The organism is Pseudomonas marginalis, from assembly GCF_900105325.1.
GTDB classification, from domain to species: Bacteria; Pseudomonadota; Gammaproteobacteria; order Pseudomonadales; family Pseudomonadaceae; genus Aquipseudomonas; species Aquipseudomonas marginalis.
The window spans coordinates 400,336-514,924 of sequence record NZ_FNSU01000004.1; the positions used below are offsets into that span (position 1 = coordinate 400,336).

Below are 114,589 nucleotides of genomic sequence, written 5' to 3' on the forward strand. Positions count from 1 at the left end.
AGGCTGGCCACGTTGGTGAAGTGATTGCGGGTGTCCTTGGCGTCGGCATCGATCTTGATGCCGTACGTTTTCTGGATCGCCAGGCCCAATTCCAGGGCGTCTACCGAATCCAGGCCCAGGCCTTCGCCGAACAGGGTTTGGTCGCTGCCGATGTCGTCGGCGCTGATGTCTTCCAGGCCCAGGGCCTCGATGATCAACAGCTTTATGTCGTGCTCAAGGCGGTGTTGGTCGCTCATCTTCGGCGAGCTCCTTAATGAAATAGTGGTGCAGGTAATCGTTGAGCTTGCGTGAGGCCTGGGGCGCGGGCCCCAGTGTTGCGAACGCCTGTGGTTCTATATCGGCCCCCACGCGCAAACTGAAGTGAAAACGGCATTTAGGGATGCGATACCAGGGTTCGGCCTTGGTCAGGGTGGTGGGGCTGACCTTGATCACTACCGGGGTGATGATTGTCGCACCGCGCAGGGCAATGGCGGCGGCCCCGCGATGAAAGGCGGGCGCCACGCCGGGTGTGGTGCGGGTGCCTTCGGGAAAGATGATCAGCGTCTGGCCGTTGCGCAGGGCGTCAGCGGCGGCGTCGAGCATGTCTGCACTGCCGTCGTTGCTTATATAACCCGCGTCGCGCACCGGGCCACGGGTGAACGGGTTTTGAAACAGGCTCTGCTTGATCACGCAATTGGTCTGGCGCATCAGGCCGATCAGGAACACCACGTCGATCAACGACGGATGGTTGGCGATGATCATCTGGCCTGGCTGGCCGAGCCGTTCGGCGCCTGCGACGCTGTAGGTCAGCACGCCGGCGCGCTGCATCAGGCGGATAAAGAACCAGAACAGCTTGCTGATGGTATGGCGGGCGCGGCGCTGGTGCCTTTCTACGTTGCCCGGCAGGCAGCTGAGCAGGGGAAAGACCAGCAAGCGCAGGCACAACCCGCCGACGCCGAACACGAAGAAGCTCGCGGCAGTGGCGAACAGGCGCCAGTAGTAGGCATCCCGTGGCTTATCGTTCACGACTTGCGTTGCCAGTTCCATACACGGTTCTTCCAGGCATGTTGGCAGGCGCCCTGTTCGGTAAGCAGGGTGCGCAGCAGGTTCAGGGCGTGGGGCCACTGGGTTTGAGTGGGTTGGACAGTGCCGGCGCTGAGTTCCAGTTGCCACTCGTCGCCTGGTGTCAGCAGCAGGCCGAGGGCGTAGGGAAACGGCACGTCAACGATCCAACTGGCGTAGGCCTCGGGCGGCTGTTCTTCGGTGATGACCAGCAATACCGCCGGAGCGCCTTCGTTGAGCAGGGCCGCGGCTTCGAGCATGCCGTGCTCCAGGCCATCGCCGGCGGCGGCGAGGGCTGTCATTTCGCTGGTTTCATTGCGCAGGATCGACCACAGGCCAATCACCGCGTTGTGCACCGACAGGCTGAATTGGGTCGGCGACAGCGGCTGGTCGTTGGCCAGGTCGCTGAGGATGTCGAGGGTGCGCGGGGTTTCGCCATGCCGGGAAATAAACACCAGCGGCAAGTCTTGCAGGCCGTCGGCCAGGGGCCAGCCTACGCTGAACGCCATGCGCGCCAGGCGGCTCAGGCGGCGGCGCTGCATGGCCGGCAGGAACGACACGTCGGGCGAGGCAGCGCTGGCAGGCAGCAACACCGGGGCCTGGCACCAGGCGTGCCAGTCGTCCGCGCTTTCCAAGCCGGGGGCCCAGGCGCGCCATTGGGCGATGTTGAAGTTGATCACTGAGAAGTTATCCCGCCCCTGCGGGCTTCCATGTGCGGCTTTTGGCCCCGAATACCGGGACAAGGAGCAATCGCCGAGTGGCGCGCATTATCCCGGTGCTGCGGGGTTCTAGCAAACTTTGGTAAAGAATTGTGCAAGGCCGATTACAAATAAGACGGGAAGGTTTACAGATTGTCCTTCAACGAGGGGTAACTTGGATCGTCGGACACTTCCTTTTCATTTGTACGTGACCTATGACAGACCCGATGCAATGCAGCAATGCATCGATGAACGAGGTAGCTAACAGGCGCTTTTGCCCTCTACACTCGGACATTCATTGATACACGGAGGTTTTTCCATGCGGCGCGTGGTGTTCAATCAAAAAGGCGGTGTTGGCAAGTCGAGCATCGCCTGCAACCTGGCGGCGGTCAGCGCCAGCGAAGGCTATCGAACCCTGTTGGTGGACCTCGATGCACAGGCCAATTCAACCCAATACCTGACCGGGCTGACTGGCGACGACATCCCCATGGGGATAGCGGACTTTTTCAAGCAAACCCTGTCTTCCGGGCCGTTTTCGAAGAAGAACAAGGTCGATATCTACGAAACCCCCTTCGATAATCTGCACGTCATCACCGCCACCGCCGAACTCGCGGACCTGCAGCCCAAGCTTGAGGCCAAGCACAAGATCAACAAGCTGCGAAAGCTGCTCGATGAACTGAGCGAAGATTACGACCGTATCTACCTGGATACCCCGCCAGCCCTGAACTTTTATGCGGTTTCGGCGCTGATTGCCGCTGATCGTGTGCTGATCCCCTTCGATTGCGACAGCTTCTCGCGCCAGGCTCTGTACGGGCTACTGGCTGAAATCGAAGAATTGAAGGAAGACCACAACGAAGGCCTGGAAGTGGAAGGCATCGTGGTCAACCAGTTCCAAGCGCGGGCGAGCCTGCCGCAGCAGATGCTCGATGAGTTGATTGCCGAGGGCTTACCGGTGCTGCCGGTGTACCTGGCCAGCTCGGTGCGCATGCGCGAATCGCACCAGGAGAACAAGCCGCTGATCCACCTGGACCCACGGCACAAGCTCACTCTGCAATTTGTGGAGCTGCATAACCTGCTGGAAAATGCCTGACCTGTGGGAGCGGGCTTGCCCCCTCCCACATTTGAATTGCATTGTCCTCAAGGTCCGGTTACACCCCCTGGCTACGCAACCAGCTCATCAGTTGCGGCAACGGAAACGCCCCACTCTGGCGCGCCACTTCGCGGCCGTTCTTGAACAGAATCAAACTGGGGATCGAACGAATCCCCAGTTGCGCCGACAGCTGCTGATTGGCCTCGCTGTCCAGCTTGGCCAGCCTGCACTTGCCCTCCAACTGGCCGGCCGCCTGTTCAAACACCGGCGCAAACGACTTGCACGGCCCACACCAATCGGCCCACACGTCGACCAATAACGGCAAATCGCCCTTGATCTGGCTGGCGTAGTCGCCTTGTTTCAGCTCGAAAGGCTTGCTCAGTAGAACCGGTTGCTTGCAGCGCCCGCACTTGGGCGTATCTCCCAGCCGCTCTCCGGGGATGCGGTTGAGGCCGTTGCAATGGGGGCAGGGGATAACGAGAGGGTCGGACATGGTGGGCTCCGTGGATGTGGCCAATGCATCCTATCTGGAGTCGGGTATCAGCTTTATCAAGCTCGGGGGCGACGACGCATGTGCTAACAGATTCGCGAATGTCGATTGACGCATGCCTATCTAGGCTGGAAGTGCTTGTTCGAAATAGCACCGCCGGTCCGTTCGACGCCATAGCAAATTGCGATAGTCGGCGTTCGGGTTTAACCTTCATAGCAATATGCGATAGGGATGTTGCATGCGCGTAATCAGTGCGAAACAAATCCGAAATGCCAAGTTGAAGTGGCCTCATTCAGCCAGTGCTTTGGATGAGTGGTATCGGAAAGCCAAAGTCCTCAATCCTGAGGACTTCGCGGCGTTGAAATCGATTTTTCCTACCGTGGATAAAGTGGGGGCGTTACACGTCTTCAACATCGGTGGTAACAAACTACGACTCATCGCGATTGTGCGCTACCGAATGCAGCGGCTCTATATTCGACATGTGCTGGACCATCGGGAATACGACAAGGGTAAATGGAAGGAGTGACTGGAAAATGAGTGTATTGATCGAGCAAGTCGCCGAGCACTGGCAATTCGTATCACCGCTGTTGCGCAAGCCGAAAACCGAGGCTGACTACGATGTGCTGGTGGAGGCGCTCGACGAATTGCTGGATATCGTAGGGGAGGACGAAGCCCATCCGTTGATGGGCGTGGTCGATATCATCGGTGACTGGGTCGAGGCTTATGACCTGGAGCATTGGCCAATGCCTGAGGCGAGCGGTGTCGACGTATTGAGATCAATGATGCAGGAGCATGGCCTGACTCAGAGTGATTTGCCGGGTGTGGGTGCTCAATCGGTGGTCTCGGAGATCCTCAGTGGAAAACGCCAGCTGAACGTGCGACAGATTCGTTGGCTGGCGGATTTTTTCAAGGTGCCGGTCGACCTGTTCATCTAATCGCGAGCATGGCGTGTATCACGACGAACAACTGATCTCCAAATGCTTGCCCCAATCCGGCGGTCGTTGCGCGTACTGTTCCATCCCCGCCTGCTCCTCGAACGGCTTGGAAAGCACCTCGTGCAGTCGCTGCACTTCGCTGTAGTCGCCTGATTCGGCGGCAGCGATAGCGTTCTGTGCGAGGTAGTTGCGCAGGATGTACAGCGGGTTCACTGCGTGCATCCGCTCACGGCGTTGTTTCTCGTTGTAATTCCCGTCCCGCTCAACACGAGCCTTGTACAGTTCTGCCCAGGCATCAAACCCGGCGAGGTCGACAAAATCATCGCGCAGCTTCGCCACCGCCATCGCTGCCGATTCATCCCCAAGTCGCCGGAAGAACAAGGTGTAATCCACGCCGCTGTTCTGCATCAGCTTCAGCAACCGCTCCACCAGCTTCTGGTCGTCGTCTTCGGCGGTGGTCAGCCCCAGTCGGCGGCGCATCAGGTCCAGGTAGTGGGCCTGGTACAGCGGCAGGTACAGACCAAGGGCTTCTTTCAAGGCATCGACGCTGATAAACGGCGTGAGCGCCTGGGCCAGCGCGCTGAGATTCCACTGGCCGATGGGCACCTGGTTGCTGAAGGAGTAACGTCCTTCATGGTCCGAGTGATTGCAGATGAAGTGCGCGTCAAAGTCGTCGAGAAACGCAAACGGCCCGAAGTCGAAGGTGATGCCCAGGATCGACATGTTGTCGGTGTTCATCACGCCGTGGCAGAAGCCATAGGCCTGCCATTTGGCGATCATCTCGGCATTGCGTTCGACGATTTCGCGGAACATCGCGAGGTAAGGTTCAGGCTGTTCCTTGCACTCGGGGTAGTGCAGTGAAAGCACGTGCTCGGCCAGTTCCGCCTGCTGCTCTGGCTTCTTGGTGTAGTAGAAATATTCGAAATGCCCGAAGCGGATATGGCTCGGCGCCAGGCGCAGCACCATCGCCCCACGTTCCTGCTTCTCACGCCAGACCGGGGTGCTGGAGCCGATCACGCACAACGCGCGGCTGCTGGGGATGCCCAGTGCATGCAGCGCTTCGGAGGCCAAAAACTCCCGGATTGACGAGCGCAGCACCGCGCGGCCATCGCCCATGCGCGAGTAGGGCGTCATCCCGGCACCCTTGAGGTGCAGGTCCCAATGTTCGCCGGCCTCGTTGTACACCTCGCCGAGCAGCAACCCACGGCCATCGCCCAACTGCGGGGTGTAGCCGCCGAACTGGTGCCCGGAGTAGACCATCGCCCGCGGCTCGGCCTCGGCCCACAACTTGTGGCCGCTGAACAGCTCGGCAAACACCGGTGTTTCGGCCACTGTCGGGTCGAGGTCGAGCAGGGCCATGGCGGCATTGCTTGCCACCACCAGGCGCGGTTCGTCGAGGGGCTCGGGCAATACGTGGGTTGAGAACGCGTCGCCCAGGCGTGCGAAGCGGTTGTCGAAGGTCAGTTCGTCGAGGGCTTTCACCGGCCATCTCCAGCAGAATGTCCGAGCATTCTGCTGGGGATAGGGCGTTTAGTCGAGTTTGCTGGGCGGTGGCTCGGGTGCATCCGCCACTTTGCCGTCCGGCGGCTCCGGCACATCTTGCGCGTCGGCCGGTCCGACGATGGTTCTCTTCTCGTCTTCCACCGGCACCAGCTTGTACTCCTGGCCGTGGAGGTTTTTCAGGTACACCTCCATCTGCCGGAACGAGATGTTGATGTGGTGGTTCTTGAACTCGCGGTTGATAAAGCGGTTCACTTCGTCGATCACCGGGTTGCGGTCGCCGAGGTCGCGCACGTGCATGCGCAGTTCGTGGTCGAGGGTGCTTTCGCCGAAGTTGAGGAAGTACACATGGGGTTCCGGTTCCTTCAACACCCTTGGGTTTTCTCGCGCAGCCTTGAGCAACAATTCCTTCACCAGGTCCAGGTCGGAGCCGTAGTCAACGCCCAGCTTGAGGGTCACACGGGTGATGGTGTCGGTCAGCGACCAGTTGATCAGTTGCCCGGTAATGAACGTCTTGTTCGGGACAATGATGTCCTTGCGGTCGAAGTCGGTGATGGTGGTGGCGCGGATGCGGATCTTGCTCACCGTGCCCGACAGGTTGCCGATGGTGATGGTGTCGCCGATGCGCACCGGGCGCTCGAACAGGATCATGATGCCGGAGATAAAGTTGGCGAAGATCTCCTGCATGCCGAAGCCCAACCCCACCGACAGCGCGGCCACCAGCCATTGCAACTTGTCCCAGCTCACGCCGAGGGTGGACAGGGTCGAGACAAAGCCCACGCCGGCAATGATGTAGGACAGCAAGGTGGTCGTGGCGTAGGCACTGCCCTGGGCCAAGTCCAGCTTGGACAGCACCAGCACTTCCAGCAGGCCGGGCAGGTTGCGCGCCAGGGCGAAGGTGATGCCGATGATGATCAGCGCGCCGAGCAGGTCGCCGATGCTGATCGGCACCATGCTGATATTGGCACCGGTGCCGCTGGTGTATTCGTACAGGGTGACGTTGTCCAGGTAGGAAAATACCGAGATCAGGTCCGACCATACCCAGTACAGCGCCGCGATAAAGCCGCCGAGCAGCGCCAGGCGGATGAGGCGCATCGATTGTTCGTTGACCTGTTCGATATCCAGGGTCGGCTCTTCGATCACCGCTTCGCCTTCGCCGGCTTCCTTGGCGGCCTGGCGTTTGGCCAGGGCGCGGGAATAGGCCAGGCGTCGGGCGGCAACGCCCAGGCCGCGGACGAAGGTGGCTTCGATGACCAGCCAGAACATCAGCAGGTACAGGGTGTTGATCAGCCGGTCGCTGAGCTTGAGTGCGGTGTAGTAGTAGCCAAAGCACACGGCAATGAACAGCGCGACAGGCAGGGCGGTAAACAGCAGGCCCACGGCTTTGCGGAACAGCGAGGCTTTTTCGTGGGTCGGGCTGTGCAGCAGCAGGCGTCCCAGCAGCCAGGCCATCAGGGCGTAGCAGGTCAGGACCACACCAATGCCCAGCACGTCGTCGGCCAGCGCCGCCGGTTGATGCTCGGCAATCGCCACCACGGCCACCAGGGCCAGCACCACCAGCCCGAGCTTGCGTACCCAGCCCTGGAGGAATTCGACCTGGGGCTTTTCCCAGCGGAAGTGCAACTCGGCCACGCCGCCCGGCGCCAGGATGCGGTAGGCGGTGTAGAACACCAGCCATGCCTGGGCGATCTGCAACAGCGCTGCACCCAGGTTGGCGTTCTGCCCACGTGCGTCGATCTGCAGCGCGTAGCCGCACAGCGCCAGGCCCAGTGCTACCGGCATCGCCAACAGGATATTTACCAGGATCGCCTGGGGCGTGTGCCATTGGCTGTCGCGTTTGAAGTGGCCGATGTCCAGGTGGACTCTTTTCAGGCGCGCGTACAACGCGTTGCGGCGCCACAACAGGGCACCGATCAACAGCAGCAACGGCAAAAACAGCAGCGGACGCTGGGTCAGGCCGTCGTACAGCTCGCTGACGCTGGAGGCCCATGGCAGGGTGGTGACCTGCTTGCTCAGGTGCGCCGGCACGGTTTCCAGCCACTCGGTGTCCAGCGGCTTGTTGCTGGGGATCCAGAACATCTGTTCATCGAGCGTCGCGCGCAGGGTGGTGGCGGTGCTGAGCAGTTGTTTCTGGTTCAGTTGCAGGGTGATGGATTCGTTGAGCAGCGCGCTCAGCTCGCGGCTCAGGCGCTCCAGCAAGTCGCTGCGGGTGATCGCCAGTTCCAGCAGGGTGCGCCGCAGTTGCGGGGTGACGTCGGCCGGCGGCTGGTTGGCCAGCAGGTTATCCACATAGGTGCTGGGGGAGCTGATCAGCTCGCGCTGTTGGTTGACCTCGAACTGGTACAGGCGAATGTTGGCGATATCGTCCGCCAGGTCGCGGTCCACCGTCAGGCGGGGCAACGCTTGTTTCTGCTTATACAGAATCTTCGAGAGGAGCAGGCTGCCCTTGAGCACATTGATCTGCTCGTCCAGGGCCGAATCGCTCTGGGTCACGGTGTCCAGCTGTTGCTTGGTCTGCAGGTTCTTCTGGGTCAGGTCGTTGAGGCGGTCGGTACTCTTGAGCAGGTAGTCGGACAGCTTCAGGTTGGCCGCGCTTTCCGTGGCCAGCAGGCTGCTGCCGCCGGCCTTTTGCGCTTCGATGGACTGTTGGGTGACGGTCTGCTGGGACTGGGCCAGGCGTTTCTGGTTGATCAGGGTTTGCAGGTCCTGGATCTCTTGTTCCAGGCGCGCGGTTTTTTCCTGGATCAAGTCGTGCTGGCTGTTGCCCAGGTCCTGCAGCTGGCTATTGCCGGCCAGTTCCTGGCGACGCAGGGGGATCAGGGCATTCAGGGAGGCCAGTTCGGCATTCAGTTGGTTGCGCTGGTCGCTGCTGAGGGCTTTGCCATTGTCCTTGCCGGCCTTGAGGGTGGCATTGATCTGCTGGATGCGCGTCTGGCTGCTGCTGATTTCGGTCTGGGCGCGCTCGGGACGGGTCTGGGCGGCGATGGTCAGGCTGTTGGCGTCGGCCAGTTCCTTTTGCAGGTCGCCTTGCTGGGTGCTGCGCTGCACCAGCAATTGCTCAAGCTGCGGCACCGGCAGGGTGGCGTAGCGTTGGGCTACCGGAATGACCTTGGTGGCCTTGAGCCGGGTCAGTTCGCGCTGGTTCTCGCTGGTCTGGCGCGGCGCGTCTTCCAGCTGGCGCTTGAGGTCGACCAGGCGCTGCTCGTAATCCTGCTTGTTGCCCAGGTAGGTCAGGGTCTGTTGCAGGATCGACTGCAGCGCCTTCATGTCGGCGTCGGGCAGTTTGCGATCAGGCAGCTTGTCCAGGGTTTGCTGGATGGCGTCGGCGCTGGGCGGGTCGGCGGCGTAGACGCTGCCGACACAAAGGGTCAGGCCCAGCAGGGCAGTGGCGAGAAAAGTGCGCAGGGTTGGCATAGAGACCGATCGAGCAAGGTGAAGAATCGGGGGCGTGCTGTCGCCCCGCAGTTTAGAGGAAGAGTCCGGGGCCCGGGCGACTTCCTTCGGGGAATCTGACGCCGACTTTGCCAATCTTGTTCCCGTCCATGACCGCGACGGTCCAGATGGTGTTGTTCCACTCCACCTGGTCGCCCACGACCGGCGCGCCGCCGACTTTCTGGGTGATGAAGCGGCTCAGCGGCATGTCCGGGTCGATCCCTTCGAGCTTGAGGCCATACAGCGCTGAAACCGCGCCCAGCTGGGCGTCGCCTTCGAGGACGAAGTCGCCGAAGAAGCGCAAATCGAGGCCGCGTTGCGGTGCCTGGCTGAACAGTTTGCCCAGGGCCGGCAGGTTGTGTTCATGGCCGATCACACAGAGCAGATCGCCGACTTCCAGCACCGTACTACCCGACGGATGGAGCAGTTGCTGGCCACGGAACAGGGCCGCGATGCGCGTGCCTTCGGGCATTTTCAGCTCGCGCAGGGCCGCGCCGATGCACCATTTTTCTGCGCCCAGGCGGTAGACGAACAGCTCCCACTCGCTGGTGACGTGCACTTCCAGGGCTGCGCGGGAGATCGGCGCCGGGTCCGGCGGAACGGTCACTTTGAGCAGCTTGGCCACCCACGGCAGGCTGGTGCCCTGTACCAGCAGCGACACCAGCACGATAAAGAACGCCAGGTTGAAGTACAGCTGCGCATGGGGCAGGCCGGCCATCAACGGGAACACCGCCAGGATGATCGGCACCGCGCCGCGCAGGCCGACCCAGGCGATAAAAGCTTTTTCACGGCCATGGAAGGCTTTGAACGGCAGCAGGCCGACCATCACCGACAGCGGCCGCGCAAACAGGATCATCCACAGCGCCAGGCCCAGGGCCGGCAGGGCAATCGGCAGCAAATCATGGGGCGTGACCAGCAGGCCCAGCACCAGGAACATACCGATCTGCGCGAGCCAGGCCATGCCGTCGAGCATATGCAAAATGCCATGGCGGCTACGCACCGGGCGATTGCCGATCACCAGGCCGCACAGGTACACGGCGAGGAAGCCGCTGCCATGGAAGGCGTTGGTCAGGGCGAACACGAACAGGCCGCCGGCGATCACCAGGATCGGGTACAGGCCGGTGGCCAGGTTGATGCGGTTGACCATTTGCAGCATCAGCCAGCCGCCGCCGATGCCGACGATGCCACCGATGCCGAACTCGCGCACCAGGTGGGTCAGCAGGCTCCAGTGCAGGCCGGTCTGGCCGCTGGCGAGCATGTCGATCAGGGTGACGGTGAGGAACACCGCCATGGGGTCGTTACTGCCGGATTCGATCTCGAGGCTGGCGGTCACCCGTTCGTTCAGGCCCTTGCCGCCCAGCAGCGAGAACACCGCTGCGGCGTCGGTCGAGCCGACAATCGCACCGATAAGCAGGCCCTGGATAATATTCAGATCAAACAGCCAGGCCGCCGCCATGCCGGTGAGGCCGGTGGTAATCAACACCCCCACCGTGGCCAGGGACAATGCTGGCCAGAGTGCCACGCGGAAACTCGCTACCCGCGTACGCAAACCGCCGTCGAGCAGGATCACTGCCAGCGCGAGGTTGCCCACCAGGTAGGCAGTCGGGTAATTGTCGAAAATGATGCCGCCGCCATCGACGCCGGCCACCATGCCCACGGCCAGGATGATCACCAGGATCGGGATACCCAGGCGCGAGGAAAGAGAACTCACCAGAATGCTCGCACTCACCAGCAACGCGCCGATCAAGAACAGGCTGTTGATGGTCGTCGCATTCAAAGGCAGTACTCCATGGGCAAACAAGACGGGACGCAAACTGACCATGCAGTCTGCGTGCCAGGGATTCTAACCTGTTGAATTGCGGTGCTGTCAAAAAGCTTTTTCTGATTCACGCATAACTAAATTTGGGAGGGGCAAGCCCTAATGCCGTTCAGTTAAGCGAAAGTGATTGTAGGAGCGAGCTTGCTCGCGAAGAACTCAGGGCCACCGCGCTTATCGAGAATGAACGCGTTGCCTGGGCGTTTTTCGCGAGCAAGCTCGCTCCTACAAAAAGCCTTAACTGACCGGCATTAGGGCAAGCCCCCTCCCACATTTCAGCCAGTGCAGGGCGTTAGAGGCGGAAGCGGCCTACCATCCCGTTCAGGTCTACCGCCAGGCGTGACAATTCGCTGCTCGCGGCGCTGGTCTGGCTGGCGCCCGTAGCGGATTGCACCGACAGATCACGAATGTTCACCAGGTTGCGGTCCACTTCCCGCGCCACCTGCGCCTGTTCTTCCGCAGCGCTGGCGATCACCAGGTTGCGCTCGTTGATCTCGACAATCGCCGTGTTGATGGTGTCCAGCGACATCCCTGCGCCTTTGGCGATGTTCAGCGTCGACTCCGCCCGCTCGGTGCTGTTGCGCATCGAGTCCACCGCGTGCTCGGTACCGGCCTGGATACTGCCGATCATCCGCTCGATCTCGCTGGTGGACTGCTGGGTACGATGGGCCAGGGCCCGCACTTCATCGGCGACCACCGCGAACCCGCGACCGGCTTCACCGGCGCGCGCGGCTTCAATCGCCGCGTTCAGGGCCAGCAAATTGGTCTGGTCGGCCAGGCCGCGAATCACGTCCAGCACTTTGCCGATATCGCGCGACTCATTGGCCAGTTCGCCGATCAGGGTGGCGGTTGCTTGCACATCGCCGCTCATGCGCTCGATGGCGCTGACGGTTTCCTGCACCAGGTCGCGGCCGTCGCCAGCAGACGTGGTGGCGTTGCGCGAGGCTTCCGAGGTGCTCACCGCATTGCGTGCGACTTCTTCAACGGCGCTGGTCATCTCGTTGACGGCGGTGGCGGCTTGCTCGATTTCGTTGTTTTGCCGGGTCAGGCCACGGGCACTTTCGTCGGTGACGGCGTTCAGTTCCTCGGCGGCGGAAGCCAGTTGGGTGGCGGAGCCGGCGATGCGTTGCAGGGTGTCGCGCAGTTTGTCCTGCATCTTGGCCATGGCGGCGAGCAGGCGCCCGGCCTCATCGTTGCCGTCGACTTTGATCGGCCGTGTCAGGTTGCCTTCGGCGACTTCTTCCGCCGCTTCCAGTGCCTGTGAAATCGGCAGGGTGATGCTGCGGGTCAGCAGCCAGGCAAACAGCAGGGTCAGCAGCGTGGCGATCACCAGCAGGCCCACGACCAGGTTGAAGGCCGTGTTGTATTGGTCTTCGGCCTCCTGATTGGTGGCCAGGGCCATCTTGTTATTGAGGTCCAGCAGGCGCGTCAGCACGGCGTTGACCTGCTCGGAGTTGCTCAGCAATTCGGTGTTAAGCAGGCTGCGCAGCTCATCCATCTGGTTGGCCCGTGACAGGCTCTTCATGCGCTCTTCAATCTGATGGTACTGGCCCAGCAGGCTTACATATTCGTTGTAGGTGCTACGTTCTTCGCTGCTTTCAATCAGTTTCTCGTAGACGCCCTGGGCGGTGCGGATCTGCTGGTTGCGCAGTTCGAAGGCTTCCAGGGTCTTTTGCTGCACATCCGGCTCGCGGTTGGTCAGCAAGCGGTAAGACAGCACGCGCAGGCGCAGGGTCAGTTGGGTGAACTCGTCCAGGGCGCGGATGCTTGGCACGCTGGACAAGGTAATGTCTTCAGTGGCGCCACGGATCTTGCTCATCTGGTTCAGGGCGAACACGCCTAGAAACAACATCAACGCGCCAATAAACGCGAAGCCGAGGAAGGCCCTCGGAGCGATATTCATATTACGAAGCGACATGCGGAAATCCTGGGAGAGGCGCAATCCGTGCGGTCATGAGACGGGGTGTGCCTCTCTATCGGGCATACGACTAAAGTCTAAAGGGGGCTGTGCGTTTTTGTCGCATCTGACGAGGGGTTGCGCGGATTCAGGAACCAGATGGGGGAAATGCAGTCACTAAGGCTCGAAAGCGTGGCCCGGCCCTTAAAAAACGGGCTGCGCGCCAGGGATAACCCTGGCATCCGAGGTGAATTTTCTTTATCGTCACCGCCCTTTGAAAAAGCCCGAGAAATCAAAATGTTAGAAGCATCCCTCAGCCAACTGGAACAACTGGTCAGCGACCTGGTACAGCAGAATCAGGAGCTACTGGGCAGCAACGAATCCCTCAAGGCCGAACTGGCTCGCGCCAAGGATGAGAACGACAGCCTGCAACTGAACCTGATGGAGCAGGAAGAAAAGCACGGCGCCACCGCAGCACGTATCCAGGCGCTGGTTGAGCGCGTGAGCGCAGGCCCTGTCAGCGCATGAATGAAGGGATAAAGGTCGTTTCGATTCTCGGAGAGGATTACTCGATCAAGGCCCCGGCGGGGGAAGATAAAACCCTGATGCACGCCGTGACCATGCTCAAGGCCTCCCTGGCCACCACCAAGAAAAAGTACCCGACCCTGATCGGTGACAAGCTACTGGTGCTGGCGGCGCTGAACCTGTGCGCCGAGCAGATCGAAATGCAGCAGGCTCACCAGCAGGAACTCGACCGTTACCAAGAGCAAGTCAGCGCCACGGTCGAGGTGATTTCCAAGGCGATCCAGCCCTAGAACCACTCATCCTGCATCCCCAGGCACGTATCATCCCGTGCCTCCAGAATCACCAGTTCATGATGGCAGCCCGGAATCTCCCAAGTCAGGAAGTACCGGGCGGCCTGGAGCTTGCCTTGATAGAAGGCGACATCGGCCACATTGCCCTTGGCCAGCCCTTCTTCGGCGCGAATCGCCTGTTCCAGCCAGCGCCAGCCAATCACCGTATGCCCGAATACCTTCAGGTACAGCGCCGAGTTCGCCAGGCTGCTGTTGACCTTGCCCTGGGCGAGATCCGTCAGCAGGCCGATGGTCACGCTTTGCAGGCGGCTGACCAGGTGCTCCAGCGGCTCTCTCAATGCCGTCAGGCCTGGATATTCCTGTGCCCGCGCGCCCGTGTCGGCGATCAGCCGGATCAGTTGCTTCAGGCCCGCGCCGCCGTTCTGCGCCAGCTTGCGCCCCAGCAGGTCCAGGGACTGGATGCCATGGGTGCCCTCGTGGATCGGGTTCAGGCGGTTGTCGCGGTAGTACTGCTCCACCGGGTATTCGCGGGTATAACCATGGCCGCCGAGGATCTGGATCGCCAGTTCGTTGGCCTTGAGGCAGAACTCCGATGGCCAGGATTTGACGATGGGGGTGAGCAGGTCCAGCAGTTCATGGGCCTGTTTGCGTTCGGCCTCGGTCTCCAGTGTGGTGGTGTCATCGAACAGCCGCGCGGCGTACAGGCCCAGGTCAAAGGCACCTTCGACGTAGGCTTTTTGCGTCAGCAGCATGCGCTTGATATCGGCGTGCTGGATGATCGAGACCGGCGCGGTGCCTGGGTCCTTGCTGTCGGGCAAGCGGCCTTGCGGGCGTTCGCGGGCGTATTCCAGCGAATAGAGATAACCGGCGTAACCGAGCATCACCGCGCCCATGCCGACACCGATGCGCGCCTCGTTCATCATCTGGAACATGCAGCTCAGGCCTTGGTGCGGTTTACCCACCAGATAGCCGACGCAGTTGCCGTTATCGCCGAAATTCAGTGCCGTGGACGTGGTGCCACGCCAGCCCATCTTATGAAACAGCCCGGCCAGCAGCACGTCGTTGCGCGCGCCGAGGCTGCCGTCGTCGTTGACCAGGAATTTGGGCACGATAAACAGCGAAATGCCCTTCACCCCGGCGGGCGCGTCCGGCAGCTTGGCCAGCACCATGTGCACGATGTTTTCCGACAGCGGGTGGTCGCCGCCGGAGATGAAGATCTTGTTGCCTTTGAGGCGATAGCTGCCGTCAGCCGCGGGCTCGGCGCGGGTACGAATATCCGACAGCGATGAGCCGGCGTGGGGCTCGGTCAGGGCCATGGTGCCGAAGAAACGGCCTTCGATCATTGGTTGCAGGAAGCGCTGTTTTTGCTCCTCGGTGCCGAAGCTTTCGATCAGGTTGGCGGCGCCCATGGTCAGGAACGGGTAGGACGTCGAGGCCGCGTTGGCGGATTGGAAGTGAGCGAAGCAGGCCTGGGACAGCAGGGTCGGCAACTGCATGCCACCGGCTTCGAAGCTGCGGGCCGCATTGAGGAAACCGGCTTCAAGGAACGCATCCACCGCCGGTTTCACTTCCGGAATCAGAATCGCCTTGCCGTCCTCAAAACGCGGTTCGTTCTCGTCGTTCTTGCGGTTGTGTGGCGCGAAGTACTTCTCGGCAATGTTGCGGGCCGTGCTGATGGCCGCATCGAAGGTTTCGCGGTTGTGCTCGGCAAACCGCTCGCGCTGGGTCAGGCCCTCGGCATCGAGGACTTCGTACAGCTCGAAAGCCAGATTGCGGGAACTGAGCAGCGTCTCGGACATGGCGGATTACCTTTGGGGAATTGGCCTGAGTCTAAGTGCGCGAATAAAGACTGGATAGCAAGATTGATCTGGGTGATGAAGAGGCAGAACGCGGGGAGGGGAATTGAAATGCGATCAAATGTGGGAGAGGGCAAGCCCCCTCCCACATTCAGTTAGCCGATGGTCATCAGGCTGGCATTACCGCCGGCAGCAGCGGTGTTAACGCTCAACGCACGTTCGATCACCAGGCGCTCCAAGGCAATCGTGGTCTCGCCCTGAGACAAACCATGTACCCCGACAATCGCCCCGCCACGCTGCGCCACTTGCTGGCACACCCCACGCAGTTGGTCGGAATCGCCGTGGTGCAGGACGGCGTCAAACACCACCTCGTCCTTGCTCCAGTCGGCCACGCGCTTGATTTTCGCCTGAATCTCCTTCGGCAACCGTGGGAACACGGCCTTGGTCAAGTCGGTTTCCGGCCATACCGCCGAACCGCCGACCGCCAATACCGCCGCCAGTTGAGTCAACAGGTCGCCTTCCACGTCCGCCAGGCACAGTACGTGCTCGCGAGGCAGGATGGCGTAGCTGTTGCGCTCGCCGGTCGGGCCGGCTAATTGACGGGTGATACCGCTTTGGGACTGCGCGGCGAACTGGCTGCACAGCGCACTCAGCTCGCTGAACTTATTGCTGTCGGCCCAGGTTTTCAGGGCGGTCAGCGGTTGGCTCAAGGCGTCGCGCAGGCGTACATCCGGTGCCGCCAGCTTGTCGCCACGTACGAAGGATTGCTCGATCGCATCGGTAGGACGGGTCGACAGCAAGCGGTACAGGTACAGCGGACCACCGGCTTTCGGGCCTGTGCCCGACAGGCCTTCGCCGCCGAACGGCTGCACGCCGACCACGGCACCGACGATGTTGCGGTTTACATAGACGTTACCGGCATTGACGTTGTCGATCACCTTGGCGATGGTCTCGTCGATACGGGTGTGTACGCCCAGGGTCAGGCCATAGCCGGACGCGTTGATTTGGCCGATAAGCTGGTCGATCTCCTTGCGCTTGTAGCGCACCACGTGCAGCACCGGGCCGAAGATCTCCCGTTGCAGTTCGTCGAAGCTTTCCAGCTCGATCAGGGTGGGCATCACGAAGGTGCCGCGCTTGATTTCTTCACCGTCGGCAATCGCCACCTGGTACACATTGCGGCCTTTGTCGCGCATGGCCTGGATGTGTTTCTCGATGCCGGCCTTGGCTTCGGCGTCGATCACCGGGCCGATGTCCACCGACAGGCGTTCCGGGTTGCCCAGGCGGCATTCAGCCATGGCGCCCTTGAGCATTTCGATCACGCGGTCTGCCGAATCTTCCTGCAGGCACAACACGCGCAGGGCCGAGCAACGTTGACCGGCGCTGTCGAAGGCCGAGGACACCACGTCGATGACCACCTGCTCGGTGAGCGCCGAGGAATCGACGATCATCGCGTTCTGGCCGCCGGTCTCGGCGATCAGCGGGATCGGACGGCCCTGGGCATCCAGGCGCCCGGCGACATTGCGTTGCAGCAGGCGCGCGACTTCGGTGGAACCGGTGAACATCACGCCCTTGACGCGATCATCACCCACCAGGCGCGCACCGACGCTTTCACCCTGGCCCGGCAGCAATTGCAGTACGCCTTGGGGAATACCGGCTTCGAGCAGGATGCGCATGGCTTGTGCAGCCACCAGCGGGGTTTGTTCGGCTGGCTTGGCCAAGACCGGGTTACCGGCGGCCAGTGCGGCAGCCACTTGCCCACTGAAAATCGCCAGCGGGAAGTTCCACGGGCTGATGCACACCACTGGGCCCAATGGGCGGTGGGCGTCATTGGTGAAGTCGTTGCGAGCCTGTACCGCGTAGTAGCGCAGGAAGTCCACGGCCTCACGCACTTCGGCGATGGCGTTGGCGAAGGTCTTGCCGGCTTCGCGGGCCAGCAGGCCCATCAGCGGCTGGATCTCGCCTTCCATCAGGTCGGCGGCACGTTCCAGGATCGCGGCGCGTTCGGCGGGCGGGGTGGCCTGCCAGATCGGGCCGGCGCTGATGGCGCACTGGATCGCGTTGTCGACGTCTTCGACGGTGGCTTCTTGCACGTGACCGACCACGTCACGCAGGTCGGACGGATTCAATACCGGTGCCGCCGCTTGATCGCTGGCGGCGCAACCGAGCATCGGCGCGGCCTTCCAGTTGTTGTGGGCAGTGGCCAGCAGGGCGCAGGACAGCGATGCCAGGCGGTGTTCGTTGGCCAGGTCGATACCGGCCGAGTTGGCACGGTCGCTGCCGTACAGGTCACGGGGCAGCGGGATACGCGGGTGCGGCAGGCCGAAGCCGCCTTCCAGCGTCGCCATCTGCTCGATGCTGGCCACTGGATCGGCCACCAGCTCCTGGATCGAGATGGACTGGTCGGCGATGCGGTTGACGAACGAGGTGTTGGCGCCGTTTTCCAGCAGCCGACGCACCAGGTAGGCCAGCAGTGTTTCGTGAGTGCCGACCGGTGCGTACACGCGGCACGGACGGTTCAGCTTGCCTTCGGAAACCTTGCCTACTACCTGCTCGTACAACGGTTCACCCATGCCGTGCAGGCATTGGAACTCGTACTGGCCGGGGTAATAGTTCTGACCGGCGATATGGTAAATCGCCGACAAGGTATGGGCGTTGTGCGTAGCGAACTGCGGGTAGATGACTTCCGGTACCGACAGCAGCTTGCGTGCACAGGCAATGTAGGAAACATCGGTGTACACCTTGCGGGTATACACCGGATAGCCTTCCAGGCCTTCGACCTGGGCGCGTTTGATCTCGCTGTCCCAGTACGCGCCTTTTACCAGGCGGATCATCAGGCGATGGCGGCTGCGGCGTGCCAGGTCGATGACGTAGTCGATCACATACGGGCAACGCTTCTGGTAGGCCTGGATCACGAAGCCAATGCCGTTCCAGCCGGTCAGCTGCGGTTCGAAGCACAGGCGCTCGAGCAGATCCAGCGACAGCTCCAGGCGGTCGGCTTCTTCGGCGTCGATGTTCAGGCCGATGTCGTATTGCTTGGCCAGCAGGGTCAGGGACAGCAGGCGCGGGTACAGCTCATCCATCACGCGCTCGTACTGCGCACGGCTGTAACGCGGGTGCAGGGCCGACAGCTTGATGGAGATACCCGGGCCTTCATAAATCCCACGGCCGTGGGAGGCTTTGCCGATGGAGTGAATGGCTTGTTCGTACGAGGCCAGGTATTTCTGCGCGTCGTGTTCGGTGAGGGCGGCTTCACCAAGCATGTCGTAGGAATAGCGGAAACCCTTGGCTTCGAATTTGCTCGCGTTGGCCAGGGCTTCGGCGATGGTTTCGCCGGTCACGAACTGCTCGCCCATCAGGCGCATGGCCATGTCGACGCCCTTGCGGATCATCGGCTCGCTGCTCTTGCCGATGATGCGGCTCAGGGATGAGGTGAGGCCGGCTTCGTTATGGGTGGCGACCAGCTTGCCGGTCAGCAGCAGGCCCCAGGTGGCGGCGTTGACGAACAGCGACGGGCTGTTGCCCAGGTGCGGATGCCAGTTGCCGGTGCTGATCTTGTCGCGGATCAGCGCGTCGCGGGTGCCTTTGTCCGGGATCCGCAGCAGTGCTTCGGCCAGGCACATCAGGGCGACGCCTTCTTGGGACGACAGCGAGAATTCCTGCAGCAGGCCCTGAACAATCCCGGCACGGCCGCCGGCACTCTTCTGATTGCGCAGTTTTTCCGCAATCGAAGCGGCGAGCTTGTTGGTGGCTTCGGCCATTTGCACCGGCAGGCGGGCCTGTTCGATCAGCATCGGCACCACTTCCGGCTCGGGGCGACGGTAAGCGGCGGTGATCGAAGCGCGCAGTACGGATTGCGGCAGGATGCTCTCGGCGAACTCAAGGAAGCACTGGTGGGCGTGGTCGCTCTGGACTTCGCCTGCGTCGTCAGCGTCCTTGCTGCTCAAGCCGTTGAGCTCGGTCAGGGTTGCACCACCCTCGAGTTTCTCCAGGTAATTGAAAATCGCCTGCTTGATCAGCCAGTGCGGCGTGCGATCAATGGAGGTCGCGGCCGCCTTGAGGCGTTCGCGGGTCGGGTCGTCGAGTTTGACCCCAAGGGTGGTCGTAGCCATTTTCTTATCCTCATGGGTGCCACTACCGAGTGGCATCAGCTGGCGGCAAGATTAGCTTTGCTCAGGGAGAGGTGCAACCGGGTGCAACCCATTTTGTTGATGAATTTTTCGACGCATGATCGGAAAAAATCGGCCGTCGACGGAATCTGCTTCGGCTTGGTGCATTTGCTTCTGAGATCGGCTGTTCTTGCTCCGAAAAGGAGCAAAAAACCAGTGTTTTTTGTGTTTTACACCTGGGTGCAACTTATTCCCAAGAAACTGGTTGCACCTTATTTACTTTGTTGAATAGCATTCGCGCCCAAGGTGCAACCGACTTTAGGGTTTGGTTCATCGGCTGGCGGCTTTCCTGGGGAAACGTCAGTCATAAATGCGCGGCACGCAGGTACGTTTACTCACTGACCAGTGGGTGGCCGTCTGACAGACCGCCGCTACATAAAAACAAAGCCAGGGCGTCACTCATATGAGCGTAAGTAATCCAACCCTGATCACATTCGTGATCTACATCGCAGCAATGGTGCTGATCGGCCTGATGGCCTATCGCTCCACCAACAACCTTTCCGATTACATCCTGGGCGGTCGCAGCCTCGGTAGCGTGGTGACAGCCTTGTCCGCCGGTGCTTCCGACATGAGCGGCTGGTTGTTGATGGGTTTGCCGGGCGCGATCTACATGTCCGGCCTGTCGGAAAGCTGGATCGCCATCGGCCTGATCGTCGGTGCCTACCTCAACTGGCTGTTCGTGGCCGGTCGCCTGCGGGTACAGACCGAGCACAACGGTGACGCCCTGACGCTGCCGGATTACTTCTCCAGCCGTTTCGAAGATAAAAGCGGCCTGCTGCGGATCATCTCTGCGGTGGTGATCCTGGTGTTCTTCACCATCTACTGCGCTTCCGGCATCGTGGCCGGTGCCCGTCTGTTCGAAAGCACCTTCGGCATGTCCTACGAGACCGCGCTGTGGGCCGGTGCTGCAGCGACTATTGCCTACACCTTTATCGGTGGTTTCCTGGCCGTGAGCTGGACCGATACCGTGCAAGCCACGCTGATGATCTTCGCGCTGATCCTGACGCCGATCATTGTGCTGCTGGCCACCGGCGGTGTGGACACTACGTTCCTGGCGATTGAAGCCAAGGACCCGACCAGTTTCGACATGCTGAAAAACACCACTTTCATCGGTGTTATCTCGTTGATGGGCTGGGGCCTGGGTTACTTCGGTCAACCGCACATCCTCGCGCGCTTCATGGCGGCGGATTCGGTGAAGTCGATCGCCAAGGCGCGTCGCATCTCCATGACCTGGATGATCCTGTGCCTGGCCGGTACCGTGGCGGTGGGCTTCTTCGGTATCGCTTACTTCTCGGCGCACCCTGAGGTCGCCGGTCCCGTCACCGAAAACCCTGAGCGTGTGTTCATCGAACTGGCAAAAATCCTGTTCAACCCATGGGTTGCCGGTGTCCTGCTGTCGGCCATCCTCGCCGCCGTGATGAGCACCTTGAGCTGCCAACTACTGGTGTGCTCCAGCGCCCTGACCGAAGATTTCTACAAAGCGTTCCTGCGCAAGAACGCCTCCCAGCTTGAGCTGGTGTGGATCGGTCGCGTGATGGTGCTGGTGGTTGCCCTGATCGCCATCGCCATGGCCGCCAACCCGAACAACCGCGTCCTGGGGCTGGTGAGCTACGCCTGGGCCGGTTTCGGCGCTGCGTTCGGCCCTGTGGTGCTGATCTCGGTGATCTGGAAAAACATGACCCGCAACGGCGCACTGGCCGGCATCCTGGTCGGCGCGACCACCGTGATCGTGTGGAAGCACTTCGAACTGCTGGGCCTTTACGAAATCATCCCTGGCTTCATCTTCGCCAGTCTGGCCATCTATTTCGTAAGCAAGCTGGGCGCACCGACAGCCGGTATGGTCGAGCGCTTTGATGCGGCGGAAAAAGACTACAACCTCAATAAGTGATTCGCCGGGCGCTGAGCGCCTGTCGAGATGAAAAAACGGCCTGCGTCCTTTGGATGGGGGCCGTTTTTTTAAGGTTTTGAGGTCAAACAACGCGGATCACAGGCTCAGCTGATTGCTGAAATGAAAGATTATCGCACCGACAGCTCCGACTAGACCTGTGAGGGCCGTTCCGTGAAGTGCGAGTTTCAGATTGCGCGGAAACTCCTTGACCTGTTTTGCGTTAATAACGCCACGTTTTGCGTTCCACTTCGGCAGCGCGATTGCTATATAGACGGCACATAGTCTGCCTAATCTTCCTGGTAGGTTGTCACTAAAAATACGCCTGTAGTTGTTTATCAGGCTGCACTGGTCCAACAAATCTTCCATCTTTTTCAATTTTCGATAGGCCAGGAAAAAATCGAGAATGACCGCTGTAAGCATTGAGCCCGCCGAGACCAGCGCTACTTGATCTTTTGCGGGGAGGCTGAGGACGTACTCAATACTCATACAGGACTTCTCCGGCGGCTGCGCCGACCTCGCTTCCCAAGTTACCTAGAGCAAAGCCCATTGCTCCCCCAGCTATCAGAAGGCAGCCCAAGGCAAACGGCCCGGCTGTCGGGGCCATTACGGCTATACACAAACCCATTCCCATCTGGCCTCCGATGATTCCCCCTGCCACCCCGAACGTTAATTTACCTGCCTCCACATACTTCGCTTTTCTGCATTGCTGATCTCTCCCAGTGGAGCACGCCTCCTTGATCTCCAGCGCCGTCGCTGTCGTACTCAGTGCTATTCCCAATGGTGTACCGTTTTTAAGAAATTTTGCTGTTTTGGAGACCCGCGCAATAGTTTTGCTGTACTGATTTATCTCCCCACTATGCAAGTAGCTCTTGGTTGAAATTCCCAGCATTTTCTTGATCGAGCCTTCATTCCTCAGGCCTGTTCCATAACGCGCAAAGCTGCGCATCTGTGCTTCCAGCTTGGCAAATAGAACTTGGCGTCGAGCCAGGAAGTCATCTCTTGCAGCACCTCCTCCAAGACGCAATGATTGTTTGTGCAGTGCATCAATTTCATCGAGCGTGTTCACTATTTCTTGTAAGTGTCGGCTCCAAGCGTCGCCTGCAGTACCTATCCCTAGTGATGCGTAACCCAGCAGTTTTTGTAGCAGGTCGTAGTTGTGCAGGGCGAAGGTATCTGCGCCTTCGGCCATTACGCTATGACGAATGTCCCAGGCGGCGCGCATCAAGCGTGACTCTTCCAAGGTACAGCTCGCTGTGGTTTCGTCCCCGATGATGACTAACTGCCCTGGCAGTACAACAACATTGCGAATATGAGTATTGAGGGCATCAAACTTCGCTTCGGCGTGTTTGCTCAATCGTAGTTTTGCCTTGAGCTCCACTGAGGTTTGTCGATGCTCATTGATGAATGCATAGGGGGGAGGCATTACACACTCCCCCGCGATGCAGATTGGCTCGAAGCGAGGTGATTGCCTGCCATGAAAGCATTCCTTTTTGAATGAACATGGCTGCGCAATTTAAATAGCCACCTGGAGGGTGTCTTGGTTATGGCGGATGAATTTCGGGTGGTTTTTTGTTTTTGGGAAAAGGGCTACTGAGCTGCGTCTGAGTTCTGTCAGACGCGTGTGTTTTTACTGAGGCTCGGTGTGCAATTACCTGCCGAAAAGCCATGAAAGAGTGAAGCTAGGAATTGGAAACCCGGCGCGTAAGGATTTACTGATTTGTTCGCGCTGCGGTCGGTTCGATAAGTGACTGGTACAGAATCTCCCGCCTACCCCTCGCAGAGAAACACCGGATGTTCGCTCCTGCCAATCAAAGTGCCTTTACCCTGACCCTCGACGGTGTGCCGAGTGAACTCAAGGTGTTCGAGTTCCATGGCAATGAAGCCATCAGCCAGCCGTATCGTTTTGATCTTGAACTGATCAGCGAACAGCCCGACCTGGACCTGGAAAGCCTGCTGCATCGTCCGGCATACCTGGGCTTCGACGCTCACGGTCATGGCGTCCACGGCCTGGTTTATCGGGTGGCGCAGGGCGATTCCGGGCGGCGGCTGACGCGTTACCAGATCAGCCTTGTGCCGCAGTTGGCCTATCTCGCGCACAGCAGTCACCAGCGGATCTTCCAGCACAAGACGGTGCCGCAGATCATTGCGCAGGTGCTGGCGGAGCAGCAGCTCCATGCCGACCAATTCGAATTTCACCTCAGTGGCGCCTATCCCGAGCGCGAGTATTGCGTGCAGTTTGGCGAGAGCGACCTGGCCTTCATTCAGCGCCTGTGTGCCGAACAGGGGATTCACTATCACTTCCAGCATTCGCCCGAAGGACACCTGCTGGTGTTTGGCGATGACCAGACCGTTTTCGCCCCGCCCGATCAGCCTACGCCCTACATGCCGGGCTCCGGGATGGTGGCGGATACGCCGGCCATCAAGCGCTTTGCGCTGCGGTTGGAAACCCGCACCACCGCGGTCAACCTGCGTGACTACGACTTTCTCAAGCCGAGCCTGGTGCTGGAGAGTGGCGTGGTCGGCGAACAGCTTCCACGGTTTGAGGCGCAGGCCTACCCCGGTCATTTTTCCGATCGCCCCCACGGCAAATACCTCGCGCAACGTGGCCTGGAGCGGCACCGTAGCGACTATCGAATAGCTCGTGCCAGCGGCGATGACCCTGCATTGAGCAGCGGCCGGTTCCTCAAGTTGACTGGGCATCCGCGGGACGAATGGAATGACGTGTGGCTGGTGACGCAAGTTACCCACGAAGGCAGGCAGCCCCAGGTTCTGGAGGAGGCTGTCACCGAGGTTGGCGGTGGAGATTTTCTTCAGGGGTATCGCAATGAATGTGTGGCGACTCCGTGGGACGTGATCTTCCGCCCGCCCTCACCTGAGCACTCGAGGCCGACTTTGTCGGGTTACCAGAACGCCGTGGTCACCGGCCCCGTCGACAGTGAAATCCATTGCGACGAATACGGCCGGGTCAAGGTGCAACTGGCCTGGGATCGCGTTGGCGAGCATAACGATCATTCCAGTTGCTGGCTGCGGGTGGCCAGCGGTTGGGCCCATGACCGCTATGGTTCGGTGCTTATCCCGCGCGTGGGCATGGAAGTGCTGGTGGGGTTCGTCAATGGAGATATGGACATGCCGCTGGTGATGGGCTGTCTGCCCAACGCGGCGACGCCGGTTCCCCTCGACCTGCCGGCAGACAAGACCCGCAGCATCTTCCGTAGCCAAAGCAGCCCCGGTGGCGGTGGCTACAACGAACTGCGCATCGAAGACCGCAAGGGCGCCGAGGAGATCTACCTGCGCGCCCAGCGGGACTGGACCCAACATGTGCTGCACGACCAGCAGGTGCAGATCGACAATCAATGCCGCATCAGGGTGGGCGGTGAGTCGTACCATGAACTGCATGGCGAAGAGCAGCGCATCACCCATGGCAATCGTTTGACCGAACTCAAGCAGGACGATCATCTGGTGGTCGGTGGTTCGCAGCAGATGCGGGCCGGGCGGGCCATCCAGATTGGCGCCGGGCAGAGCGTCGTTATAGAGGCGGGCGCAAGCGTGACAATTCAGGCCGGTGGGCAGTCGATTACGCTGTCGGCAGACGGGATCTTCAGCAGCGCGCCGATTCAGCTGGGAGGCGCGCCTGCTCCGGCGGCTTCGCCATTGATGCCTGGGGTGAAGGCGGCATTGCTGGCGGTTATTCCCGCACCGCTGAGCCGGATGCAAGTGGCCAGCCTCAAACGTAGTGCTCCGTTTTGCGAAGAGTGCCAACGCTGCAGTGCCGGGCAGTGCGGTGCCCCCACCCCATTCAACCTTAAAAGGAATTTTCCCTGATGCCTCAATCCCTGACCCCCGATGACTGGCTAGGGCAATGCCCTCTACTCCCCGGCGAGCGGCTCTATGTGGTGCTGAGCAGTGCCAGTGATGCGAAACCGCTGGCTGCCTGGAAAGTCTCGGCAGCCGGGATGCCGCCTCAAGCGATCTGGGCAGGCACGGCCTATGCCGAGTGGGGTGAGGTGATGCCCTGCGTAGGGATTGTCGAATCCGACAGTGCCTTCCTCGATTGGATTGCAACCACTGACGCGACGGACTGGGGTTGGCTGGCGGTATCGTCCAGTCCGCTGGAAGTCGTCGTCGCCCACCTGCAAAGCCTGACCAAGATACTGCTTCCCGATGAGCGGAGTGTGTTCCTGCGCTTCTGGGATGGCGCTCAGTTCCTGCCGATCGTGCAGAAGCTGGGCGATGAAATCGGCGCGGTGTTGCCGGTGTTCCAGCGGTATCTGATCAATGGCCAGTCGCTGGGCGTTGCGACGGCGTCGGTAACGGCGGCCAAAGCCAGCCCTTGGTGGCGAGTGCCTGAATCGTTATTGGAACACTTGGCCGCGCAGTCGCCACAGACCCTGATCGACAACCTGCTGCAGTGGCTTGAAGAGCAGCGCCCCGACCTGTATGCCGCGTTCACACCGGCGACCTTGCAGCACAAGGTCGCCTACTTCGCGCGCAGTACGGACATCAGCGCTGAAGCGCTGGCGGGCTACCTGGACTCAGAGTTGAGTTGAGGCCAGCGCCTGTTGCAGGTCGTCGATCAGGTCTTCGACCGCTTCGATACCCACCGACAGGCGAATCATTTCCGGTTTTACGCCGGCCTTGGCCTGTTCCTGCTCGTTCATCTGTCGGTGAGTGGTGGAAGCCGGGTGGCAGGCCAGGGACTTGGCGTCGCCGATGTTGACCAGGCGCTTGAAGATTTGCAGGGCGTCGTAGAAGCGCACACCGGCATCAAAGCCGCCCTTCAAGCCGAAGGACAGGATCGCCGACGGTTTGCCCTGCATGTATTTCTGCGCCAATGCGTGGTGCGGGTGGTCCGGCAGGCCGGCGTAGCTGACCCATTCCACCTGGGCATGGCCTTGCAGGAATTGCGCGATTTTCAGGGCGTTTTCGGTGTGGCGCTCCATGCGCAATGCCAGTGTTTCCAGACCTTGAAGCAACAGGAAGGCATTCATCGGCGCCAACGCTGCACCGGTGTTGCGCAGTGGCACGGTACGAGCACGGGCGATGAAGGCGGCGGGGCCGAATTTTTCGGTATAGACCACGCCGTGATAGGCCGGCTCGGGCTGGTTGAGGCCGGGGAATTTATCCGCGTATTTCGTCCACGGGAACGTCCCACTGTCGACAATTACACCGCCCAGGGAGTTGCCATGGCCGCCGACGTATTTGGTCACCGAGTGCACCACGATGTCGGCGCCGAACTGGATCGGCTTGCACAGGATCGGCGTGGCCACGGTGTTGTCCACCACCAGCGGCACGCCACGGGCATGGGCAACGTCGGCCAGGGCTTCGATGTCGATGATATTGCCCGCGGGGTTGCCGATACTTTCGCAGTACACCAGCTTGGTGTTGTCATCGATCAGTTCGGCGATGGCTGCAGCGCAATCGTCCCGGGCGAAACGCACCTCCACGCCAAAGCTCGGCAGCAGGTGGGCGAAGAGGGTGTAGGTGCCACCATAAAGCTGCGGAGTGGTGACGATATTGTCACCCGCACGGGTCAAGGTCTGGATTGCGTAGTGGATCGCCGCGCTGCCGGCCGAGACTGCCAGCGCTGCGATACCGCCTTCAAGGGCGGCGATGCGCTGCTCCAGCACATCGTTGGTGGGGTTCATGATGCGCGTGTAGATATTGCCGGGTACGTCCAGGTTGAACAGGTCGGCGCCGTGTTGGGCGTTATCGAATTCGAAGGCGACGTTCTGGTAGATCGGCACGGCGACGGCCTTGGTGGTCGGGTCCGACTTGAAACCGTGGTGCAGCGCGATGGTGGCGTCTTTCATGATTGTTATTGACCTCCCTGGAGTGGTGGAAGGCCACAATAAATCCGCCTTGCCGTCGGCATTTAGATTTTTTTCAACGGGCTGCCTGCGTTTGCGGCATAAGCACCGCCCGGCATGCGGCCCTGCACCTTTGCGCCCTTAGAAGGTAAACTTCGCCCCCTGCGCAGGAGCAACCATGAATTATCGTCACGCCTTTCACGCCGGCAACCACGCCGATGTCTTCAAACACCTGACCTTGACCCGCCTCATCGCCCTGATGTCGCGCAAGGAGCAGCCGTTCGCCTACCTCGACACCCATGCCGGGATTGGTCTGTACGACCTGCAAGGTGATCAGGCCAATCGCACGGGTGAGTACCTGGAAGGTATCGCGCGCTTGTGGGGCGCCGACGATCTACCGCCGCTGAGCGCCGATTACATGCGTGTGCTGCATGAGATGAACCCGGATGGCCAGTTGCGCTACTACCCAGGCTCGCCGGAGCTGGCCCGCCGCCTTACGCGCCCCCAAGACCGCGTGCTGCTCAATGAAAAGCATCCGGAAGACGGCGTACTGCTCAAGGACAACATGAAGGGCGATCGTCGGGTCAAGGTTCATTTGGGTGAAGGCTGGCATGTGCCGCGCGCCCTGTTACCGGTGCCGGAAAAACGTGCGCTGATGCTGATTGATCCGCCGTTTGAACAGCTCGACGAAATGCAGCGCTGCGCCGCCGCCCTCAAGGAAGCCGTCAGCCGTATGCGCCAGACTGTCGCGGCGATCTGGTACCCGGTGAAGGACCAGCGCATGCTGCGTCGCTTCTACCAGGACCTGGCCGGCACCGGTGCGCCGAAGTTGCTGCGCGTGGAATTGCTGGTGCATCCGCTGGACACGCCCAACACCCTGACCGGCTCGGGCCTGGCGATTGCCAACCCGCCGTGGGGCCTGGAAGAGGAGTTGCGTGAGCTGCTGCCGTGGCTGTCCAAGAAGCTTGGCCAGACCCAGGGTGGGTGGCAGATGGATTGGCTCATAGCTGAGTAGTTGCAAGCTTCAAGCTTCAAACTGCAAGTGAGAGCAGAAAACACCACTTGCAGCTTGCAGCTTGAAACTTGCAGCTCCGATCTTCAGATCGGGCAAGTCACGCCGGTACCGCCGATCCCACAGTAGCCCTGCGGGTTCTTCGCCAGGTACTGCTGGTGATACGCCTCGGCGAAGTACACCGTCGGCGCCTCTTCGATTTCGGTGGTGATGGTGCCCAGGCCGGCCTTGGTCAATTCTGCTTGATAGGCATCGGCACTGGCCTTTGCCGCCGCCAGTTGCTCAGGCGTGGTCGCATAGATCACCGAGCGGTACTGGGTGCCGATGTCGTTGCCCTGGCGCATGCCCTGGGTCGGGTTGTGCAGTTCCCAGAACATCTTCAGCAGGTCTTCGTAGTTCACCTTGGCTTGGTCATACACCACCAGCACCACTTCGCTGTGGCCGGTCAGGCCCGAGCAGACTTCTTCATACGTCGGGTTCGGCGTGAAACCACCGGCATAGCCGACCACGGTGCTGACCACGCCATCGCGCTGCCAGAACTTGCGCTCGGCGCCCCAGAAACAACCCAGGCCGAAGATCGCGAAGCCGACGTCGTCGACGAATGGGCCCAGCAGCGGGTTGCCGTTGACGAAGTGCGTCTGCGGCAGGTTCATCGGGGTTTCACGACCAGGCAACGCTTGTTCTTGAGTAGGCAGCACGTTTTTGTTCACCAGAATTTCCGAGCGCAAGACCATGAGCAGTCCTCTCGTCAGGTTGAGTTAGCGGTAAATTTCAGACAGCCAGTGTGCCCGAGTGTTACAGCGCTGTCAGGCGATTGGCCCGCGCGGATAGCGTCTAAGCTTCTCGAGCAGCTCTGCACCGGGGATCGGCCGGTCGAACAGGTAGCCCTGGCCAACGTCGCAACGGTGCCGACGCAGGAACGCCAGTTGCTCGGGGGTCTCGATGCCTTCGGCCACTACCTTGAGCTTGAGGTTGTGGGCCATGGCGATCACGGCCGAGGTGATTTCCATGTCGTCCTGGTTGTCCGGGATTTCGTGGATAAAGCTGCGGTCGATCTTGATGATGTCGATGGGAAATTTTTTCAGGTAGCTCAGCGACGAGTAACCGGTGCCGAAGTCGTCCATGGCCAGGGTCAGGCCGAAGCTCTTGAGCTGGTCCAGTTGCAGGCGCGTGTCTTCGGTCGCTTCCAGCAGCAGGCCTTCGGTCAGCTCCAGTTCCAGCAGGTTGGCCGGCAGCTGTTCTTCCTTGAGGATCGTGGCGATCGAGGCGACCAGGTCCGGGTCGGAAAACTGTTTGGGCGACAGGTTGATTGCTACCTGCAAATTGCCCATGCCAGCGGCGCTCAGTTGCCTGCTCATGCGGCAGGCCTGGCGCGCGATCCATTTGCCGATCGGGATGATCAAACCGGTCTCTTCGGCGACGCTGATGAACTGATCGGGGCGGATCATGCCCTTTTCCGGATGGTTCCAGCGCAGCAGCGCTTCCATGCCCAGCAAGCGGCCGCTGCGCAGGCACAGCTTGGGCTGGTAGAACACGTCCAGTTCGTTCTGGGTCAGGGCACGACGCAGGTTGTTCTCCACGAACAGCTTGTAGCTGGCCTCGGCGTTCAAGGCTTCGGTGAACACCTGTACCTGGTGTTTGCCGTTGGCCTTGGCCTTGTGCAGGGCCAAGCCGGCGTTGCGCATCAGGGTCTGCGGGTCACGGCCATGCAGCGGTGCACAGGCCAGGCCCACGGAGCCGGTGACGCTGATCAGTTGGTTGTCGACGAACATCGGTTTGTCGAGGGTCGCCAGCAGTTGGCTGGCCACCTGTTGGCCGCTTTCCAGGTCAGTGTCGTCCAGCAGCACCGCGAATTCGTTACTGGCAAAACGCGCCAGGCTGCCGCCGGCACTCAGGCTGTTGCGCAGGCGGCGGGCCAGGCTGATCAGCAGCTTGTCGCCGGTCTGGTGGCCGAGGCTGTCGTTGATGCGCTTGAAGTTGTCGATGTCCACCAGCAACAGGCTGATCGGGCTGTCGCTGTCGCGGGCAAAGCGCTCATCAAGGTTGCGGATAAATGCCGGACGGTTGCCCAGGTTGGTCAGGTTATCGGTGTAGGCCAGGCGTTCGATGCGCTGCTGGGCCAGCTTGTTCTGGGTGATGTCTTCGTAGATGCCGATGTAGTGGGTCAGCTCACGGTTGTCGCCATATACCTTGGAAATCGACAGCTGGCCCCAGTAGGGCTCGAGGTTTTTACGTCGGCTCTTGAACTCGCCCTGCCAGCTGTTGCTCTTGGCCAGGCTCGACGGTGCGTCGAACAGCAGTTCGCTGAGGTTTTCCAGGGCCGGCAGCTGGGCCAGGCGGTGGCCGTGGACTTCTTCGGCGCTGTACTGGGTAATCGCGGTAAAGCTTGGGTTGACGTACTCCACCACGCCGTCGCAGTTGACCAGCAAAAAGGCATTGGCACTTTGCTCCACGGCACGCTGGAACAGGTGCAGGGCGCTGGTGGCGGTACGGCGGTTGTGGTTGTTGATCACTTGCGCGAACTGGTCGGCCAGTTCGCCGGCAAAGGCAATCTCATCGGCCTGCCAGGCACGCGGGCTGCCTCCCTGTTCCAGACACAATACGCCCACCACCTGTCCGTCGACGCGGATACTCGCATCGAGCATGGCGTGGACGTCCCTGGCGCGCAGGTTTTCGACCATTTCCCGGGTGCGCGGGTCGCGCATCGCGTTGGTTGCGTCGATTGCCCGGCTGGTGTGCAGGGCTTCCAGGTAATCCGGAAAGCAACTGGCGTCGATGGGCTCAGGCAGGTGGTGCTGCTGGTCATCGCGGTGGTAGGCCGAGATCGGTACCAGGCGCTGGCCTTCGAGGTTCCAGATGCTTGCGCAGTCGATCTGGTAGATGTCACAGGCGCTGCGGGTGATCAGCTCTGCGGCTTCCTGCAGCGAATTGTTGGCTGTGTAGCGCTGGCGGGCCAGCAACAGGATCAGCTCCTGCTGGGCGCGCACCCGCTCCAGGTGCTGCAGTTGTTCCTGCTGGGCGCGCTGGTTGAGCTCCAGGGCGATCTGCAGGCGGCTGTTCTGGCTTTCCAGGTCCTCCGTCGGGGCGGGCAGGGAGACTTCGTTGAACAGGCCGTCGACCACCATCAGGTAGCCGCGCAGCAGATGGCGATTGTGTTGTTTGTAGGCTTCGCCCATTTCCAGCAGGCTCAGGGGGCCATCGTTGGTGTGCAGGGTGTAGCGCACCAGATAGTGAGGGCTGTCGCTCAGTTGCTGTTGGATGGTGTCGTGCAGTTGATAGCGCGCCTGAGGCTCCATCAGGCTGGCGAAGGGGGTGCCGAGCAGCGCACACAGCTCGACCGCCGACAGGCCGAATTGGCGCTCGCAGTTAGGGTCGAGGTACAGAAGGGCCCAGCTTGCCTCATTAAGCCGCTCGAAACGCAGCATACCGAGGCGCGAAGGCACCGGTAACTGCGTCACTACCTCGGCCGCCATACGGGCGACATCGGGTTGGCTTTTCATGGGGGGGAACTCACTTCAAATAACGCGCACGGCGCCGGGCTCACGCCCTCTTTACTGTTGCCTGCGGCAAGGTTGCATCATGCGGCGCGGGCTGACAAGAGAGGATGAAGGCTAAGTGCTATAAGGGGGTTATCGGCCAGGCGGAGGAATTCTTCAGTCAGGATGACAGAAGGTGTACAACCCTGTTCTGTCTGTAGAGAAAAGCAAAAAAAGCCCCGCCAAATTGACGGGGTTGAGGTACGAGCGTGGCGCTCGGAAATCGTTGCAACCAGGCCTCCCCGATGAAAGGGAGGCCGCTGTGGCTTACAGCAGGATGGTGCGGATGTCGTTCAGCAACTGGCTCAGGCGCTGGGTGAAGCGTGCAGCAGCCGCGCCGTTGATCACACGGTGATCGTAGGACAACGACAGTGGCAGCATCAGCTTCGGCTGGAACGCTTTACCGTCCCAGACTGGCTGGATGGTGGCCTTGGAAACACCCAGGATCGCCACTTCCGGCGCGTTGACGATTGGCGTGAAGCCCGTACCGCCAATGTGACCGAGGCTGGAGATGGTGAAGCACGCGCCTTGCATGTCGTCTGCGGTGAGCTTCTTGTCACGGGCCTTGGCAGCCAGTGCAGCCGCTTCGGCAGCGAGTTGCAGCAGGCTCTTCTGGTCGACGTTCTTGATGACCGGTACCAGCAGGCCATCCGGCGTGTCGACGGCAAAACCAATGTGCACGTACTTCTTGCGAATGATCGCCTTGCCGCTTGGCGCCAGCGAACTGTTGAAGTCCGGCAGCTCCTTGAGCAGGTGCGCACAGGCCTTGAGCAGCAGCGGCAGCACGGTCAGTTTCACGCCGGCCTTCTCGGCCACGGCTTTCTGCGCAACGCGGAAAGCTTCCAGGTCGGTGATGTCGGCTTGGTCGAACTGGGTCACGTGCGGAATGTTCAGCCAGCTGCGATGCAGGCTCGACGCGCCGATTTGCATCAGGCGGGTCATCGGCACTTCTTCGGTCTCGCCGAAGCGGCTGAAGTCCACCACCGGGATCGGTGGAATGCCCGCGCCGCCAGTAGCAGTGCCGGCAGCCGGAGCTTCCTTGGCTTTGTGCATCATGGCTTTGACGTAGACCTGCACGTCTTCCTTCAGCACGCGACCGTGTGGGCCAGTGGCCGACACAGCGTTCAGCTCGACGCCGAACTCACGGGCCAGTTGACGTACCGCCGGGCCAGCGTGAACCTTGGCACCGCTTGGCGCAGGTGCAGCAGCAGGGGCCGGAGCGGCCTCGGCTTTTGCAGCAGGCGCAGGTGCGGCAGCGGCCGGTGCAGCTTCAGCCTTTGCCGCAGCCGGAGCGGCCGCAGGGGCTGGAGCGGCAGCAGGTGCAGCGCCTTGTACTTTCAGCTTGAGGATGAAGTCGCCAGTGCCGACTTCGTCTTCCAGCTTGACCGCGATGCTTTCCACAATGCCGGCAGCCGGCGATGGGATTTCCATGGAGGCCTTGTCGGACTCCAGGGTGATCAGCGACTGGTCGGCTTCGACGGTGTCGCCGACCTTGACCAGCAGCTCGATGATCTTGGCCTTGCCCGACGAACCGATGTCCGGAACATGAATGTCCTGGACAGTCGCTGCGGCTGGAGCAGCCGCCGGGGCTGCAGGAGCCTCGGCAGCAGCGGCAGGTTTTTCCGCGGCAGGCGCCGGTGCAGCAGCGGCAGCAGGTGCCGCCGCAGGGGCCGCATCAGCGGCACCTTCGATTTCCAGTTCCAGCAGTTCGTCGCCTTCTTTCAGGCGGTCGCCCAGCTTCACTTTCAGGCTCTTGACCACGCCGGCCTTGGGAGCAGGGATTTCCATGCTCGCCTTGTCCGATTCCAGGGTCAGGATGCTCTGGTCGGCTTCGACGGTGTCGCCGACCTTCACAAACAGCTCGATTACTTCACCTTCACCGCTGCCGATGTCAGGTACGCGAATGAGTTCGCTCACAAAAAATCTCCTCAGCAGTCCAGTGGGTTGCGTTTTTCCGGGTTGATCCCGAACTTGACGATAGCGTCAGCTACCACCTTGGGTTCGATCTCACCGCGGTCAGCCAAGGCTTCCAGGGCTGCCAACACCACGAAGTGACGGTCGACTTCGAAGAAGTGACGCAGCTTCTTGCGGCTGTCACTGCGACCGAAACCGTCGGTGCCCAGGACTTTGAATTCCTTGGACGGGACCCACTGGCGAATTTGTTCAGCAAACAGTTTCATGTAGTCGGTAGAGGCAATGACTGGACCTTTACGGCCGGCCAGGCACTCTTCGACATAGCTCTGCGCAGGCTTCTGGCCCGGGTGCAGGCGGTTGTTGCGCTCTACGGCCAGGCCGTCGCGACGCAGTTCGTTGAAGCTGGTAACGCTCCAGACGTCGGCGCCGACGTTGAACTCTTCACGCAGGATCTTCGCCGCTTCACGGACTTCACGCAGGATGGTGCCGGAGCCCATCAGCTGCACGTGGTGCGCCGCTTCCTTGGTGTCTTCTTCGAGCAGGTACATGCCCTTGATGATGCCTTCTTCCACGCCGGCCGGCATGGCTGGCTGCTGGTAGGACTCGTTCATCACGGTGATGTAGTAGAAAACGTCCTGCTGCTCTTCGGTCATCTTCTTCATGCCGTCCTGGATGATCACCGCCAGCTCATAGCCGTAGGTTGGATCAAAGGTGCGGCAGTTCGGGATGGTGGCAGCCAGGATGTGGCTGTGACCGTCTTCGTGTTGCAGGCCTTCGCCGTTCAGTGTGGTACGGCCGGCGGTACCGCCGATCAGGAAACCACGGGTACGGCTGTCGCCCGCTGCCCAAGCCAGGTCGCCGATACGCTGGAAGCCGAACATCGAGTAGAAGATGTAGAACGGCAGCATCGGCTGGTTGTGGCTGGAGTACGAAGTGCCGGCAGCGATGAAGGAGCTCATGGCGCCCGCTTCGTTGATGCCTTCTTCGAGGATCTGGCCCTTCTTGTCTTCCTTGTAGAACATCACCTGGTCTTTATCGACTGGCTCGTAGAGCTGGCCGACGGAGGAGTAGATGCCCAACTGGCGGAACATGCCTTCCATACCGAAGGTACGGGCTTCGTCCGGGATGATCGGGACGATACGCGAGCCGATTTCCTTGTCCTTGACCAGCTGCGCGAGGATCCGCACGAAGGCCATGGTGGTGGAGATTTCACGGTCGCCCGAGCCGTCCAGGATTGCCTTGAGGGTATCCAGCGGAGGTGTAGGGATGTTGAAGCTCTTGGCGCGGCGCTGTGGCACGAAACCGCCCAGTGCGGTACGACGCTCGCTCAGGTAGCGGGCTTCGGCGCTGTTCGGCTCCGGCTTGAAGAACGGCAGGTTCTCCAGCTCTTCGTCCTTGACCGGGATGTCGAAGCGGTCGCGGAACAGCTTCAGGCTTTCAACATCAACCTTCTTGGTGTTGTGCGCAGTGTTTTTCGCTTCGCCGGCACCGGTGCCATAACCCTTGATGGTCTTGGCCAGGATGACGGTCGGTTGTTCTTTGTGGTTGACCGCTTCGTGGTACGCCGCATAGACCTTGTACGGGTCGTGGCCGCCACGGTTGAGTTTCCAGATCTCGTCGTCGGACAGGTCGGCAACCATCGCCTTGAGTTCAGGCGTGTTGAAGAAATGTTCACGTACGAACGCGCCGTCTTTGGCCTTGTAGTTCTGGTACTCGCCGTCGATGACTTCGTCCATGCGACGTTGCAGGATACCGTCGACGTCCTTGGCCAGCAGTGGGTCCCAGAAACGGCCCCAGATGACCTTGGTCACGTTCCACTGGGCACCGCGGAACACGCCTTCGAGTTCCTGGATGATCTTGCCGTTGCCGCGAACCGGGCCGTCGAGGCGCTGCAGGTTGCAGTTGATGACGAAGATCAGGTTGTCCAGCTTCTCGCGGCCGGCCAGGGAGATGGCACCCAGGGATTCCGGCTCGTCGCACTCGCCGTCGCCCAGGAAGCACCAGACTTTCTGCTTGCCTTCCGGGATGAAGCCACGGGCTTCCAGGTACTTCATGAAGCGTGCCTGGTAGATCGCCTGGATCGGGCCCAGGCCCATGGATACCGTCGGGAACTGCCAGAAATCAGGCATCAGCCAAGGGTGCGGGTAGGACGACAGGCCCTGGCCGTCGACTTCCTGGCGGAAGTTGTTCATTTGCTCTTCGCTGATGCGACCTTCCATAAACGCACGGGCGTAGACGCCTGGCGAGGTGTGGCCCTGGAAGTAGATCAGGTCGCCGCCGTGTTCTTCGGTCGGGGCCTGGAAGAAGTAGTTGAAGCCGATGTCATACAGGGTTGCGCTGGAAGCGAAGCTGGAGATGTGACCGCCCAGGTCAGAATCTTTCAAGTTCGTGCGCATTACCATCGCCATGGCGTTCCAACGTACCAGCGAGCGAATGCGGCGTTCCATGAACAGGTCGCCAGGCATGCGTGCTTCGTGGGTGACGGGGATGGTGTTGCGGTATGGCGTGGTGATGGCGTAGGGCAGTTGCGAGCCGCTGCGGGTCGCGAGTTCGCCCATACGGGTCATCAGGTAGTGAGCACGGTCTTCGCCTTCTTTGTCGAGAACCGATTCCAGGGCGTCCAGCCATTCCTGGGTTTCGACGGGATCGAGGTCTTGCATGGCTTGCTCCAGGGCGGAAAGGCTACCAGAATCGGTTGCCTGAAGTTTGCGACTGGCCTTGTGGGCAGACGACATAAATTCTTGGATGGCCGAAGGTTGCTTCGGCGTCCTGTAGTTTTACTACAAATCGTCGGCCATTTCAGCCTTTCGAATGTATATACGAGTAGTAAAACTACACAAGACCGAGCGGATTGCTCGGTCTGGCTGGTGAGCATAATCGTTATTGTTGATCTTTTGCGAACAAGAAAAGGTAGAAGTTTAATGTTGCCTGCCAAAAATTACATATTTTCAGCTATTTATCACCTTTGTTCGACAGTCCTTCATCGAGCGCGGTGCTTGCCTTCACAGCAGCAAGCCATTTACACGCCGACCAAGGATAGACCATGAGCCTTCCAACGCTGGCCGAACTGCCGGCCATTCTGTTGCCAAAGGCCCAGCGGGCCGAGCAGTCATTTCGTGACGCCGTGGCCGCGCTGGACGACGATCATGGCCTTTCTTCGTGGACGCCGCAACGGTGGGCCGACTTCGCCCGGGTGTGCGCCGCCAGTGATTTCGTCATTGAACAGAGTGTTCGTGACCCTTTGATGTTGCTCGAGCTGGCGGCCTGGGGCGAGCTGGACCGCGGCTTTGCGCCGGGCGAGCTGTGCGGGCAGATTGCCGGTGCCGTGCAACAGGCCGAAACAGAAGATGAGCTGGGCCGCGTACTGCGTCGTCAGCGTACGCGCCAGCAAGTGCGCATCATCTGGCGCGACCTGACCCGTCAGGCCGACCTGGTGCAAACCTGTCGTGACCTCTCCGACATGGCCGACGCCAGCATCGACCAGGCCTACCAATGGCTGTACCAGCGCCACTGCGTGCAGTTCGGCACACCGACCGGGCGGCGCAGCGGCGAGCCGCAGCATATGGTCATCCTCGGCATGGGCAAGCTCGGTGCGGTGGAGCTGAACCTGTCGTCGGATATAGACCTGATCTTCGCCTACCCCGAGGGCGGCGAAACCGTGGGCGTGAAGCGCTCCCTGGATAACCAGGAGTTCTTTATTCGTCTTGGTCAAAAATTGATCAAGGCCCTCGACCCGATGACCGTCGACGGCTTTGTGTTCCGTGTCGACATGCGCCTGCGTCCCTACGGTTCGGCCGGCGCCCTGGTGCTCAGCTTCAACGCGCTGGAGCAGTACTACCAGGACCAGGGTCGCGACTGGGAACGCTATGCCATGATCAAGGCGCGCGTGGTCGCCGGTGACCAAATGGCCGGTGCGCAGCTGCTCGATATGCTGCGGCCGTTCGTGTACCGCCGTTACCTGGACTTTTCCGCCATCGAGGCGCTGCGCACCATGAAGCAGCTGATCCAGCAGGAAGTCCGACGCAAAGGCATGGCCGACAATATCAAGCTGGGCTCGGGCGGCATCCGCGAAGTGGAATTTATCGCCCAGGCGTTCCAGCTGATCCATGGCGGCCGCGACCTCAGCCTGCAGCAGCGGCCGCTGCTCAAGGTGCTCGGCACCCTGGAAGGCCAGGGCTACCTGCCGCCGGCGGTGATCGCCGAGTTGCGTAATGGCTATGAATTCCTGCGTTACACCGAACATGCGATCCAGGCGATTGCCGACCGCCAGACCCAAATGCTTCCGGACAGCCCTGAAGACCAGGCGCGCATTGCCTTTATGCTCGGGTTTGCCGACTGGGCGGCCTTTCATGAGCGCCTGATGCATTGGCGTGGCCGTGTGGACTGGCACTTCCGCCAGGTGATTGCGGATCCTGATGAAGAAGAAGGGGCGGAAAGCGAGTTGGTCGTGGGCGGAGAATGGCTGCCGCTGTGGGAAGAGTCCCAGGATGAAGAGGCCGCCTGCCGTCAATTGGCTGAAGGCGGCTTCACCGACGCCACCAAGGCCCTTAAAGCCTTGGCCAGCCTGCGCAACAGCCCGCAACTGCGGGCCATGCAGCGCCTGGGGCGTGAACGCCTGGATGCCTTTATCCCGCGCTTGCTGGCCCAGGCCGTCGAGCACGCCAACCCGGACCTGGTGCTGGAGCGTGTACTGCCGCTGGTGGAGGCCGTCGCCCGGCGTTCCGCCTATCTGGTGCTGCTGACGGAAAATCCCGACGCCCTGCGCCGCCTGCTGACCCTGTGCGCCGCCAGCCCGTGGATCGCCGAGCAGATCACGCGCTTCCCGCTGCTGCTGGATGAGTTGCTCAACGAAGGCCGTCTGTTCAAGCCACCGCTGGCGCCGGAACTTGCCGCCGAGTTGCGCGAGCGCCTTACGCGCATCCCCGAGGATGACCTGGAGCAGCAGATGGAAGCCCTGCGGCACTTCAAGCTGGCCCACCGCCTGCGCGTGGCCGCTTCGGAAATCGCCGGCAGCCTGCCGTTGATGAAAGTCAGCGACTACCTGACCTGGCTCGCCGAAGCCATCCTCGAACAAGTGCTGGCCCTGGCCTGGCGCCAGACGGTGGCCCGCCACGGCTCGCCGCAGCGTTTGGACGGCACCTTGTGCGATCCTGGGTTCATCATTGTCGGTTATGGGAAAGTCGGCGGCATCGAACTGGGGCATGGTTCGGACCTGGACCTGGTGTTTATCCACGATGGCGACCCGCAGGCCGAGACCGACGGCGCCAAGCCGATCGACGGCGCGCAGTTCTTCACGCGCCTGGGCCAGCGGATCATTCATCTACTGACCACCCAGACCAACTCCGGCCAGTTGTATGAAGTGGACATGCGCCTGCGCCCATCCGGCGCATCCGGGTTGCTGGTCAGTTCCCTCGGGGCGTTTGACCGCTATCAACAAAATGAAGCATGGACCTGGGAACATCAGGCCCTGATCCGCGCGCGGGTGCTGGTGGGCAGCCAGGATGTGGGCCAGGCATTCGAGCGGGTACGGGCTAAGGTGCTGGGGCGTGAGCGCGACTTGGCGAAGTTGCGCCAGGAGGTCAGCGAGATGCGCGCCAAGATGCGTGACAACCTGGGTACCAAGGCCACGGCGGCCGGCACCGGCGCCAATGCCTTCGACGCCACGGTGCTGTTCGACCTCAAGCAGGACGCCGGAGGTATCGTCGATATTGAATTTATGGTGCAATACGCGGCTTTGGCGTGGTCTGCGCAACATCCATCGTTGCTGCGCTATACCGACAATATCCGCATTCTGGAAGGCCTGGAGCAGGTGGGTTTGATGCCCGCCGCCGATGCCCATCTGCTGCGCGAGGTGTATAAGGCCTACCGTTCCGCCGCGCATCGCCAGGCCTTGCAGAACGAGGCCGGTACGGTACCCGGTGATCAGTTCGCTGACGAACGGCGCCAGGTGATGCGAATCTGGCAGGCGCTGGGGTTGGGTTGAAACACTATTAGGGCGGGGAGGCATAAGCCTCCCCGCATCGTTTGTGGAAACTACATGAATATTCTGATCGTTGGGCCCAGTTGGGTCGGTGACATGGTGATGGCGCAGACTCTGTTCCAGAGCCTGCGTATGCGCTACCCGGACTGCCAGATCGACGTGCTTGCCCCCGAGTGGAGCCGGCCGATCCTCGAGCGCATGCCCGAAGTGCGCAAGGCCTTGAGCTTTCCGCTCGGCCACGGTGCCCTGGAACTGGCGACCCGCCGCCGCATCGGCAAATCCCTGGCGGGCCAGTACGACCAGGCGATCCTGCTGCCCAACTCGCTGAAGTCGGCGCTGGTGCCGTATTTTGCCGGTATCCCCAAGCGCACCGGCTGGCGCGGCGAGTTTCGTTATGTGCTGCTTAATGATGTACGCACGCTGGACAAGGCGCGTTACCCGCTGATGATCGAACGCTTCATGGCCCTGGCCTATGCGCCGGGCGTCGAGTTGCCCAAGCCGTACCCGCGGCCCAGCCTGCAGATCGACCCGGTCACCCGCGATGCGGCACTCGCCAAGTTCGGCCTGGTCCTGGATCGTCCGGTGTTGGCCCTGTGCCCCGGTGCGGAGTTTGGCGAGTCCAAGCGCTGGCCGTCGGACCACTACGCCAAAGTCGCCGAGATGAAGATTCGCGAAGGCTGGCAGGTGTGGTTGTTCGGTTCGAAAAACGATCACTCGGTGGGTGAAGACATTCGCCAGCGCCTGATCCCGGGCCTGCGCGAAGAGGCCGTCAACCTCAGTGGCGACACGTCCCTGGCCGAGGCCATCGACTTGCTCTCCTGTGCGGACGCCGTGGTGTCCAACGACTCCGGCCTGATGCATGTGGCCGCTGCGCTGAACCGCCCGTTGGTGGCGGTGTACGGCTCCACCTCGCCGGGCTTTACCCCGCCGCTGGCCGACCAGGTCGAAGTGGTGCGCCTGGGGCTGGAGTGCAGCCCGTGCTTTGATCGCACCTGCCGCTTCGGCCATTACAACTGCCTGCGCCAATTGCTGCCGCAGCCGGTAACCGATGCCTTGCAGCGATTGCAGGGCGACGTGGTCGAGGTTCACTGAGTTGCGGGTACTGGTAATCAAGACATCATCCCTGGGCGACGTGATCCATGCCTTGCCGGCACTGACTGACGCGGCACGGGCGATCCCCGGCATTCGCTTCGACTGGGTGGTGGAAGAAGGCTTTGCTGAAATCCCCACCTGGCACCCGGCGGTGGACAAGGTGATCCCGGTGGCGATCCGCCGCTGGCGCAAGAACCTCTGGCAAACCTTCAAGAGCGGCGAGTGGCGGCGCTTCAAGCAGCAAGTCCAGTCGACCAAATACGACCTCGTGATCGATGCCCAGGGCCTGTTCAAAAGCGCCTGGCTGACCCGCTACGTGCGGGCTCCGGTGGCCGGATTCGACAAACACTCGGCCCGTGAGCCGATTGCGGCGCGCTTCTACTCGCGGCGCCTGGCCGTGGCCCGTGGGCAGCATGCGGTGGAGCGTTTGCGCCAACTGTTCGCCGTGGCCCTCGGCTATGACTTGCCCAAAGGCCTGGGCGACTACGGCCTCAGCACCGAAAAACTGCTCGGCCTGCCGCCGAAAAAGCCCTTCGTCCTGCTGCTGCACGGTACTACCTGGGACACCAAGCATTGGCCCGAGGCCTACTGGCGCGAGTTGGCTGAACGCATGGGCCGTCTGGGCGTGGACGTGAAGTTGCCCTGGGGCAACGCCGCCGAAAAGGCCCGTGCGGAGCGCCTGGCCCAAGGCCTGAACAACGCCGAAGTGCTGCCCAAGCTGAACCTGGCCGGCGTGGCCCGGGTATTGGCCGGCGCCCGCGCCTGTGTGGCGGTGGACACCGGGCTGGGGCATTTGGCGGCGGCGCTGGATGTGCCGACCATTTCCCTGTTCGGCCCCACCAACCCCGGCCTGACCGGCGCCTACGGCAAGGGCCAGATTCACCTGGCCAGCGACTTTGCCTGTGCGCCGTGCCTGCAAAAACAATGTACCTATCAACCGACGGCCGACGACCTGCGTCGGTTCGACATCAAGCGCGAGTCGCCCCTGTGTTTCACGCGCTTGAACCCTGAGCGTGTGGCAACCCGGCTGAGCACGTTGTTACTGGCTGAGGAGCTGCACTGATGCAACTGGCTTTTGTTCTGTACAAATATTTCCCCTTCGGCGGCCTGCAGCGCGACTTCATGCGCATCGCCCTGGAGTGCCAGCGGCGCGGCCATCAGATTCGTGTCTACACGCTGATCTGGGAGGGCGACATTCCGCTCGGCTTCGAAGTGCTGGTGGCGCCGGTCAAGGCGTTCTTCAACCATCGGCGCAACGAGAAGCTCAGCGCCTGGATGGAGGCCGACCTGGCCAAGCGCCCGGTGGACCGCCTGATCGGCTTCAACAAGATGCCCGGCCTGGACGTGTACTACGCCGCCGACGGCTGCTTCGAAGACAAGGCACAAAACCTGCGCCATTCGCTGTACCGCAGTTTTGGCCGCTATCGCCACTTTGCCGAGTACGAGCGCGCGGTGTTTGCCAAGGACGCCAAGACCGAAGTCTTGATGATTTCCGAAGTGCAGCAGCCGCTGTTCATCAAGCATTACGATACGCCGCTGGAGCGCTTCCACCTGCTGCCACCGGGCATTGCCCAGGACCGCCGCGCGCCGCCGAATGCGGCCGAGATTCGTGAGGGGTTCCGCAAGGAGTTCAGCCTGGGCGATGACGACCTGCTGCTGGTGCAAATCGGTTCCGGCTTCAAGACCAAGGGCGTCGATCGCAGCCTGAAAGCGCTGGCCGCATTGCCGGCTGAGCTGAAAAAACGCACGCGCCTGTTTGTAATCGGCCAGGACGACCCCAAGGTATTCCAACTGCAAAGCGCCACCCTCGGGCTGGGCGATAACGTGCAGTTCCTCAAGGGGCGCAGCGATATTCCGCGCTTCCTGCTGGGCGCCGACCTGTTGATCCACCCGGCGTACAACGAAAACACCGGCACCGTGTTGCTCGAAGCCCTGGTGGCCGGGTTGCCGGTGCTGGTCTCGGCCGTGTGTGGTTATGCCCATTACATCGCCGAAGCCGACAGCGGCCTGGTGCTGGACGAGCCGTTTGAACAGGCTCAGTTGAACCGGTACCTGGCGCAGATGTTGACCGATTCTGCACAGCGCGCGGCCTGGGGCCGCAATGGGTTGGCCTTCGCCGAGACGGCCGACCTCTACAGCATGCCGCAGCACGCTGCGGATGTGATTCTGGCGGAGCCAAAACGATGAAGTTGATTCTTGCCGAACCGTTCAAGACGTTATGGGCCGGGCGTGATGCCTTCGCCGAAGTCGAGAAACTGCAAGGCCAGGTATTCCGTGAACTGGCGGCGCGTCGCACGCTGCGCACCGAGGTGGATGGCCGCCCGTATTTCGTCAAAATCCACCGCGGCATCGGCTGGGCGGAAATCTTCAAGAACCTGATCACCGCCAAGCTGCCGGTGCTCGGCGCAGGTCTGGAATGGGATGCCATTCACCGCTTGCAGGCGATCGGCGTACCGACCATGACCGGCGTGGCCTTCGGCGAAAAGGGCAGCAACCCGGCGGACCAGCACTCGTTCATCATCACCGAAGAGCTGGCGCCGACCATCAGCCTTGAAGACCTGACCGTCAACTGGGTCGCCGAACCGCCCACACCTGCACTGCGCCATGCGCTCACGGCCGAACTGGCGCGCATGGTCGGCGACATGCACCGGGGCGGCGTGAATCACCGCGACTGCTACCTGTGCCACTTCCTGCTGGACACGTCCAAGCCGATCGACCCACGCAACATCAAGCTCTCGGTGATCGACCTGCACCGGGCGCAAATGCGCGCCCATCTGCCGCTGCGCTGGCGCGACAAGGACCTCTCCGCGCTGTATTACTCGGCGTTGGACATCGGCCTGACCCGGCGCGATAAATTGCGTTTCCTCAAGGGCTACTTCCGCCAGCCGTTGCGCCAGGTCCTGGCCGAGCAGTCGGCGTCCCTGGGCCTGATGCAGCGCAAGGCCGACAAGCTCTACGCGCGCAAGCTACGTTATGGGGATGCGATCTGATGGCGGGTTGGAACCTGGAGCCTGCCTACGCCGCCCTGGCGGATGATTTTGGAAGCCTCGAAGCGGTGTTTGCCCTGCAAGGCGAGCGGCTGACCCGCGACCCGCTGTCGGAAGTGATCCGGGTGGAGCGTGGTGGGGTCAACTACTACGTCAAACGCTACACCGGCGCCGGCAAGGGCCTGCGGCGCTACCTGGGCAAGCCGCGGGTCAAGTCCGAATGGCAGAACCTCAAGCGCTTCGCCAAGTGGGGCATTCCCACCGCCGATGTGGTCGCCTGGGGCCTGGAGCGCAGCGGCCTGGCCTATGATCGTGGCGCAATGATCACCCGCGAGTTGCCGAGGACCGAAGACCTCTCGGTCCTGGCCGAACGTAAGGATGCGCGCCTGCGCGACCCCAAGTGGGTCAGCGCGGTCAGTCGCCAGCTCGCCGAATACACGCGCACCATGCACGATCATCGCTTTACCCATAACGACTTGAAGTGGCGCAACCTGCTGATCGACGACCAGGCCACCCTGTACCTGATCGATTGCCCCAACGGTGATTTCTGGCGCGGTTTCTGGCTCAAGTACCGCATCACCAAGGACCTGGCCTGCCTGGACAAGGTGGCCAAGTATCACTTGTCGGCCACTCAGCGCCTGCGCTTCTACATGCAGTACCGTGGGTGTCGGCACCTGAGTGAGTCGGACAAACGGCGGATTCGCCACGTAGTGAAGTTTTTCGAGGGACGTGAATGAGTGATTTCCTGGCGGCTGAAGATCGCGCCCTGCTGGAGCGCCACGGCCTCGCGACATTCGACGCCCTGTGGGCCCGGCAACTGGACGCGGTGGACGAGCCGAACACCAGCCGTGGCGGCTGGAGCAGCGTATTTCGCCTGGAACTCGACGGCCACGGCTATTACCTCAAGCGCCAGAGCAACTACCTCACGCGCAGCTTGCACCGGCCTTTGGGCGAGCCCAGTTTCTCCCGCGAGTTCCGCAATATCAGCCGTTACCGCAAGCTCGGGATCCCGGCGCTGCAGGCGGCGTTCTACGGCGAGCGCAAAGTCGCCGGTGAGCACCGCGCGATGCTGCTGACCCGTGCCCTGGACGGCTGGAATGACCTGGATTCATTGCTGGAGCAATGGGCGCAACTCAGCGATGCCCAGCACTGCGCGATCCTGCTGGCCTGCGGTCAACTGGCGCGCCGCCTGCACAGCGTCGGCCAGGTGCATGGCTGTTTCTACCCCAAGCATATTTTCCTGCAGGCCACCGGTGACGGCTACGCCGCGCAGTTGATCGACCTGGAGAAAACCCGCCCGCTGCTGTTCGGCTGGCGTGACCGGGTCAAGGACCTGGAGCCGTTGTTGCGCCGGGCACCGCAGTGGTCGGACGCACAGGTGCGTCAATTGCTGGCGGCTTACCTCGATCAGCCCGAGGGCAGCGCGCTCGTCACCACCTGGCTGCAACGCCTGACGAAGCGGCGTAGCCACAAGGAGAACCGCTGATGCGTTTGTCCGAGTTGAAGAACGCCGGCCGCAGGCCGAGCCTGCCCCTCACTGTCGACCTGGCGGATGCCGCCGGCCCGGGGCAACTGCAACTGCTGAGCCTGTTGCGGGTATTGCCGGGTGAGCGTTACGTGGGCGCGGCGGTATGGCGCGGGCGTCCGGTGCTGGCCAAATTATTAGTGGGCAGCAAGGCCGCACGGCATTTCCAGCGTGAACTCAGCGGCGTACGCCTGCTGGCCGAGCAAGGCCTGACCACCCCGCTGTTGCTCGCCGATGGCTTGCAGGACGGCGAGGGCGGCTGGCTGCTGTTCGAGTTTATCGAAGGTGCCGAGAGCCTGGCCGATGCCTGGCACGCCGTTGAAGCGCTACCGCCACTGGCCGAGGAGCAAACCGCCGTGCTGGCCGAGGCCCTGGGTGCGATCGGCCAGATGCATGCCAAGGGCCTGTGGCAGGAAGACCTGCACCTGGACAACCTGCTGCGCCAGGACGGCAAGCTGTACTTGATCGATGGCGCCGGCATTCGTGTGGAGGAGGCGGGCAAGCCACTGTCGCGCAACCGCGTGCTGGAAAACCTCGGGGTGTTTTTCGCCCAGTTGCCGAAAAACCTCGAGCCGTTTACCGAAGAACTGCTGGTGTACTACCTGCTGAGCAACGGCGAGCACGCCTTGCCCCTGCAAGCCCTGGAAAAACAGGTGCGCAAGGTCAGCGCCTGGCGCCTGAAGGACTTGTTGAACAAGGTGGGCCGCGACTGCACGCTGTTCAGTGTGGTGCGTGGCGCCTTTGCCTTGCGTGCGATCCGTCGCGAGGAAGAACCGGCGATGCTGCCGGTGCTGGAGCAGGCGGATGCGTTGCTCGACCAGGGCCACCTGTACAAGACCGGTGGTGCGGCCAGCGTGGCCAAGGTCGACGTAGCCGGCCGGCCCTTGGTGATCAAGCGCTACAACATCAAGGGCGTTGCCCATTGGCTCAAGCGCTTCTGGCGCCCGAGCCGCGCTTGGCATTCCTGGCGCGAAGGCAATCGCCTGGCCTTCCTCGGCATCGCCACGCCCAAGCCGCTGGCCGTCCTGGAAAAGCGTTTTTTCTGGCTGCGCAGCCGCGCTTACCTGGTCACCGAATACCTGCCGGGCCCGGACATCATCGAGCGGTTCGCGCCCTATATCGAACACGGTGACGCGCCGGAAAACGAACTGTTGGCGCTGGACCAGTTGTTCGCCGAGCTGATTCGCGAGCGCATCAGCCATGGCGACTTCAAGGGCCATAACCTGTTCTGGGATAAGGATCGCTGGTCGCTGATCGACCTCGACGCGATGTGCCAACACAGCTCTGCCGCCAGCTTCGCCCCGGCGTATGCCAGGGACCGTGCGCGGTTTATGCGGAACTGGCCTGAGAGTAGTGCGTTGTATCAGCTGATTGATCAGCGTTTGCCGAAGCAACCGACCTGACCGTTCCCGCGCAGGGTGACCGATCAAGAGCTGTTGCCTGAGCAACAGTTATCAGACAGTTGTTGGCCCAGAACGACAGCCCGCCTTAACCCGCAAACGTTATCCCCTTGATTTGATGTAATAAAAAACCTGGCACGGGCTCTGCAATGCCTCTTGGTGAACCCTTTCACCCGTCGCAGCGGAGCCCTGTATGCCTTCCAGCCTTTCCTCGCTTTCCCGTTTGATCTGCCTTGGCGCCGTGCTGTTGCTGGGCCATGTCGTCAGTGTCCAGGCCGCCGAGGGCGATGAGGCCGTGCCGTCCCTGGCCGGCAAGCGCATTGCCGTGAGCATGACCGGCACCAGTCACTATTTCGATATCAAGGCGTTCCAGGCTCAGGTCGATGAGATCAAGCGCCTGGGCGGCACGCCGATCACCCTCGATGCCGGGCGTAATGACAAGAACTTGGTGACCCAGCTGCAAACCGTGGTCACCCAGAAACCCGACGCCGTGATCCAGACCCTGGGCACCCTCAGCGTGATCGATCCCTGGCTCAAGCGCATCAGCAAGGCTGGCATCCCGCTGTTCACCATCGATGCACCGTCCCAGTACAGCCTCAACAACACCACCTCCGACAACGTCGCCACCGGCAAGGCGTTGGCCGATCAATTGATCAAGGACGCCGGCGGCAAAGGCAAGATCCTGGTGTTCAACGGTTTCTACGGCGTGCCGGTGTGTGCGATCCGTTATGACCAGTTGAAGCTGGCGCTCAAGGATTACCCCCAGCTGGAAATCATCCAGCCGGAGCTTCGCGACGTGATCCCCAACACCGTGCAGGATGCTTATTCCCAAGTCTCGGCGCTGCTCAACAAGTACCCGGCGGGCAGCGTCTCGGCGATCTGGTCGGCGTGGGACATTCCGCAGTTGGGCGCGAGCAAGGCGCTGATCGATGCCAGGCGCACCGAGATCAAGACTTACGGCGTCGACGGTACGCCGGAAGTGCTGGCGCTGCTCGGCCAGGCAAATTCGCCGGTGGGGGCGGTGGTGGCGCAGCAACCGGCGTTGATCGGCAAGACCGCTGTGCAGAACGTGGCGCGCTACCTTGCAGGGCAACGAGACCTGCCCAAGGAAACCCATGTGGCCACGCTGCTGACCACCGCGGCCAACCTGGACCAGGTTCAGCAACTGCGGGGTGACTGATGCCGGCATTGCACCTGCAACACTTGCATAAACGCTTTGGCGCCACCCTGGCGCTGGATGACGCAAGCCTTAAAGTCGAACGCGGCAGCATCCACGGCCTGGTGGGGGAGAACGGTGCGGGCAAGTCGACCTTGATCAAGATCCTGGCCGGCATCCACAAGGCGGACGCGGGGCAGGTGAGTATCGATGGCCAGTCGTACGCCGCCTTGTCACCGCGTCAGGTGGATGCGCTGGGCGTGCAGTTCATCCATCAGGAGCGTCTGTTGCCCGCCAGTTTTACCGTGGGCGAGGCGCTGTTTTTCGGGCATGAATTGCGGCGCGGGCCCTTTGTGGATCGACGTCGGCAGCAACGTGAAGCCGAGCGCTTGCTGGCGGAATATTTTGATCTGCAATTGCCCGCAGGTGCGCTGGTGAGCGAGCTGAACAGCGCCGAACGCCAGGTGCTGCAAATCACCCGGGCGTTGATTCGCCAGCCGAAGATCCTGGTGTTCGACGAGCCCAGCGTGGCGTTGGTCAAGCGCGAGGTCGACCAGTTGCTGCGCATCGTCAAGCGCCTGCGCGACCAGGGTTTATCCATCCTGTACATCTCCCATTACCTGCAGGAAATCGACAGTCTGTGCGATGAAGTCACGGTGCTGCGCAATGGTCGGGACGTGGCGGTGGTGCAGCCCCGGCATACGTCCAGCGCCGAGATTGCGCGGCTGATGGTCAATCGCGAGGTGCAGGAGATGTACCCCAAGGCCAAGGTTGCACTGGGAGCGCCGCTGTTGCAGGTACGCGGGTTGAGCCTGGCGCGGCGCTATCGGCAGATCGATCTGGACGTGCGGCGCGGAGAAATCGTCGGCCTGACCGGGCTGGTCGGCTCGGGAGCCAAGGAGTTGTTCAAGACACTTTTTGGTGTCGAGCGCGCCGACAGCGGCAGTGTGCATCTGGACGGGCGTTTGCTGCGCCTGCGTTCGCCGGCCCAGGCGATTGCCGAGGGCATTGCGCTGGTGCCGGAAGAGCGGCGCAGCCAGGGGATTTCGCCAGTGCTTTCGGTGCTGGAAAACCTGACGCTGGCGGGGCTCGGGCGGTTCAGCCGCTGGGGCTTGTTGAGCCGCCGCAAGGAGCAGGCGGAAAGCCTGCGGCTGATCGACGAATTGGCGATCAAGGCGCCTGGGCCCCAAGTGGCGGTCAGCCAGCTCAGTGGTGGCAACCAGCAGAAGGTCGCCCTGGGGAAATGGCTGAGCCGCCGCTCGGCGGTGTACCTGTTGGATGAGCCCTGTGTGGGCGTGGATGTGGGTGCCAAGGTGGAGATATATCGCTTGATCGGACGCTTGGTGGAAGAGGGCGCGGCGGTGCTGGTGTTGTCGTCGGATTTGCCGGAGTTGTTGGGGATCAGTGACCGAATCCTGGTGCTGCATCGGGGTGAGATCGCCGGTGAATTCCGTGCCGGGGAGGCGGACAGCGATCAGTTGCTGGCCTGTGCGACGGGAGCCGTGGCTGCTGCGGCTTTAAGCGCTCGAGAGGTGGAACATGCTTGAAGCGGCGACGCCTGGGTTATCGCAGCGATTGTGGGTGCTGGTGCTGCGCCGTGGGTCGGTGGGGGTTTTTGTGGCGATCCTGATGGGGTTTGCCGTGGCTGCGCCGAATTTTCTGTCGGTGGGTAATCTGGCCAATGTGTTCAGCCAGTCGGCGATCCTCGGCGTGCTGGCCTTCGGGCTCACCTGCGTGATTATCGGCGGCGGTTCGAACGTGGTGGCTGGAGGACTGGACCTGTCGCTGGCGGCCAACCTGGGCTTGTGCGCGGCGGTATTCAGCCGCCTCAATAATGCCGGCCTGGATCTCGGGTTGACGTTGCTGCTGACCCTGGGCTGCGGTTTGGCGGTCGGCTTGCTGAATGGGCTGGCCGTGGTGGTGCTGCGTTTGCCGCCGTTGCTGGCGACCCTGGCGAGCATGAATGTACTGGCCGGGCTGGAGTTGGTGCTGACGGAGAACACGGTGGTCTCCACGGACTCGCCGCTGTTGGACCTGCTCAGTGGCGGCGCCTGGTTGGGCGTACCGGCCCTGGCCTGGGTACTGCTGGTGACGGCGGGCGTGCTGACGCTGCTGATTCAGCACTCGGCCTATGGGCTGCGCCTGCATGCGGTGGGCGAATACCCCCAGGCGGCCGAAGCGGCGGGCATTGGAGTGCCCGTCTACGTGTTGTCGAGCTATCTGCTGTCCGGTCTATGTGCCGCGGTGGCTGCGCTGTGTTCGGCGGCATTCTTCAGCGGCAGCACCACCGGCTCCGGCGACATGCTGCTGTCGGTGGTGGCGATCGCCTTTCTCGGTGTGGTGTTTTCCCGCCGGTTGGTGGCGAGCATTCCGGGGACTTTGCTGGCAGCGCTGTTGATCGGTTTTCTGATCAATGGCTTTCAACTGCTTAACCTCTCCAGCTTCTGGGTCAATGGTGTGCAGGGCGTGTTGATCCTGCTGGTCGTCGCAGCCTCCAGTGCAGTGAACCAAGGGGCTACGGCATGAACGCACGCGCAGTATTGCCGCTGACATTGCCACTGGTGTTCACCCTGATTGTCGTGGTGTTTGCGCTGCAAGCGCCGGGCTTCCTCAGTGCTGGCAACCTGCAAAGCCTGGTGCTGAACAACTTCGTGCTGCTGGCGATTGTCGCCATCGGCATGACCTACGCGGTGGCGGCCGGTGGTATCGACCTGTCGGTGGGTACGGCGCTGGACTTCGCCAGTTTCAGCTTTGTGGTGCTGCTCAATGGCGGCCATGGCTGGGCGGTGGCGGCCACGGGCGCGCTGGCGGCGGCGCTGCTGGTGGGGCTGGTCAATGCCGGCCTGATTGCCGGGCTGCGCATCAGTCCGTTCCTGGCCACCCTTGGCACGTTGTTTATCGGCACCAGCGCCCAGCAACTGCTCTCGGACGGCGGCCAGCCGATCTATATCAGCCAAGGCTTGAAGCCTGAACTCATGGGGCTGACACCGCTGCTGGTGGTAGTGGGGCTGGCGCTGTTCTACGGCCTGGCCCTGGCGCGCGGACGCCTGGGCCGTGAGTTGCTGGCCCAGGGCACCCAGCCGCTGCTGGCGTATTACTCGGGGTTATCGGTGCGGCGCATCGTCACCATCGTGGCCCTGGCAACCTCCCTGGCCTGTGGGGTGGCCGGCGTGTTGCTCAGCTCGACAGTCAGCGCCTATGTGCCGCTGTCCGGTAACGCGTTTTTGCTCAATGCGATTGGCGCGGTGTTTATCGGCACCACCTTGAGTCGACAGGGACGGGCGAATGTTCCGGGGACCCTGCTGGGCGTGTTGTTTATCAACGTGATCGCCAACGGGCTGCTGCTGATCGGCTGGAATTTCTACTGGCAGCAGGTGGCGACCGGGGTGCTGATCTTTATCGTGCTGAGCTTCAGTTTCGCCAGTCGGCGGATGCTGGAGCGCGTCTAGTGTTGCACCCCAAAGCTGGACTCCATCCGACGCTTGGGGGCATGAGCAAACTCCCCTTAGGGCATAAACAATTTCAGGCGACCGCATTCCGGTGGTGAGCGGGCTTGTCCCGCGTCGGGTGCGAAGCGCCCCCTGATGAAGACGAATGCGGGGTATCAGGTACTCCTCTGCGCCCGGTTTTGGGGCTGCTGCGCAGCCCGACGCGGGACAAGCCCGCTCGCCTCAGGGGTTCCGGTTTGCTGCGCGACAGCGCGGGGCCTCCCACATTGAAGGTGTGGTGCGTTCAGAATTGATACTCGGCACCCGCCCCGGCATACCAGGAGCGCCCAGGCGCAGCTTCGTAGTAGCGGCCATTGCCGTCGCCGACGATCACCGAACCGACGTACTGGCGGTCCAGCAGGTTATCCAGGCGCAGGGTCTGATGGAAGGTCCAGTGTTCGACCTTCTGCTCGAACCGTGCGCGCCAGTTGAACACGCTGTAGCCCGGCGCGGCGTGTTGGCTGTTGGTGTCTTCGACGTAGACCTTGCTGCGGTACAGGCCTTCGACAGCGGTACTGACCCAGTCCCGGGGTTTCCAGTTCAGCTCGGCGAACAGCGTGGTTTGCGGCACTCCGGGGAGGTAGTTGCCTTTGTCGACGGCAGTTGTGCCGCTGGTGAAGTCGCTGTCATAGGTGGCTTGCAGGCGCGTGTAGGCGAGGTTGGTGCTCCAGTGTTCGGCGAGTTGGCTTTCGATGCCCAGTTCGAAGCCGCGACGCAGGGTGCGGCCGGCGTTTTGGTAAGTGGTGCGCCCTCCGCTGGATTGCTGCACTACCAGTTCGTCCTCGGTGGTGATCTGAAAGAGGGCCGCATTCACGCGGGTGTCCTGGCCAATGCGAGCTTTCAGGCCAACTTCATACTGTTGGCTGACCGATGGCTTGAGCGCAAAGTTGAAGCCGTTCGCCGTGCTGGAATACGCGGACTCGGCCTGGGTTGGGGTTTCGAAACCTTTGCCCGCGCTTACATAACCGTGCAAGTCAGGTGTGAAGGCGTACATGACGCTGATCGACGGCGTGTTCTTCTGGTAGGTCTTGCTGCCGCTGTCGTTGCCGTCGCTGAGGAAGTGATCGTCTACGTCCATTTCCATGGTGCTGTGGCGCAGGCCGGCTTGCAGGGTCCAGTCACCCAGCAGCCAGTTGGCTTGCACGAACGGGTCGAGGCTGGTGGCGGTATCGATTTCATCGCGGCCCAAGGCCCCTTTGACACCATGCACCCCATTGACGGTGTTGGAATAACCTTGGCGATCATCCTGGCTGCGGTCGTAGTCGAGGCCGGTGATCAGGGTCAGCTCGCCGGGTGCGCTGGTGATAGGTTGCAACCAATGGAGGGAGCCGCCATAGAACTTGCGGTCGAAAGCTACCACACCGCCGCGAGCGTTAGCCGGATTGGCGGCGCCACTGCCGAACCTGTCCGGGATCGACAGATACTGAACCACACTACGCCGCCCGGTATACCCGTTCACCTGCAGCGTCGCATCGCCGAAGTACCGTTCATAATTCATGCCCAATTGCTGATGATCGATACTTTTGCGCGTGTTGTACGTCAGCGCATTGCTGCTCACCGAACGCGGGTCGGCCTTGTAGGCGTCCCAGGTTTGCCCCAGTGGATCCTGGGTACCATTCTGTTCCAGGCTGCTGTAGATCAGCGCCAGCTTGCTGTCGTCATCCGGTTGGACATTGAGCTTGGCGAAGGTCTGGTCGCGACGGGCGCTGCTGTGGTCGCGGTAGCCGTTGGTATCCATGCGCGAGGCGTCGAGTACAAAGCCTGCGCCGTTCGCCGCGCCTTCGGCGCTCAGGTGGTTCTTGTTCAGGCCGTCGCTGCCCACCAGGGTTTCGGCGCCGATGCGTGGCGGGCCTTCGCCATCGCGGGAAAACATCTGGATCACGCCGCCGGCATTGCTGCCATACAGGGTGGCGGCCGGGCCGCGCAGCACTTCGATACGCTCGGCGGTGTCGAGGTTGAACGTGGCGGCCTGGCCCTGGCCGTCCGGGGTGCTGGCGGGGATGCCGTCGGCGATCAGCTTGATGCCGCGCACACCGAAGGCCGAGCGGGCGCCGAAGCCACGGGAGGAAATCTGCAGGTCCTGGGCATAGTTCTGGCGGTTCTGCACCACCAGGCCGGGCACGCGGGCCAGGGCTTCGGAGGCGTTGATGCCCAATTGGCCGTCGCTGATCTGCTCGCGACTGATGCCGCCCACCGAGTAGGGCAGGTCGAAGGTCGGGCTGGCGCTGCGCGAGCCGGTGACGACGCTGGGGTCGAGGATCAGCGCGGGGTCATCAGCCTGGGCGACGCCGCACAGGGCGAGCAGGCCGGGCAGCAACAGGTTGAAGCGAGCGAGAGGGGTCATGAGTCAGCCGGAATCCGTGGCGCTTAGGGTGTAAACGCGCAAAAAGGCGCGAGTTTAGTGACTGGGAAGATTTTTATCATTCAGGAATTCGGCTACGCGACCCATCAGCGCGCTCGCACTGCACACACGGCGATGGTGCAGGCGACTCTTGCCGCTAACAGCTTCCCACTGCTTTTGAGCTATAATCCCGCCCTTTAGCTGTTTCCTGCCCAGGCGGGAAGCACACTTTTTTCAGGCGCAACCCGCCTGCATGCAGACTAAAAGAGGCTAGACCCCTGTGGCATTGACGATTCTTGGCCTGTCCGGCGCCCTTAGCCATGATCCTTCCGCAGCCTTGTATATCGACGGCAAGCTGATCGCGGCCGCCGAAGAAGAGCGCTTCGTACGCGACAAACATGCAAAGAACCGCATGCCCTACGAGTCGGCGAAGTTCTGCCTGGAACAGGCCGGCATCAAGCCTTCCGACGTTGATGTGGTGGCGATCCCGTTCGCCCCGATCAGCCTGTTCGGCGAGGCGCGCTGGCACTACGCCAAGCGTTACTGGTACGCCCCGGACCGCGCACTTGACGCGATCCTGATGGGCAACCGTCGCTACAAGCGCTATCGCAACAAGATCGTCTGGTGCCTGGAGCAACTGGGCTTCGACCCGAAGAAAATCAAGATCGAACCGGTTGAACACCACCTGGCCCACGCGTCCAGCGCCTACCACTGCTCCGGCTTCCAGGAGAAGACCGCGATCCTCGGCATCGACGGCAAGGGTGAGTACGCCACCACGTTCTTCGGCTACGGCGAAAACGGCAAGATCCACAAGATCAAGGAATTCTACGATCCGGACTCCCTCGGCGGCCTGTACGGCGCGATCACCGAGTTCCTCGGTTTCGAGATGCTCGACGGCGAGTTCAAGGTCATGGGCATGGCGCCGTACGGCGATGCCAGCAAGTACGACTTCTCGCGCCTGGCCTCGTTTGAAAACGGCGAGCTGGTGATCAACACCGACTACGCCAACGTCATTGGCCTGCGCCGTTATAAAGAGAAGGGCAAGGGCTTCTACTTCTCGCCGAAACTGATCGAGTGGCTGGGCCCCAAGCGCGAAGGCGACATCGCCGACGAGCCTTACATTCACTACGCCGCCAGCATGCAGGCGCTGTTTGAAAAGCTGGCCTTGCAGATGATCGACCATTACCTGGGCGATATCCTCAAGGACACCGGCAAGCTGGCCTTCGCCGGCGGCTGCGCGCTGAACGTCAAGCTGAACCAGAAGATCATTGCCCGTGACGACGTGAAAGAGCTGTTCGTGCAGCCGGCGTCCGGCGATGCCGGCACCGCCGTCGGTGCCGCCGCCTACGTGTCCCACGCTCGTGGTGTACCGGTGGAGAAGATGGAACACGTCTACCTCGGCCCGTCCTACAGCAACGAAGACGTGATCGCCGCCTGCGCCAAGCACGAGAGCAAGCCGAACTGGCGCAGGATCGAGAACATGCCCAAGCGCATTGCCAAGATCATGGTCGACGGCAACCCGGTGGCCTGGTTCCAGGGCCGCATGGAGTTTGGCCCGCGTGCCTTGGGCGGTCGTTCGATCATCGGTTGCCCAAGTGCGACCGGCGTGGCCGACCGTATCAACCACCAGATCAAGTTCCGCGAGCGCTGGAGGCCTTTCTGCCCGTCGATGCTCGACACCGTGGCCCCGCAGATGATCAAGGTCGATCACCCGGCGCCGTTCATGACCTTCACCTTTGAAGTGTCGGAAGAGTGGAAGACCCGCGTGCCGGAAGTGGTGCATGAAGACGGCACCTCCCGCGCCCAGGTGCTCAAGCGCGAATACAACCCGCGCTACTACGACATGATGAAAGAGCTGGAAGTACTGACCGGCAACGGCGTGTCCCTGAACACCTCGCTCAACCGTCGTGGCGAAGCGATGATCTGCTCGCCGACCGACGCGCTGAACATGTTCTTCGGCTCCGACCTGCAGTACCTGATCATGGAAGACATCCTGGTCGTCAAGGACGGCGTGGACCCTTATGACGCGCTCGGCTGAACGCCACGTCCTGCAGTTCTGCCATGGCTATGACGGGCCATTCCTGGACTGCGCGCGGCAGTACGCCAGTTTGTTCGCAGGCTCCGGCTACAAGGTGACCACGGTGTTTCTCACCGGGGTCGCCGACCCGCACGTGGCCGCCGGTTGTGCGTCCGATGAAGTGTTGTTCATGGAATTCAGCTCCAAGGCCATTCGTGGCCTGAAGCTGGGTGCCATTCGTGAACTGCGCAAGATCGCCGCGTCGCGCAACTTCAGTTTTTGTATCGCGCACCGTTTCAAGCCGATCTACATCGCCTTGCTCGGCACACGGCTGCCGGTGATTGGCGTGCATCACGCCTTTGGTGACTATCAGCGTCGCAGTCGCAGGCTGTTTGCCGGGATCTTCCGCAAGCGCCTGAGCCTGCTGGGGGTTTCCGACGCGGTGCGTGACGATATGCGCCGTTGCCTGCCGACCTGGCCGGCGGCACGCATCCAGACGTTGTACAACCGCATCGACGTCGACGCCTTGCAGGCCACACAGGTGCCTGCACATGAGGCGCGCGACGCGTTGGGGTTGTCGCCGGACGAATGGGTGGTCGGCAATGTCGGCCGCCTGCACCCGGACAAGGACCAGGCCACACTGCTCAAGGGCTTTGCCCAGGCGCTGGCGCACTTGCCGGCCGAAAGCCGCCTGGCGATCCTCGGCAGCGGGCGCCTGGAGCAGGACCTCAAGGCCCTCGCACGGGAGCTGGGCATTGCCGACAAGGTGCTGTTCCTCGGCCAGGTGCCGGATGCGCGTCGGTACTTCCGGGCATTCGATGTGTTTGCCCTGAGCTCCGACCACGAACCCTTTGGCATGGTGCTGCTGGAAGCCATGGCGGCCGGCGTCCCGTTGCTGGCGACGGCCTGTGGCGGTGCGAAGGAGGTGGTCGAGGGCGTGGGTATCCTGTTTCCCTTCGGCGATGCCGAACACCTTGCCCAGGGGCTGCGGCATCTGGCAGCAATGGATCAACACCAGCAACGGCAATGCGCCGAAATGATGCTGGAGCGCCTGCGCGAGCGTTTCTCGGATCAGGCGGTACGCGATACCTTCTGGCAATTGCCACACGTTATTGAACTGACCGCGGGGGCTTGATGCTCAATCGATTCCAAGGCTGGCGCGAGCGTGGCTGGTCCGTCGTCGATGCGCCGGTCTACAGCGATGCCTGGCAGCGTTTTGGCGGCAGTGTCGCGACCCACCCACAAGTGATCGAACGTCTGGCCGGGCTGGCCGACATCCCGGTGCGTTACCTGGCCTGGGAGCAGGGTGGCGAGCTTCAGGCATGCATCGCGACCTGGGGGCGAGACCTGGCCTTGTCCAAGGATGTGCTCAAGCAACGCGGCAAAAAAGGTCTGTTCGACCTGGGTAACGCCGAGTTGATCCTGCCCGCCGCGCCTCAAGCCCAAGCGCCCTTGCGGCACCGCGCACGCTACTTGTCGGCCCTGAATGAAGGCCGTTTCAGCGGCCTCAAGCCCCAGGCCGAACAATTGGCCATGGCCCGCACCCCGGAAGAACTGTCGAAGAAGTTCCGCTACAACCAGCGTCGCGAACTGCGCTTGCTGGAAGAGGCCGGTGGGGTGGTGCGACCGGTGAGCGAGTTTTCCAGCGAGGAGCTGGCGGCGATCTACTGCGACCTGTTCCTGCGCCGCTGGGGCTTTGTCGCCACCGGCGCCGAACGCATGGCCGAGGTGATCGAGCTGCTGCGCGAATGGCTGATCGGTTCGGTGATCTTCCTCAATGATGCGCCCATCGCGGTCCAGTTGGTGTACCGGGTCGAGTCGCCGGAGTGGATCAGCGTGGAGTACGTCAACGGTGGCGTCGACCCTGAAACCCGGGCGTTCAGCCCGGGCAGTGTCCTGAGCTTCCTCAATACCCAGGGCGCCTGGGAACAGGCACGTGAAGTCGGCAAGCCGCTGCGTTTCTCCTTCGGGCGTGCCGACCGCGAGTACAAGGACCGTTGGTGCAACCCTGTGCCGGTGCTGACCGTATGAGCCGCAAACAGCAATTGCTCAAGCGCCATCGGCGCAACAAACGGGTCGGCTTGCTGATCGGCTTGCTGCTGCTGGTGGTGATTGGTATCTGGGTGGCGTGGTGGCTGCCGTTGGCGCTCGGTGTGCTGGCCTGGATCGCCCACGAGGCATGGTTTGCCGACCATCTGTTTTATGCGCCCAACGAAGACTACCGATACCGGTTTTCGACGGATGCCGAGGTGGCCGGGGTTCGCTTCGACGGTGACCGGCTGCGGGTGGATTCGCCGCTGCAAGCCGAGGCGACCCTGGTATTGGCTATCAAGGTCAAGAGTGGTTGGTTGGGACGTTTCCTGGATCCGGCCATTGAGATTCTGGGCGGCGGGAGCACTGACCGACAGGCCTTCGAGCGCGGGGTGAATGGCGTTCGCTACCTGAACCTCAGTGGCTGGGCGCCGGCCCTGATGTCCGGTGAGTTGCGTTTACGCGGGCGCTTTTGCAGCCTGCAGGGCGCTCCTCGGCTGTGGGCCTGGGGTACGCCGGATTATTCGGCGCAGCGGGTCATGGTTATCGCGCCTCATGCCGACGATGCCGAATTGGCTGCCTTCGGTCTTTACAGCCAGGCCGACAAGCCGTGGATCGTGACCCTTACCGCCGGTGAAATCGAAGCCGAGCACTATCAACGCATGGGCCTGGATCCGGTCGAGGCCGCGCGGACCAAAGGGCGCCTGCGTGCCTGGGACAGCATTGCCGTGCCGCTTTGGGCCGGCGTACCACAGGCACACTGTGTGCAGCTGGGTTACTTCTGCCTGCAACTGTCGGCGATGCGCGCTGCGCCTGATCAGCCGATCGCTTCGCGCGAGGCCGACCTGTCGGATACCCGCCTGTTCCGCCAATTCAACCCTTTCCCGTTGCCGGCGGATGCCGATGGCCTGCCGACCTGGCAAAACCTGCTCGCCGATCTGCGTCAGTTGCTGCTGACCGCACGCCCTGAAGTGATCGTCTTGCCCCATCCGGTCCTGGATCCTCATCCGGACCACATCTGTGCGCAGCAAGCGGTGATCGAAGCCTTGCAAGGTTTGGAGTGGCAGCCGACCACCGTGCTCGGCTACGCCAACCACCTGCATGACAACGACCGCTGGCCCATGGGCGACGCGGGCACCGGTATTGCCTTGCCGCCGCTGTTCGATGACGCGCTGGAACTGTGGCCGTGCAGCCTGTCGCTGTCGCCGGCCCGGCAGCGCGACAAGGCCATGGCGCTGGGCATGATGCATGACCTGCAACCCGCCCCGCCGTTCAAGCGTCGTGTGCGGCGCTGGCTGCAACGGGTCTTGGCGGGACGGGCGCGGTCGCCTTATGGTGAGAACGAGTTTTTCCGCAAGGCCGTACGACGGCATGAGTTGTTCTGGCGTTTGTGACGGCAGTTGTGAAAGGGAAGGTCATGAAAGTTTTGTTTCTGGTACAGAAAGAACAGCGCGCGATTCTCGATCGCCTGTACGAAGGCATTGCCGAGCACTGCGAGTGTGATACCCGCTGGCTGAGCAGTGCTGAGCAGCGCAACCTGCGCGGTTACTTCAAGCGTGAAGTCGACGTGAGCCGTTATGACCGCATCGTGTTCTTCCTGCGGTTCAAGCAGGAGATTCGCCAGGCCGGCTTTATCCGTACGATCCCGAACCTGGTGATCCTCGAACACGATGCCTACCAGAACTACATTCCCTGCAAGTACACGGGCAAGTTCAGTGCCCATTACCGTCGCTTGCCGTGGGTGCGGGTCATCAGTTCGGGGCATATGGTGACCGAGCGCCTGCGCGCCGAAGGCTTCGATGCGGTGTTCGTGCCCAAGGGCTACGATCAGGCGCTGTTGCAGGCCCAGGGATTGGAGCGCGACATTGAGCTGGCATTTGTCGGCAGCACCAACAGCGTGGCCTACAGTGGTCGCAAGGCATTGCTCGATGAGTTGGCCCGCGTTGAACCTTTGGTGGTTACGCGCACCAAATCCGGTGAGGAATACTGCGCAACCCTCAACCGGATTCGTTTTTTCGTCAGTGCCGACGTGGGCATGGGCGAGTATATGATCAAGAACTTCGAAGCCATGGCCTGTGGTTGTGTGCTGCTGGCGTTTGACCAGGGTGCCGGGGAAAACCAGGCCCTTGGCTTCAAGGACATGGTCAATGTGGTGTTCTATAAAGACATTCCCCAGTTGCAGGAAAAACTCGCTGCATTGCGATCCAATCCTCAACTGGCGGCCGAGATTGCGCGCAACGGGCAGGACCTCGCGGTCAGCCAGTTCAGCTTTGCGCGCATCGGCCAGCGCATTGTCGAGGCGCTGAAGCCGCCGCTGCGGCCCCGGGCACCGTTGAGTTTGCTGGAAACGCTGCGCTTGAAACTAGGCGTTTGATATCTGCCAGGTGGCCGCGCTTGGTGGCCTTATGATATTATCGAGGCTTGAATGCAATTCTCCGCTCAAAGCGATATAACGCTCGTCGTGACCAGTTGTGGTCGCTTCGATTTGCTGAAGCGCACGCTCGCGAGCTTCGATCTGTTCAATACAGCGGCCATCCGCGAAGTCTTCATTACCGAAGACTCTGGCGATGACGCGGTACGCCTGGCGATTCCCGAGCATTGGCTCGGCCATTGCACGTTCCTGATCAACCGCCCGAAGCTGGGGCAATTGGCATCCATCGACTTGGCCTACGGGTCGGTCAAGACCCCGTACATATTCCATTGCGAAGATGACTGGGCGTTTTATCGACCCGGTTTTGTCGAGGATTCGAAGACAGTGCTGGAGCAGCGTCCCGATATTCTCCAAGTCTGGTTGCGCAATTACGTTTACGACTTGCAGGTGCACAGCCCCTATATTCATCTGGGGCCGCGCGAGGTGATTGGCGGGGTACCTTGTTATTCCTTGCTGTCCGACAAGCCTGAGTGGCAAGGGTTCTCGCTGAACCCGGGGCTGCGACGTATCAAGGAATACCGGTTATGTGCGCCCTATGCCGGGTTCGAGGGTGAGAAAGGGCTTTCCAGGCGTTACGCGCAGCTGAACCTGGGCGCCGTCACCCTGGAGGGCGATGCGGTCTTGCACACCGGTTTCGGTTTGCATGTGGCGACGGCGGAAGAGCGCTTGACCAAGGCGCGGCGCAAGCGGCGAGAGCGGGTCAAGCTGGTGCTCATGCTGATCCTGGGGGTCGGCATCGGTTGGTTGATCCGCCAGTAAATACGACGAGCCACACCAACGCCGCATAAGGTTTTTTCGATGAGTATTCTCAACATCATGTGGGCTGGTGGCTCTGCATTCGCTTCGGTGCAGAAGGTTCATCAGCAAATACTGGCCCAGGCCGACAGCGATGTGCCGGTGCACACCTGGTTGCTTCAGGGCAGCGCCGCTGGCAGCGATGGCCTGGTCGAACAGGCCGTCGAGTGGAACCTCTCATCCGCCAGGCTCAAGGGGCGGCACCTGTGGAAGTGGCTGATGCCCTGGATGCGTGCGCGCTTCCAGAAGGCCCTGCCTGAGGATGTGCAGGTTGTATTGCTTGATGGCATCGGTGTCGCGCGGGTGCTTTTACCGGTGCTCAAGCACTTGCCGCAGGTGCGGGCCGTGGTGATTTTTCATGGCGTCACGCGCTTGCGCAAAGCTGATCGCAAGCTCTTCGAGCAACTCCCGGCGTCGCAACTGACGCTGGCGGCCGTGTCGCAAACCCTCGCCGGCTCCCTTGAGCGTTACCTGCAACGGCCCGTGGCGGTGCTGCGCAGTGCCTTCGATCCTGCGGTGTTTCGTGCCGCCGCGCTTGCCCGTGAGCCGGCTCGATCCCGCCTGGGGCTGCCGTTGGATGGCTCGCCGGCAGTGGGGGCAGTAGGTCGACTGGTCGACGGCAAGGGGTTTGGCTGTTTGCTGGAGGCCTTTGCCAGTGCGACGGCCGATCGGCCGGATGCGCGCCTGGTGATCATCGGCGAGGGGCCGGCGAGGCCCAGGCTTGAGGCGCGTATCGAGGCGCTTGGCTTGCGCGACAAGGTGTACCTGCCGGGGCATCTTCCTGAGGCGGCGACCCTTTATCGGGCGTTTGACTGGGTCGCCATTCCGTCGACGGAAGAGGGCCTGGGGTTGATCCTACAAGAGGCGGTGATGGCCGGCGTGCCTGTACTGACCAGCGAACTGGCGGTGTTCCGCGAACAACTGGGTGATGCCGGCTGGTACGCGCCCGTAGACAGCGCCACGTCCTGGGGGCAACTCCTGGCACGCGCGTTCGTGAGTTCCGGCGTGCAGGTTGTCGAGGCTCAATCGCGGGCGTTGGCGCCGGAGCAGGCCTGGAACGATTTCACTGAAACCACCCAGCGGCTGTTCTCATGCCGCTAGCAGCGCCTGCTCCAGTGCTTGCATTGGAAAGTGTTCGTTCAGCTTCTCGCGCGCAATATAGCGGGCGAAGTGTTGCAGGTTGCGCCTTGCCAGTTCCGGGTTCAGGGGCGCGCGCAGGAAGCGCATGTCGGCCACGTCGATCAGGCCCATTTCATTGTCCGGTGTCACGACAATATTGCCCAGGTGCAACGAACGGAAGTAGATGCCCGCGCCATGCAGGCGGCGAATAAGGGCCACCAGCGGGTCGAGGTTGGTGTGCCAGTCAAAGCCTTCACGGTTGGAAATCTGGCGCAGCGTTTCGCCCGGCAAGGGGCGGTAGAGTACGGCGGTCATGCCGGGCGCCGTCAGTTGAAAGAACGCGAGCACGGTCAGGGTCGGGATGCCCCGTTGTTGCAACTGCGCCACGTTGTCGATGAAACGCTTGGAGTACGGGCGGAACAGCGCGGACGACAGCAGGCGCTTGCGGCGAAACAGCTTGAGGATGTTCCCGTCGGTCAGCAGGTAGACTTTGGGGCCGTAGCTGTCCTGTTCCAGGATTCTGGCACCTTCAATCATCGCGGTTAAATCGGCTTGGGAAAGCCTTGAACATTGCATCGTCGGAAAGCCTTGTGGGAGTCGCGGGCACAGTGATCGGTAATAATGCCGAAAGTTTTGGGTTTTAACCATGCCGGGTTGGCGGGTTGAACGTATTCAGGAGCGGGTGATGCAAGCAAGTCGTTGGGCGCAGGTATGGATGATTTTCGGGTTACTTTGGTTTTTGCTGGCGATTGCTTTTGCCCCGACCAATAAGATTTATCAACAGGGTTTGACGCTGTTCCTGTGGTTGCCGGCGATGGTGTTTGCCTGGTCGGCCCGTGAGCGTCTCATGGAGGTCTGGCGCGAACAGCGCTGGCTCTGCGTGATGGTCGGGTTGCTGGCAGCTTGGGGGGCGATCAGCCTGACGTGGACCAATGCCGAGGACCCTTCGCGCGAAGCCAAGCGTCTGCTGTACATCGGCGTGTTCCTGCTGTTTTTCCCGGTATTCGCCTGTGGTCGGACCGAGCAGGTGATCCGCGTGATGCAATGGGGTGGTTTCGGCCTGGCCCTGTCGTCGCTCCTGGCGATCATCAAATTCTATGGCTTTGAGCATAACGACTGGTATGCGCGCCTCGAAGGCCTGGGCCAGTTGAGCCATCCGATCCTGGGTGCCTATGTGATCGGCCTGGCTGCCGTGTGGTTGCTGCACTGGCTGCCGCGCGGTCGCTGGATGCAGGTGGGATGGGCAGTGTCCATCGCGTTGCTTGGGTTGTTCGTGGTGCTGAGTCAAAGCCGCGGCGCCGCACTGGCGTTGTTGCTGACTGTCGTGGCAATGCCGGCCTGGTGCCGTGACCGCCGTAGCACGGTGATTGCCATTGGTGCGGTCATCGCGGCGCTGGCGGTGTTCTTCGCCATGCAGTCCCTGGTGCTGGCCCGGGGTGTGTCTTACCGACCGCAGATCTTCATGGCCGCCGTGCAGATGATCAGCGAGCGCCCGTGGACCGGCCTGGGGCTGGGCGGGGACTACAAGGTATTTGCCGATAACCTCTTTTTCGATCACTCCCACAACCTGTTCACCCACGTGAGCATCGAGTTGGGCCTGCCCGGCCTGCTGCTGTGGTGCGGCCTGTGGTTCGGTGTGCTGTGGCAGGCCTGGAAGGCCCGCGACACGCTCTATGGCAAGGGCATCACCGGCATGTGGGTGTTTTCGTTCCTGGCCATGCAATTCGATGCCGCCAGCCTGACCGGCACGCCGCGGGCCGAGTGGTTTATCTCCTGGCTGCCGATTGCCCTGGCCAGTGTTTTGGTCTGGGCTCGGGCCAAACCCGACGCGTGTGATAAAGTTCGCGTCCTACCCAATCAGTGAGCTCGACACATGAGTGACGCACCGCCCAAAGCGGACCAGGAATCCAGCCTGAAAATCTATTTCCGGCTGCTGGGCTATGTGAAACCGTACCTCGGCATGTTCCTGCTGAGTATCGTGGGCTTCGTGATCTTCGCTTCGACCCAGCCAATGCTCGCCGGGATTCTCAAGTACTTCGTCGATGGCTTGAGCAACCCCGATGTGGTGTTCCTGCCCAATATCCCGTTGTTCAAGGACCTGAAGTTGCTGATGGCCGTGCCGCTGCTGATCATCCTGATCGCCGCGTGGCAGGGGCTGGGGTCGTTCCTGGGCAACTACTACCTGGCCAAGGTTTCCCTGGGGCTGGTGCATGACCTGCGGGTCCAGTTGTTCAACAAGCTGCTGGTGTTGCCTAACCGCTATTTCGATACCCACAACTCCGGGCACCTGATTTCCCGTATCACCTTCAACGTGACCATGGTCACCGGTGCGGCCACCGATGCAATCAAGGTGGTGATCCGCGAAGGCCTGACGGTGGTGTTCCTGTTCGGCTACCTGCTGTGGATGAACTGGAAGCTGACCCTCGTGATGCTGGCGATCCTGCCGCTGATCGCGATCATGGTCGGCAGCACCAGCAAGAAATTCCGCAAGCAGAGCAAGAAGATCCAGGTGGCAATGGGCGATGTGACGCACGTCGCTTCGGAAACCATCCAGGGTTACCGCGTGGTACGCAGCTTCGGTGGCGAAAGCTACGAGGAGCGTCGCTTTGCCGCCGCCAGCCAGGGCAATACCGACAAGCAGCTGCGCATGAACAAGACCGGTGCGGTCTATACGCCGATGCTGCAACTGGTGATCTACACGGCCATGGCCGCGTTGATGTTCCTGGTGCTGCTGTTGCGCGGTGAAGCCACGGCGGGTGACCTGGTGGCCTACATTACTGCGGCGGGCCTGCTGCCCAAGCCGATTCGCCAGCTGTCGGAAGTCAGCTCGACGATCCAGAAAGGCGTGGCCGGTGCCGAGAGCATCTTCGAACAACTGGATGAAGAGCCCGAAGTCGACAGCGGCACTGTGGAGCGTGATCGCGTCAGCGGTCGCCTGGACGTGCGCAACCTGAGTTTCACCTACCCGGGTACGGAGCGTGAGGTGCTCAAGAACATCAGCTTCAGCGCAGCCCCTGGGCAGATGATCGCCCTGGTCGGCCGCTCGGGCAGCGGCAAGTCGACCCTGGCCAGCCTGATCCCGCGTTTCTACCATCATGAAACCGGGGAAATCCTGCTGGACGAGGTCGAGATCGAAGACTACCGCCTGCGTAACCTGCGTCGTCACGTGGCCCAGGTGACCCAGCATGTGACCTTGTTCAACGACACCGTGGCCAACAACATCGCCTACGGCGACCTGGCCGATGCACCCCGTGCCGACATCGAGAAAGCCGCCGCCGACGCCTACGCCATGGACTTCATCTCCGAGCTGCCAAAAGGCCTGGACACCGAAGTCGGTGAAAATGGCGTGCTGCTTTCCGGTGGTCAACGTCAGCGCCTGGCGATCGCCCGGGCCCTGCTGAAAAATGCCCCGCTGCTGATCCTCGATGAGGCCACTTCGGCTCTGGATACCGAGTCCGAGCGGCATATCCAGGCTGCACTGGACAAGGTCATGAAAGGTCGCACCACCCTGGTGATTGCGCACCGTTTGTCCACCATCGAGAAAGCCGACCTGATTCTGGTGATGGACCACGGCGAAATTGTCGAGCGCGGGACACATCTCGAACTGCTGGCCATGGGTGGTTATTACTCGCGCCTGCACGCCATGGGGCTGGACGAGCCGGCCACGGCAAACATCACCTGACCGACCGGGGCGCGCAATGCGCCCCGGTGTTTGTATCAGGCCCGTTACAGGGCTTGACCAAAGCCAAATAATCCAGCGCTTGTCGTTTGGTATGTTGGCCTTCTCGATTCGAATGACGAACGAGAGGGCTAACCTTCTTGCGTGGGTATTGGAATGTTGCAACGTCTACTGTGGAAGCTGCTTCCCAAACACCAGAGGGTGTTTCTGCTGGGGCGTTTGTCGGTGGTGGATCGCCAAGCGGTGAACAAATCCCTGTCTGGGGTAGCAACGCTTAACCCGGCTTTCGAACGACACCAGTGCGTGTTTATCCATGTGCCCAAATGCGCCGGCAGCAGCGTGTGCTCGGCACTTCTCGAGGGGCGCTGGCCGGGGCATCTGCCGTATTACTGGTATGAGCAGCAATTTCCCCAACACTGCGAGCGCAGCTTCAAATTCGCTTTCGTACGCGACCCGCTGGAGCGCGCTTACTCGGCCTATACCTACTTGCGCGGCAACCCTATGGGCGCTCGCGACCTGCAAGCCCAGTCGCTTGTTTCCAGCTACCGCGACTTCGACCATTTCATTGCCGGCTGGCTGCACCCGGATAACCTGCGACGTCAATTGCACTTTGCTCCCCAGACCGACTTCCTGGTCGATCACATGGGCCAGATGGCCATGGACTTCCTCGGGCGCCAGGAGTCTTTGCAGCAAGACTTCCTGCACCTGTGCGAACGCCTCGGCGTGGACTCATCCCTGCCACATCTGAATGTTTCACTGGGGCGTCGCCACGAGGCGGTCAGGGACTTTTGCTCCTCGCGCACGCGCCGATTGGTCAGGCGTGCCTATCAACGTGACTACGAGGTGTTGGGTTATGAATAGCCAGTTGCTGACCGGCGGTGGCGCTGCCATCCGTCCCTTTTCCCTATCGCTGTCCGTGGCCGCACGGGCGGCACTCAAGCATCAGCAGCCCTGCTGCGTATGGCTGACGGGGCTGTCCGGGTCCGGCAAGTCGACCCTGGCCAATGCCCTGGAGGTGCAACTCAACGAGCAGGGGCGGCACACCTTCGTGCTTGATGGCGATAACTTGCGCGCGGGGCTGTGCAATGACCTGGGCATGAGCGACGCGGCGCGCAAGGAAAATATCCGGCGTATCGGCGAAGTGGCGCGCCTGATGGTGGACGCCGGCTTGATTGTCATTGTGTCGGCGATCTCGCCGTTCAGCGTCGATCGGGCGCGGGCCAGGGCGCTGTTCGGGCCGGAGCAGTTCTTTGAGATTTATGTCAGCACGCCCTTTGACGTATGTGCCCGGCGCGATCCCAAGGGCTTGTACCGCGCCGCACTGGAGGGGCGCATCAAGGCCTTCACCGGGTTGGACAGCCCCTATGAGGCACCGCTTGCGGCCGACTGCGAAATCAATACCGATGAGGTCGAGTTGGCCGAAGCCGTGGAGCAGATCCTGGCGGCACTGTTTAAAAAGTGATCAGTTTCAGTGCCTGATGCATCGCGGATAAAGCTCTCGAACTAGGCGGCGCTCACCCTGTGCTAATATCGCGCCCCTGTTCATTTTGTATGTGGGTTGCTCCATGAAGTTGTCCATGCCGCGATTCGATCAAGCCCCTGTCTTGGTGGTCGGCGATGTCATGCTCGACCGTTACTGGCATGGCGGTACCTCACGGATTTCCCCTGAGGCGCCGGTACCGGTAGTCAAGGTCGAGCAAATCGAAGACCGTCCAGGTGGCGCTGCCAACGTTGCCCTCAATATTGCCGCCCTCGGCGCCCCGGCCTCCCTGGTCGGTGTGACCGGCGACGACGAAGCCGCCGACAGCCTGGCCAACAGCCTGCGCGGCGCCGGCGTGCGCGCGCTGTTCCAGCGCATTGCCCATCAGCCGACCATCGTCAAGCTGAGGGTGATGAGCCGTCACCAGCAATTGCTGCGTATCGATTTCGAAGAACCCTTCGCCACCGACGCCCTGGCTCTCAGTGGCCAGGTCGACGCGTTGCTCGAAGGTATCAAGGTGCTGGTGTTGTCCGACTACGGCAAAGGCGCCCTGAAGAACCACCAGGAACTGATCCAGGCCGCCAAGGCGCGGAACATTCCGGTACTGGCCGATCCCAAGGGCAAGGACTTCTCGATTTATCGAGGTGCCAGCCTGATCACACCGAACCTCAGCGAGTTCGAAGCCATCGTCGGCGGTTGCGCCGATGAGCACGACCTGGTGAGCAAAGGCGCGGCACTTATGGCCGACCTTGACCTCGGCGCCTTGCTGGTGACCCGTGGCGAGCACGGCATGACCCTGCTGCGTCCCGGTCACCCGGCGATGCACCTGCCGGCGCGTGCCCGTGAAGTGTTTGACGTCACCGGTGCCGGTGACACCGTGATTTCCACCCTGGCGGCCTCCATTGCGGCCGGCGAAGAGTTGCCCCACGCCGTGGCCCTGGCCAACCTGGCGGCGGGCATTGTAGTCGGCAAGCTGGGGACGGCCGCGATCAGCGCGCCTGAACTGCGCCGTGCGATCCAGCGCTCCGAAGGTTCGGAACGTGGTGTGCTGAGCATCGAGCAATTGCTGCTGGCGATTGACGATGCCCGTGCCCACAACGAAAGCATTGTGTTCACCAATGGCTGTTTCGACATCCTGCACGCCGGCCATGTGACCTACCTGGAGCAGGCTCGCGCCCAAGGTGATCGGCTGATCGTCGCGGTCAACGATGACGCGTCGGTCAGCCGCCTGAAAGGCCCTGGCCGTCCGATCAACAGCGTCGACCGACGCATGGCGGTATTGGCCGGGCTGGGCGCGGTGGATTGGGTGATCAGCTTCCCTGAAGCCACCCCGGAAAACCTGCTGGCCCAGGTCAAGCCGGACGTGCTGGTCAAGGGCGGCGACTACTCCGTCGACCAGGTGGTCGGTGCCGACATCGTCAGTGCCTACGGCGGCAAGGTCAAAGTGCTGGGCCTGGTTGAGAACAGCTCGACCACCGCCATTGTCGAGAAGATTCGCAACAATGAGTAAGGCTGATCCGTTGGTCCTGATCACCGGTGGCGCGGGCTTCATTGGCTCGCACCTGGTCGATGCGCTGCTTGCCAAGGGCTACGCAGTGCGTGTGCTGGATAACCTGTCCACGGGCAAACGCAGCAACCTGCCGCTGGACAACCCGCGCGTCGAGCTGCTCGAGGGGGATGTCGCCGATGCCGGGCTGGTGGCGCGTGCCGCTGTCGGCGCGACGGCGGTGGTGCACCTGGCGGCGGTCGCTTCGGTGCAGGCTTCGGTGGATGACCCGGTCAGCACGCACCAGAGCAATTTCGTCGGTACCCTGAATGTCTGCGAAGCCATGCGCAAAGCCGGTGTGAAGCGGGTGGTATTCGCTTCCAGCGCGGCGGTGTATGGCAACAACGGCGAAGGCGCTTCCATTGACGAAGAGACCACCAAGGCGCCGTTGACGCCCTATGCCTCGGACAAGTTGGCCGGCGAGCATTACTTCGACTTCTACCGGCGCCAGCATGGCCTGGAGCCGGTGATTTTCCGCTTCTTCAATATCTTCGGCCCGCGCCAGGATCCGTCATCGCCGTACTCCGGCGTGATCAGCATCTTCAGCGAACGGGCTCAGCAAGGCCTGCCGATTGCCGTGTTCGGCGATGGCGAGCAGACCCGCGACTTCATGTACGTGGAAGACCTGGTGGACGTGCTGGTGCAGGCCATCGAAGCCCCGGACGCGCCGTTGGGGGCGATCAACGTCGGCTGGAACCGCACGACTACCCTCAAGCAGGTGCTGCAGGCACTGGAAGAGGCCATTGGTACGTTGCCTGCCGTGACTTACGGCCCGGCACGCTCGGGAGACATTCGGCATTCGCGGGCGAATAACCAGCGTTTGCTGGCCAGCTTCAAGCTACCTGAGCCGACCCCGCTGACGGTTGGCCTGGCGCGGTTGCTCAGAGGCTGACTGTTCACCTGTAGGAGCGAGCTTGCTCGCGAAGCTCGTCAACGATAACGCGGGTATCCTGATTAAAAGCGGCGCCCTTGAGTTTTTCGCGAGCAAGCTCGCTCCTACAGTTATCGAAGCCAGCCCTCAGCGGCTGGTTTTTTTCTTTGGCACGATCTTGCGCAGCATCTGGCGTGCCTTGCCGGTCAGGCGCTTCAATTTCGATTCTTTCTCAGGCTCTGCCAGGCCTTGCTGGCGAAGCCAATCCTTCCAGCGAATGCGCTCGTCGCGCACCAGCCAACCTTCCTGCTGGGCGAAGCTTTCCGCCAGGTATAGACCGCGGGTGCTGGCGGGGTAGAGCTGGTCTTTCTTGACGGTGTAGAGCTCGGCGAGCGGTTGGCCGTCTTTCAGTGGCATCAGGTACAGGTCCGGGCGCTGGCGGTCCAGGCGTGCCACCAGTTGGTCGCCTTCAAGCCGCTCATCTACATGGAACAGGCTCAGGGATTTGGCTTCCTTCGGCACTTCCAGGCGCAAGTCATAAATCAGTTGCAGCGACGCGGTCGGCACATGCACATAGGCCCGCGGGCGCTCGATCAGTTGGGTGGTTGCGCAACGTACCGGGCGTGCGGCCCCTGACAAAGGGCTCAAGCGAAACGGCAAGGCTTCACGGTAATGCAGCGCGGCGGAGTAGGGGGCAGGCAACCAGGTGTCGTTGAAGCGCCCGCCGAGCCAGCCTTCCGGGGTCTCCAACAGGCATTCCTCGGCAATCTCCTGGATGGCGGTGTGCAGCGGCAGGTTCAGTTCATGGGCGGGCACGTAGCCGGAGATCAGCTTGAGCACCACATCGCCACGGTCCTGGCGACGCTGGCGCACCAACACCCAGTAATCCTTGTTTTGCCAGTGCAGGGTCAGGCGCACCGATACGCCGAGGTTGGCCAGTTCCAGGGCGAAGCGTTCGGCATCCGGCACCTCTACCGGCTTGCGCCGTTGCAGGGTCTGGGCGAAGTTGAGCGGCATACCCACGCCCTGGTAGATCAGGCCTTCGGGGGTGGCTTCGACGTGCAGGGGCAGTGTCTTGAAGTTGCTGGGGTTTTTTCTTATGAGCGTTCGCGGCATGTCGGCTCCTTCTTGCGACGGGGTCGGCCGCGTCGGCGGCATCAGAGTTGACGAATGACCTTGGCAGCGGTCGCCACGTTATGGGCCAGGTGCAGCGGATTGATGGTCCCGACAATAGCACTGGCGACGCCCGTTTGCGCAAACAACAGCATGAAACTGGCGTGTATTGGATCCATTCCCGGTTCCAGGCAGACGTGGCCGCTGGCCAGCGCCTTTTTGACCAGGATGCCCTTGCCATGGGCCGCCGCATACTCAATGACGGCTTTTTCCGCCTGTTCGTTCAGATTGTAGGTGACCATCGCGCAATCACCTTGTTCCAGAGCCTTCACGCCACCTTCGACGGTTTTGCCGGAGAAACCGAAACCGCGAATCTTGCCCTCTTGTTTCAGCTGCGCGAGGGTCTGGTACACCTCACAGTCGTTGAGGATGTGCAGGTCGTTGCCATCGGAGTGCACCAGCACCAGATCGATAAAATCCGTTTCAAGTCGTTTCAAGCTGCGTTCGATCGACATCCGTGTATGGGCAGCGCTGAAATCATGGCGGGACAGGCCTTCTTCGAACTCTTCGCCGACCTTGCTGACAATCACCCAGTCCTGGCGCTGGCCGCGCAGCAGTGGCCCCAGGCGTTCTTCGCTACGCCCGTAGGCGGGTGCGGTATCGATCAGGTTGATGCCCAGCTGGCGGGCCTGGCGCAGCAACATCCGTGCTTCGTCGTCATCGGGAATGGTGAAGCCGCTGGGGTACTTCACACCCTGGTCGCGGCCCAGCTTGACGGTGCCGAGGCCGAGCGGCGACACCAGCAGGCCGGTGCTGCCCAAGGGGCGGTGCAGGTCGTGCAGGGTCGGCAGGCTCATGGCAACAGTTGCTCCCAGGCTGGTACGCCGATGGCGGGTTTTGGCAGGTCGGGCAAAGGCTCCGATGCGCTTGGGCGGATGCCGTCGCGTTCGAGGCTGTTGATCACGCGATCGGCGAAATCCGGCGCCAGCGCCAGCTTGGTCGGCCAGCCCACCAGCAGGCGGCCCTCTTCGGCGACGAAGGCGTTGTCAGGCCGGCTCAGGCCCGATTGCAGGGGTTCTGCGCGATCGACCCGTAGCGTGGCCCAGTGGGTCTGGCTCATATCGATCCAGGGCAGCAGGTGCGCCAACTCTTTCCGGGCGGTGGCGATCTGTTCTTCGGGTGTGCGTGCCACGCCGTCGGCCTCGGCAATGTCGCCGCCCATGTACCACACCCAATTGCCATCGGCAGCCGGGTGCGTGGTGACAGTGATGCGCGGTTTGGTACCGCCGCCCAGGCAGTGGGCGTACAGCGGCTTCAGGCCTGGGCCCTTGGCGATGATCATATGCAGCGGGCGTTTCTGCATGGCCGGCTGGCTCAGGCCCAGGGCGGCGAGCAGTTCGGCGGTACCGCCACCGGCGCTCAGGACGATGCGCTGGGCGCGGATTTCGCGGCCATCGACGTTCAAGCCCACCAAGGTGTCGCCTTCGTAAAGGGGGGCGATATGCTGTCCGGCGAGCAAGCCGTCACCGGCCAGTTGCGCCAGGCGTTCGATCACGCTGGGTACGTCCACCACCAGTTCGGCCAGGCGATAGACCTTGCCCTTGAAGCCACGGTCTTGCAGGGCTGGCGGCAGGTCGTCGCCCTTGACCTGATCGACACGGCCGCGCACGGCCTTGCTGGCAAAAAAGCTGGTGAGGTTGCCGGCGATCGTGCCTGGGGACCACAGGTAATGGGCTTGCGAGAGCACGCGCACGCCGGACAGGTCCAGCTCGCCGTCACCGGCCAGGGCTTCACGCCAGCGGCGCGGCATATCGGCAATCGCTTCGGAGGCGCCGGTGAGGGCGCCGTGCAGGGCGTATTTGGCACCGCCGTGGATAATCCCCTGGGATTTCACGCTTTGCCCGCCACCTAACGTGGCGCTTTCCACCAGTACCGTGGAAAACCCCTGGCGGCGCAGGCGCGCATTCAGCCAGAGGCCGGCAACTCCGGCGCCGACAATCAGCACGTCGGTGGAAATAACGGATGGCATGGGCGACCTCAGTGTTCAAGACAAGAGGCGCAGTATACAGGCTGTTGAGCAGCGGTCAGTGCCCTGCGGTTTTCGAGAACAACTGGATGACCACCACGCCCAGCACAATCAGGCCCATCCCCAACATTGCCGGGAGGTCCAGCTTCTGCCCATAGATAAACAGCGCGGCAATGCTCACCATCACGATGCCCATCCCGGCCCATACCGCATAGGCCACGCCGACGGGCACGGTACGCACCACCAGGGTCAGCATCCAGAACGCCACGCCGTAGCCGACGATCACCAGCAACAGCGGGATGGGAGTACTCCAGCCCTTGATGGCTTTCATGGAAACGGTAGCGATCACTTCCGAGCAGATGGCAATAGCCAGGTAGCAGTAGGCGGCGTTCATGGGTGAGTCCTCGGTGTAAAGCAATCTGATAAGGCCGGCATTCTAGAGTTTTATCAGATGGGGTAAAGTCATTACCTATCCGAAATTCAGATGGGTTGTGGGATGAGCATGCAATGGAACCTGGAACAGATGCGTTTGTTTGTCAGCGTCGCCGAGCAGCGTTCGTTTTCAGCGGTGGCGCGCGGGCAGCGCAAGGCGCAATCGGCAGTCAGCAACGCGATTGCGATGCTGGAGACCGACCTTGGCGTGAGCCTGTTCGAGCGTAGCAGCGGCCGCCAGCCCAGCCTCACCGAAGCCGGCAGTGTGTTGCTGGAGGAGGCCCGCGAAGTGCTGCGCCAATGTGAGCGCCTCAATGGCCGGGCACTGTCACTGACCCGCGGTGAAGAAGCCTGCCTGCGCCTGGCCCAGGATGAAGCGATGTTGTTCCAGCCGGTACTCGACAGCCTTGAGGCATTGGCGGGGCGATACCCGTTGCTGGAAGTACAACTGTCCAGCGCCGCCCAGGGCGATGTGGCGCGCAAGTTGGTGGAGCGCCAGGCCGACCTGGGCCTGCTGTTCTATCACGACCAGATCCCCGAAGCCTTGGAGCGGCGGGTGGTAGGCAGCGTGGAGATGGTCACGGTGTGCGGCGTGAACCACCCGTTGGCCAAGGAGCCCTACGTGACGTGCCAGCACCTGGCCCAGTTTCGCCAGTTGTTGATGTCGACCCAGACCAGTGTCTACCCCGGCAGCGAAGCGGCCAGCCCGTTGGTGTGGCGTGCCGACAGTTTCTACGTACTGGCCGAATGGCTGATGAGCGGCCTGGGCTGGGCGTGGCTGCCACGGCATATCGTGCAATACCCGACCTATCAGCAGCAGATGGTGGAATTGGACAGCGAATGGACGCCACCGGCCCTGGTGGTGGAGCTGGTCTGGCGGCGCGACGAGCACCTGGGCCCCGCCGCGCGCTTTCTCGCCAAACGTTTTGCCGAGTGCTTGCAGGCGATCGACTGAAAAAGCCGATAAACTCCGCCGCCATGAATAGAACTCTCTACAGCTGTCTGTTTTACCTGGCGCTGCCGTTGGTGGCCTTACGTCTCTGGTTGCGTGCACGCAAGGCGCCGGCCTATGCCCGGCGCGTCGGCGAGCGGTTTTCCTATGGCTTGCCGGCGATGCAGCCGGGCGGGATCTGGGTGCATGCGGTATCGGTGGGCGAAAGCATTGCCGCGGCGCCGATGATCCGCGGCTTGTTGGCGCGTTATCCACAGCTGCCGGTCACCGTCACCTGCATGACACCCACCGGTTCCGAGCGCATCCAGGCGTTGTTCGCCAACGAGCCGCGCATCCAGCATTGCTACCTGCCTTACGATTTGCCCTGTGCAGCCAAGCGTTTTCTCGATCGTGTACAGCCCCGGCTGGCGGTGATCATGGAGACCGAGTTGTGGCCCAACCATATCCACGCCTGCGCCCGGCGCGGTATTCCGGTGGCCTTGGCCAATGCGCGGCTGTCGGCGCGTTCGGCCAAGGGCTATGCGCGTTTTGCCAGGCTGACGGCGCCGATGCTATCGGAAATGAGCCTGTTCGCGGTACAGACCGAGACTGAGGCCCAGCGTTTCCTGAGCCTGGGCGCACGCCCGGAAACCGTCGAAGTCACCGGCTCGATCAAGTTCGACCTGACCATCGACCCCGAGCTGCCGCTGCGTGCCGCCGTCCTGCGCGAGCAATGGGGCGCCGCTGAGCGCCCGGTGTGGATCGCTGCCAGTACCCACGAAGGCGAAGATGACGTGGTGCTGGCGGCCCACCGGCAACTGCTCGAGAGCTATCCCAACGCGCTGCTGATCCTGGTGCCGCGTCATCAGGAGCGCTTCGGCCCGATGTTCGAGTTGTGCGCGCAACAAGGGTTTGCCACGGTGCGTCGCTCCAGCGGCGAGCCGGTGACCGCGCAAACCTCGGTACTGCTCGGCGATACCATGGGCGAGCTGTTGTTTCTCTATGCCCTGGCCGACAGCGCCTTTGTCGGTGGCAGCCTGGTCGCGACCGGCGGGCACAACCCGCTGGAACCGGCGGCGCTGGCCAAGCCGGTGATCATGGGCCCCCATGTGTTCAACTTCCTCGAAATCACCGCGATGATGCGCGAAGCGGGGGCGTTGCGAGAGGTGGAGGACGCAGAAGGGCTGGCCGAGGCCGTACGCCAGCTGTTCGAACTGCCGCAGGATGCACGCCGCATGGCGCAGGCGGGGCTCAAGGTGATGCAGGCTAATCAGGGGGCGCTTAAGCGCTTGCTGGATGGTTTGGATAGACTGATAGCTCACTGACTTAACACCGTTACCAATGTGGGAGGGTGTAGAACCCTCCCACATTGGTTTTGTGGTGTGCTCAGTAGCCCGGGCGGGCCTTGAGCTGCTCGGCGGCGGCCTTGGCCAGGTCCGGCGGCAGGAAGTCGCGATCCGGGTTGTAGTCGGCCTTGAGGTAGCGCGTCAGGTCCTGCAGGTCCCCTGGGTTCAAGGTGCCCGCCGCCTGTTTCAAGCGCAGGTTGTCGAGGATGTAGTCGTAGCGGCTGTTGTTGTAGTTGCGCACCGACGCGTAGAGCTGGCGCTGTGAGTCCAGCACGTCGACGATATTGCGCGTACCCACCTGGTAACCGATTTCCGTGGCTTCCACTGCGCTCTGGTTGGAGATGATCGACTGGCGGCGCGCCTGGACCTGTTCCACATCGGTGTTTACCGCGCGGTGCAGGTTGCGCGTGTTTTCCACCACCTGGCGACGCAGGCCTTCGCGTTGCTGCTCGGTCTGGCCCAGGCGCGAATACGACTCCCGCACCTGCGAGCTGGTCAGGCCGCCGCTGTAGATCGGGATGTTCAGGCGCAGGCCGATGGTGCGCTGCTCCACATCGCCACGGTACGGCGTGCCGAAGGCATTCGGGTTGCTGAAGCCAAGGGCGTCGTTGTCACCTTTTTCATACTGTGCGACGGCGTCCAGGGTCGGCGCGTGGCCGGCCTTGCGCTGCTTGAGGGTTTCTTCGGCGGCCGTGACGGCGTAGTTGCTGGCCAGCAGGTTCAGGTTCTGGCGACCGGCGGTCTCGACCCAGGCCTTGGCGTCGTTGGGCAGCGGTGGCAACACCGGCAGCGTGTGGACAATGCCCTGGATCGAGTTGTACTGGCGGTTGGTCAGGGTAATCAGCGCTTCAAAGGCATCGTCCACCTGGCGCTGGGCCAGGATCCGGTTGGCCCGTGCAGTGTCATAGCTGGCCTGGGATTGCAGCACATCGGTCTTGTCCGACAGGCCCACGTCGAAGCGCTCGTTGGATTGATCCAGCTGGCGCTTGAAGGCATTTTCCTCGGCTTTGGTCGAGGCCAGGTTGTCCTGGGCGCGCAGCACGGCGAAGTAGCTCTCGGCGCTTTGCAGGATCAGGTTCTGTTCGGTGGCCGAGAGTTGCAGCGCCGCCTGTTCGTTGGTGGCTTCGGCGGCTTGCAGTTGGAACCAGCGATCGGCGCGGAACAGCGGCTGGCTCAGGGTCGCGCGCCAGGAGTGGGCGTCGCGGTTGGCCGTGGCGGCGGGTGTGTCGATCTGGGTGCGCACGTTATTGATGTCGGCACCGCCCGACAGGTTCGGCAGCAACCCCGCGCGGGCCTGGGGCACGACTTCTTTCTGCGCGCCGTATTGGGCGCGGGCGGCAGCGAGGTCGGCGTTGTTATCCACCGCTTCCTGATAGACGCTGACCAGGTCAGTTTTGGCGGACAAGGGCGCTTCAGCTGCCCAGACCATTCCGTTGGTCGCACAAGACACGGCGAGAGCCAGTGAGAGTTTGCGCAGCATGAGGCGATCCCTAGTGTGAATATTACGGCGATAATTTAACGCCCAAGGCTAAGACGGGCCATTCCTGGCGTCAAGCATTGTGGCGGCAATCGAGTGTAGTGGCGCTGACTCGGCGCAACAATCCCGCAATCACGCCATTCATCACGCTGAATGCACCGCTATTGGCAATTTGCCCACGGCATGGTCTAGACTGGCCGAGTTCTTGTCGGGGTGCCTTGTTGGAAGGCTGAGATCGGTAAATACCGGATCCCGTTGAACCTGATCAGGTTAACGCCTGCGTAGGGAACAAGATTTCTCGTCCCCCGGCGAGTCCTCTTGTGCTTCGTCCGGGATGTTGTTCGACCTTCGAACAACCCTCGTGCACCAAGCACAGCACTGGTTTCAGTGCATCCGTCCGTCACAGGTTCGCTCCGACAAAAAATCCACCGCCTGGATAGTTGGAGAGCCCGTGATGAGCACAGAAATAAAAAGTACAAAACTGAAAAACACCGTGCATTTGAGTGAATCGGCCAAGGTCGACTCCGGCTCCGTGCAGCCGTTTACCCGCTCGCAAAAAATCTACGTGCAGGGCACTCGCCCGGACATTCGCGTACCCATGCGCGAAGTCAGCCTGGACGTGACCCCCACCGACTTCGGCGGCGAAATCAATGCGCCCGTGGTGGTCTACGACACCTCCGGCCCGTACACCGACCCGAATGTGATCATCGATGTGCGCAAAGGCCTGGGCGATGTGCGCTCGCCGTGGATCGAAGCGCGTGGCGACACCGAGCGCCTGTCGGGCTTGAGTTCGCACTTTGGCCAACAGCGCCTGAGCGACGCGGAGCTGACTGCGCTGCGTTTCGCCCATGTGAAAAACCCGCGCCGCGCCAAGGCCGGGGCCAACGTCACGCAGATGCACTACGCGCGCAAAGGCATCATTACTGCGGAGATGGAATACGTCGCCATCCGCGAAAACATGAAGCTGGAAGAGGCCCGTGCCAGTGGCCTGCTCGACCAGCAACACGCCGGCCACAGCTTCGGCGCCAGCGTGCCGAAAATCATCACCCCTGAATTCGTGCGTGAAGAAATCGCCCGTGGCCGCGCAATCATCCCGGCCAACATCAACCACACCGAACTGGAACCGATGATCATCGGCCGTAACTTCCTGGTGAAGATCAACGGCAACATCGGCAACAGCGCCCTGGGTTCGTCCATCGAAGAAGAAGTGGCGAAACTCACCTGGGGCATTCGCTGGGGCTCGGACACCGTGATGGACCTGTCCACCGGCAAGCACATCCACGAAACCCGTGAGTGGATCATCCGCAACTCGCCGGTGCCGATCGGTACCGTGCCGATCTACCAGGCCCTGGAAAAAGTCGGCGGCGCGGCCGAAGACCTGACCTGGGAGCTGTTCCGCGACACCCTGATCGAACAGGCCGAGCAGGGCGTCGATTACTTCACCATCCATGCGGGCGTGCTGCTGCGCTACGTGCCGCTGACCGCCAAGCGCGTCACCGGCATCGTGTCCCGTGGCGGTTCGATCATGGCCAAGTGGTGCCTGGCGCACCACAAAGAGAACTTCACCTACACGCATTTCGACGAAATCTGCGAAATCATGAAGGCCTATGACGTCAGCTTCTCCCTCGGCGACGGCCTGCGCCCAGGCTCGATTGCCGACGCCAACGACGCCGCGCAGTTCGGCGAACTGGAAACCCTTGGCGAGCTGACCAAGATCGCCTGGAAGCACGACGTGCAAACCATGATCGAAGGCCCCGGCCACGTGCCGATGCAGTTGATCAAGGAGAACATGGACAAGCAGCTCGAATGCTGCGACGAAGCGCCGTTCTACACCCTCGGCCCACTGACCACTGACATCGCGCCGGGCTATGACCACATCACCTCCGGCATCGGTGCGGCGATGATCGGCTGGTTCGGTTGCGCCATGCTCTGCTACGTCACGCCCAAGGAACACCTGGGCCTGCCGAACAAGGATGACGTGAAGACCGGGATCATCACCTACAAGATCGCCGCCCATGCGGCGGACTTGGCCAAGGGGCATCCGGGCGCGCAGATCCGCGATAACGCCTTGAGCAAGGCACGCTTCGAGTTCCGCTGGGAAGACCAGTTCAACCTCGGCCTGGACCCGGACACCGCGCGTTCGTACCACGACGAAACCCTGCCGAAGGACTCGGCCAAGGTCGCGCACTTCTGCTCCATGTGCGGGCCGAAGTTCTGCTCGATGAAAATCACCCAGGAAGTGCGCGAGTACGCGGCCAACCAGCGCATTGACGCGGTGGATGTGGACGTGGCCAAGGGCTTGGCGGAGCAGGCGGAGCGGTTCAAGCAGGAAGGCAGTCAGTTGTACAAGAAAGTTTAAGCGGCAAGCGGCAAGCGGCAAGCGGCAAGCGGCAAGCGGCAAGCTACAAGTTAAAAGCTGAATCTGCTTTTTCTTGCGGCTTGCGGCTCGTAACCATGTTCTCTTGAGACTTCTGATTTGAACACTTATTCCCCTGACGTCGCGGTCACCTCAGACAAGCGCGTCTTCGGCGCCCGCGACCTGTTCTCCCTGTGGTTCTCCCTCGGCATCGGCCTGATGGTCCTGCAGACCGGTGCCTTGCTCGCGCCGGGCCTGGGCTTGTCCGGTTCCTTGCTGGCGATTTTCCTCGGCACCCTGGTCGGCGTGCTGTTGCTGGCTGCCGTCGGTGTGATCGGCAGCGACACCGGGCTGTCCGCCATGGCCACCCTCAAGCTCAGCCTCGGGGCCAAAGGTGCGAGCCTGCCGGCGTTGCTGAACCTGTTGCAACTGATTGGCTGGGGCTCGTTCGAGATCATTGTGATGCGCGATGCCGCCAGCCTGTTGGGCGCACGCACGTTCAGCGACGGCAGCCTGTTGGCCAGCCCGTTGCTGTGGACACTGTTCTTCGGTGGTTTGGCGACCTTGCTGGCGGTCAGCGGGCCATTGACGTTCGTACGCCAGATCCTGCGCAAATGGGGGATCTGGCTGCTGCTGGCGGCCTGCCTGTGGCTGACCTGGAACCTGTTCGCCAAGGCTGACCTCGGCGCACTCCGGGCTCGGGCCGGTGACGGTTCGATGCCCTTTGCCGTCGGCTTTGATATCGCCATCGCCATGCCGCTGTCGTGGTTGCCGCTGATTGCCGATTACTCACGCTTCGGCAAGCGCGCCAAGAGTGTGTTTGGCGGCACGGCGCTGGGCTTCTTTATCGGCAATTTCTGGCTGATGAGCCTGGGCGTGGCCTACACCCTGGCGTTTGCGCCCAGTGGTGAAGTGAATGCGCTGTTGCTGGCGCTGGCCGGGGCTGGCCTGGGGATTCCGCTGTTGCTGATCCTGTTGGACGAGTCGGAAAACGCCTTTGCCGATATTCACTCGGCGGCGGTGTCCAGTGGGATGCTGTTGCGCGTGAAGGTCGAGCACCTGGCCCTGGCCATTGGTGTGATCTGCACCCTGATCGCCTGTTTTGCCCCGTTGGCGCAATACCAGAACTTCCTGTTGCTGATCGGCTCAGTGTTTGCGCCGTTGTTCGGCGTGGTGCTGGTGGATCATTTCATCCTGCGCCGTCGTGCTCATGGCACGTTCGCCAGCCTGCGTTGGCCGGCACTGGTGGCCTGGCTGGGTGGCATCGGCACGTATCATCTGTTGGCCAACCTGTACCCGGACATCGGGGCAACCCTGCCGGCGCTGGTGCTGGCAGGGTTGTTGCAGTTCATCCTGGGACGGGCCTTCAGCGGCGCGCGGGCACCAGCTCAGGCTTGAGGATGCCTTCCAGGCGCGAGTAGGGGATCTGCAACTCGACATGGCCCAGGGCGTACGGCGCGATGGTGCTGGTGGGGTACTTGAGGATCACGCCCCCGTAGGTCAGCGCCACGTTCGGGGTTTTCTGGAACGGGTAGGTTTTCACGAACTCCGGTTCCAGGCTCAGGCGGGTGCTGATCAGCCAGCTGTTGTGGGCCACCTGGGCGGCTTTCCAGAACGCGTCTTCCTTGCCTGGCAGCAGCATATCGCTCAGCCACAGGGCCTTTTGCTGCTGACGCGAATAGTTGATGAACGCGCGGCCAGGCTCGCCGTGGGTGGCGCCCTGGTCCAGGTAGCTGGACAGCTCGATGATTACCAAACCGTCATGCTGCTCCCGTACCTTGGCCTGCAAGTACATGCTGTTGCGTGGGGCGGCGGTGCCGAGGAATTGCTCGCGATAGGACTCCAGGCTCGACGGCAGCGGGTCGCCCGCGTTGGTACGGGTCATTTCCAGCAGGCGTTGTTCGATCAAGGCATCCAGCTTGGGTTCCTTGGCAAAGTGCACGGTGTCGATATTCACCAGCGGGCAATCGCTGGCGGCGCAGCCCGGCTTGCTCTGCTCGCTGGCGTCGCGGGTGGCTTCCAGCGGTGTGCGATAGCTGGGTTGGAACAGGCTTTGGCAGGCGCCGAGGGTCAGGGCGATGCAGGCCACGGAGGCGATTTTTAAAAGCGACATGGATGTCCTTCGTCTATCGATAAGAGCGAAATTGTGCAGCTTCGACTACCAGCAAGGCAGTCAGTTCGCCACTAAGCTGATTGAGCGTGAGTTTGACCTCCTCCGTCTGGCCCGGCAACCGCAAAGGGGCTGCACCAAGGGGCACGAGCGCGTTAGGATGGCGCGAATTGCACCGGACATGATGAGGAAGGGTATGACAGACATTGCGAAATCGACGCCGAGCACGATCGAGATTGTTCAGCGCGACAATGCCTACAAGGGCTTCTACCAGCTCGATCGCGTGCAATTGCGCCACGAAAAATTCGCTGGCGGCATGAGCCGAGTGATCAATCGCGAAGTCTTCGTCCGTCACGACGCCGTGTGTGTTCTGCCCTACGATCCGCAGCGTGATGAAGTGGTGCTCAACGAGCAGTTTCGCGTGGGTGCCATGGGCCGTACCGACAATCCATGGTTGATCGAGATGGTCGCCGGCCTGATCGACAGGGATGAGCAGCCGGAGGAGGTTGCACACCGCGAGGCCGAGGAGGAAGCTGGGCTGACGTTCTCCGCACTGTGGCCGATCACCAAGTATTTCCCGTCGCCCGGTGGCAGTACCGAATTTGTCCACTTGTACCTGGGTCGCTGCGACAGCTCGGGGGCCGGTGGTGTCCATGGACTGGAAGAAGAGGCAGAAGACATCCGCGTCACGGTCTGGGCTTTTGAAGACGCCCTGCAAGCCGTGCGCGACGGCAGGATTTCCAACGCAGCCAGCATTATCGCCCTGCAATGGCTTGCGCTTAATCGCGCGGAAGTGAGGGGGTTATGGCAGTAAAGGCACGGGAACGTTATCGAGTCGACCTGATCGGGCTGCAAGCCGCCTGCGAGGCCAACTATGCGCGGCTGATGCGCCTGTTGCCCGACATGCGCCACACCCCGGAGGCGCGCCGCATCGGCGTGACCCATGGCGACCAGATGCTGGGCGTGCTGGCCCTGGAAGTCATCGTCAATTGCCCGTACACCACCACCCTGCGGGTGCGCCAGGAACACAGCCTGCCGTGGCTGCCGGTGCCGCAGCTGGAAGTGCAGGTGTACCACGATGCGCGGATGGCCGAAGTGATCAGCGCCGAACATGCGCGGCGCTTTCGCAGCATTTATCCTTACCCGAATGTGTTCATGCACCAGCCCGATGAGAAAGCACAGCTCAATGTGTTCCTCGGTGAATGGTTGAGCCACTGCCTGGCCCTGGGCCACGAGTTCGAAGTCGTGCGGTAGATGTGAACTGCGTCTGCTTCCTGGGTTTCCTCTTTGCGTCCTGCCCCAGCATAATCGCTCCAACTCTATATTCCTGTGATTGCCTTGGGAGAGCGCCTTGCCGAGCGTATCCACCTTGAACCCCGATGCTGCGCTGCTGGTGCAGCTGTCCGACAGCCACCTGTTTGCCGAGGCCGACAGCCTGCTGTTGGGCATGAACACCCGTGAGAGCCTGCAGCGGGTGATTGGATTGGTGCGCCAGCAACAGCCGCACATCGACCTGGTAGTGGCCACGGGGGACTTGTCCCAGGACGGTACGCTGGCGTCTTACCAGGCATTTCGTGACCTGACTCAGCAGATCAAGGCCCCGGCGCGCTGGATTCCCGGTAATCACGACGAACCGCATATTATGGTGCACGCCGCCGCGCACAGTGACCTGCTGGAGCCCGTAGTGGACGTCGGCAACTGGCGTATCACCCTGCTCGACTCCGCCGTGCCGGGCTCGGTGCCGGGCTACCTGCAGGATTCGCAGCTGCAATTGCTGGCTCAAGCCTTGAGCGAAGCCCCGAACCGCCATCATCTGGTGTGTTTCCACCATCACCCGGTGCCCATCGGCTGTGCGTGGATGGAACCTATCGGTTTGCGCAACCCCGATGCGTTGTTTGCCGTGCTGGACCGTTTTCCGCAGGTGAGGGCAGTGCTCTGGGGCCACGTGCACCAGGAGATCGACCGCGAGCGCAACGGCGTGCGCCTGCTGGCTTCGCCGTCCACCTGCATCCAGTTCGCGCCGGGCAGCGAGGATTTCAAGGTCAGCGAGCAAGCGCCGGGTTATCGTTGGTTGCGCCTGTATGCCGACGGACGGTTGGAGACCGGGGTGGAGCGGGTCGAAGGCTTCGCCTTCCAGGTGGACTACGGCAGTGACGGCTATTGACGTCTCGGCGGCTAAATATCCAGAACCTTCGCCAGCCTCACTACCGTAACCCCTGGACCCAACTGCCGCAGCGAGGGCTGGATCAACACGCAGTCGTCATGGGGTGTGACGATCTCGCGCCGGTCGTCTCGAGCGATCACTGTTCCAGCCTGGGCTATGCGCTCAAGGCCGCGGAAGTCATCGGTAAAACGGAAGTCCATGCCGTGGGCGATCACCGGTTCAGTGACTTGCAGGCATTGCTGGGGCTCCGGCTTTTCCTGGCTCAGGAGCTTCAAGACGTCGGCCTCGGCGACTGCATCAGTCGCCATCAGGAAGCGTGCGGCAATATCGAGGGCGACGTGTTGGCTTTTTTTAGAAAAATGTTGGCCGGTCTCGATCAGCAGTGCGTTTTTTTGGCTGGCGGGATCGCCAAACCCACCATAGTCACGCATACGCCGGCCATTGGCGTGGCCGGCGTCGACCACCACGGTTGCCGGTACGCCTAACGATTTTGCGAATTTCAGGCCTTTGGCGCAGGCCCCACACATCATCAGTGGTGGGGATTCTTCGTGCATCGAATGGATATCGAGCAGCAAGTCGACACTGTCGATCAGCGGTCGCAGCTCACGTGCGCGACGCAGTTCCACGGAGTCTCGGTCGCCGTCCAGTGTTGATGGTAGCCAGACACGGTTCATGTCCTCGTCGACAAAACGGGTGGCGTCAATGTCGTGTGGGTCGAAGCGGTGATAGGCCTCGATATTGCCGAACGCCAGTGACAAACGGCCTTTGCGAGGGCGCACGCCGCTGCGCAGCAAGGCGTCTACTGCGATTGCTCCGCTGACTTCATTGCCATGGGTCAGTGCCATGACCAGCACATGTGGCCCAGGCGTGCCGCTGTCAAAACTGTGGACATAGTCGATCCCGCAGTTGCCGGCTTTCCATTGGCTGAGATCGGGGAACTCGACTTCCACAGGGTACGGTGTCAGTGATGCACGAACCTGCTCAAGGGTTTTCATGTCTGCCTCCGAGGGCTCAAGGTGGGTACCTTGTCGCGGGGGCGAGCCGCGACAAGCAGGGGGGACTCGCGGCCCTTAACTGGCGCAGGGATGGGCGCTGCGCATGCGCCGGCCCAGGCAGGCGATCGCCAGTACGCTGATCAAAATGGTTGCCATCACATAAAAGCTCGGCGCCAGTTTGCTGCCGCTTGCCTCGATCATCCAGGTCACGATCAACGGGGCGAAACCACCAAACAGGGTCACGGAAAAGTTGTAGCTCAGCGCCAGCCCAGTACCGCGAATGCTGGTTGGGAAGATGTCGGCAAGCATTGCCGGGATTGGCCCCAGGCAGGCCGCAATCAATACGCCGACAAGCGCTTGCACGACCAGCAGCGTGGAGAAACTGGGGAAGATATTGAGCAGCAGGAACATCGGATAAGACGACAGTCCGGTAATCGACAAGGCGATGGTCAACACTCGGAATCGCCCGTGGCGATCGGAAAGCCCACCGAAAATCGGGGCCATGAGCATCAACGTAATGCCGGTCATCAGGGCCCCCAGGTAGGACGACGTGGCGGTGATGCTCAGTTGTTTAAAGGCGTAGATCGGCATGTACAGCTTATGCACGTAATTGAATGCGGTCGCGCCCGCCACCACGCCGATAGCCAGCAACAGGCTGACGTGCCCTTTGATCAGGACATCCCGCAGTGGGGTCTTGACCGCTACGTTGGCTACGTTTTTCTTGAAGTCCGGCGTTTCATCGATTTGTCTGCGAATGTAAAAGCCTACCGGCCCGATCAGCAGGCCGAAGCCGAAGGCTACACGCCAGCCCCAATCGTTCAACTGCACATCCGACAGCGCATAGCTGAGGATCGCACTGACACCCGCCGCCAGCACAGTTGCCAGCCCCTGGGTAGACAATTGCCAGCTGGCAAAGAAACCCCGTCGCCCGGCGTCGGCGTGTTCGACCATGAACGCGGTCGCCGCGCCAAATTCGCCGCCCGTGGAAAACCCCTGGAGCATGCGGGCAACGATGATCAGCAGCGGCGCCGCCAGGCCGATCTGCTCGTAGGTCGGGGCGAACGTAATCATTGCGGTGCCGACCAGCATGATCATGATCGACAGCGTCAATGACGCCTTTCGTCCGGCTCTGTCGGTGTATGAACCGAGCACAATGGCGCCCAGCGGGCGCATCAAAAAGGAAATGCCGAACGAGCCTACGGCCAGCAGCAATGAGGTGGTTTCGTTATCGGACGGAAAAAACTGTTTGCCGATGACGACTGCAAAATAGCCATAGATCAGTAAGTCATAGAACTCCAGCGCGTTGCCGACGCTGGCAGCGATGATCTCTTTCCATGGGCCGCGCCGGGTGGGAGCTCGGGCCGATGATAAGGCGGATGATTGAGTTGTCATGAGTGTGCACCGGGTTTGTTTCACTGTTGGCCTACGGACTCTCCGAACCGCAGCGCGGCCTGGCGACATCGAAGGCGTTAATTGTTATGGGTGAAAGCCCGGATGAAAGTGAACCAAAGGCGGCAGAACGGCAATTGCTCTTTCGGCACAGATTTGAGCTGTTTCGGCACGACCCGGCAGGTTGTTGCCGGCAGCGGTGATAGAGCGCGTAAATCCGGCTACTGGGTGGTGGAGGGGGTCAAGGCTGTCCATATCCTCATCACCATCTCGCTCCGGTTGGCGCGCAGGCGATGCAGCGAAACGTCGAAACTGACGCAAAATTCGGCGCCCCCCGCCATCAGCAGCTCGCCCGATGCCAGCGCGTCGTTGACGACCATGCGCGGCAACCACGCCAGCCCCCGGCCACGCTTGGCCATTTCCAGAATGGCGTCATAGGAGTCCGCTTGGTAAACCATTCGCAGCGCCAGGCGCTGCGGCAGTCGATCCAAATGCCGGGCCAGTACGCTGCGCAGTGTCAGAGTGGGTGAGAAGGCCAGCCAAGGGATGGGCAGGGCGTTGCTGTCGGCGAGTATCTGCAGTTGCGGCTGCCCAGGGGCGCTCGGGGCGCTGACCGGTAGCAGTTCCTCCTTGGCCAGTACTCGGGAGTCGAAATGCTCCGGGTCCAACAGCGTCTGGGTCAGCGGGCTGGAAAAACTCAGCAGCAGATCAACCTCGCCGGCGGACAACCGGCTGATCGCTTCTTGCGCACCGCTGGTGAGCAATGACACCGCAAAGCTGCCCAGTTTCGGGTGCAATGACTCGTACCAATCGGGGAAAAAGTCACAAGCCAGGGTCCGGCCGGTGGCGATGCGCACCGGTTCGTCGCGGCTGAGGGTGTCATTTTTGAACTGCGCTCTGACAGTGCCCAGCAATTCCAGCGATTGAGTGGCGGCATCAAGGAACAGCAGGCCGCAGGGTGTCAGTGACAGGGGTTGCTTGCGCTCGATCAATGGCGTGCCGACCCATTCTTCCAGCGCCCGGATACGTCGACCGAACGCTGGATGCGTGACACAGCGATTTTCGGCGGCACGCGACAGGCTGCGAGTGCGCGCCAGTTCGACAAAATCCTCAAGCCATTCAAGTTGCATGGTGTTTCCCCGCTTGAAGTCGGGCCACTGGCCTCCGGCCATATATCCGGGTTCCCGGGCCGCAGATAGTACCGTCAGCGGCGATCGGCTGCACCCACAAGCCCCCTGTTCCCTGTAAACTGCGCCTCTTTGGCAGCCCCAGCGAGGCCCCGGCATGTCCGCTTCGATCCTGTATATCCACGGTTTCAACAGTGCGCCCGCGTCCAACAAGGCCTGCCAGCTGGTTACCGTGATGGACACCCTGGGCCTGGCTGATCAATTGCGCGTGCCGGCCCTGCATCACCATCCCCGTCAGGCAATTCCTCAATTGGAGGAAGCCATTGCCCAGCTGGGGCGGCCGCTGCTGGTCGGCAGCTCGCTCGGCGGCTACTATGCAACCCATCTTGCCGAGCGCCATGGCCTCAAGGCACTCCTGGTCAACCCGGCGGTCAGCCCCCATCGGATGTTCGACGGTTACCTGGGCACCCAGAAGAACCTCTACACCGATGAAACCTGGGAACTGACCCACGACCATGTCACGGCGCTGGCCGAGCTGGAAGTACCGGCGCCCCAGGACGCCGCGCGTTACCAGGTGTGGTTGCAGACCGGCGATGAAACACTGGATTATCGCCTCGCCCAGCAGTATTACCGGGCCTGTGCCTTGCGCATCCAGGCCGGTGGCGACCATGGTTACCAGGGGTTTGCCCGGCAATTACCGGCATTGTTGAGTTTTGCCGGCATTGGCGCAGATCAGTATCAATCCTTCGATTTCTCGGCACTGTAATTGCCTTGGAAATTGCAGGTTACTTTTTAATCGAACGACTCACGACGAGACCCCATGGCCACTCCCAGCGCTAGCTCTTATAACGCCGACGCCATCGAAGTCCTCTCGGGCCTCGACCCGGTGCGCAAACGCCCCGGCATGTACACCGACACCAGCCGGCCGAACCACCTTGCCCAGGAAGTCATCGACAACAGCGTCGACGAAGCCTTGGCCGGGCACGCCAAGTCGGTGCACGTCATTCTTCACGCCGACCACTCCCTGGAAGTGTCCGACGATGGTCGCGGCATGCCGGTGGACATTCACCCGGAAGAGGGTGTGTCGGGCGTCGAGCTGATCCTCACCAAGCTGCACGCCGGCGGCAAGTTCTCCAACAAGAACTACCAGTTCTCCGGTGGCTTGCACGGTGTGGGTATTTCCGTGGTCAACGCCCTGTCCACGTTGGTGCGGGTCAAGGTCAAGCGCGACGGCAACGAGTACGAGATGACCTTCGCCGATGGCTACAAAGCCACCGACCTGCAGGTCATCGGTACCGTCGGCAAGCGCAATACCGGCACCAGCGTGTACTTCGCGCCGGACCCTAAGTACTTCGATTCGCCGAAATTCTCCATCAGCCGCCTCAAGCACGTGCTCAAGGCCAAGGCCGTATTGTGCCCGGGCCTGCTGGTGACCTTTGAAGACAAAGGCACTGGCGAGAAAGTCGAGTGGCACTACGAAGACGGCCTGCGTTCCTACCTGGAAGACTCCGTCAGTGATTTCGAACGCCTGCCCAACGAGCCGTTCTGCGGCAGCCTGGCCGGCAACAAGGAAGCCGTCGACTGGGCGCTGCTGTGGCTGCCCGAAGGCGGCGACAGCGTGCAGGAAAGCTATGTCAACCTGATCCCCACCGCCCAGGGCGGCACCCACGTCAACGGCCTGCGCCAGGGCCTGCTGGATGCCATGCGCGAATTCTGCGAATACCGCAGCCTGCTGCCGCGTGGCGTGAAGCTGGCGCCGGAAGACGTGTGGGAGCGCATTGCGTTCGTGCTGTCGATGAAAATGCAAGAGCCGCAGTTCTCCGGCCAGACCAAGGAACGCCTGTCGTCCCGCGAAGCGGCGGCGTTTGTCTCCGGTGTGGTCAAGGATGCTTTCAGCCTGTGGCTCAACGAGCACCCGGAACTGGGCCTAGCCCTGGCGGAACTGGCGATCAACAACGCCGGCCGTCGCCTCAAGGCCAGCAAGAAGGTCGAGCGCAAGCGCATTACCCAGGGCCCGGCATTGCCGGGCAAGTTGGCCGATTGCGCCGGGCAGGACCCGATGCGCTCCGAGCTGTTCCTGGTCGAAGGTGACTCCGCCGGTGGTTCCGCCAAGCAAGCGCGGGACAAGGAATTCCAGGCGATCCTGCCGTTGCGCGGCAAGATCCTCAATACCTGGGAAGTCGATGGCAGCGAAGTCCTTGCCAGCCAGGAAGTGCACAACATTGCCGTGGCCATCGGCGTCGACCCAGGCGCAGCCGACATGAGCCAGCTGCGCTACGGCAAGATCTGCATCCTCGCCGACGCCGACTCCGACGGCCTGCACATCGCGACCCTGCTGTGCGCGTTGTTCGTGCAGCACTTCCGTCCGTTGGTGGATGCCGGTCACGTCTACGTCGCCATGCCGCCGCTGTACCGGATCGACCTGGGAAAGGAGATTTTCTACGCCCTGGACGAAGCCGAGCGCGATGGCATTCTCGACCGCCTGGTGGCCGAGAAGAAGCGTGGCAAGCCGCAGGTCACCCGATTCAAGGGCCTGGGTGAAATGAACCCGCCGCAACTGCGTGAGACCACCATGGACCCCAACACCCGGCGCCTGGTGCAGTTGACCCTGGAAGACTTCGCCGCCACCTCGGAAATGATGGACATGCTGCTGGCGAAGAAACGCGCGCCGGACCGCAAGTCCTGGCTGGAATCCAAGGGCAACCTGGCTGAGGTCCTGGGCTGATGCGCACAGGTGTCGCCCTGGCGATCCTGATGTTGAGCGGGCTGGTGGCCACTTCGGTAGTTGCCGCGCCCGTGGCTGAGCTCAAGCTGGTGTCCGAACACCCGGTGGACGGCATGCGCGGCGGGAACCTGTCGGGCCTGGCGCTGTGTGGCAAGGAGCTGTGGACGGTTTCCGATCGTGATGACGACCAGATCTACCGTCTCGATACCCGTGCGCCGACCTGGCAAGCCGAAGCGGTAAGCATCGATGTGCCGCCGGTGCCGGAATCCGGGCTGCCCTGGGGGCTGCGTTCGCGCACCAAGGCTGCGTCGTTCATTCGCGGCGGCGACCTGGATTTCGAAGGCATCACCTGCGATGCCGCCGGCAATCGCTACATTGTCAGCGAAGCCCATGCGGCGGTGCTGCAAGTACCGGTGAGCGGTGCGCCTGAATGGTTGAAGATCGCCCCGGGCATGGTGCGTGAAGCCCGGGCCAGTGGCATGTTGCTGCACTTCAATGCGTTGTTCGAAGGCCTGGCAATCAACCCCGAGGGCAATCAGATCTGGCTGGCTGCGGAGCGTGAGCGGCGCGGCCTCATCTCCATCAAGCGCCCGCAAAGCCTGTGGGATTGCGACGGCCCTTGCGTGTTGCTGAGCGAGGCCGGCCAGGAGATGCAGCCGGCCAAGTTCGTCGGTGCCAAGGCGGTGTCCAAGGATTTCGCCGATCTGTCACTGTTCAACGGCAAGCTGTTTACCCTGGAGCGCAATGCGTTCCAGATCTGCCGGCGCGATACGGTCACGGCCAAGGTCGAGCTGTGCTGGTCGTTCGCCGACGAAACCCTGACGCCCGAGCGGCGTTACGCCCAGCCCTATGGCCTGGCCGAAGCCCTGGTGGTGGACGCAGACGGTGCCTGGCTGGGCATCGACAATAATTTCGGCCCCCGCGCCGATGGTGAAAAACGCCCCATGGTCTATCGTTTTGCCGCCCCCGCTGGCGGCTGGAGCGCCCAGCCATGAGCCGCTACTTTTTTGAATCGATCCGGCGCGGCGGCATTTCCGCTGCGCCTTACCAAACAATGATGAGGCCCGCATGAGTGACATCCTCGCAGACAGCTTAGATGGCGTAGAACGCCGGTCGCTGGCTGACTTCACCGAAAATGCCTACCTCAACTACTCCATGTACGTGATCATGGACCGTGCATTGCCGCATATCGGCGACGGCCTCAAGCCCGTACAGCGGCGCATCATCTACGCCATGAGTGAGTTGGGCCTGGACGCCGATTCCAAGCACAAGAAGTCGGCGCGTACCGTCGGTGACGTGCTCGGTAAGTTCCACCCCCACGGCGATTCGGCGTGCTACGAAGCCATGGTGCTGATGGCCCAGCCGTTCAGCTACCGCTACACCCTCGTCGACGGCCAGGGTAACTGGGGTGCGCCGGATGATCCCAAGTCCTTCGCGGCCATGCGTTACACCGAGGCGCGCCTGTCGCGCTATTCGGAAGTGTTGCTCAGCGAACTGGGCCAGGGTACCGCGAACTGGGGACCGAACTTTGACGGTACTCTCGACGAACCCCTGGTGTTGCCCGCACGTTTGCCGAATATCCTGCTCAATGGCACCACCGGTATCGCGGTCGGCATGGCCACCGACGTACCGCCGCATAACCTGCGCGAAGTCGCCACCGCATGCGTACGCTTGCTGGATGAGCCCAAGGCCACGGTCGAGCAGCTGTGCGAGCATATCCAGGGCCCGGATTACCCGACCGAAGCGGAAATCATCACGCCGCGCGCCGACCTGCTGAAGATGTACGAAACCGGCAAGGGCTCGGTGCGCATGCGCGCCGTGTATCACATCGAAGACGGCGACATTATCGTCACCGCCCTGCCGCACCAGGTGTCCGGTGCCAAGGTGCTGGAACAGATTGCCGCGCTGATGCAGGCCAAGCCGTCGAAATTGCCCCAGGTCGCTGACTTGCGTGACGAGTCCGACCACGAAAACCCATGCCGTATTGTGATCATCCCGACTAACAGCCGGGTCGACCACGAAGTGCTGATGCAGCATCTGTTTGCCAGCACTGAGCTGGAGTCCAGCTACCGGGTCAACGTCAATATCATCGGCCTGGACGGCAAGCCGCAGTTGAAAAACCTGCGCAACCTGCTGGTCGAGTGGCTGGAGTTCCGGATACAAACCGTACGCCGCCGCCTGCAGTTCCGCCTCGACAAGGTCGAACGGCGCCTGCACCTGTTGGACGGCTTGCTGATTGCCTACCTCAACCTGGATGAAGTGATCCACATCATCCGTACCGCGGAGCACCCGAAAGCTGAGCTGATCGCGCGCTTCGAGCTGAGCGAGATCCAGGCCGACTACATCCTCGACACCCGCTTGCGTCAGTTGGCACGCCTGGAAGAGATGAAGCTGCGCGACGAACAGGACGCGCTGCTCAAGGAGCAAGCCAAGCTGCAAGCCCTGCTGGGCAGCGAAGCCAAGCTGAAGAAGCTGGTGCGCAGCGAGTTGATCAAGGACGCCGAAACCTATGGCGACGACCGCCGTTCGCCAATCGTGCAACGTGCCGAAGCCAAGGCGCTGACAGAGACCGAACTGCTGCCGAACGAGAAAATTACCGTCGTTCTGTCGGAAAAGGGTTGGGTTCGCTCAGCCAAAGGGCATGATATTGACGCCACTGGCTTGTCGTACAAGGCCGGTGATGGCTTCAAGACTGCCGCCGCCGGGCGCTCCAACCAGTTTGCGGTGTTTATTGACTCCACCGGGCGCAGTTATTCGGTGCCGGCCCATACCTTGCCATCGGCGCGGGGGCAGGGCGAGCCGTTGACCGGTCGCCTGACGCCGCCACCTGGGGCGAATTTTGAATGTGTGCTGCTGCCGGATGACGATTCTCTGTATGTGATCGCTTCCGACGCGGGTTACGGGTTCGTGGTCAAGGGTGAAGACCTGCAGGCCAAGAACAAGGCGGGCAAGGCGTTGTTGAGCCTGCCGAACAACGCCAAGGTCATCCTGCCGCGTCCGGTGGAAGACCGCGAAGGCAACTGGCTGGCGTCGGTGACCACCGAAGGGCGCTTGCTGGTGTTCAAGATCAGCGATCTGCCGCAGTTGGGCAAAGGCAAGGGCAACAAGATTATTGGTATTCCCGGCGAGCGGGTGGCCAGTCGCGAAGAGTACGTGACCGACATCGCGGTGATCCCGGAAGGTGCCACCCTGGTGCTCCAGGCCGGCAAGCGCACGTTGTCATTGCGCCCCGACGACCTCGAACACTACAAGGGCGAGCGTGGTCGTCGCGGTAATAAACTGCCTCGCGGCTTCCAGCGTGTGGATGCTTTGCTGGTGGAAACGCCGGTTTAAGGCGTATTAGAGCCCTCGATCTACGATTTAAAGCGTAGATCGACGCTTTGGCGCTGGAGTCATGGCGCATATTCACGGATGATATGGCCTTTCCAGCGCCGGCGTGGCCGAGCGTGTTTAGGTTATTTTTAGTATTACATTGTGGTTCGCCTTGTGGCAGCCACCTGGATGGGATGATGACTGCTCCACGCGTTCCTCTATTTTTGATGCTCGCTGGCCTTTTGGGGTTGGCGGGTTGCAGCACACACCAGCCTGTGTCGCTGTACCAGCTGGACAGCGGAAGTCCAGCTCAGCCAGCCCAGACCGCTGGCATGGCCGTTTTGCTCGGGCCGGTGGTCGTCGCCGACTACCTGCAACGCGAAACCCTGCTGCAACGTCAGAACGATGGAAGCCTGCAAGGTTCCACCGATGGTCGTTGGGCAGGCAGTTTATCGTCTGACATCAACCAGTTGATGTTGCGTCAGGTGGCCGGTCAGTTGGACAGCCAGCGTGTGGTCCTGGCGCCCGCACCAACCGGCTTCAGCCCGGATGTGCAGGTCTTGCTGACCATTACCCGGCTCGACTCCGGTAAATCGCAACCGGCGATCCTCGATGCGCAATGGCGCTTGATCGACCGTCGCGGCCAGGTGCGTGATAACCGCATCGTGCACCTGCAGGAGGAACATGCCGGCACCACCGCGTCCCAGGTTCAGGCCCAGGGCGTGCTGCTGCAGCAATTGGCGCAGCAGTTGTCGGTGGCCCTCAAGCCCCTGGCCAACCAGCCCCCCATCGCCGAGGCGCCCCGTAAGTCGGCCCCGGTACAGGCCAAGCCGGCAGAGCCGCAAAAGCCTAAGATGCCGATGGCTACGCCGATCCGTACGGATATGGAAGTGTTCAGGTTCTGATCTGAATGCCACACAAACAAAAGGCCCTCTGAATCAGCGGGCCTTTTGTTTGTGTGCGATTTACTTGAGGCTTGTTGAGATCCAAATGTGGGAGGGGGCAAGCCCTAATGTTTTTTGTAGGAGCGAGCTTGCTCGCGAAAAACTCACAGGCGCCGCGTTCATTCAGGAACAACGCGTTATCGTTGACGTTTTTCGCGAGCAAGCTCGCTCCTACAGGAGACATTAGTCCGGCGGTGTGCTTCAGGGCTTGGAGCGGGTCTCATGCATCCGTGCCAACTGCCGCTCCAGCATCGATGGATACGGCTCCATCAACCGCTCCACGCAGCTTGCCCCCTCAGGGCTGGCAATCGGGCGGATACGCGCGCGCTGGCGGATCAGCGTGTCTTCACTGATCTTGCGCTCCACCAGCAGCAGGTTGCGGCTGTGTTGGGACAAGGCCAGTGCGTCCTGGGCATTTTCAGTCAGCAGCAGGTCGATCTGGCTCATGCCGAACAGGTCGTCGCCCACGGTGAGGCCCAGTTGCAGTTGCAGGGTGATCCCGCTGTCGGCGACTTCGATCTGCAATTCATGGCCCAGGGCGCGCAGCAACTCACCGCAGCAAATCGCATTGGTCAGGTAATCTTCGCCGCTGTCTTCGCTGTGGAACAGCATCAGCGTGCTGCCGTCGTTCAGGGTGTGCAGTTCGCTCTGGTACAGCGAGGCGGCCTGGTCGAGGCAGTCGCGGTAGCGCTCCAGCAGTTCGGTCAGGCGTGCGCGGGGCAGGCGACGCAATTGGTCCTGGGCACCCAATTGCACGGCGAGCACAGCGCTGTACTGCGGCTCGCTGCTGCGTACCGGCGCCGCCTTGGGGGCGATTGCGGGGCTGTCGGCTGACGTATCGCGCAGGTCGGCGAAGGGGTCTTCATCGTCCAGCTCGTCTTCTTCGGCCTTGAAGGCATGGCGCGGTGCCGGCTTGAGGCCCGCCACCGGCGGACGCTCGTCGAAGCCCGGGTCACGCAGGTTGCGCACTTCGAACTCGGGCTCTTCGTCGTAATCGGTGTCGTCGTATTCAGGCTCTGGCTCGACCTCGGGCACCACCGGTTCCGGGGCGAAGCTGGCGTGCAGCTGGCGGGCAAGGTCGCCGATTTCATCCTGGCGGTCGGTTGCCGGGGTGTGCTCGTCGATGTCCCGCAGCCAGATGCGCAGTTGCATGAGCGGCGTGGAGATATGCCGCCCCAGGCGCAGGCTCAGGGCCAGGGCCAATGCCAGCAGGATGGCGCTGAGGATGCCCATGCTTTGCAGGCTGATGGTCATCGGCTGCTGGAACTGCTGCATGTCGAGGCTGATGCGCAGTTGGCCGGCCTTCACATCCTGAAACGTGATATTGCTCTGGTACAGGCCTTCGGCTTCGCCCAACAGGCCGTTTTTCGGGCGCTGCCCGGCTTCGGCCATGATGCGGTTGTCCACGCTGTAGATGGCAGCATGGGCCACCAGCGGGTTCTTGGTCAGGTTGTTGAGCAGCACGTTGAGGCTGAGGATGTCGTTGGACACCAGCAGCTCAGTCGCCGAAGTGGCGGTCTGCGTGGTCAGGCTCTCGCCCAGGGCGTCGGCCTGCTCGTGCATGGCCTGCTTGAATTGCAAACCCATCACGCAGGCGTAGATCACCAGGGCCAATGCGACCAGGATCACGTTATGGCTGGCGATGCGTAATGCGATCGGTACACGGCGGTGGCGCAGTGCCCGGAAGATCAGCAGGAAGAAGTTGTCGGTTTTTACTGGCGTGGGCCGGTTCACTTGAGCTCGGCTCTTGGTCCGTGAAGTTGACGCGCAGTATAGCGACAGGCCCAAGACCGGCAAAGCGCTGGCTGTGCCCGATGGTCACTGAAAGTGGGTAGAATGCGGTTTTTTTCCAGCCTGGGGGTGCGCCTTGCGCGAAATTGTCCTGATTAACATCACTGGTGAAGACCGCCCAGGTCTTACCGCAGCCATTACCGGCGTTCTGGCCCAGGGTGGTGTGAACATTCTCGACATCGGCCAGGCGGTGATCCACGACACGCTGTCGTTCGGCATCCTGGTGGAAATCCCCAGCACCGAGCAGGCCTCATCGGTGCTCAAGGACATCCTGTTTACGGCGTATAAGCTCGATCAGCAGGTGCGTTTCACCCCGGTGTCCGAAGCGGATTACCAGCAGTGGGTGGCCGGCCAGGGCAAGAAGCGCCATATCGTGACGCTGCTGACCCGCAAGGTCACCGCCGAACAGCTGCAGCGCGTCAGCTCTATTACCGCGCAGTATGGTTTGAACATCGACCATATCGACCGTCTGTCGGGGCGCATGCCATTGGACACCCCGGCCGACAAGGGCAAGGGCTGCATCGAGTTCTCCGTGCGCGGTGAGCCTGCCGACCCGCAAGCCCTGCGCGCCGAATTCCTCAGCGTGGCCCAGGAGCTGAATGTCGATATCGCCTTCCAGGAAGACTCTCTCTTCCGTCGCAATCGCCGCCTGGCGGTGTTCGACATGGACTCCACGCTGATCGAAGCCGAAGTTATCGACGAGTTGGCCAAGGCGGCCGGCGTGGGTGAGCAGGTTTCCGAAATCACCGAGCGCGCCATGGCCGGGGAATTGGATTTCCGCGCCAGCTTCAAGGAGCGCCTGGCTTTGCTCAAGGGTCTGGACGTGAACGTGCTGGACTCCATCGGCGCGTCGCTGCGCCTGACCGAAGGCGCCGAAACCCTGTTTGCCGAACTCAAGCGCCTGGGCTACAAGACGGCAATCCTGTCGGGTGGCTTCACCTACTTCGCCAAGCAATTGCAGGCCAAGCTGGGCATCGACTATGTGTTCGCCAACGAATTGGAAGTGGTGGATGGCAAAGTGACCGGCGTCGCGGTCGAGCCGATTGTCGATGCGCAGCGCAAGGCGGACCTGCTGAAGGAATTGGCCCACAAGGAAGGTTTGCGTCTGGAGCAGACCATTGCGGTCGGTGACGGCGCCAACGACCTGCCGATGCTGGCAATTGCCGGTTTGGGTGTGGCATTCCGCGCCAAGCCATTGGTCAAGCAATCGGCCAAGCAGGCGATTTCTACCCTGGGGTTGGATGGCGTGCTGTATCTGCTGGGTTTTCGCGACCGCGACGGTCAGTTGTAACTGACTAAATGTGGGAGGGGGCAAACCCCCTCCCACATTGGGTTCGGCGTCAGGCTTTAGGTAAAGCGATGCCTTGGCCCATCTGCACCGGCGAACCCGCCACCAGTTCTTCGGCCCACTTCACCTGATCCGGCCCGAACAGCACGATCGCAGTGGAGCCCAACTTGAAGCGACCCAATTCCGCACCCTTCTCCAGGTGAATCGGCGCGCGGGCAGCTTCGTCATAGCGGAAGGTTTTCAGCTCGCGCTTCGGCGGAGTCACCAGGCCGGCCCATACGGTTTCAATCGACGCCACAATCATCGCACCGACCAATACTATGGCCATCGGGCCGCGTTCGGTGTCGAACAGGCAGACAACACGCTCGTTACGCGCGAACAACTCCGGCACGTTTTCGGCGGTGGTCTGGTTCACCGAGAAAATCCGCCCAGGCACGTAGACCATTTCACGCAGGGTACCGGCCAGTGGCATATGCACACGGTGGTAGTCTTTCGGCGACAGGTAGATGGTGGCGAAATCGCCGCCCATGAACGGCGCAGCGACCGCTGCATCGCCGCCCAGCAGTTCCAGCACGCTGAAGCTGTGGCCTTTGGCCTGGAACACACGACCGTGCTCGATGGGGCCAAGCTGGCTGACTGCGCCATCGGCTGGGCTCAGCACTGCGCCAGGGCTCTGGTCGAGTGGGCGGGCACCGTCTTTCAGGGCGCGGGTGAAGAAGGCGTTGAAGTGCTCGTAAGCGGTCACGTCTTCTACCAGGGCCTGGGACATGTCCACTTGATAGCGCTTGGCGAACCACGTGGTGAAGGCATTCTTGAACCAGCGCACGCGGCACTCGGCGATGCAGCCGGCCAACCGCGACAGCAGGTGGTGCGGCAGCAGGTACTGGCTGAGGATAAACAACTGCTTTTTCATTGACTGTCCTTAAACCTTAAATCTCGACGGGGGTGTCGGGGTGGTTGCCCCATTCGCCCCAGGAACCGGCATAACCTTTGACTCGCGGATAACCGAGCGCCTTGGCCACCAGGTAGGTGAAGCCAGAGCGATGATGAGTCTGGCAGTGGGTGATGATTTCTTTGTCTTTGGTCAGCCCGAGGTCTTCGAGGATCTGCGGCATGTCGCGGCGAATGCGCAGGTTGCGCGCCTTGTCCATGCCGGCAGTCCACTCGAAATTCACCGCGCCGGGGATGTGGCCGCCTTTGGCCGCGAGGACTTTCTCGCCGGAGTATTCCAGCGGGCCACGCGCATCCCAGATGCCCAGGTCGGCAGCCCCAAGACGGCTTTGCAGGTATTCGCGGGTGGCGGTGGGGCCATCGTGCAGCGTAAGACTGACCGGGCCGCCGGCCGGGACGGGCACGTCGGTGGAGAGCGGGTGCTTGCCCTCCAGCCACGCCAGCAGGCCGCCATCCAGGTAGTGGTATTTCTGGTGGCCGATCACATCGAGCATCCAGATGAAACGCCCGGCCCAGCCACCGCCTTCGTCGTCATAGACCACGTAGGTGGCGTCGGGCGTGTGGCCCAGTTCGCCGAACAGTTTCTCAAGCTCGGCCTTGCCGGGCAGCAGGCCGGGTGCCGGCGCCTGGCCCAGCTGGGTGCGCTTGGGGTCAACGAAATGCGCGCCGGGGATGTGCCCTTCGGCGTAGCGGGCGGCACTGGTGAGGTCCACCAGAATCAGGTGTTCGGCATCCAGTTGAGCGAGCAGGTCACTGGATTCGATCACCAGCGGCAAGCCAGAGAAGTCAGGCATGTGAGGTCTCCTGGGCACGAATGTTGGCGATTAAAGGACGGCGATTGTAGCGCAAGCATCAAGCGCTGCGGTTGGTAAAGCTGTGCAGGGCTTTCTCGATGCATTGGGCAGTTTTACCGAAGGCCTGCACGGTGGTTTCCGAGAACGGCCCGCCGCCCTGGTCGGCGACCATCACCATCACCACCCGACCGTTGCAGCTCATGGAGCGCAATAACAGGTGCTCGCCGGTGAACAGGCGGCGCAGGATCGGCGGCAGCAGTGCCGAGAACTGGGCGTGGTTTTCCGGTGTGAGGCGCACCTGGGCGGACTTTTCCAGCAGGCGCTGCAGCAGCGTGCTGTTGACCACATCCAGGCTCAGGTTGGCGGCGTCCTTTGGCAGGCCGTCGGCCTGATGCACACGCAAGGTGCTCAGGGCTCGATCGGCCATAAATATCAGGACGCGCTGCATGCCGCTGGCCACCAGGGCTTCCTTGGCGCACGTGGTCAAATGCATGGCGTTGGCAAAACGGCTCGGCTCCACCAGCAGTTCGGTACAACGCTTGCGCCAGACGGCCAGGGCTTCGGCGGTGGGCGGTGGTGCCGGTAACAGGCCGCGATGAATCTTGTGTACATGCCACGGCCAGATCAGCGACAGCGCCGGGTGCCAGAGATCGGGCATCAAGGTGTCGCGGGCACTGGTGACGGCTTGCTGGTGGACCTGTTGCTGCACTTCGCCCAGGGGCTGTTGCAGGTACAACGCGGTGAGGTATTGCCAGCGCTGGGTGTGCGGGCAGGTCCAGGACTCCTGGGCCGACATCGCCAGGCCGTTGGCCAGCAGTACCGTATTGGCCGGCTGATTCAACCAGCGGCGCAGGTTGGGATCGGCGTCGAGCAATTGCTGGTGACGAAGAGGGTCGTCTTCGCGGGCGATGTGCAGGGCCTTGACCAGCAAGCGCTGCTCGGTCCGCAGCAAGGTATACCCCTGGGACACCCAGATCGGCAGGTGCCAGGTCTCGGTCAGGCCGAGGCACAGGTCCAGCAGGCGCACGCCGAACAATGCCTGTTCGACCTTGCGTGCCGACTCGCCCTTGTGGATGACCCGCAGTTCCCATTCTTCCAGGAGCTTGGGGTAGGCAACGGCCATCGGCCACAGCGGTGAAAGAAACAGCAGGCTGCCCCAATGAATGTCCTGCCACAGCCGCGCCAGGCGACTGCCGAACAATCCATTGGCTTGTTGCGAGGCGTGCTGGCTGACCAGCAGCAACTGGCGCAGCGCTACGGGAATTTCATGGGCCGGCACTGACGGCAGGCGTGCCAGCAGTTCCTCGGCGCGTTTGAGGCCCAGGCGGTTAAGCGCCACTTCGAGGTTTTCCGCCGGCGCCGTCAGGCTGCCATGGGTGTGGCTGTTGGCCTCGCGCATGACGCTGAGTACGAGGGCCGGGCTGTTTTGCATCAGCTCGGCAATATCTCGCAACGAACTGCGGCTATCGCGGATGGCTTTGCACACGCGGTCATGGCTGGCCTGTGGAACAGGCAGCAGCACTTCGTCCAGGCGCTTGATCCAAGCGGCTAGAGAAGCAGGTTTTGCAGTTGGGACTGTCGTTTCATTAGCCATGATTGGGGCGCGATCATCACTTGCGGTCAACACACCCGGAGCGGGCCGAACTGGCTTTTCGCCTTAACGGGCTATAGTCTGGCGCAGTTTTGCCGATAAGTAGAACAAGAGTTTTCCAGTTCCCCCAAATATGTCCATGAACCCGACGGCGCAAGTACTCATCTCCTATGGCTAAAATTATCGGCATTATCGTCGTCTTCGCGAGCGTGCTCGGCGGCTACGTCCTGTCCCACGGTAAAATTGCGGCACTGATCCAGCCTTTCGAGGTGATGATTATCGGTGGTGCGGCACTGGGTGCCTTCCTGCAGGCGAACCCCGGCTACATGACCATGCACGTGATCAAGAAGTCGCTGGGCATGTTCGGTTCGCGTTTCACCCACACGTTCTATCTGGAAGTGTTGGGCCTGGTTTACGAGATCCTCAACAAGAGCCGCCGCGAAGGCATGATGGCCATCGAGGCCGACATCGAGGACGCCGCGGCCAGCCCGATTTTCGCCAAGTACCCGGCCGTGCTCAAAGATGAGCGCATGACCGCCTACATCTGTGACTACCTGCGCATCATGTCCTCCGGCAACATGGCTCCCCATGAGCTTGAGGGCCTGTTCGACATGGAATTGTTCAGCCTCAAGGAAGAATTGGAGCATCCTTCCCATGCCGTGACCGGTGTAGCCGACGGCATGCCCGGCTTCGGTATCGTCGCGGCGGTGCTGGGTATCGTGGTAACCATGGCTTCCCTGGGGGAAGGTGACCAGGCGGCTATCGGCATGCACGTAGGTGCGGCGCTGGTGGGTACCTTCTTCGGTATTCTCGCAGCCTACGGCTTCTTCGGCCCGCTGGCGACCTCCCTGGCCCACGATGCCAAGGAAGAAATCAACCTGTACGAATCGATCAAGGCCAGCCTGGTGGCGTCCGCTTCCGGCATGCCGCCTTCGTTGGCGGTGGAGTTCGGTCGCAAGGTGCTGTACCCGAAGCATCGCCCAAGCTTCGCCGAGCTGGAACAAGCGGTTCGCGGTCGCTAAGCCATGGAAAACAACCAGCCGATAATCATCAAGCGCGTCAAGCGCTTCGCTGCGGGGCACCATGGCGGCGCCTGGAAAATCGCTTTCGCCGACTTTGCCACGGCGATGATGGCGTTCTTCCTGGTGCTGTGGCTGATGTCCACCGCCACGCCCGAACAGAAGATCGCCATTGCCGGCTACTTCAAAGACCCGATTGGCTTCTCGGAAAGCGGCACGCCCTTTGTGATCGACCTGGGCGGTTCGCCGCAATTGGCGCCTGAGCGCACCATCAACCCGGAAGTCAAGACCGAAGCACCGCAGGAAAAAATCCCGATCGAGCGCGATACCGTCGAAGCCATGGCCGAGCAGGTCGAGCAGGAACGTCTTGAGCTGTTACTGCAAGAGTTGCAGAACAAGGTGGAGGAAAACCCGCAACTGCTGAAGTTCAAGGATCAGATTTCGTTCGAGATCACCCCGGATGGCTTGCGTATCCAGATCACCGACGCCGCCAACCGGCCGATGTTCGACTCTGGCAGCGCACGCTTGAAACCGTACTTTGAAGACATCCTGCTGGCCATGGCCGACACTATCAAGGCGGTGCCGAACAAGATCAGCATCAGCGGCCACACCGATGCCAAGCCTTACGCGGGCCAGGGTGACTTCGGCAACTGGGAGCTTTCCGCCAACCGTGCCAACGCCGCGCGTCGTGCGCTGGTGGCCGGCAGCTATCCCGACCCGCAAGTGGCGCGGGTGGTGGGGTTTGCGTCCTCGCAACTGTTTGATGCGAAGGATCCGTTCAACCCGATCAACCGCCGCATCGATATCGTGGTGCTGACCAAAAAGGCCCAGCGTGCGATTGAAGGCGATCAGCCGCCACCACAACCGACCCCGGGAGCAGGTGCGCCGGGTGAAGTGCCGGCCGACCCACATGCCATCCCGCCCGGCCAGGAGCCATTGCCGGCCCATGAGCTGCGGCAGAAGCTGAACCTGTTTGATGATGGCGGCGTGAAAGACCCTACGGCGCCGGCGACGGGGTCCTAAGCCATATACAGCGTGTCTACCAATGAAAACGCCCCGACTGATCGGGGCGTTTTCATTTCTACTCAGAGTGGTAGATAGGCCTTGACCCCGCTGATCACGCCTTGCATGTCGTCGGTGCCCAAGCGTGGCACGAAGTAATCTCGTCCTTTGGATCGGGTCTTTCTATGCAGCTTGTCGAGGCGCTCGAAGCTGACGGTATAAATCATGTCGCACTTCACCCACAGCTCTTTGTCGCCATCGGATTGAAGTGGATTTGTACGAAGCAGGTGATGCCAGTCGTACTGGATCTCCGGCGCGGTAGAGGAGATCGGTACAACGGTACAGAGTTTGCGCTTGTGGGTGGCTGTAGGGGATATCACCACCACCTTGCGGATCTTGAGCATCTCCGGGGCCACAAAGCCGCGGGTGAAGTCACAAAGCAGCACATCGCCTTGTTTGGGATGATAGTAGAGAGTCAATCGTCAATTCCCCACAAAAAGCAAAGCCGCCCGAAGGCGGCTTCATTCGACACGCAGTGGAGCTTGCATCGCCCCTTCTGCGCCGCTGGATCAACCCCGAAAAGGATCCAGACTCCTGCCAGCCTGCGCTGGTGACGGAGCGATTATGGGCATCAGGAATGTCGAATTCAAGCTGGCTTGCGTCGGTGAGCCACCCAGTTGTGCCGAATTCTTGATGCCAGCTCCCGCTAAATCAATGGAGTAGGGTGCTTTACGTCTCCATTTATATGTATCAGGAAGTGCCTGCTCAATAACTGCTTTCCGGCAAGCTCGCAATAATCGACCGATAGCTGTTCATCCGCTGCTGCTGCACGCGGCCGTCTTCCAGGGCCTTGAGCAGGGCGCAGCCCGGCTCGCGATCGTGTTTGCAATCGCGGAAGCGGCAGGTGCCGATCAGGTCGTTGAATTCGATAAAGCCCGCTTCCACGTCGCTGCGGCTGACGTGGCCGAGGCCGAATTCACGGATGCCCGGGGAGTCGATCAACTCACCGCCGCCCGGGAAGTGGAACAGCCGCGCCGTGGTAGTGGTGTGGGTGCCCTGGCCGGACAGTTCCGACAGCGGGCCCACGCGGGTATCGACTTCCGGCAGCAGGCTATTGACCAGCGAGGATTTGCCCACGCCCGACTGGCCGACAAAGACGCTGATACGTCCGTCCAACTGCTGTTGCAGCTGTTCCATGCCATTGCCGTGATGGGCCGAGACTTCCAGCACCGGGTAGCCCAGGGTGCGGTAGACCGCCAGCAGCGCGTTGAGCGCGGGGGCATTCTGCTCGTCGATCAGGTCGAATTTGTTCAGCAGCAACAACGGGCGAATGCCGGCATGCTCGGCTGCCACCAGGTAGCGGTCGATCAGGTTGGCATGGGGCTCGGGCAGTGGTGCAAACACGATCACGATCATGTCGACGTTGGCCGCTACCGGCTTGAGCTGGCCACGGCTGTCGGGGCGGCGCAGTTCGGTGCTGCGCGGCAGTTGGGCGACGATCACGCCGATGCCCTGGTTGCCGGCGCGCCATACCACCTTGTCGCCGGTGACCAGCGCAGGCAGGTTGGCACGCAAGTGGCAGCGGAACACCAGGCCCGCGAGTTCGCCTTCCAGCGCCTCGACTTCGACCTGCACACCGAAGTGCGCGATTACCAGTCCCGTCTGTTCGGGGCCCAGGTCGCCGCCCTCGAGCGCTTCCACGGCGGAGGATTCACGTTTGGCGGCGCGGGCGGCGCGTTCACCTTGAATCTTTTCGATGCGCCAGTTTTGGCGACGATTGAGCTGGCGTTTGGCCATTGGTGTTCCGTGTCGATAATGCAAAGGTTGGGTAAAACGGTCGCGAGTCTAGCACGGCCCCGCCTGCTAAACTGCGCAGCTACGCCAAGGTGCCAAGAGAATCAAGCCATGCAAAACCCACAGAACCTGATTTGGATCGATCTGGAAATGACCGGTCTGAACCCTGACACCGACGTCATCATCGAGATGGCGACCATTGTCACCGACAGCAACCTCAACACCTTGGCCGAAGGTCCGGTGATCGCCATCCACCACAGCGACGCCGTGCTTGCCACCATGGACGAGTGGAACACCCGCACCCACGGCAACTCCGGCCTGACTCAGCGTGTGCGTGACAGCCGCATCAGCATGGCCGAAGCCGAAGCCGAAACCATTGCCTTCCTGGAGAAATGGGTGCCCAAGGGCAAGTCGCCGATCTGCGGCAACAGCATCTGTCAGGACCGTCGCTTCCTTTATACCCATATGAAAGCGCTGGAAAGCTACTTCCACTACCGCAACCTGGATGTGTCCACGCTCAAGGAACTGGCTGCGCGCTGGGCGCCGGAGGTCAAGGACAGCTTCCATAAAGGCAGCACGCACTTGGCGCTGGATGATATTCGCGAGTCGATCGCCGAGCTGCAGCATTACCGCAAGCATTTCATCAAGGCTTGAAACGGTTTCTTACCGTGTCCGGGCTTCCTGTGGTGAGCGGGCTTGCCCCGCGCTGGGCTGCGTAGCGGCCCCACTGCCGTTGCCGCATTTCTCCCTATAGATATCATCGCCAAGTATTTGGGGCTGCTGCGCAGCCCAGCGCGGGGCAAGCCCGCTCACTACAAGGATCGCCATCATGCTGCTGATGCTCTACCTCATCGCCATCACCGCCGAAGCCATGACCGGCGCGTTGTCCGCCGGCCGGCGCGGCATGGACTGGTTTGGTGTGGTGCTGATCGCCTGCGTGACGGCGTTGGGCGGCGGCTCGGTACGTGATGTATTGCTCGGCCACTACCCGCTGACGTGGGTCAAGCATCCGGAATACCTGGTGCTGACCTCCATCGCGGCGCTGGTGACGATCTTTATCGCACCCTTGATGCGTCGCCTGCGCTCGCTGTTCCTCGCGCTGGATGCCGTGGGCCTGGTTGCTTTCACCTTGATCGGCTGCATGACCGCCCTGGAAATGGGCCACGGCATGCTGGTGGCCTCGGTCAGCGGGGTGATCACCGGCGTCTTCGGCGGCATTCTGCGGGATATCTTCTGCAACGACATTCCGCTGATCTTCCGCCGTGAACTGTACGCCAGCGTGTCATTCCTCGCCGCCTGGTTTTACCTGCTGTGCCGCTACCTGGAACTGCCCAGCGAGCAGGCGATTCTACTGACCCTGTTCAGCGGCTTTCTATTGCGCCTGCTGGCGATCCGGTTTCACTGGGAAATGCCCAAGTTCGTCTACAACGACGACGTGCACTAGCGCGATGCGTGCTGGTTCAGCGCCCATTCCACATGCTCGCGCACCAGCTCCGACGGGTAATCCCGGCGTGCCTTCAAGGCTTCCAGCACCGGAATGCTCGACGGCGCATTGCCCAGGCCCACCGCCAGGTTGCGCAGCCAGCGCTCGTAACCGGCACGGCGCAACGGTGAGCCTTCGGTACTGCTGAGGAATTTATCCTCATCCCACATGAACAGCTCCGCCAGTTCTGCGTTATCCAGGTTGTGCCGTGGCGTGAAATCGCTCTCGGCAGTGGGTCGCGCGAAACGATTCCACGGACAAACGATCTGACAGTCATCGCAGCCGAATACCCGATTGCCGATCAGCGGGCGCAGGTCTTCAGGGATGGCGCTCTTGAGTTCGATGGTCAGGTAGGAAATGCAGCGCCGGGCGTCCAGCACATAGGGGCCGACAAACGCGTTGGTGGGGCAGATATCCAGGCAGGCGGTGCAGCGGCCGCAGTGCTCCGTGGCGTGGGGTGGATCCACGGGCAGCGGCAAATCGACAAACAGTTCGCTGAGGAAGAAATAACTGCCGGCCTTGCGATTGAGCACCAGGGTGTTTTTACCGATCCAGCCAAGGCCCGCTTGTTCGGCAATGGCCTTTTCCAGCACGGGCGCGCTGTCGACAAAGGCGCGAAAGCCGAAAGGGCCGATCTGCGCCTGGATGCGGTCGGCCAACTGCTGCACGCGCTTGCGGATCAGCTTGTGGTAGTCGCGGCCCAGGGCATAACGGGAGATGTAGGCTTTTTCCGGTTTTGCCAGCAGTTGCGCCATCTGCGTGTCGCCGGGCAGGTAATCCATGCGTAGCGACACCACGCGCAGGGTACCCGGCACCAGTTCGTCCGGGTGCGAGCGTTTGCTGCCATGGGCGCCCATGTAGTCCATCTCGCCGTGGTAGCCCGCGTCGAGCCAGCGTTGCAGATGTTGTTCATGCTCGGCCAGGTCCAGGCCGCTGATGCCGACTTGTTGAAAGCCCAGCTCGCGGCCCCAGTCCTTGATCGATTGGGCGAGGGCGGGCAGATCGGAGGTAATAGCGGGCATGAGACACGGGAAACCACAGGTTAGATGCGTATAATTCTGCCAGACATCGGAGCTTGAAGACGCATGCCGCAGACAAAACACGAAATAACCGACGTTCAGCCTTTGTTGCACGGCCATTTGCCGCAACTGGCTGCGCGTTCCCCGGACGCCCATAAAGGCCAGTTCGGCCACCTGTTGATGATTGGCGGCGACCGGGGCTTTGGCGGTGCCGCGCTGTTGAGTGCCGAAAGTGCCCTGCGCAGTGGCGCGGGCATGGTGTCCCTGGCCACTCGACTTGAGCATGTGCCGGCCGCGCTGGCCCGTTTGCCGGAAGTCATGAGCGTCGGCGTGAGCTCGGCCAACCAGTTGATGGGCTTGCTGGAAAAAATCTCGGTAATCGTCATTGGCCCCGGCCTGGGCGAAGCCGCCTGGGGTAAAAGCCTGTTGTCTGTTGCAGCCAATGCACGGCAGCCGCAGGTCTGGGATGCCGATGCACTCAATCAACTGGCGACTGGCAGTGTGAGCCTGCCGGCCCATTGCGTGATCACTCCGCATCCTGGGGAGGCGGCGCGCTTGTTGGGTATTTCGACAGCCGAGGTTCAGGCCGATCGTCTTAAGGTGGCGCGCGCGTTGAGCCAGAAATTCAATGCAGTGGCTATCCTCAAGGGTGCTGGCAGTTTGATTGCCAGCCCGGACGGGCGCGTTTCACGCTGTGACCAAGGCCATCCGGCGATGGCGACGGCGGGCCTCGGTGACGTTTTGGCCGGCCTGGTAGGTGCGCTGCTGGCCCAGGGCATGCCGGCTTATGAAGCCAGCTGCCTGGCCGTCTGGTTGCACGCCACGGCAGGGGATCGCCAGGGCAGCTTTGGTCGCGGGCTGGCCGCCAGCGACCTGATACCCGCCATTCGTCAATTGCTGGAGGAACAGTCGCCGTGTCTGAAGTAATTCTTTTCCTGGCCGATGAAGAGGCCATGGTGGCGTTAGGTCAGCGTATTGCCCAGGTCACGGCCGGGTCAGGCCTGATCTTTCTTGAAGGCGACCTGGGGGCGGGCAAGACCACGCTGTCCCGGGGGATCATTCGCGGTCTGGGCCACACCGGGGCGGTCAAGAGTCCCACGTTCACCCTGGTTGAACCCTACGAGATCGGCGCAGTGCGGGCTTTCCATTTCGACCTCTACCGCCTGGTGGATCCCGAAGAACTCGAATTCATGGGCATCCGTGATTACTTCGATGAAGCCGCGCTGTGCCTGATTGAGTGGCCAGATAAAGGCACAGGCTTTTTGCCAAAGCCGGACCTGACCATTACCATTACGCCGCATGATCACGGACGTCAGCTGAAGTTGTTGCCCCAGGGCGCGCGCGGTGAGTCGTGGTGCGCCGCTCTGGCTTTGGAATTCAAATAATTGGTGGGGTTAGGTATGCGCTTTCGCGCGTTGGTTGCTGTCGTAGGGGTGTTGCTTGCGGCAATGACTGTCAATGCTCTGGCTGCTTCACAGGTGAAGAGTGTTCGCCTGTGGCGAGCGCCGGATAACACGCGACTGGTGTTCGACCTGTCTGGCCCGGTCCAGCACAGTGTCTTTACCCTCACGGCGCCCGATCGCCTGGTGATCGACATCAATGGTGCGACCCTGGCCGCGCCGTTGAACGTGTCCACCGCCAACACGCCGATTACCGCCATGCGCTCGGCGCAGCGCACGCCGACCGACCTGCGGGTGGTAATCGACCTGAAAAAGGTCGTGACCCCGAAAAGCTTCTCCCTGGCGCCAAACGCCCAATACGGCAACCGGCTGGTGGTCGATCTGTTCGACAACGCCGCCGATGCCGCGCCGCCGCCGGCGCCAACCCCGGCCGTGGCGACAGTGCCGGCCGTACCGGTCAACCCGTCCCAGCCTCAGGTCAAGCTGCCACCGCCGCCGCCAGCGCCGGCCGGCAAGCGCGACATTATCGTGGTGATCGATGCCGGCCACGGCGGTGAAGACCCGGGCGCCTCCGGTTCGCGCGGCCAGCATGAGAAAGACGTGGTGCTGGCCATCGCCCGTGAGCTGCAGCGCCAGGTCAACGGCATGAAAGGCTACCGCGCCGAACTGACCCGTACCGGCGACTACTTCATTCCGTTGCGCGGCCGTACCGAAATCGCCCGTAAGAAGGGCGCCGACCTGTTCGTCTCGATCCATGCGGACGCCGCGCCTTCGACGGCGGCCTTCGGTGCTTCGGTGTTTGCCCTGTCGGATCGCGGCGCCACGTCCGAGACCGCGCGCTGGCTGGCCGACAGCGAAAACCGTTCCGACTTGATCGGCGGGGCCGGCAACGTGTCCCTCGATGACAAGGACAAGATGCTCGCCGGGGTACTGCTTGATCTGTCGATGACGGCCTCGCTGACCTCCAGCTTGAACGTCGGCCAGAAGGTGTTGAGCAACATCGGCCGGGTGACCTCGTTGCATAAGCAGCGCGTGGAACAGGCCGGGTTCATGGTGTTGAAGTCGCCGGACATCCCATCGATCCTGGTGGAAACCGGGTTTATCTCCAATGCCAACGAAGCCTCGAAGCTGGCCAGTGCCAGCCACCAGCAGGCCTTGGCGCGCTCCATCAGTGCTGGCGTGCGCCAGTTCTTCCAGCAGAACCCGCCGCCAGGCACCTACATTGCCTGGCTGCGCGACTCCGGCAAAATCGCCCAGGGCCCGCGCGACCATCGCGTGCAGCCCGGCGACACCGTGGCCATGCTGGCCGTGCGTTTCCAGGTCTCGGCCGCGTCCCTGCGCAGCGCCAACAACCTGAAGAGCGATGAGTTGAAAATCGGCCAGGTATTGACCATCCCCGGCACTGAATTGGCGGCACAGTAATGAGCGAATCAGTCTTGAACAGCGGGTCGCGCATTGAATTGCTCAGCCCGCGCCTCGCCAACCAGATTGCGGCGGGCGAGGTCGTTGAGCGGCCGGCATCGGTGATCAAGGAATTGCTGGAGAACAGCATCGACTCCGGCGCCCGACGCATCGATGTCGATGTGGAGCAGGGCGGCGTCAAGCTGCTGCGTGTCCGCGACGATGGCAGCGGGATCTCCTCCGATGACCTGCCGCTGGCCCTGGCCCGTCACGCCACCAGCAAGATCCGCGACCTGGAAGACCTGGAGCGGGTGATGAGCCTGGGCTTTCGCGGTGAGGCATTGGCTTCCATCAGTTCCGTGGCCCGTCTGACCCTGACGTCGCGCACCCGTGATGCCGAGCAAGCCTGGCAGGTGGAGACCGAAGGCCGCGACATGGCGCCTCGGGTCCAGCCGGCTGCCCACCCGGTGGGCACCTCTGTGGAAGTGCGCGACTTGTTCTTCAACACCCCGGCGCGGCGCAAATTCCTCAAGGCCGAAAAAACCGAATTCGATCACCTGCAAGAAGTCATCAAGCGCCTGGCCCTGGCGCGTTTCGATGTGGCGTTTCACCTGCGCCACAACGGCAAGACCATCCTCAGCCTGCACGAAGCCAACGACGACGCCGCGCGTGCTCGCCGTGTCGCGGCAGTGTGCGGTGCGGGGTTCCTGGAGCAGGCGCTGCCGATTGAAGTCGAACGCAATGGCCTGCGGCTGTGGGGTTGGGTCGGTTTGCCGACGTTTTCCCGAAGCCAGGCGGACTTGCAGTATTTCTTTGTAAATGGCCGGGCGGTACGCGACAAGCTGGTGGCCCACGCGGTGCGCCAGGCTTATCGCGATGTGTTGTTCAACGGTCGGCATCCGACCTTTGTGCTGTTTTTCGAGGTCGACCCTTCGGTAGTGGACGTCAACGTGCACCCGACCAAGCACGAAGTGCGCTTCCGTGACGGGCGCATGGTGCATGACTTCCTCTATGGCACCTTGCACCGTGCCCTGGGCGATGTGCGCCCGGATGACCAGTTGTCTGCGCCCATCGTGACGGCGGTGGTGCGGCCGAGCGGCCCCGAAGCGGGCGAGTTTGGCCCTCAGGGCGAAATGAGCCTGGCGGCAAACCTGCTGCAATCGCCGCAACCCCAGCCGAGCTATACGGCGCCGGGCTCTGGCTCGGGAGCGGGTTATCAGTACCAATACACACCGCGTCCGCAATCGGCCGTGCCGGTCGCCGAAGCGCAGGCTGCCTATCGTGAGTTCTTTGCGCCGCTGCCAGGTGCCGAGCCGGGCGCCGTGGCCTTGCCGGAAGGTGGCGGTGATATCCCACCCCTGGGCTACGCGTTGGCGCAGCTCAAGGGCATCTACATCCTCGCGGAAAATGCCCATGGCCTGGTGCTGGTGGACATGCATGCCGCTCACGAGCGGATCATGTACGAGCGCCTGAAGATCGCCATGGCCAGCGAAGGCCTGAGTGGCCAGCCGTTGCTGGTGCCGGAATCCCTGGCCGTCAGCCAGCGTGAGGCCGATTGCGCTGAAGAACATCATGGTGTGTTCCAGAAACTGGGCTTCGAGTTGCAGCGCCTGGGCCCTGAGACCCTGGCGATTCGCCAGATTCCCGCGCTGCTCAAGCAGGCCGAAGCCAACCGGCTGGTGGCCGATGTATTGGCTGACCTGATGGAGTACGGCACCAGTGACCGTATCCAGGCACACATCAACGAACTGCTCGGCACCATGGCCTGCCACGGCGCCATCCGCGCCAATCGCCGCCTGGCCTTGCCGGAAATGAACGGCCTGCTGCGCGACATGGAAAACACCGAACGCAGCGGCCAGTGCAACCATGGCCGTCCGACCTGGACCCAGATGGGCCTGGACGATCTGGACAAACTGTTCTTGCGCGGCCGTTGATGAGTGCCTTGCCCCCCGCAATCTTCCTGATGGGCCCCACGGCCGCCGGCAAGACCGACCTGGCCATCGAGCTCACCAAGGTGCTGCCGTGCGAGCTGATCAGTGTCGACTCAGCCCTGGTTTACCGGGACATGGACATCGGCACCGCCAAGCCTTCCAAAGCGCTGCTGGCGCAGCATCCGCACCGGTTGATCGACATCATCGACCCGGCCGAGAGCTATTCCGCAGCGGATTTCCGCACTGACGCCCTGGCCGCCATGGCGCAAATCACCGCGCGGGGCAACATCCCCTTGCTGGTGGGCGGCACGATGCTCTACTACAAGGCTTTGCAGGAAGGGCTGGCCGACATGCCGCCCGCCGATGCCCAGGTGCGCGCTGAACTCGAAGAAGAGGCTGCACGCCTTGGCTGGCAAGCCCTGCACGACCAGTTGGCAGTGGTTGATCCGGTATCTGCCGCGCGTATTCACCCCAATGATCCCCAGCGCCTCAGCCGCGCTCTGGAAGTCTGGCGGGTCAGCGGGCAGACCATGACTGAACTGCGGCTGAAACAAACTGCGCAAAGTGCTGATGCAGGCGCATCTGGACAGTCACAATTGCCCTATACTGTGGCGAATCTGGCCATCGCTCCGGCAAATCGCCAGGTGCTGCATGAACGAATTGCACAAAGATTCACAATTATGTTGGAACAGGGGTTTGTGGACGAGGTCGTAGCACTGCGGTCAAGAGGTGACCTGCATCCAGGGTTACCTTCGATACGTGCTGTAGGCTACCGCCAAGTCTGGGATCATCTGGATGGCAAGCTGACGTCAGCCGAAATGCAGGAGCGCGGCATCATTGCCACGCGCCAATTAGCGAAGCGCCAGTTCACCTGGCTGCGCAGCTGGAGCGATTTGCACTGGTTGGACAGCCTGGACAGCGACAATCTGTCACGCGCCTTGAAATACTTGGGAACGGTCTCCATATTGAGCTGAGTCCTTGCAATTGCCGTCTATCCTTGGGGGTGTGACGGCCATAAGCTATCTATTTTCCGATTTTTTATTATTGATCCTTAAAGGAGTGCGGCACATGTCAAAAGGGCATTCGCTACAAGACCCTTACTTGAATACTTTACGTAAAGAGAAAGTGGGGGTTTCCATCTATCTGGTCAACGGTATCAAGCTGCAAGGCACGATCGAGTCGTTTGACCAGTTCGTGATCCTGCTGAAAAACACCGTCAGCCAGATGGTCTACAAGCACGCTATCTCGACAGTGGTTCCAGTTCGTCCAATCCGTCTGCCTAGCGCCGCCGGTGATGATGCAGCTGACGCTGAGCCAGGTAACGCCTGATAGGAGTCTCCTTTGTTCTTTGAGCGCCACGGTGGTGGTGAGCGAGTCATCCTCGTTCACTTGGATGGACAGGACCCTGAGGCGCGCGAAGATCCGCAGGAGTTTCAGGAGTTGGCAAATTCGGCCGGCGCCGAGACCGTTGCGTTTTTTAACGTGCCGCGTCATCGGCCAACCGCCAAATTCCTGATTGGCAGCGGCAAGGTCGAGGAATTGCGCGACCTGGTCCATGCCGAAGAAGCCGATCTGGTGATCTTCAATCACACCCTCACGCCCAGTCAGGAACGTAACCTCGAACGTGTATTCGAGTGTCGCGTGATCGACCGCACCGGCCTGATTCTCGATATTTTCGCCCAGCGCGCCCGTACCCATGAGGGCAAGCTCCAGGTAGAACTGGCCCAGCTTGACCACATGAGCACCCGGCTGGTTCGCGGTTGGACTCACCTTGAGCGTCAGGGTGGCGGTATCGGCATGCGGGGCCCGGGTGAAACCCAGCTGGAAACCGACCGACGCCTGCTGCGGGTTCGCCTGCGTCAGATCAAGGGCCGACTGGAGAAGGTGCGCAGCCAGCGCGAGCAATCGCGACGTGGCCGTTCGCGTGCCGATATTCCTACCGTATCGCTGGTGGGCTACACCAACGCCGGCAAGTCCACGCTGTTCAACAACGTGACCAAATCGGACGTGTACGCGGCTGACCAACTGTTCGCTACCCTCGACCCGACCTTGCGCCGTCTGGATATTGACGACCTGGGGCCGATTGTCCTGGCCGACACCGTGGGTTTCATTCGGCACCTGCCCCACAAGCTGGTCGAGGCATTTCGGTCTACGCTCGAAGAGTCGAGCAATTCCGACCTGTTGTTGCACGTGATCGATGCGGCCGAACCGGATCGCATGTTGCAGATTGAACAGGTGATGGTCGTGCTGGGTGAGATTGGTGCCCAGGACTTGCCGATCCTCGAGGTCTATAACAAACTCGATTTGCTTGAAGGCGTTGAGCCACAAATCCAGCGCGACGAGAACGGCAAGCCCCAGCGGGTCTGGCTGTCGGCGCGCGATGGCAGTGGTTTGGAGCTGCTTGAACAAGCCATTGCCGAATTGCTCGGCAGCGATTTGTTCGTCGGCACCTTGCGCTTGCCTCAGCGTTTTGCTCGACTGCGTGCACAGTTTTTCGAGCTGGGCGCGGTACAGAAAGAAGAACACGACGAAGAAGGTGTCAGCTTGCTGGCCGTTCGATTGCCGCGCTCGGAGCTCAATCGGCTGGTCAGCCGTGAAGGCGTAGTACCGACAGAGTTCATCGAACAACACACTTTGCAATAAAAGCCTCAGAAAGCGGTTGTGCCGCAGTAGCAGGCATTCTGTAGCATTGGTCGGCGCGCCGTGGGTGCGTCTTTGCTTTATCAGATGGAGAGCGCTATGGCTTGGAATGAGCCGGGTGGCAACTCGAATAATCAGGATCCTTGGGGTGGTAAGCGCCGCAATAATGGCGACCGCAAGGGGCCACCAGATCTCGACGAGGCCTTCCGAAAGCTGCAGGAAAGCCTGAATGGGTTGTTCGGTGGTGGAAAAAAACGGGGTGGTGAT

General features: G+C 61.7%; 94 protein-coding genes, 1 pseudogene and 1 riboswitch (2 of these 96 running past the window's edge). Of the genes and pseudogenes, 59 read left to right on the forward strand and 36 right to left on the reverse strand.

Features of this window, described 5'->3' with window-relative positions:
* The 3 genes in view from BLW22_RS32425 to BLW22_RS32435 are tightly spaced (each overlapping or abutting the next) and all read right to left on the reverse strand, a layout consistent with a single transcriptional unit that may run on beyond the window.
* A protein-coding gene (locus BLW22_RS32425) for a phosphopantetheine-binding protein (protein WP_027604978.1) crosses the window boundary here: on the reverse strand, positions 1-236 show its 5' portion. It extends 34 nt beyond the left edge of the window; only the first 236 of its 270 coding nucleotides appear in the window; it begins with the start codon at positions 234-236; its stop codon lies off the left edge, out of view.
* Positions 214-1,026, reverse strand: coding sequence for a lysophospholipid acyltransferase family protein (locus BLW22_RS32430; RefSeq protein WP_074848508.1), 813 nt, complete (start codon positions 1,024-1,026; stop codon positions 214-216). Before BLW22_RS32430 ends, BLW22_RS32425 begins: the two co-directional genes overlap by 23 nt.
* A complete protein-coding gene (locus BLW22_RS32435; protein ID WP_065925688.1) occupies positions 1,002-1,721 on the reverse strand; it encodes a beta-ketoacyl synthase chain length factor in 720 nt (239 codons plus the stop codon). Before BLW22_RS32435 ends, BLW22_RS32430 begins: the two co-directional genes overlap by 25 nt.
* Positions 1,722-2,058: 337 nt before the next feature.
* Here BLW22_RS32435 and BLW22_RS32440 point away from each other — a divergent pair, with 337 nt between their 5' ends.
* Positions 2,059-2,829, forward strand: coding sequence for a ParA family protein (locus BLW22_RS32440; RefSeq protein ID WP_053139210.1), 771 nt, complete (start codon positions 2,059-2,061; stop codon positions 2,827-2,829).
* Positions 2,830-2,887: 58 nt separating this feature from the next.
* Here the strand turns inward: BLW22_RS32440 and trxC are convergent, their stop codons facing one another.
* Positions 2,888-3,322 (reverse strand): thioredoxin TrxC, encoded by a 435-nt coding sequence (trxC, locus tag BLW22_RS32445; RefSeq protein WP_065925687.1) that lies wholly within the window; start codon positions 3,320-3,322, stop codon positions 2,888-2,890.
* 235 nt (positions 3,323-3,557) lie between these two features.
* Between trxC and BLW22_RS32450 the strand changes: the two genes are divergently transcribed.
* Positions 3,558-3,845, forward strand: coding sequence for a type II toxin-antitoxin system HigB family toxin (locus BLW22_RS32450; protein WP_065925686.1), 288 nt, complete (start codon positions 3,558-3,560; stop codon positions 3,843-3,845).
* Between the two features lie 7 nt (positions 3,846-3,852).
* Complete coding sequence (locus BLW22_RS32455; RefSeq protein WP_074848511.1) at positions 3,853-4,254, forward strand: helix-turn-helix domain-containing protein; 402 nt, start codon at positions 3,853-3,855, stop codon at positions 4,252-4,254.
* A gap of 18 nt (positions 4,255-4,272) precedes the next feature.
* On the opposite strand, the gene selO is transcribed toward BLW22_RS32455, so the two are convergent.
* From selO to BLW22_RS36140, 5 genes and pseudogenes are all read right to left on the reverse strand, one after another.
* Positions 4,273-5,736, reverse strand: coding sequence for a protein adenylyltransferase SelO (gene selO, locus BLW22_RS32460; RefSeq protein ID WP_074848513.1), 1,464 nt, complete (start codon positions 5,734-5,736; stop codon positions 4,273-4,275).
* A 48-nt stretch (positions 5,737-5,784) separates the two neighbouring features.
* Positions 5,785-9,168 (reverse strand): mechanosensitive channel MscK, encoded by a 3,384-nt coding sequence (gene mscK / locus BLW22_RS32465; RefSeq protein ID WP_074848515.1) that lies wholly within the window; start codon positions 9,166-9,168, stop codon positions 5,785-5,787.
* A 52-nt stretch (positions 9,169-9,220) separates the two neighbouring features.
* Positions 9,221-10,963: a potassium/proton antiporter gene (locus tag BLW22_RS32470; protein WP_074848517.1), complete on the reverse strand. Its 1,743-nt coding sequence runs from the start codon at positions 10,961-10,963 to the stop codon at positions 9,221-9,223.
* A 331-nt stretch (positions 10,964-11,294) separates the two neighbouring features.
* Entirely contained in the window at positions 11,295-12,167 is an 873-nt protein-coding gene (locus BLW22_RS36135; protein ID WP_371914633.1) for a methyl-accepting chemotaxis protein, read from the reverse strand.
* Positions 12,150-12,920 (reverse strand): annotated as a pseudogene (locus BLW22_RS36140) (MCP four helix bundle domain-containing protein); the annotation flags it as partial. The gene BLW22_RS36135 and the pseudogene BLW22_RS36140, both read right to left, overlap by 18 nt.
* Positions 12,921-13,196: 276 nt before the next feature.
* Between BLW22_RS36140 and BLW22_RS32480 the strand changes: the two are divergent.
* A complete protein-coding gene (locus BLW22_RS32480) occupies positions 13,197-13,427 on the forward strand; it encodes a hypothetical protein (RefSeq protein ID WP_003187970.1) in 231 nt (76 codons plus the stop codon).
* The gene (locus BLW22_RS32485) at positions 13,424-13,714 is read left to right on the forward strand and encodes a cell division protein ZapA (protein ID WP_017526490.1); all 291 of its coding nucleotides are present in this window, start codon (positions 13,424-13,426) and stop codon (positions 13,712-13,714) included. The genes BLW22_RS32480 and BLW22_RS32485 overlap by 4 nt, the downstream gene beginning before the upstream one ends.
* Here the strand turns inward: BLW22_RS32485 and BLW22_RS32490 are convergent.
* Together BLW22_RS32490 and putA are read right to left on the reverse strand one after the other, a co-directional pair.
* Complete coding sequence (locus BLW22_RS32490) at positions 13,711-15,513, reverse strand: acyl-CoA dehydrogenase (protein ID WP_065925682.1); 1,803 nt, start codon at positions 15,511-15,513, stop codon at positions 13,711-13,713. The genes BLW22_RS32485 and BLW22_RS32490 overlap by 4 nt on opposite strands.
* 152 nt (positions 15,514-15,665) lie before the next feature.
* On the reverse strand, positions 15,666-19,619 hold the full coding sequence (gene putA / locus BLW22_RS32495; protein WP_074848519.1) for a trifunctional transcriptional regulator/proline dehydrogenase/L-glutamate gamma-semialdehyde dehydrogenase: 3,954 nt from the start codon (positions 19,617-19,619) through the stop codon (positions 15,666-15,668).
* 460 nt (positions 19,620-20,079) lie between these two features.
* On the opposite strand from putA, the gene putP reads away from it, so the two are divergent.
* Positions 20,080-21,564 (forward strand): sodium/proline symporter PutP, encoded by a 1,485-nt coding sequence (gene putP, locus BLW22_RS32505; protein WP_074848521.1) that lies wholly within the window; start codon positions 20,080-20,082, stop codon positions 21,562-21,564.
* Positions 21,565-21,660: 96 nt separating this feature from the next.
* Here the strand turns inward: putP and BLW22_RS32510 are convergent, their stop codons facing one another.
* Together BLW22_RS32510 and BLW22_RS32515 are read right to left on the reverse strand one after the other, a co-directional pair.
* Entirely contained in the window at positions 21,661-22,050 is a 390-nt protein-coding gene (locus BLW22_RS32510) for a hypothetical protein (RefSeq protein ID WP_074848523.1), read from the reverse strand.
* Entirely contained in the window at positions 22,040-22,987 is a 948-nt protein-coding gene (locus BLW22_RS32515) for a hypothetical protein (protein WP_074848525.1), read from the reverse strand. The genes BLW22_RS32510 and BLW22_RS32515 overlap by 11 nt, the downstream gene beginning before the upstream one ends.
* A 368-nt stretch (positions 22,988-23,355) precedes the next feature.
* On the opposite strand from BLW22_RS32515, the gene BLW22_RS32520 reads away from it, so the two are divergent.
* Together BLW22_RS32520 and BLW22_RS32525 are read left to right on the forward strand one after the other, a co-directional pair.
* Positions 23,356-25,386 (forward strand): type VI secretion system Vgr family protein, encoded by a 2,031-nt coding sequence (locus tag BLW22_RS32520; protein WP_074848526.1) that lies wholly within the window; start codon positions 23,356-23,358, stop codon positions 25,384-25,386.
* Positions 25,386-26,111: a DUF4123 domain-containing protein gene (locus BLW22_RS32525; RefSeq protein WP_074848528.1), complete on the forward strand. Its 726-nt coding sequence runs from the start codon at positions 25,386-25,388 to the stop codon at positions 26,109-26,111. The genes BLW22_RS32520 and BLW22_RS32525 overlap by 1 nt, the downstream gene beginning before the upstream one ends.
* On the opposite strand, the gene BLW22_RS32530 is transcribed toward BLW22_RS32525, so the two are convergent.
* Complete coding sequence (locus BLW22_RS32530; RefSeq protein ID WP_065946633.1) at positions 26,097-27,374, reverse strand: O-acetylhomoserine aminocarboxypropyltransferase/cysteine synthase family protein; 1,278 nt, start codon at positions 27,372-27,374, stop codon at positions 26,097-26,099. The genes BLW22_RS32525 and BLW22_RS32530 overlap by 15 nt on opposite strands.
* A gap of 175 nt (positions 27,375-27,549) precedes the next feature.
* Between BLW22_RS32530 and BLW22_RS32535 the strand changes: the two genes are divergently transcribed.
* The gene (locus BLW22_RS32535; protein ID WP_074848530.1) at positions 27,550-28,386 is read left to right on the forward strand and encodes a 23S rRNA (adenine(2030)-N(6))-methyltransferase RlmJ; all 837 of its coding nucleotides are present in this window, start codon (positions 27,550-27,552) and stop codon (positions 28,384-28,386) included.
* An 83-nt stretch (positions 28,387-28,469) separates the two neighbouring features.
* Here the strand turns inward: BLW22_RS32535 and msrA are convergent, their stop codons facing one another.
* From msrA to aceE, 4 genes are all read right to left on the reverse strand, one after another.
* The gene (msrA, locus tag BLW22_RS32540) at positions 28,470-29,117 is read right to left on the reverse strand and encodes a peptide-methionine (S)-S-oxide reductase MsrA (protein WP_065925675.1); all 648 of its coding nucleotides are present in this window, start codon (positions 29,115-29,117) and stop codon (positions 28,470-28,472) included.
* 72 nt (positions 29,118-29,189) lie between these two features.
* Entirely contained in the window at positions 29,190-31,883 is a 2,694-nt protein-coding gene (locus tag BLW22_RS32545; protein WP_065925674.1) for a putative bifunctional diguanylate cyclase/phosphodiesterase, read from the reverse strand.
* Positions 31,884-32,186: 303 nt separating this feature from the next.
* Positions 32,187-33,836: a dihydrolipoyllysine-residue acetyltransferase gene (gene aceF, locus BLW22_RS32550; protein WP_074848532.1), complete on the reverse strand. Its 1,650-nt coding sequence runs from the start codon at positions 33,834-33,836 to the stop codon at positions 32,187-32,189.
* Between the two features lie 11 nt (positions 33,837-33,847).
* Positions 33,848-36,493 carry a pyruvate dehydrogenase (acetyl-transferring), homodimeric type gene (aceE, locus tag BLW22_RS32555; RefSeq protein ID WP_065925672.1) on the reverse strand — a complete coding sequence of 882 codons (2,646 nt, stop codon included), beginning with the start codon at positions 36,491-36,493 and terminating at the stop codon, positions 33,848-33,850.
* Positions 36,494-36,876: 383 nt separating this feature from the next.
* Here aceE and glnE point away from each other — a divergent pair, with 383 nt between their 5' ends.
* From glnE to BLW22_RS32615, 12 genes are all read left to right on the forward strand, one after another.
* A complete protein-coding gene (glnE, locus tag BLW22_RS32560; protein ID WP_065925671.1) occupies positions 36,877-39,816 on the forward strand; it encodes a bifunctional [glutamate--ammonia ligase]-adenylyl-L-tyrosine phosphorylase/[glutamate--ammonia-ligase] adenylyltransferase in 2,940 nt (979 codons plus the stop codon).
* A 54-nt stretch (positions 39,817-39,870) separates the two neighbouring features.
* On the forward strand, positions 39,871-40,905 hold the full coding sequence (waaF, locus tag BLW22_RS32565; RefSeq protein ID WP_065946630.1) for a lipopolysaccharide heptosyltransferase II: 1,035 nt from the start codon (positions 39,871-39,873) through the stop codon (positions 40,903-40,905).
* A gap of 1 nt (position 40,906) precedes the next feature.
* Entirely contained in the window at positions 40,907-41,968 is a 1,062-nt protein-coding gene (gene waaC, locus BLW22_RS32570; protein WP_027604955.1) for a lipopolysaccharide heptosyltransferase I, read from the forward strand.
* Positions 41,968-43,092 carry a glycosyltransferase family 4 protein gene (locus tag BLW22_RS32575; RefSeq protein ID WP_074848534.1) on the forward strand — a complete coding sequence of 375 codons (1,125 nt, stop codon included), beginning with the start codon at positions 41,968-41,970 and terminating at the stop codon, positions 43,090-43,092. The genes waaC and BLW22_RS32575 overlap by 1 nt, the downstream gene beginning before the upstream one ends.
* Positions 43,089-43,895: a lipopolysaccharide core heptose(I) kinase RfaP gene (rfaP, locus tag BLW22_RS32580; protein ID WP_074848536.1), complete on the forward strand. Its 807-nt coding sequence runs from the start codon at positions 43,089-43,091 to the stop codon at positions 43,893-43,895. The genes BLW22_RS32575 and rfaP overlap by 4 nt, the downstream gene beginning before the upstream one ends.
* Complete coding sequence (locus BLW22_RS32585; RefSeq protein WP_065925667.1) at positions 43,895-44,629, forward strand: lipopolysaccharide kinase InaA family protein; 735 nt, start codon at positions 43,895-43,897, stop codon at positions 44,627-44,629. Before rfaP ends, BLW22_RS32585 begins: the two co-directional genes overlap by 1 nt.
* Positions 44,626-45,378, forward strand: coding sequence for a lipopolysaccharide kinase InaA family protein (locus BLW22_RS32590; RefSeq protein ID WP_065925666.1), 753 nt, complete (start codon positions 44,626-44,628; stop codon positions 45,376-45,378). The genes BLW22_RS32585 and BLW22_RS32590 overlap by 4 nt, the downstream gene beginning before the upstream one ends.
* A complete protein-coding gene (locus BLW22_RS32595; protein WP_074848538.1) occupies positions 45,378-46,820 on the forward strand; it encodes a lipopolysaccharide kinase InaA family protein in 1,443 nt (480 codons plus the stop codon). The genes BLW22_RS32590 and BLW22_RS32595 overlap by 1 nt, the downstream gene beginning before the upstream one ends.
* Before the next feature lie 190 nt (positions 46,821-47,010).
* Positions 47,011-47,997 (forward strand): sugar ABC transporter substrate-binding protein, encoded by a 987-nt coding sequence (locus BLW22_RS32600; protein WP_074848540.1) that lies wholly within the window; start codon positions 47,011-47,013, stop codon positions 47,995-47,997.
* A complete protein-coding gene (locus BLW22_RS32605) occupies positions 47,997-49,520 on the forward strand; it encodes a sugar ABC transporter ATP-binding protein (protein WP_074848542.1) in 1,524 nt (507 codons plus the stop codon). Before BLW22_RS32600 ends, BLW22_RS32605 begins: the two co-directional genes overlap by 1 nt.
* Positions 49,513-50,499 (forward strand): ABC transporter permease, encoded by a 987-nt coding sequence (locus BLW22_RS32610; protein WP_074848544.1) that lies wholly within the window; start codon positions 49,513-49,515, stop codon positions 50,497-50,499. Before BLW22_RS32605 ends, BLW22_RS32610 begins: the two co-directional genes overlap by 8 nt.
* Positions 50,496-51,422, forward strand: coding sequence for an ABC transporter permease (locus BLW22_RS32615; RefSeq protein ID WP_074848546.1), 927 nt, complete (start codon positions 50,496-50,498; stop codon positions 51,420-51,422). The genes BLW22_RS32610 and BLW22_RS32615 overlap by 4 nt, the downstream gene beginning before the upstream one ends.
* A 283-nt stretch (positions 51,423-51,705) precedes the next feature.
* Here the strand turns inward: BLW22_RS32615 and BLW22_RS32620 are convergent, their stop codons facing one another.
* Positions 51,706-53,805: a TonB-dependent receptor family protein gene (locus BLW22_RS32620; protein WP_074848548.1), complete on the reverse strand. Its 2,100-nt coding sequence runs from the start codon at positions 53,803-53,805 to the stop codon at positions 51,706-51,708.
* Between the two features lie 277 nt (positions 53,806-54,082).
* On the opposite strand from BLW22_RS32620, the gene BLW22_RS32625 reads away from it, so the two are divergent.
* From BLW22_RS32625 to BLW22_RS32655, 7 genes are read left to right on the forward strand one after another with little or no spacing between them, the layout of a single operon-like run.
* Entirely contained in the window at positions 54,083-55,840 is a 1,758-nt protein-coding gene (locus BLW22_RS32625) for a carbamoyltransferase family protein (RefSeq protein ID WP_027604944.1), read from the forward strand.
* Positions 55,824-56,954, forward strand: a complete 1,131-nt coding sequence (locus BLW22_RS32630) for a glycosyltransferase (protein ID WP_074848550.1) — start codon at positions 55,824-55,826, stop codon at positions 56,952-56,954. Before BLW22_RS32625 ends, BLW22_RS32630 begins: the two co-directional genes overlap by 17 nt.
* A complete protein-coding gene (locus BLW22_RS32635; RefSeq protein ID WP_074848552.1) occupies positions 56,954-57,850 on the forward strand; it encodes an antimicrobial resistance protein Mig-14 in 897 nt (298 codons plus the stop codon). Before BLW22_RS32630 ends, BLW22_RS32635 begins: the two co-directional genes overlap by 1 nt.
* Complete coding sequence (locus tag BLW22_RS32640) at positions 57,847-59,244, forward strand: PIG-L deacetylase family protein (RefSeq protein ID WP_074848555.1); 1,398 nt, start codon at positions 57,847-57,849, stop codon at positions 59,242-59,244. Before BLW22_RS32635 ends, BLW22_RS32640 begins: the two co-directional genes overlap by 4 nt.
* A gap of 23 nt (positions 59,245-59,267) precedes the next feature.
* A complete protein-coding gene (locus BLW22_RS32645) occupies positions 59,268-60,224 on the forward strand; it encodes a glycosyltransferase family protein (protein WP_065925656.1) in 957 nt (318 codons plus the stop codon).
* Between the two features lie 51 nt (positions 60,225-60,275).
* Complete coding sequence (locus BLW22_RS32650) at positions 60,276-61,040, forward strand: hypothetical protein (protein ID WP_027604939.1); 765 nt, start codon at positions 60,276-60,278, stop codon at positions 61,038-61,040.
* A 39-nt stretch (positions 61,041-61,079) separates the two neighbouring features.
* Positions 61,080-62,177, forward strand: coding sequence for a glycosyltransferase (locus BLW22_RS32655; protein WP_074848557.1), 1,098 nt, complete (start codon positions 61,080-61,082; stop codon positions 62,175-62,177).
* Here BLW22_RS32655 and BLW22_RS32660 read toward each other — a convergent pair.
* Positions 62,166-62,732 carry a BUD32 family EKC/KEOPS complex subunit gene (locus BLW22_RS32660; RefSeq protein WP_027604937.1) on the reverse strand — a complete coding sequence of 189 codons (567 nt, stop codon included), beginning with the start codon at positions 62,730-62,732 and terminating at the stop codon, positions 62,166-62,168. The two genes, BLW22_RS32655 and BLW22_RS32660, sit on opposite strands and share 12 nt — an antisense overlap.
* A 148-nt stretch (positions 62,733-62,880) precedes the next feature.
* Here BLW22_RS32660 and BLW22_RS32665 point away from each other — a divergent pair, with 148 nt between their 5' ends.
* From BLW22_RS32665 to BLW22_RS32690, 6 genes are all read left to right on the forward strand, one after another.
* On the forward strand, positions 62,881-64,059 hold the full coding sequence (locus BLW22_RS32665; protein ID WP_074848560.1) for an O-antigen ligase family protein: 1,179 nt from the start codon (positions 62,881-62,883) through the stop codon (positions 64,057-64,059).
* A 9-nt stretch (positions 64,060-64,068) separates the two neighbouring features.
* A complete protein-coding gene (gene msbA, locus BLW22_RS32670) occupies positions 64,069-65,877 on the forward strand; it encodes a lipid A export permease/ATP-binding protein MsbA (protein WP_065925654.1) in 1,809 nt (602 codons plus the stop codon).
* Positions 65,878-66,030: 153 nt separating this feature from the next.
* The gene (locus tag BLW22_RS32675) at positions 66,031-66,735 is read left to right on the forward strand and encodes a sulfotransferase family 2 domain-containing protein (RefSeq protein WP_065925653.1); all 705 of its coding nucleotides are present in this window, start codon (positions 66,031-66,033) and stop codon (positions 66,733-66,735) included.
* Entirely contained in the window at positions 66,728-67,336 is a 609-nt protein-coding gene (gene cysC, locus BLW22_RS32680) for an adenylyl-sulfate kinase (RefSeq protein WP_074848563.1), read from the forward strand. Before BLW22_RS32675 ends, cysC begins: the two co-directional genes overlap by 8 nt.
* A gap of 103 nt (positions 67,337-67,439) precedes the next feature.
* The gene (hldE, locus tag BLW22_RS32685; protein WP_065925651.1) at positions 67,440-68,864 is read left to right on the forward strand and encodes a bifunctional D-glycero-beta-D-manno-heptose-7-phosphate kinase/D-glycero-beta-D-manno-heptose 1-phosphate adenylyltransferase HldE; all 1,425 of its coding nucleotides are present in this window, start codon (positions 67,440-67,442) and stop codon (positions 68,862-68,864) included.
* Positions 68,857-69,792, forward strand: coding sequence for an NAD-dependent epimerase/dehydratase family protein (locus BLW22_RS32690; protein ID WP_065946618.1), 936 nt, complete (start codon positions 68,857-68,859; stop codon positions 69,790-69,792). Before hldE ends, BLW22_RS32690 begins: the two co-directional genes overlap by 8 nt.
* Before the next feature lie 126 nt (positions 69,793-69,918).
* Here the strand turns inward: BLW22_RS32690 and BLW22_RS32695 are convergent, their stop codons facing one another.
* Genes BLW22_RS32695 through BLW22_RS32710 form a run of 4 tightly spaced genes read right to left on the reverse strand, consistent with a single transcriptional unit; the run spans position 69,919 to position 73,304 of the window.
* Entirely contained in the window at positions 69,919-70,887 is a 969-nt protein-coding gene (locus BLW22_RS32695; protein ID WP_074848564.1) for a metal ABC transporter ATPase, read from the reverse strand.
* Positions 70,888-70,928: 41 nt separating this feature from the next.
* Entirely contained in the window at positions 70,929-71,741 is an 813-nt protein-coding gene (locus BLW22_RS32700) for an aldo/keto reductase (protein WP_065946617.1), read from the reverse strand.
* Entirely contained in the window at positions 71,738-72,913 is a 1,176-nt protein-coding gene (locus tag BLW22_RS32705; protein ID WP_074848566.1) for an NAD(P)/FAD-dependent oxidoreductase, read from the reverse strand. The genes BLW22_RS32700 and BLW22_RS32705 overlap by 4 nt, the downstream gene beginning before the upstream one ends.
* Positions 72,914-72,968: 55 nt before the next feature.
* Positions 72,969-73,304, reverse strand: a complete 336-nt coding sequence (locus BLW22_RS32710) for a DMT family transporter (RefSeq protein ID WP_074848568.1) — start codon at positions 73,302-73,304, stop codon at positions 72,969-72,971.
* A 102-nt stretch (positions 73,305-73,406) separates the two neighbouring features.
* Between BLW22_RS32710 and BLW22_RS32715 the strand changes: the two genes are divergently transcribed.
* Both BLW22_RS32715 and waaA read left to right on the forward strand, forming a co-directional pair.
* On the forward strand, positions 73,407-74,297 hold the full coding sequence (locus BLW22_RS32715; protein WP_065925646.1) for a LysR family transcriptional regulator: 891 nt from the start codon (positions 73,407-73,409) through the stop codon (positions 74,295-74,297).
* Positions 74,298-74,320: 23 nt separating this feature from the next.
* The gene (gene waaA / locus BLW22_RS32720; RefSeq protein ID WP_065925645.1) at positions 74,321-75,598 is read left to right on the forward strand and encodes a lipid IV(A) 3-deoxy-D-manno-octulosonic acid transferase; all 1,278 of its coding nucleotides are present in this window, start codon (positions 74,321-74,323) and stop codon (positions 75,596-75,598) included.
* A gap of 61 nt (positions 75,599-75,659) precedes the next feature.
* Here the strand turns inward: waaA and BLW22_RS32725 are convergent, their stop codons facing one another.
* Positions 75,660-77,099, reverse strand: coding sequence for a TolC family outer membrane protein (locus BLW22_RS32725; RefSeq protein ID WP_027604924.1), 1,440 nt, complete (start codon positions 77,097-77,099; stop codon positions 75,660-75,662).
* A gap of 196 nt (positions 77,100-77,295) precedes the next feature.
* Positions 77,296-77,401, forward strand: a riboswitch (TPP riboswitch).
* A 149-nt stretch (positions 77,402-77,550) separates the two neighbouring features.
* Between BLW22_RS32725 and thiC the strand changes: the two genes are divergently transcribed.
* Both thiC and cytX read left to right on the forward strand, forming a co-directional pair.
* Positions 77,551-79,455, forward strand: coding sequence for a phosphomethylpyrimidine synthase ThiC (gene thiC, locus BLW22_RS32730; RefSeq protein ID WP_065925644.1), 1,905 nt, complete (start codon positions 77,551-77,553; stop codon positions 79,453-79,455).
* A gap of 117 nt (positions 79,456-79,572) precedes the next feature.
* Positions 79,573-80,850: a putative hydroxymethylpyrimidine transporter CytX gene (gene cytX, locus BLW22_RS32735; RefSeq protein ID WP_074848570.1), complete on the forward strand. Its 1,278-nt coding sequence runs from the start codon at positions 79,573-79,575 to the stop codon at positions 80,848-80,850.
* Here cytX and BLW22_RS32740 read toward each other — a convergent pair.
* Complete coding sequence (locus BLW22_RS32740) at positions 80,819-81,565, reverse strand: RsiV family protein (RefSeq protein WP_027604921.1); 747 nt, start codon at positions 81,563-81,565, stop codon at positions 80,819-80,821. The genes cytX and BLW22_RS32740 overlap by 32 nt on opposite strands.
* Positions 81,566-81,758: 193 nt before the next feature.
* Here BLW22_RS32740 and BLW22_RS32745 point away from each other — a divergent pair, with 193 nt between their 5' ends.
* From BLW22_RS32745 to cpdA, 3 genes are all read left to right on the forward strand, one after another.
* Complete coding sequence (locus tag BLW22_RS32745; protein ID WP_027604920.1) at positions 81,759-82,376, forward strand: NUDIX domain-containing protein; 618 nt, start codon at positions 81,759-81,761, stop codon at positions 82,374-82,376.
* Positions 82,367-82,816, forward strand: coding sequence for a DUF1249 domain-containing protein (locus BLW22_RS32750; protein WP_017526444.1), 450 nt, complete (start codon positions 82,367-82,369; stop codon positions 82,814-82,816). The genes BLW22_RS32745 and BLW22_RS32750 overlap by 10 nt, the downstream gene beginning before the upstream one ends.
* Before the next feature lie 97 nt (positions 82,817-82,913).
* Positions 82,914-83,726, forward strand: coding sequence for a 3',5'-cyclic-AMP phosphodiesterase (gene cpdA, locus BLW22_RS32755; RefSeq protein WP_074848572.1), 813 nt, complete (start codon positions 82,914-82,916; stop codon positions 83,724-83,726).
* A gap of 11 nt (positions 83,727-83,737) precedes the next feature.
* Here the strand turns inward: cpdA and BLW22_RS32760 are convergent, their stop codons facing one another.
* From BLW22_RS32760 to BLW22_RS32770, 3 genes are all read right to left on the reverse strand, one after another.
* A complete protein-coding gene (locus tag BLW22_RS32760) occupies positions 83,738-84,721 on the reverse strand; it encodes a M14 family metallopeptidase (protein WP_074848574.1) in 984 nt (327 codons plus the stop codon).
* A gap of 75 nt (positions 84,722-84,796) precedes the next feature.
* On the reverse strand, positions 84,797-86,113 hold the full coding sequence (locus BLW22_RS32765; RefSeq protein ID WP_065925640.1) for an MFS transporter: 1,317 nt from the start codon (positions 86,111-86,113) through the stop codon (positions 84,797-84,799).
* Positions 86,114-86,331: 218 nt separating this feature from the next.
* A complete protein-coding gene (locus BLW22_RS32770) occupies positions 86,332-87,240 on the reverse strand; it encodes a LysR family transcriptional regulator (RefSeq protein WP_065925844.1) in 909 nt (302 codons plus the stop codon).
* A 154-nt stretch (positions 87,241-87,394) separates the two neighbouring features.
* Between BLW22_RS32770 and BLW22_RS32775 the strand changes: the two genes are divergently transcribed.
* From BLW22_RS32775 to BLW22_RS32795, 5 genes are all read left to right on the forward strand, one after another.
* Positions 87,395-88,003 carry a YqiA/YcfP family alpha/beta fold hydrolase gene (locus BLW22_RS32775; protein WP_065925639.1) on the forward strand — a complete coding sequence of 203 codons (609 nt, stop codon included), beginning with the start codon at positions 87,395-87,397 and terminating at the stop codon, positions 88,001-88,003.
* Positions 88,004-88,057: 54 nt separating this feature from the next.
* The gene (gene parE / locus BLW22_RS32780) at positions 88,058-89,962 is read left to right on the forward strand and encodes a DNA topoisomerase IV subunit B (protein ID WP_027604917.1); all 1,905 of its coding nucleotides are present in this window, start codon (positions 88,058-88,060) and stop codon (positions 89,960-89,962) included.
* Positions 89,962-90,957: an esterase-like activity of phytase family protein gene (locus BLW22_RS32785; protein WP_065946612.1), complete on the forward strand. Its 996-nt coding sequence runs from the start codon at positions 89,962-89,964 to the stop codon at positions 90,955-90,957. Before parE ends, BLW22_RS32785 begins: the two co-directional genes overlap by 1 nt.
* A gap of 73 nt (positions 90,958-91,030) precedes the next feature.
* Positions 91,031-93,295 (forward strand): DNA topoisomerase IV subunit A, encoded by a 2,265-nt coding sequence (gene parC, locus BLW22_RS32790; RefSeq protein WP_065925637.1) that lies wholly within the window; start codon positions 91,031-91,033, stop codon positions 93,293-93,295.
* A 173-nt stretch (positions 93,296-93,468) separates the two neighbouring features.
* Positions 93,469-94,179, forward strand: a complete 711-nt coding sequence (locus BLW22_RS32795; RefSeq protein ID WP_027604914.1) for a PqiC family protein — start codon at positions 93,469-93,471, stop codon at positions 94,177-94,179.
* 240 nt (positions 94,180-94,419) lie between these two features.
* On the opposite strand, the gene BLW22_RS32800 is transcribed toward BLW22_RS32795, so the two are convergent.
* Positions 94,420-95,952, reverse strand: a complete 1,533-nt coding sequence (locus BLW22_RS32800) for an AhpA/YtjB family protein (protein WP_027604913.1) — start codon at positions 95,950-95,952, stop codon at positions 94,420-94,422.
* 133 nt (positions 95,953-96,085) lie between these two features.
* On the opposite strand from BLW22_RS32800, the gene serB reads away from it, so the two are divergent.
* Entirely contained in the window at positions 96,086-97,300 is a 1,215-nt protein-coding gene (gene serB / locus BLW22_RS32805) for a phosphoserine phosphatase SerB (protein ID WP_065925636.1), read from the forward strand.
* A gap of 49 nt (positions 97,301-97,349) precedes the next feature.
* Here the strand turns inward: serB and asd are convergent, their stop codons facing one another.
* Genes asd through BLW22_RS32820 form a run of 3 tightly spaced genes read right to left on the reverse strand, consistent with a single transcriptional unit; the run spans position 97,350 to position 100,636 of the window.
* On the reverse strand, positions 97,350-98,210 hold the full coding sequence (gene asd, locus BLW22_RS32810; protein ID WP_074848576.1) for an archaetidylserine decarboxylase: 861 nt from the start codon (positions 98,208-98,210) through the stop codon (positions 97,350-97,352).
* A gap of 16 nt (positions 98,211-98,226) precedes the next feature.
* Complete coding sequence (locus tag BLW22_RS32815; protein WP_065946609.1) at positions 98,227-99,042, reverse strand: rhodanese-like domain-containing protein; 816 nt, start codon at positions 99,040-99,042, stop codon at positions 98,227-98,229.
* A 58-nt stretch (positions 99,043-99,100) separates the two neighbouring features.
* Positions 99,101-100,636: an HDOD domain-containing protein gene (locus tag BLW22_RS32820; RefSeq protein ID WP_074848578.1), complete on the reverse strand. Its 1,536-nt coding sequence runs from the start codon at positions 100,634-100,636 to the stop codon at positions 99,101-99,103.
* Between the two features lie 167 nt (positions 100,637-100,803).
* Here BLW22_RS32820 and motA point away from each other — a divergent pair, with 167 nt between their 5' ends.
* Positions 100,804-101,655 (forward strand): flagellar motor stator protein MotA, encoded by an 852-nt coding sequence (motA, locus tag BLW22_RS32825; RefSeq protein WP_053139364.1) that lies wholly within the window; start codon positions 100,804-100,806, stop codon positions 101,653-101,655.
* Between the two features lie 3 nt (positions 101,656-101,658).
* Positions 101,659-102,675 (forward strand): flagellar motor protein MotB, encoded by a 1,017-nt coding sequence (gene motB / locus BLW22_RS32830; RefSeq protein WP_065925633.1) that lies wholly within the window; start codon positions 101,659-101,661, stop codon positions 102,673-102,675.
* A gap of 62 nt (positions 102,676-102,737) precedes the next feature.
* On the opposite strand, the gene BLW22_RS32835 is transcribed toward motB, so the two are convergent.
* Together BLW22_RS32835 and rsgA are read right to left on the reverse strand one after the other, a co-directional pair.
* Positions 102,738-103,133: a type II toxin-antitoxin system PemK/MazF family toxin gene (locus tag BLW22_RS32835; protein WP_074848580.1), complete on the reverse strand. Its 396-nt coding sequence runs from the start codon at positions 103,131-103,133 to the stop codon at positions 102,738-102,740.
* A 286-nt stretch (positions 103,134-103,419) separates the two neighbouring features.
* Entirely contained in the window at positions 103,420-104,451 is a 1,032-nt protein-coding gene (rsgA, locus tag BLW22_RS32840) for a small ribosomal subunit biogenesis GTPase RsgA (protein ID WP_065925631.1), read from the reverse strand.
* Between the two features lie 108 nt (positions 104,452-104,559).
* On the opposite strand from rsgA, the gene orn reads away from it, so the two are divergent.
* Positions 104,560-105,102 carry an oligoribonuclease gene (gene orn, locus BLW22_RS32845; protein WP_010213620.1) on the forward strand — a complete coding sequence of 181 codons (543 nt, stop codon included), beginning with the start codon at positions 104,560-104,562 and terminating at the stop codon, positions 105,100-105,102.
* A 172-nt stretch (positions 105,103-105,274) separates the two neighbouring features.
* Positions 105,275-105,892, forward strand: coding sequence for a trimeric intracellular cation channel family protein (locus BLW22_RS32850; RefSeq protein WP_174562755.1), 618 nt, complete (start codon positions 105,275-105,277; stop codon positions 105,890-105,892).
* Here BLW22_RS32850 and queG read toward each other — a convergent pair.
* The gene (gene queG, locus BLW22_RS32855) at positions 105,889-106,953 is read right to left on the reverse strand and encodes a tRNA epoxyqueuosine(34) reductase QueG (protein WP_065946607.1); all 1,065 of its coding nucleotides are present in this window, start codon (positions 106,951-106,953) and stop codon (positions 105,889-105,891) included. The two genes, BLW22_RS32850 and queG, sit on opposite strands and share 4 nt — an antisense overlap.
* Positions 106,954-107,016: 63 nt before the next feature.
* On the opposite strand from queG, the gene BLW22_RS32860 reads away from it, so the two are divergent.
* The 8 genes from BLW22_RS32860 to hflK form a co-directional block, all read left to right on the forward strand.
* On the forward strand, positions 107,017-107,877 hold the full coding sequence (locus BLW22_RS32860; protein WP_065925629.1) for an NAD(P)H-hydrate dehydratase: 861 nt from the start codon (positions 107,017-107,019) through the stop codon (positions 107,875-107,877).
* Positions 107,865-108,335, forward strand: coding sequence for a tRNA (adenosine(37)-N6)-threonylcarbamoyltransferase complex ATPase subunit type 1 TsaE (gene tsaE, locus BLW22_RS32865; protein WP_065925628.1), 471 nt, complete (start codon positions 107,865-107,867; stop codon positions 108,333-108,335). Before BLW22_RS32860 ends, tsaE begins: the two co-directional genes overlap by 13 nt.
* A gap of 15 nt (positions 108,336-108,350) precedes the next feature.
* Positions 108,351-109,772, forward strand: coding sequence for an N-acetylmuramoyl-L-alanine amidase (locus tag BLW22_RS32870; protein ID WP_027604902.1), 1,422 nt, complete (start codon positions 108,351-108,353; stop codon positions 109,770-109,772).
* Positions 109,772-111,685, forward strand: coding sequence for a DNA mismatch repair endonuclease MutL (gene mutL / locus BLW22_RS32875; RefSeq protein ID WP_065925627.1), 1,914 nt, complete (start codon positions 109,772-109,774; stop codon positions 111,683-111,685). The genes BLW22_RS32870 and mutL overlap by 1 nt, the downstream gene beginning before the upstream one ends.
* Positions 111,685-112,656 (forward strand): tRNA (adenosine(37)-N6)-dimethylallyltransferase MiaA, encoded by a 972-nt coding sequence (miaA, locus tag BLW22_RS32880; protein WP_074848585.1) that lies wholly within the window; start codon positions 111,685-111,687, stop codon positions 112,654-112,656. Before mutL ends, miaA begins: the two co-directional genes overlap by 1 nt.
* Positions 112,657-112,750: 94 nt before the next feature.
* A complete protein-coding gene (gene hfq, locus BLW22_RS32885; RefSeq protein ID WP_003171355.1) occupies positions 112,751-113,011 on the forward strand; it encodes an RNA chaperone Hfq in 261 nt (86 codons plus the stop codon).
* A gap of 12 nt (positions 113,012-113,023) precedes the next feature.
* Positions 113,024-114,325, forward strand: coding sequence for a ribosome rescue GTPase HflX (hflX, locus tag BLW22_RS32890; protein WP_027604899.1), 1,302 nt, complete (start codon positions 113,024-113,026; stop codon positions 114,323-114,325).
* 96 nt (positions 114,326-114,421) lie between these two features.
* On the forward strand, positions 114,422-114,589 hold the 5' portion of the coding sequence (gene hflK / locus BLW22_RS32895) for an FtsH protease activity modulator HflK (protein ID WP_065925625.1). It continues 1,008 nt past the right edge of the window; only the first 168 of its 1,176 coding nucleotides appear in the window; it begins with the start codon at positions 114,422-114,424; its stop codon lies off the right edge, out of view.

What these genes read in the sequence shown, in the direction of transcription:
- BLW22_RS32430 (WP_074848508.1), bottom strand. Translation starts at nt 1,026, where the DNA reads ATGGAACTGGCAACGCAAGTCGTGAACGATAAGCCACGGGATGCCTAC.
- BLW22_RS32440 (WP_053139210.1), top strand. Translation starts at nt 2,059, where the DNA reads ATGCGGCGCGTGGTGTTCAATCAAAAAGGCGGTGTTGGCAAGTCGAGC.
- trxC (WP_065925687.1), bottom strand. Translation starts at nt 3,322, where the DNA reads ATGTCCGACCCTCTCGTTATCCCCTGCCCCCATTGCAACGGCCTCAAC.
- BLW22_RS32450 (WP_065925686.1), top strand. Translation starts at nt 3,558, where the DNA reads ATGCGCGTAATCAGTGCGAAACAAATCCGAAATGCCAAGTTGAAGTGG.
- BLW22_RS32455 (WP_074848511.1), top strand. Translation starts at nt 3,853, where the DNA reads ATGAGTGTATTGATCGAGCAAGTCGCCGAGCACTGGCAATTCGTATCA.
- mscK (WP_074848515.1), bottom strand. Translation starts at nt 9,168, where the DNA reads ATGCCAACCCTGCGCACTTTTCTCGCCACTGCCCTGCTGGGCCTGACC.
- BLW22_RS36135 (WP_371914633.1), bottom strand. Translation starts at nt 12,167, where the DNA reads ATGGCCAAGATGCAGGACAAACTGCGCGACACCCTGCAACGCATCGCC.
- BLW22_RS32480 (WP_003187970.1), top strand. Translation starts at nt 13,197, where the DNA reads ATGTTAGAAGCATCCCTCAGCCAACTGGAACAACTGGTCAGCGACCTG.
- BLW22_RS32485 (WP_017526490.1), top strand. Translation starts at nt 13,424, where the DNA reads ATGAATGAAGGGATAAAGGTCGTTTCGATTCTCGGAGAGGATTACTCG.
- BLW22_RS32490 (WP_065925682.1), bottom strand. Translation starts at nt 15,513, where the DNA reads ATGTCCGAGACGCTGCTCAGTTCCCGCAATCTGGCTTTCGAGCTGTAC.
- putA (WP_074848519.1), bottom strand. Translation starts at nt 19,619, where the DNA reads ATGGCTACGACCACCCTTGGGGTCAAACTCGACGACCCGACCCGCGAA.
- putP (WP_074848521.1), top strand. Translation starts at nt 20,080, where the DNA reads ATGAGCGTAAGTAATCCAACCCTGATCACATTCGTGATCTACATCGCA.
- BLW22_RS32510 (WP_074848523.1), bottom strand. Translation starts at nt 22,050, where the DNA reads ATGAGTATTGAGTACGTCCTCAGCCTCCCCGCAAAAGATCAAGTAGCG.
- BLW22_RS32515 (WP_074848525.1), bottom strand. Translation starts at nt 22,987, where the DNA reads ATGCCTCCCCCCTATGCATTCATCAATGAGCATCGACAAACCTCAGTG.
- BLW22_RS32520 (WP_074848526.1), top strand. Translation starts at nt 23,356, where the DNA reads ATGTTCGCTCCTGCCAATCAAAGTGCCTTTACCCTGACCCTCGACGGT.
- BLW22_RS32525 (WP_074848528.1), top strand. Translation starts at nt 25,386, where the DNA reads ATGCCTCAATCCCTGACCCCCGATGACTGGCTAGGGCAATGCCCTCTA.
- BLW22_RS32530 (WP_065946633.1), bottom strand. Translation starts at nt 27,374, where the DNA reads ATGAAAGACGCCACCATCGCGCTGCACCACGGTTTCAAGTCGGACCCG.
- BLW22_RS32535 (WP_074848530.1), top strand. Translation starts at nt 27,550, where the DNA reads ATGAATTATCGTCACGCCTTTCACGCCGGCAACCACGCCGATGTCTTC.
- msrA (WP_065925675.1), bottom strand. Translation starts at nt 29,117, where the DNA reads ATGGTCTTGCGCTCGGAAATTCTGGTGAACAAAAACGTGCTGCCTACT.
- BLW22_RS32545 (WP_065925674.1), bottom strand. Translation starts at nt 31,883, where the DNA reads ATGAAAAGCCAACCCGATGTCGCCCGTATGGCGGCCGAGGTAGTGACG.
- aceE (WP_065925672.1), bottom strand. Translation starts at nt 36,493, where the DNA reads ATGCAAGACCTCGATCCCGTCGAAACCCAGGAATGGCTGGACGCCCTG.
- glnE (WP_065925671.1), top strand. Translation starts at nt 36,877, where the DNA reads ATGAGCCTTCCAACGCTGGCCGAACTGCCGGCCATTCTGTTGCCAAAG.
- waaF (WP_065946630.1), top strand. Translation starts at nt 39,871, where the DNA reads ATGAATATTCTGATCGTTGGGCCCAGTTGGGTCGGTGACATGGTGATG.
- BLW22_RS32575 (WP_074848534.1), top strand. Translation starts at nt 41,968, where the DNA reads ATGCAACTGGCTTTTGTTCTGTACAAATATTTCCCCTTCGGCGGCCTG.
- rfaP (WP_074848536.1), top strand. Translation starts at nt 43,089, where the DNA reads ATGAAGTTGATTCTTGCCGAACCGTTCAAGACGTTATGGGCCGGGCGT.
- BLW22_RS32585 (WP_065925667.1), top strand. Translation starts at nt 43,895, where the DNA reads ATGGCGGGTTGGAACCTGGAGCCTGCCTACGCCGCCCTGGCGGATGAT.
- BLW22_RS32590 (WP_065925666.1), top strand. Translation starts at nt 44,626, where the DNA reads ATGAGTGATTTCCTGGCGGCTGAAGATCGCGCCCTGCTGGAGCGCCAC.
- BLW22_RS32595 (WP_074848538.1), top strand. Translation starts at nt 45,378, where the DNA reads ATGCGTTTGTCCGAGTTGAAGAACGCCGGCCGCAGGCCGAGCCTGCCC.
- BLW22_RS32600 (WP_074848540.1), top strand. Translation starts at nt 47,011, where the DNA reads ATGCCTTCCAGCCTTTCCTCGCTTTCCCGTTTGATCTGCCTTGGCGCC.
- BLW22_RS32605 (WP_074848542.1), top strand. Translation starts at nt 47,997, where the DNA reads ATGCCGGCATTGCACCTGCAACACTTGCATAAACGCTTTGGCGCCACC.
- BLW22_RS32610 (WP_074848544.1), top strand. Translation starts at nt 49,513, where the DNA reads ATGCTTGAAGCGGCGACGCCTGGGTTATCGCAGCGATTGTGGGTGCTG.
- BLW22_RS32615 (WP_074848546.1), top strand. Translation starts at nt 50,496, where the DNA reads ATGAACGCACGCGCAGTATTGCCGCTGACATTGCCACTGGTGTTCACC.
- BLW22_RS32620 (WP_074848548.1), bottom strand. Translation starts at nt 53,805, where the DNA reads ATGACCCCTCTCGCTCGCTTCAACCTGTTGCTGCCCGGCCTGCTCGCC.
- BLW22_RS32630 (WP_074848550.1), top strand. Translation starts at nt 55,824, where the DNA reads ATGACGCGCTCGGCTGAACGCCACGTCCTGCAGTTCTGCCATGGCTAT.
- BLW22_RS32635 (WP_074848552.1), top strand. Translation starts at nt 56,954, where the DNA reads ATGCTCAATCGATTCCAAGGCTGGCGCGAGCGTGGCTGGTCCGTCGTC.
- BLW22_RS32640 (WP_074848555.1), top strand. Translation starts at nt 57,847, where the DNA reads ATGAGCCGCAAACAGCAATTGCTCAAGCGCCATCGGCGCAACAAACGG.
- BLW22_RS32645 (WP_065925656.1), top strand. Translation starts at nt 59,268, where the DNA reads ATGAAAGTTTTGTTTCTGGTACAGAAAGAACAGCGCGCGATTCTCGAT.
- BLW22_RS32650 (WP_027604939.1), top strand. Translation starts at nt 60,276, where the DNA reads ATGCAATTCTCCGCTCAAAGCGATATAACGCTCGTCGTGACCAGTTGT.
- BLW22_RS32655 (WP_074848557.1), top strand. Translation starts at nt 61,080, where the DNA reads ATGAGTATTCTCAACATCATGTGGGCTGGTGGCTCTGCATTCGCTTCG.
- BLW22_RS32660 (WP_027604937.1), bottom strand. Translation starts at nt 62,732, where the DNA reads ATGATTGAAGGTGCCAGAATCCTGGAACAGGACAGCTACGGCCCCAAA.
- BLW22_RS32665 (WP_074848560.1), top strand. Translation starts at nt 62,881, where the DNA reads ATGCAAGCAAGTCGTTGGGCGCAGGTATGGATGATTTTCGGGTTACTT.
- msbA (WP_065925654.1), top strand. Translation starts at nt 64,069, where the DNA reads ATGAGTGACGCACCGCCCAAAGCGGACCAGGAATCCAGCCTGAAAATC.
- BLW22_RS32675 (WP_065925653.1), top strand. Translation starts at nt 66,031, where the DNA reads ATGTTGCAACGTCTACTGTGGAAGCTGCTTCCCAAACACCAGAGGGTG.
- cysC (WP_074848563.1), top strand. Translation starts at nt 66,728, where the DNA reads ATGAATAGCCAGTTGCTGACCGGCGGTGGCGCTGCCATCCGTCCCTTT.
- hldE (WP_065925651.1), top strand. Translation starts at nt 67,440, where the DNA reads ATGAAGTTGTCCATGCCGCGATTCGATCAAGCCCCTGTCTTGGTGGTC.
- BLW22_RS32690 (WP_065946618.1), top strand. Translation starts at nt 68,857, where the DNA reads ATGAGTAAGGCTGATCCGTTGGTCCTGATCACCGGTGGCGCGGGCTTC.
- BLW22_RS32695 (WP_074848564.1), bottom strand. Translation starts at nt 70,887, where the DNA reads ATGCCGCGAACGCTCATAAGAAAAAACCCCAGCAACTTCAAGACACTG.
- BLW22_RS32700 (WP_065946617.1), bottom strand. Translation starts at nt 71,741, where the DNA reads ATGAGCCTGCCGACCCTGCACGACCTGCACCGCCCCTTGGGCAGCACC.
- BLW22_RS32705 (WP_074848566.1), bottom strand. Translation starts at nt 72,913, where the DNA reads ATGCCATCCGTTATTTCCACCGACGTGCTGATTGTCGGCGCCGGAGTT.
- BLW22_RS32710 (WP_074848568.1), bottom strand. Translation starts at nt 73,304, where the DNA reads ATGAACGCCGCCTACTGCTACCTGGCTATTGCCATCTGCTCGGAAGTG.
- BLW22_RS32715 (WP_065925646.1), top strand. Translation starts at nt 73,407, where the DNA reads ATGAGCATGCAATGGAACCTGGAACAGATGCGTTTGTTTGTCAGCGTC.
- waaA (WP_065925645.1), top strand. Translation starts at nt 74,321, where the DNA reads ATGAATAGAACTCTCTACAGCTGTCTGTTTTACCTGGCGCTGCCGTTG.
- BLW22_RS32725 (WP_027604924.1), bottom strand. Translation starts at nt 77,099, where the DNA reads ATGCTGCGCAAACTCTCACTGGCTCTCGCCGTGTCTTGTGCGACCAAC.
- thiC (WP_065925644.1), top strand. Translation starts at nt 77,551, where the DNA reads ATGAGCACAGAAATAAAAAGTACAAAACTGAAAAACACCGTGCATTTG.
- BLW22_RS32740 (WP_027604921.1), bottom strand. Translation starts at nt 81,565, where the DNA reads ATGTCGCTTTTAAAAATCGCCTCCGTGGCCTGCATCGCCCTGACCCTC.
- BLW22_RS32745 (WP_027604920.1), top strand. Translation starts at nt 81,759, where the DNA reads ATGACAGACATTGCGAAATCGACGCCGAGCACGATCGAGATTGTTCAG.
- BLW22_RS32750 (WP_017526444.1), top strand. Translation starts at nt 82,367, where the DNA reads ATGGCAGTAAAGGCACGGGAACGTTATCGAGTCGACCTGATCGGGCTG.
- BLW22_RS32760 (WP_074848574.1), bottom strand. Translation starts at nt 84,721, where the DNA reads ATGAAAACCCTTGAGCAGGTTCGTGCATCACTGACACCGTACCCTGTG.
- BLW22_RS32765 (WP_065925640.1), bottom strand. Translation starts at nt 86,113, where the DNA reads ATGACAACTCAATCATCCGCCTTATCATCGGCCCGAGCTCCCACCCGG.
- BLW22_RS32770 (WP_065925844.1), bottom strand. Translation starts at nt 87,240, where the DNA reads ATGCAACTTGAATGGCTTGAGGATTTTGTCGAACTGGCGCGCACTCGC.
- BLW22_RS32775 (WP_065925639.1), top strand. Translation starts at nt 87,395, where the DNA reads ATGTCCGCTTCGATCCTGTATATCCACGGTTTCAACAGTGCGCCCGCG.
- parE (WP_027604917.1), top strand. Translation starts at nt 88,058, where the DNA reads ATGGCCACTCCCAGCGCTAGCTCTTATAACGCCGACGCCATCGAAGTC.
- BLW22_RS32785 (WP_065946612.1), top strand. Translation starts at nt 89,962, where the DNA reads ATGCGCACAGGTGTCGCCCTGGCGATCCTGATGTTGAGCGGGCTGGTG.
- parC (WP_065925637.1), top strand. Translation starts at nt 91,031, where the DNA reads ATGAGTGACATCCTCGCAGACAGCTTAGATGGCGTAGAACGCCGGTCG.
- BLW22_RS32795 (WP_027604914.1), top strand. Translation starts at nt 93,469, where the DNA reads ATGATGACTGCTCCACGCGTTCCTCTATTTTTGATGCTCGCTGGCCTT.
- asd (WP_074848576.1), bottom strand. Translation starts at nt 98,210, where the DNA reads ATGAAAAAGCAGTTGTTTATCCTCAGCCAGTACCTGCTGCCGCACCAC.
- BLW22_RS32815 (WP_065946609.1), bottom strand. Translation starts at nt 99,042, where the DNA reads ATGCCTGACTTCTCTGGCTTGCCGCTGGTGATCGAATCCAGTGACCTG.
- BLW22_RS32820 (WP_074848578.1), bottom strand. Translation starts at nt 100,636, where the DNA reads ATGGCTAATGAAACGACAGTCCCAACTGCAAAACCTGCTTCTCTAGCC.
- motA (WP_053139364.1), top strand. Translation starts at nt 100,804, where the DNA reads ATGGCTAAAATTATCGGCATTATCGTCGTCTTCGCGAGCGTGCTCGGC.
- motB (WP_065925633.1), top strand. Translation starts at nt 101,659, where the DNA reads ATGGAAAACAACCAGCCGATAATCATCAAGCGCGTCAAGCGCTTCGCT.
- rsgA (WP_065925631.1), bottom strand. Translation starts at nt 104,451, where the DNA reads ATGGCCAAACGCCAGCTCAATCGTCGCCAAAACTGGCGCATCGAAAAG.
- orn (WP_010213620.1), top strand. Translation starts at nt 104,560, where the DNA reads ATGCAAAACCCACAGAACCTGATTTGGATCGATCTGGAAATGACCGGT.
- queG (WP_065946607.1), bottom strand. Translation starts at nt 106,953, where the DNA reads ATGCCCGCTATTACCTCCGATCTGCCCGCCCTCGCCCAATCGATCAAG.
- BLW22_RS32860 (WP_065925629.1), top strand. Translation starts at nt 107,017, where the DNA reads ATGCCGCAGACAAAACACGAAATAACCGACGTTCAGCCTTTGTTGCAC.
- BLW22_RS32870 (WP_027604902.1), top strand. Translation starts at nt 108,351, where the DNA reads ATGCGCTTTCGCGCGTTGGTTGCTGTCGTAGGGGTGTTGCTTGCGGCA.
- mutL (WP_065925627.1), top strand. Translation starts at nt 109,772, where the DNA reads ATGAGCGAATCAGTCTTGAACAGCGGGTCGCGCATTGAATTGCTCAGC.
- miaA (WP_074848585.1), top strand. Translation starts at nt 111,685, where the DNA reads ATGAGTGCCTTGCCCCCCGCAATCTTCCTGATGGGCCCCACGGCCGCC.
- hfq (WP_003171355.1), top strand. Translation starts at nt 112,751, where the DNA reads ATGTCAAAAGGGCATTCGCTACAAGACCCTTACTTGAATACTTTACGT.